This is a genomic window from Paenibacillus lautus NBRC 15380 (assembly GCF_004000945.1).
In the GTDB taxonomy this organism is placed as follows: Bacteria; Bacillota; Bacilli; order Paenibacillales; family Paenibacillaceae; genus Paenibacillus_AQ; species Paenibacillus_AQ lautus.
In genome coordinates, this window is record NZ_BIMF01000006.1 from 1 (window position 1) to 115,343 (window position 115,343).

Sequence of the window (115,343 nt, forward strand, 5' to 3'; positions counted from 1 at the left end):
AAAGGACCTCCGGTTAACCGGAGGTCCTTCTCTCTTAGAAAATATCCATGCTCAAATACCGCTCTCCTGTATCCGGGGCAATGCAGACAACCCGTTTCCCTTCCCCCAGCTGCTTCGCTACGCGAAGAGCAGCGAATACCGACGCGCCGGAGGACGGTCCTACCAGGATTCCTTCCCTGCGAGCCAAATCCCGCATCGTTTGCAACGCATCCTCGTCGGCGATCTGGATGATCTCATCATATACGCTCGTATTCAGAATCTTCGGTACAAAGCCCGGGCTCGTGCCCACCAGCTTGTGCGGTCCAGGCTGTCCGCCGGAGAGCACGGGCGAGCCCTTCGGCTCGACTACCGCGATGTGCAGGTTCGGCAAGGACTTCCTCAGCTCTTCTCCGGTTCCGGTTACGGTGCCGCCCGTTCCTGCCGTCGCCACAAAGGCGTCCAGCCGTCCTTCCATCTGCTCCAATATTTCCGGCGCTGTCGTCACCCTGTGAATGTCCGGGTTGGCCGCATTCTCGAACTGCTGCGGAATGAAGCTTCCGGGAATCTGCTCCCTGAGCTCAAGCGCTTTGGCAATGGAGCCCGGCATGCGTTCGCTGCTCGGTGTCAGCACGACCTCCGCGCCATACGCCTTCAATATATTTATCCGTTCCTTGGACATGTTGTCCGGCATAATCAGGATAGCCCGATAGCCCTTGGCGGCCGCAATCATCGCCAGGCCAATGCCGGTATTCCCGCTCGTTGGTTCAATAATGGTGCCACCCGGTTGGAGCAGGCCCTGTTCCTCTGCGGTATGAATCAGATTATACGCCGCGCGGTCCTTTACGCTGCCGGAAGGATTGAATCTCTCGAGCTTTACATAGATATCGGCTACGCCTGCAAGCACTAATCGCCGAAGCTTCACCATTGGCGTCTGACCAATCATATCCACCACACTATTATAAATCTCCATGATATTCTCCTTTATATATGAAGTGAAATCATTCTCCACGAAACGAAAATCACTAACAAAGACAATAAACTTACTCGGATTATAACAAAAACGTGGATCGGCGTACACTCCCAGAAGACAGACCGCATTTAGAAGAAGTTTTTCTTGCGATATCAGGAAGTCACAAGCTTCGAAGTTTATACTTTCTGATATCTTAACAAAAACGTCGATCGACGTACATTCCCAAAAGACAGACCGCAGTTAGAAGAAGTTTTTCTTGCGATATCAGGAGAACATGTTTCGAAGTTTATACTTCTGATATCTATTGGGGGCTCCTCCCTTATTATCAATTGCCCCTCGCAAGAGGTGTAAGCTTTCAGGCCGACGTTGACCGATTGCCGTGAGCTTGCTCAGGCAGCGAAAGTCCCCAACTCAGAAAGGCGAGGCTCGCCGCTTCTGTCTGAATTTATGGTATGCTGTTCAGAGAAAATAACGATCGAGCTCCCCCTCGGAAGACAAAATTCTTCCATGGTCTTTTGCACGATCCATATGTTAGAGGAGGCGCAAGAAAGCGTGAATATTCCGCTGTCACTACCTGAAGATCAACCCGTCCTGCTGCTCGACCGGACCCACGATTTATCGCACCAGGACGTGCTGTACCATTTTGCGCTGGATGAGCTCCTATGCAGGCTGACCGGAGAAGGCGGGCCTGCCGTCTGCCATCTGTGGCGGCATCCGCGTTCTTTTGTGATGGGCGTCCGCGACAGCCGTCTCCCCCATGCGCCGCAAGGGGAAGTCATGCTTCGCTCCCTCGGCTATGACACTGCCGTCCGCCATTCGGGCGGTGCCGCAGTACCCTTGGATGCCGGCGTGGTGAACCTGTCCCTCATCCTACCCTTTTCCTCTGCGGGACCGGCGCCTGACTTTCATCAAGACTTTGAAATCATGGTGGCGCTGATCCGGGAAGCCCTCCGCGGCACCGGACAAAACGTAGATACCGGCGAAATTGCCGGTGCCTTCTGTCCCGGAACGTTCGATTTAAGCATATGCGGCTTTAAATTCTGCGGCATTGCCCAGCGGCGGCAACGTAAAGCCTTCATTATCCAGGCTTTTATCATCGCCGAGGGTTCGGGCAGCGAGCGCGCCCGGCTGGTTCGTTCCTTCTATGATATTGCCGCTGCGGGAGCAGACCCCAAGCATTATCCTCTAGTAGAGGCCAACAGCACCGCCAGCCTTGAGGAGCTTACGAACATCGGGACCAGCCAGAACGCCGTACGCCAGTTTACGGCAGCCGTCAAAAAAGTCATGCGAGGATGGCAAGCAGGCACGGATTTGGCTGAAGCAGCTTCCAGGTTTACGATGCCAGGCTCTGAGGAGATTCGTGTCATGGCTGAGCAGATGCGGCAGCGGTATAACCTTAATTAAACATAATAAAGAACCATATAGGCTGATTAATCAGTCTATATGGTTCTTTATACTGAAAGGGGAATCCCCTTCTTATTATATCTTGATCCGCACTTAGTGTGGATCCTCCGTCCTCAAAACGTTGCACCAGTCCAATATGATCCCATACCTATAAACTCCGCTTGTATTGCAGTACTGACGGGAGCATGCAACAGTTCTTGCAGATATCCAAGAGACGAATAAACAAACTAATGGACACTAGATCCGTTATTTCGAAAAAAACAGCAATTTTCCCCGTACTTCCGGACTCAGAATCCGCTATCTACTATAAATACCACGATTAACAGCCATATTCTATGTAATAACGGATCTGGTGTCCTCATTAAACCCCAAACCCACCAATCGAGACGTAATAGCGGAACCTCTGTCCTCAAATCATTACAACAGTCAATACGCTCAAGCAGCGCCTGGTATTCCGCGGACAAACAAGCCTCCCCCTATCGATACAATACGTCCATCAATCCATTCGCGTCCTTCGATTCATTCTATCCGTTCGACACGTGAGGTTAATCGTTACAAATCGGACGGTCGGTTGGACGGTCGGTCGATCCACACAATCCATCCATCAATGCAATCCAATCAATTCACCCTAAAGCCCAAATAACTGAATCTGTTCATTCTGGCACCATCACCTGGCAGTTAGGCCAAGTTATTAAAACTAGAATCGTGTACCATACCAAGATGACTTTATTTTTACAATTCCACCATTCACCGATGATATTCCCTTAACACTTCCCCTATAAACTTGTCCTGATGGCAATTTATACATTAGGGGTGGATAAGCTTGAATAAAACGATGGACCGCAAAACGTTTCTGTCTTATCTGGGTACGGGCGCAACCGCATTGGCAGCCGCTTCCGCAGGCTTAGGTGTATTGGAAGGGAAAGCTTCGGCCATGTCCGGAACCGCAAATCATCTGTTCGGATTCAAAACGAATCGGGTCAGCGGCTACTTCGAACCAATCGAACCAACCAAAGCAGACCAGCTCGTCCTGCCTAAAAACTTTAAATATGATGTCATTGCCGCTTTCGATGACGTGATCAACCCGGCTGGCGAAAAGTTCGGCTCCGGCTGTGATTACAACGCATTTTTCCCGCTTAAGGGCTCCAACGTCCGCGGCCTCCTGGTCAACAATCATGAATACTCCACCATCTTCTCGATCGGACCTGTGAAGGACGGGAAGATGACGGCGGATCAAATTCATAAAAACCTGTATTACCAAGGCATGTCGGTCATCGAAGTATACCGTGACGAGAAGGGCGTTTGGAAAATGGACACCACCTCCACCCATGCCCGCCGCATCAACGGCTTCAGCAAATTCGATATCACCGGCCCAGCCAAAGGCATCCCTGCCTTGAAAGGCGCAACGACGGCTACCGGCACGTTTGCCAACTGCTCCGGCGGCGTGACGCTTTGGAATACGGTCTTGTCTTGTGAAGAGAATTTCGAGGACACCGCAGCGGTCTCTAACTTGCCGGATACGCATTACGGCTGGGTCGTTGAGGTCGATCCGTTTGATAAATCCTTCTTGAAAAAGCACACCGCTCTCGGCAGATTTAATCATGAGAATACCGCAATGGGCCTTGCCGCAGACGGCCGGATCGTTGTCTATATGGGCGACGATAAGAAGGATGCCTGCGTCTATAAATTCATCAGCAAGAACAAATATGACAAGAGCAAAGGCCGCGCCAACTCCGCGCTTCTGGAAGACGGAACCCTGTATGTCGCCAACCTGAAGTCGGGCAAATGGATGCCGGTCACCTTGGAAGCCGTAGCCAAGGCCGCCGCAGAGGATAAAGAGGCCCAAGCCAAATTCAAGTCCCAAGGCGACGTGGTCACTTTTTGCCAGGAAGCTGCACGTCTTGTCGGCGGAACACCAACGGACCGTCCGGAGGACATCGAAATCTCGCCGTTTGATAACACCGTGTTTGTCTGCCATACGAACAACGACAATCACGGCAACATCCACGGTCATATCACGCGTATCTTTGAAGCGGGCAACGATCTGGCCGCCATGGAGTTCGATTTTGAGATCTTTGCTGCAGGCGGACGCCAATCCGGATTCAGCTCGCCGGACAACCTGGCGTTCGACTCGAACGGTGATCTGTGGGTCGTGACGGACATCTCCAGCAGCAGCCAGAACAAAGGCGTTCACAAATCCTTTATGAATAACGGACTGTTTGTGATTCCAACAAGTGGGCCGGATCAAGGGGTCGCACTGCAATTCGCTTCCGGCCCGGTGGAATCCGAGCTTACAGGTCCTTTCTTCACACCCGACGAGCAGACGCTCTTCCTGTCCGTTCAACACCCGGGCGAGAATACGGAGGACCTCAGCAAACCAACCAGCACATGGCCTCACCGCTCCGGCGAAAACATGGCGCGCTGCGCCGTCGTGGCGATTAGCGGCTTCAAACTGGAATAATACCAATCGAAAGGAGCGAGGATCATGCCGTTTGGCAATATCGGAATCGGTGGTTTAATTCTTATTTTGATTATCGCACTTATCATATTCGGTCCCTCCAAGCTTCCCGAGCTCGGTCGCGCTTTCGGGCGGACCTTAAGCGAATTTAAGGGCGCAACCCGCGGCTTGATGAACGGAGACGACGAGAATGGAAAAAAAGACGATGCTCCGCAAACTGCTGCAGCGGTCAATAAGCAGCACAGCTAATCCGAACGACCAGAGCGCGATCGAGCATCTGGAAGAAATGCGGAAGCGCCTGATCCGCACCCTGCTTGCGTTTCTCGTCGCGATGGTGGCCGCCTTCATCTACGTCGAGAAGATCTACCACTGGCTGGTACGAGGCATGGACAAGCAGCTCGTTCTGCTCGGTCCCTCCGAAGTAATGTGGGTGTATATGATCATTGCGGGCGTTGTGGCCGTCACCGTTACACTTCCCATTGCCGCTTATCAGATATGGCGGTTCGTGCAGCCGGCGCTGCCTGATGGGACTCACCGTTCGGCCGTGCTGCTCATTCCCGTAATCAGCGTGTTATTCGTTGCCGGTATCTGCTTTGGATACTTCGTGTTGTTCCCGATGGTGCTGCAGTTCATGCAGCGTATGGCCGAAGGTACATTCCAAACGATGTATACCGCGCAAAAATACTTCACGTTCATGATTCATATGACCGTTCCATTCGGATTCCTGTTCGAAATGCCCGCCATCGTCGTTTTTTTGACGAAGCTCGGCATCGTGAATCCGCATCGGCTGGCCAAGATGCGCAAATCAGCCTACTTCCTGCTCTGCATCGTGGCCGTCACCATTACGCCGCCGGATATCATGTCCGATTTGATCGTGATCGTCCCGCTGTTCCTGCTGTACGAAATCAGCGTTTCGATCTCCAGATTCATCTATCGCAAGCAGCTGCAGCTCTCTCAAGCAGAGGGCAGCGCAACCTAATACACGTCCGTTTCCCCCGAAATTGGACGGAACCTTCAAGAACCCGTGACTAGACAGCCTAAGCAAGCAGGTTGTTCTGGCAACGGGTTCTCTTTTATATTCATTATGTTAGATAATATGACACTTATAATGATGTATCTAGTAAAAATTAATTGACAGCTTGGATATATTGTTTTAGTTTTACTTTATAATAAAGAAATTGTCTTAATATATCACGATGATTATGTAATGTATCCGAGGACATCTTCCATAATGAGTATAATCTATCATATATATGTTATAAATGATTACATTTTCAAATCATCTACCGAAATCCCCAGCCTCATCCTTTGCCTCTCTCTCTACTCATGTGCGTCGGGAGCCCGTTACATAAATCCCTCATCTGAGACTTTTGGCATGATTCCAATGATTTTTAGAAATGATCCATTGATTTATTAGTCGAGTTCTCCTAGTATTTTTAGTAGGATCATCTAACGGTTTGGCATTTGGGCTATGACTTTGCCGTCATTTATGATAGCGCTACCAGTTTCTACAAGAAAAAACGACTATCGACTTTCATTCTAGAGAAGACAGACTGCGTTTAGATGTTGTTTTTGTTGCGATATCAGGTAGGCCATGTCTCGGAGTTTATACTTCTGATATCTTAAAGAAACACGTCTATTAACGAACTTTACAAAATACAGACTGCGATTAGAGGAAGTTTTTCTTGCGATTATAGAATTTGCTCAGCTTCAAACCTTATCATTCTATAATCTAAATACCGGGAGGTTGCAGATATGAAATGGAATCACTTCAAGTCCAAGCTTCTGCTTAAATACACACTGTCCTACATATCCATTTTCCTGATACCTCTTGTTATATTAACCATCATCATTTACCACAATGCCGTGGATACGCTCCGTTCCGAGATCGAGCAGACCAACGTCAATCAACTGACCCAGGCTAAAACCGTCATCGACGAGCGCATGAAGGAGCTTCAGGATATCGCCTTTCGGATAGCCTACGACGAGCAGCTGACCCGCTATTGGACCCACCATCCCTACTACAGCCGGGAATCCATCGGGGCCTTGGTCAAATACAAAGCCACCAGTTCCATCATCGATGAGCTGTTCCTCTTCTTCCGCGGAGATAACAGCATTTACTCGTCCCAGGGCTTTGAGAACCTGAACGTCTTTACCGACCGCTACAAATTCAAGAGCTGGAACGAAACGGAGATGGTCCGGGATTTAAACTCCGTCCAGATCCCGACCATGCGTCCGGCGGAACAAGTCGTGCAAGGGACCAAAACCCAGAATTCCATGCTGGCATACCTTGTGCCGATCGCACCCAACAATACGCCGGCTCACGGCACCGTCATGTACTTCATCCACGAATCCAATCTGACGGGATTGATCGACTCCATCCTCAGCGATTATCATGGGATGACTTATATTTTCGATAATTACGGACAAGTCCTGGCTGCCAATTACAAAGGCGAGACCATTACCGAGCAGGAGGTCAACGCGCTGTTCTCGCTTGAGCCGGGAACGCACAGCCTTTCGTTGAACCAAGAGCCCCATTCGGTTGTGTCCGTCAAATCCGACACGGGCTGGACTTATGTCACCGCGATGCCAAGCAACCAATTTTTCGGCCGCATCGTTCATATTCGCACTTTTATCGTTCTGGTATTCTCCTTCGTGGTGATGATGGGCACCATTCTGGCCATCATGCTGGCCCGCAGGCAATACCATCCGATTTCGGATTTGATGGAGTTCATCCGCTTGAAGAATGATCCCGAACCGTCCACACCCAGCAACGAGCTGGAATGGATCAAGAAGACGCTGCATGATTACAGCCAGCGCGTCGATCTCCAAGAGCCCTATGCCCGAAATCATATTCTGCTCATGCTGCTGAAGCACGGCCATACCGGGGAATTCCCGGCCGAGTATACGGAGAAGCTGGGCATTCGCTTCAGCCGCTCCCATTATTTTGTTGTGACCATGGGCTGGGAGTCGCACGCCCTTCCCATTGGTGACAATCCGGAACGGCGGCCTGTCATGCAGCTGATGAACGATGTGGAGCTGACGGCATTTTCCGCATACGCCTATGGAGTGGAGCTGCCGCAGCCTGATCAGCTGGCCCTCATCGTCGGATTTGATGCGGAAACCGGGCATGAAGCGAGCCTTAACGCCCGGATGGAGCCGATCGCCCTGGCCCTGCAATCGATCGCTGCCGAGCACACAGGCGTCTCTCCAGCGATCGGGGTAGGCAACCGCTACAGCTACCCGGAGCAGTTAAATCAATCCTTCATTGAGGCAACGACCGCGCTGGAAGCATCCATGCTGCATGGACAGGGCAGCAGCACCTTCTTCAACGCTCTTTCGGGTTCCGGTGCGCAGGATTCGTCCTTCTGGGTCCCTAAGGATGTGCTCCTGAAGCTGGTTCAGAGCTTGAAGCAGGGCAGTTACGATGTGGCGGTTCAGATGGTATCCACCGCATTGAATACCCTGAAGACGGAAATGCCGTCCGTACCGCTGCTGCGCTGCATTTGCTTCGATATTCTGAATACGATGCTGAAGACCGCATCCGAGCTTGGCATCCATCATGTAGTCAATCAGCTGCCACGGGTCACTTCCTATGACTCGCTGGAGGATTTGGAGAAGAAGCTGGCAGGCCTTGCCGCGGAAATCTGCGCCCATGTCGAGGCGAAGAGCGAGACGGAAGAGAGCTCCCTGATGGATGAAATCGTCGCTTATATCGACGCTAATTTCACCGATTACGACCTCAGCCTGGGCACGATCTCGTCCAAATTCTCTATCTCTTCATCGTATTTCAGCCGCTCCTTCAAGGAGAAGATCGGCATGAATTTCACCCAATATATCTGGCAGAAACGAATCGATGAGGTCATCCGGCTGCTGCTGCACACAACCGATCCATTGAAGGATATCATCACCCGGGTCGGTTACCTGGATACGCCGAACTTCATTCGTAAATTCAAGAAAGAAACAGGTTACACGCCTGGCCAATATCGCAAAATGCACAGCCCCAACGCTGCCGACTCCGCGGATGATGACGACGAGGAGTACATCGGATAACGGTTTCCGACGTTGGCGTCGAGGAATGCGTCGGATAACGACTTCGGACGTCGGCGTCGTGGAGTGCGTTGGATTACGATTCGGACGTTGGCGAATAAGAGTGCCGGTTTTGCCGGATAAAACAGAAACCTCCCCTGAGCAATACCGTTCAAGGGAGGTTTTCGTATGTTTTAAACTCATATCGAGCGATCCGATCATCACGCACCGCCAGCTTTTCCTATTTCCCAACAGGGTTGCTCTGAAATCCTTGATGCATAGCGCCCAACAGGCGATGGGTCGGGTCGCATCCGTATTCCCAGAACATAATCCCGGCCAAGCCTTGTTCCTTCACATAATCGCATTTGCACTGAATCGATTCCTCATCGTCATAAGAAATCAGGCTGGAGCCATTAAAGAGGTAAGGTGCACAGGCTTCCTCATCCCAATAACGAACGTAGCCGTTCTTGTTGATGTAATCCGCAGCCAGCTCGGCAAAGGCCGGACCATAGCCGCCAGTGGTGCCGGCCATTTGGTGAAGGCCGTGGTTTCGGTCCGGCACCTCGTTCCATACACGGGAGTAGAAAGCGGCACCGATGACAATCTTCTCCTTAGGGACACCGGCACGGACGAACAGGTTCACGGAAGCATCCGTACTGATTCGGAACAGATCGCCGGTTGGCGTGTACAGATTCGTATGATGTCCGGTCAGGACCTGAAATCCGCCTCGCATATCATAGGTCATCAGCTGTACAAAATCCAGGTACCGCTGCACCTCGGCCATCTCTGTGCCATCTACATAGTACTGGTCAGCCCCCGCCGCAATCGTAAGCAGATAATGCCGGCCATCCTGGGAGCCCTTGGCATCCAGCGCCTCCCGGATCGTCTGGAGCAGAAGGGTGAAATTCCGTTTATCGTCCGGGCTGGACGCTATGCCGGCCTCCCCATAGCAAGGATACTCCCAGTCCAGGTCGATCCCGTCAAAAGGGTATTCCTCCAGCACCCGTATGGCGGAAGCGGCCATGCTGCCCCTTCCCTTTTCGGTTGAGGCAGCTTCCGAGAAACCGCCCGCACTCCAGCCGCCAACGGACAGCAGCACCGTAAGATCCGGGTGGTCCCGTTTGATGTTCCGGACCACCTCGCCATTCTTCAGATGCTCGGTCGTGATTTCATCGTTCTTGACATGGCCGAAAGCCACGTTCAAATGCGTCAACTTCGATAGATCCTCATGCGTCATGTCGGGAAGAACCGAATCGACGGCGTATCCCGCCGTAATATACTTCGTCATTACTCTTCACTCCGATCCCTTCTAGGGTTGTAATATCGCGGATGCAATCTGCAGGGCTTCCTTCCCGGTGCCGATCTTGTATCCGGAAGCCGTATAACGGATTTGATCCTGACGGTCCAGGACGAACAGATGAGGATAACCGGCTTCATGGGCTGCCGGATTCGGGATGAAACCCGACAAGGAAGCATAACTGGAATCACGTACAAACATGGTGCGTGCCGGCAGCTTCGGATAGCTTGCGGGATCAAAGGAAGCCGTCCATTCCGCATCCCCGATTACCAGCACAATCGGCAATCCCAGCTTATCCAGCGGCTCGGCCAGCTCGCTGAGCTCGCGGAACAGATGCTTGGTCGGCTCCCGCTCCGGTTCGATCCAGGCAGCGATAGCGCCCTCGGACCCCAGAAGATCCTTAAGATCCGCTCCCGTTCCGTCTAATCGGGTAAGCGTACTGCCCGGCGCCAGTTTGCCCAGCACCGGAATGTCGACCGCCGTCTCACGATAGGTCAGCGCCACGCGCGTGGTGTCTCCGGCACGAACGGTAAAGTACGTGAAGCGCACGCTTACCGTTCCGTCCTTCAGCCGGATGCCCGACGTTAGACGGTACGAACCCGGCTCAACCTCATACGGTTCGTCGTAAACATCGGTGCTGCCATAAGGATACACCAGCGTTTTGTACACGCCGTCTTCCAGGCGGGCGAAGGTAAAGTTCTCGGCATAGGATGCGGCCGGCGTATCCTGCGAAACCTCCGAATCCCTGAGGAGCTGCAGCATCCCCCAGCTTGAGCTCTCCTGATTCCGGGGGGAGCCCAGACGGAAGGCTGCATCTTCCCAGCTTCCATCAAGTAAGTACTGCGGCTTCTGCTCGCTCGGATGCAGTCGGGCGGGAATCCCCAGACTACGGCATACAGCCACAAACAGAATGTCCAGCGACTGCTCGTCTCCCTTCATGAGACTGTACGTGCCTGCCGGATTTCCCTTACCCTTCAGGTTGGGAAGGTCCTCAGCATAGGCATAGCCCTGCTCCAAATGCCCGGCAAGCGTTGAAGGATCCTTCCTGAATGCCGCAGTCTCCGCCTCCGTAAAGGCATCAACGAATACACGGCGATACGGAACCAGCATTTCATAAGAAACCCGCGGACACAGGATGTACTTCACGAAGGTATCCTCATCCCACTGTCCACGCTGTGAGAGGGCACCCATCAGATGATCATCCAGCGTAGGCCGGAAGGTATCAATCAAATCTTTTTCGTTCAGCGACTCCAGCAGCCGCAGCGGCCACTCGCCATATTCGCCGGAACGCTCCTCCAGGAACGCGGCGATTTCCTTGCTGTTGCCTCTGGCTTTTCGAAGGACGTCCCACACCCGCTCGGGAGGCAGTCCTGATGACTGGGCCAGTGTGAACGCCTCTTCTTCGCTCAGGAATGTACCTTCATATTCAGTCCGGACCTTCGTCCCTTCCTCCAGACGGTGGTTATGAGCCTGGGTCTTCTCCTCGGATAACGCCGTCGCGGCGTCCCCTTCTCCTTCCGGTGGAGGAACCATATCGAAATCCACGATCCCTGACGGTTGTTCGGATGAATCAAGCACAAGTTCGATATGTCCGCCGTCCTGGGCCTTGAACAGGACTTCACTCCACTTGCCGCCGCTGACCGCACGAACCAAGAGGTCGCCATAACCGGTCTTAAAGGAAGCCTTCCCTTGCTCATCGGTCTTGATTTCGGCAATCGGAAAAAATTCAGCCATATTATACAGCTCAAATCGAATGCTTGCGCCGGATACAGGCTCTCCCTGCTTATCCTTCACGCTCACGTAAAGGGTGCGAGCCGGTGCATAGTTCTCCAGCAAATTAATCTCCGTAAACCCCTTTTCGCATAGGGTAATATCCTCCGGTCCGGGGTAATCGGCAAAAATTCGCGTATTGATCAGCATCGCCCTGCGTGCCGGCGGACTGAACCAGCCTTGATTCAAGCGGGCTTCCGGTTCGCATGCCCCGATGTAATACCACTGGCCGTCCGCCCATGCTTCCACCCAGGCATGGTTGCTGTCGCAATGAGCCCAGCGCGGCGTATAGACCTGACGCGCGGGGATGCCGATGCTACGAAGCGCGGCCACCGCCAGCGTGGACTCCTCGCCACAGCGTCCGCGTGCGTTCCGGATCATCGTCAGCGGCGATATGGTTCGCAGATCGCTGCCGATGTAGGTCGCCTTCTCATGGCACCAATAATTGGTTTCCAGAATGGCATCCGCCATCGATAACTTCGCCGTCCGTTCGGCCAATTCGTTGTAGAGAATACCGCGGTAATCCTCAATATTCTCCGTATTAACCCGGTAAGGAAGCACAAAATGCAGGAACAGATGATCCGGCACGCGCTCGCTCCAAGGCACGCGCTTACGGATGTCCAGGGCTTGGCGCACATGATTCAAGAACAATTCTCCATCATAGTCGGCCATGTCGTTCACCGGCATGTAAGCAAACAAATATTTCAGGGCCCAAATCTCTTCATCGGTCAGTTCCTGCTCAAAAACATGAAACAGCTTATCCTTGCGGGCTTCCGCAAAAATGATCTTCTCCTGAAACTTTTGCTCGATCCGCTCCAGCGTCTGCGAATCCAACGAGAACACCATGGTTTGGCTGGTCATCCTCCGTTCACTCCCTCCATAACTTTCCGTCTTCCCGAATGCAGATTATAGCCGTTCCGTCCGATGAAGGCGCGCTAATCTGGAACAGGCTCCGGGTCGTTTCAATCACGGGCTGGATGCTCCATGAATCCTCACCCATGAGCCGCTTCGTTTCCTGCGTAAATTCACCATGGGCTTCATAGTAATTACGCTGCCGGTAATAGAGCCTGCGCAGCTCCCATTTGATCCGTTCGTCCTCCGGAAGCTTAAACGGCTGGTGCCCCTCATCATCGGCGAATACGACGTAACCCCACAGCTCCGGGTAATGCATATTGATGATGCCCATCGGCGACCATACCCAATTGTCCTCCGGATAAGGCTTGCCTGTCTCCGGATTCAGCACCTTGCGGTACTCGCCGTCTTGTACCTCGGTCTGCCATTCCACGCGCGAGAAATTGACCCGCCAGAACTCACCCGGTGCAGGACGGCGGCCACCTTCGGCACATTCCTTAAGACTGGTCCAAGGGATCGCTACTTCCACGCTCCATTTCCGGTTGTCGGCACCCGGACGGTTCAGCTCCCCGTCGATAAACACCGCCGTCTTGAGACCGCTGATATCCCAGCCGTTGACCGGAGGTCCGCCATCCCGGTACGGTTTCACGAGCAGCAAGTCCCAAACGGTGTTCAAGGCATTGATCTCGAATTCATAATATTGATGGCTGTCTCCGTCCGGATCAATGAATATTTCAAAGTCATTATCATAGAAAATAACCGAATCGCGTTCCGTCAACGTCGCCCATATCTGATCCTCGATCAGCTCGGCGGCAAAATAAAAATAGTCGTCGTCCCACAGCATTTTGACCCGGGTCCGTTTTCCCGGCTTCGGACGAAGATCCCCTTCGATATCAACGAAATCGTCGGTCCACTCCGCCGCATCCCAGAACGCCTTATCCACGCGGCCGTCCAGCACGAGCGGCTGCCCCGCACGCTTGCATATATAATGCTTGGGAGCATACTCAATCCTCGGCTCCGGCACTCCACTTCTGTTCATGTCATTCTCTCCGCTTCATGAGGGAGGAATGAGCACTTATCAAGCGCTCCCTCCCCGTGATGGTTAGTTATGCGTGACTACGGCTCCCGAGCCGCCGTACATCTCCAGCTCTTCGTCAAACTCCAGCTTAAGAACAGTCACCTGCTCATGCGCGTCTTCAGGAGTCATCTTGATCCACGTCGTCCCCGGGATATTGAACCAAGGCACGCCTCCATGGATCTCGTGGGTAAGCTCTTTGCCCGAATGCAGCACGGTAATTTTCTTGATCGGGTTGCACAGGCCCTTGATGCACACATTCTCTTTCGGATCGTCATAAACAAACAGGTACAATGTCTTTCTGTCCTCGGAAATCGTGCTTCCCCCCAGATAATAGCGGGTCATAATGCCCTCGCCCGTTCCGAATACGGCCTCCTCATGGGTCCGGATCCATGCTCCCAGCCCAAGCAGAATGTCCTCCTGCCTTTGATCGATAGTGCCGTCCTCGCGCGGACCGATATCCAGTAGCATATTGCCGCCCATCGAGATGCAGTCGCAGAACATCCGAATGATCTGGTTCAATGATTTGTATTTATGATCGGTCGGCACATAACCCCACGAACTGTTGATTGTCGTGCAGAATTCCCAAGGTCCCTCCGGTCTCGTGATCGGAATGCCCTGCTCCGGCGTTTTATAATCACCGTGGCCCTGCAGGCGCGAGTTAATGATGATGTCCGGATTGAAGGATTGCAGGTAATGCTTGAACTCCGGCAGATTCCACTGCTCGGCACTCCGTTCCCAATCGCCGTCGAACCACAGCAGATCCACCTTCCCGTAATTCGTAAGGATCTCCCGCAGCTGGTTGTTATTAAACTCCAGGAATTTCTGCCACTTCTCCTGATCCTGAACACCGTCCACGGGACTGGTGTGCGGGTTGACCCCGCTGAGATCCTCCGGTACCCTGCCTCCTTCGAACACGCTCGGATAATCCGGATGCGACCAGTCAATCAGAGAAAAGTACATGCCCAGGTGAATCCCCTTCTCCCTGATCGCTTCGGCATACTCCCGCACGATGTCCCGATTTGCCGGCGTCCGCTTGACCACGTTGAGATCGCTGTACTGCGTATCCCACAGCGCAACGCCATCATGGTGCTTCGTTGTCAGCACGGCATACCGGGCACCGGATTTCTCGATCAAATCCGCCCATTTCTCCGCATTGAATTTCGATGCCGTAAAACCGTCCAGCTGCTTCATGTACTCGTCGTACGTGATCCTCCCATTATAGAAGGACCAAGATTCCGAGACTCCGTCCACGGCATAGATGCCATAGTGAATGAAGATGCCCAGTTTGGCTTCTTTGAACCATTTCTGCATATTTGTCCACACCTCTTCTTGAAGTCCTTGTAAGTGAAAAATACGTTTATGAGGTTGTTCAAAAAGTCCGCTTTTGATCACGAAGCGAATCAGGAAGCAATTCGGCATCGAATCTTGAATTCAGCCGGGCCTTCCGGTGCTCACGTACCCAAAACGTACGCTCCACTCCTCAGTCCCTAGCTTCATCCAACCTTCTCGGTGCTGAAAATCGACCTTTTTGAACACGCACTTTATATAACCCGTCTCTTAACGAAACCGCAGTACATGCGCAATCGGCGCCAGCCCCTGACGCTCCTGATCCGGAAGTCGGACCGCGACGCCATCGTCCGTGCGGCGATAATCCAAGGCCTCCTGACCCCCGACCAGATCAATGCGGCTGAACGCCGTTTGAATTGGAATGTGCAGCTCCTCAGGGACGGCTTCTTGCTCATTTCGATACAGATGGATGGCATAGGTCGTATCGTCTTTTTGGGTAAACTGGACCGCTCCGGAGGAATACGGCTCGCAGATACGCGTGCCATAAATGGCCTCCCCATAAACTTTCAGCCATGCTCCCATGCCCTTCATTCGTGAAATAGCCGTCTCGGGCAGCCTTCCGTCCGGCTGCGGACCCACATTGAGCGCGAGATTTCCACCTTTGGCCACGATCTCGACCAACAGATGAATGAGCTGACGCACCGTTTTATAACGATCTTCGTAGCGGAAAGAGAAGGAAGTTCCCATCGTGATACAGCTCTCCCAAGGCACATGAAGGGCTCGCTCAGGGAGGGTCTGCTCCGGCGTAATCAGATTCTCGTAAGGCCCGCCGACCGTACGGTCCGCCGAGAGGAGCCAAGGCTGAATCTCACGCGCCTTCTCTACCACTTCACCCAGCCGGATATTCTGGTCCCGGTAATCGTTCACCCAGCCTGCATCCAGCCACAGCACATCGATGCGGCCGTAACGGGTCATCAGCTCCATGATCTGCTCATGGGTAAACTGGACAAACTGTTCCCACAGCCACGGGTATTTCTTCGGGTCGTAGCTTGGACCGCGTGACGTAAAGCTTCCTGCCTCCATTCCCGGGGCCCAGTAGTATGGCGTATGCCAGTCGGCCTTCGAGAAATAAGCGGAGATGCCGAGTCCCTTGGCACGAAATGCCTCGAACAGCTCCTTCGTGATATCGGCGTATTTATGCCTATGGAACGGACATTCCGTTCCGGTGACACGGTAATCGGTTGTATGCGTATCCCACATGCAGAATCCGTCATGATGCTTGGTGGTAAAGTTCAAATATTTGAAGCCGTTATCGGCTGCCAGGTCAGCCCACAGATCAGGCTGAAAGCGGAGCGGATTGAACGTCTTGTTCAGGTCGAAATACTGCCGCTTAAGCTCCTCCGCTTCGATATCCCAGTCAATGCCGTCACGCGACCAATCCGCGTCTTTATCGCTCAGTGCCCATGATTCAACAAGGCCCAGCTGGGAATACGGTCCCCAATGCATCATCAGGCCCAGCTTCTGGTCCTTGAACCATTCCAGGCGTTCCAATAGCAGCGGATCCTCCGGCTTGACCCATTTGTCCTCACTGCTGAAATTGTGCACGCCCTGCTCCACTACCGCTTGTTCTTCCTCTACCAGCTTGTTCTCCGACATGGTGTACCTCCAATAGTCATTTGTTGATAACGATATCTTTGAAGACCGTTGGAACGGGCCTTCGCCTGCCCCCTAAAAACAATAGCCAACCCCCGGTCATGAATCGACCGGGATACGTTGGCTCTTTGTTTTTCATCTATGCATCTGATTATTGCTCGGCATTCCAGCGATCATATGCGCCTTGATAAAGCTCGACGAGACGGTCGCTGCCCATTTTCTTGACTTGTGCTACGTATTTATCCCAATTTTCAAGCGGCTCTTGGCCTGTCACGAATTTGGCTTCCATCTGTTTCACGTACGTTTCCAAATCGGACAACAGCGCGGTTGCCTCGCTCTGCTCTTCATTCGTCAAATACACGTTAGGGAACGGCGATTTTCCGATCGGCACCAGCTTCTCTTGATTCTGCTGATCGATCCACTCATCGAATTCGGTGCGAAGACCTTTCGCAACATCCGGATCATTGACGCCAGGCGTCAAAATACCGTAGTTCGGCGTGATTTTGCCGCGATACTCCTCACGATCACCGCCGCCTGGCACCGGAAGCCATTCTTTCACGCGGTTTGCCTCATCCTTGAACTTCCACAACGTGCCTTCAGGCCCTTGGTTAAACAGCGTGGCACCTTCATAGCTGTACAGGTAATCGATCCAGCGCATGGTAGCTTCCGGAGCCGGGTTGCTGCTTGAAATGGCGAATGTGCCTCTTGCCGACATGCCAGGATGCATGCCGTATACAGGAGAGTCGGCGATTTCACTCTTCACCGGCGTCATGAGCGGATGCTCGTCGCTAGGCTCGCCACCGAGCGTGAAGTACGCATGGTAGTCGTTAAACAGAGCTAGCTGATTGTTTTCTCCCTTGGCTTTTTTCTGATCGCCTGTTTGCGAGAAGGTTTCATGATCCAGCAGTTCTTCCTTCCACAGACGGTTCATGAACGTCAGATAGCCTTTGTAACCTTCTTCCTGGTAAGGATAGTGTACTTTTCCATCCTTGTCGGAATAGATTCCTTCGTTGTACATTCCCCAGAAGCCGAAGAAGTACATGCGCAGGTCATCCAGCTTGACGGAAGTCAGCGGAATCTCGTCTTTCTTTCCATTTCCGTTAGGATCTTCTTCCTTGACGCGTTTCAAGAATGTATATAATTCCTCAGTAGTCTTAGGTTCGGACACGTTTAGCGCTTTTAGGAACTTGCCGTTGTACCACATCGGGCCTCTGTACCATACGGCGGCCTTGTCGACGAATGGCAGGGCGTACATATGTCCGTCCGGGGTCGTGAAGGATTTGCGGACATCCGGGTTCTCGTCCAAAATCTTTTTGATGTTCGGAGCATAACCTTCGTCAATGTACTTCTCCAGCGGAATGAGGATGCCTTGGCTGCCGTAAGTTACCTGCTCGGCAGGCTTCAGATCCGCCGCATAGAACATATCGGGCAAATCGCCGCTCGCAAACACCAGATTTTTCTTCGTTTCAAAGCTGTCAATCGGAGAAAGCTGATATTCCAGCTTGATGCCTGACAATTTCTCCATCTCTTGTAGTACGGGCATCGTATTCCAATCGGCTACACCGGCATCCTGTGACATGACCGTCAGCGTGATCGGCTCATCCACAATCGGGAAACCTTCCTTCTTTACCCCTTCCGTGCTGGCCGTCCCGGACGGTGCTGTAGCAGCGCCATCTCCTTTAGGTGAACCACAGGCTGCAAGCATTGTTGCTGAGAGGGTGAGGCAGAGTAAAATAGATGATGCCTTGCGAAGCTTTTTCATGACAACAACTCCCCTTTTTTGGTGTGGATTGTATGGTTTAAGATCAGCCCTTAACGGAACCAATCATAACACCCTGCACAAAGTAACGTTGAAGGAACGGGTAAACCGCAATAACCGGAAGTGTCGCAACGATAATGACCGCATATTTGACCAGTGCGGCAATTTCCGCTTTGGAATTCATCGCTGCTGCGGATGAGGCGTCAATCGCCCCGCCGCCCTGTGCCGCCATCTCCTGAAGAACCAGGATTTGACGCAGGAAGAGCTGAAGCGGGTACTTCGCGGCATCATTCAGATAAATCATGGCACTGAAATAACTGTTCCAATGTCCGACGCCGTAGAAAAGTGCCATAACGGCAATAATCGGCATCGAGAGCGGTAATACGATTTTGATGAATAACCGGAAGTTCGTACAGCCGTCGATATGGGCCGCTTCCTGAAGCTCCTTCGGAATGGTCGATTGGAAGAACGTCCGGGACACAATAATATTCCAGATGGACGCAGCTCCCGGCAGAATAAGTGCCCACATGCTGTTGACCATGCCAAGATCTTTAACGAGCAGGTAACTTGGAATCAGTCCCCCGCCGAAAAACATCGTAACCAGGAACACCGCCATAAAAAATCCTCTGCCCACAAAATCGGAGCGGCTTAGCGCATAGGCTGCAGGCAGCGTGACAATCAGATTCACGATCGTACCTATCACTGTATAAATAATCGTGTTCTTGTAGCCAATCCAAATGTTGGCATTCTCAAACACCCGGGCGTATCCATCAAAAGTGATCCCTTTCGGAATCAGCCACATTTCACCTGAGCTTACGTACTTCGGATCACTGATGGAGGCGCTGACAATGTACAGCAGCGGGTACAGTACGATGATCAGTGCAATCGTCAGATAGATGTAGTTGCATAGCAGGAATAATTTATCCCCTTTGCTTTCCCTTACCGTGGATGACATATGTTATTCCCCCTTCTACCACAGGCTGTTTTCGCTGGTGCGACGAGCGATTTGGTTCACCGCAATCAGCAGAATCGCATTAATGACCGAATTGAACAATCCGACGGCGGTAGAGAAGCTGTACTGTGCGTCAACCAGACCGGAACGATAAACAAAAGTCGAGATGACATCGGAAGAGCTCATATTCAGCGGGTTCTGCAGCAGCAGGATTTTCTCGAATCCAACACCCAAAATGCTGCCCATATTCAGGATCAACAGGATGGTGATCGTAGGTACAATCGCCGGAATGTTAATATGCAGAATGCGTTTGAATCGGCTCGCACCGTCCACGACGGCAGCTTCATGCAGCTGTGGATCGACACCCGACAAAGCGGCCAGATAGATAATGGTACCCCAGCCTGCGCTCTGCCAGACGCCCGACAGCACGTACACAGTCTTAAACCAAGCGGGATCTGTCAGGAATTGCGGCGGCTGAAAGCCCAGCATTTCCACAAAATTTACGATCATGCCGGACGAAGGCGACAAGAAGGTAATGATCATACCGGACATAACGACGACGGAAATAAAATGCGGCGCATACGTGACGGTCTGTACCGTACGCTTGAAGAATGAATCCTTCACTTCGTTGAAGGCCAATGCCAGAATGATGGGCAGCGGAAACCCGATGGCCAGCTCATACAAGCTGATGCTGAGCGTATTCCAGAGCAAGTCCCAGAAGTAATAAGAGTTAAAGAAGCGTTCGAAGTGGTCGAATCCGACCCACGGACTTCCCGTTATTCCCAACGTCGGGATGAAGTTTTTGAAGGCGATTTGGATCCCGTACATCGGACCATAATGGAAAATGACAAAATACAGAAATGCCGGAGCAATAAACAAATACAGCTCCCAGTTTCGAATCATCCTCCTCCATAATGTATTTTTCTTACGATTCGGCATCGTGTTAACCGATAAGCTTTGCGACAGGGCGGATTGACCATCTTGCTGCATAGGTTGCCCCCTCCTTTTCTAATGAAAATCCGGCCATTTTTTTTCGGAAAAGCACCCCTGTTTAATGTATAAGAAAGAGCCTTCCTGACCACTCCTCAGCGTGCGGCTTTCGCCCGCTTCAGAAATGTTAACGCTTACATCCCAAGTGTATGGACCGCGGCTCCATCCGTAAATATGTCATTTTCAATGGTCTACTCGAAATGGCTCCATGCATTGATATGACGGGCTTTTCACGTCCTTCCCACTCTTGTCATTGTCGTTTTCGGGTAAGAAAACATGTGGTTTTTGACCCCGTCTCCTCCGGTAAATTGTCATCTAGGCTATTGGGATGATCCTTGACAGATGTCATATCTGACCGTAAGTTGGAAAAATAAACTGTAAAAGCAAAACTGACATATTCTAAAAGAAATGAGGTATTACGCATGCAGCCATCATCCTGGATTTTAGCCGGCTACGCTGGACGCAAGATCTTATCCGAGATCACGGCCGAAGATGCCAAGCGGCTCACTCACATGAACATCGCTTTCGCCCATATCCAAGAAGACAAGATTACGTATACCGACACGAACACCATTCACGAGATCCAACGCCTGAAATCCATCAATCCCGAATTAACCATACTATTGTCCGTTGGCGGCTGGGGCTCCGACGGGTTCTCGAAAGCTGCAGCTACACCGGGAGGAAGACAAAGCGTATGTGAATCGGCGATCAAGCTGCTGCAAGAGTTTCCATTCGACGGCATTGACCTGGACTGGGAGTATCCATGCTACTCGATCGCCGGAACGGCGGCATCGCCAAGCGACAAGGAGAACTTCACGCTGCTGCTGAAGGAGCTCCGGGAAACGCTGGATCAGTACGGAAGGGGCAAGAAGCACTATCTGTTGACCATCGCGGCCGGAGCCGATCAATATTATATCGATGGCACCGAAATAGGCGACATCCACCCCTATCTCGACTTCATTCAGCTGATGACGTACGACATGCGCGGCAATTTCCAGACGCTGACGGGCCACCACACCAACCTGTACACCTCCACCGGCGATCTGTTCCGAATCAGCGTTGATGCTTCCGTCCGTTTGTTTACCCTAGCCGGTGTGCCGCGCGAAAAAATCGTGATCGGCGCCGCATTCTACTCCAGGAAGTGGAAGGATGTGCCGGATGTGAACAACGGCTACCTCCAGACTGCTCCATCCTCCGGTGGTTATGGCCCTACCTATACTCAGCTCGCTGCCGAATATCTCAATAACCCTTCATATAAGCGGTATTGGGACGACGAAGCTAAAGCGCCTTATTTATTCGATGGCAGCAGCTTCATCACTTACGATGATGCCGAGTCCCTGACTCATAAATGCAAATACATACAGGAGCAGGGACTGGCCGGCATCATGTTCTGGGAATACAGCTGTGATGCGACGCACAGCCTGGTGGATGCCATGTACAAAGCATTCCGCGCTCCTAAACAGAGCGGGAACCTGCCTGAGTCGTAACAGCCTCACTCCCCTTCAGCAAGTCTTTATCTAGCTAATCGTTCCGGACTCTTTCCTAATGGTGAAGGAGTCCTTTTTCACTGCTCACGCAAAAAAGAGGCTGACGACAGATGAAGTGTTATGTTATCTGTCATATTATTAACTTCTGATGCTTGCGCTGCAATGGCTTGGCTTTATTCTATGAGTTTCTGCCGAACTCCGTAAATATGTCGTTTTTATCTTTAACTATAGAGCATGCAAAGCCTCATAAACACTGGAAATTTCATACTGTATATGTTGATCTTGCACCTTACATGAGGATTCCAACTCACTGACAATCTTGGGATTTGGACAGAAAAAAAGCCGTTCCTGAACACGGAACGGCTTTTTTCATCTATGAGAGTATGGATATTTCTCTTTATTTATGTCATTTATATGTTATTAAATGTAACTTATCTAGCTGTGTTTCGATCGTCATTCGTAACATCACCAAAGAAGCGGATCGAGTACAATGCACACAGACCGACAATCGTATAGATAACGCGGGACCCTACGGAGCTCTGTCCTCCAAATAATGCAGCTACCAGGTCGTATTGAAACAGGCCGACCAAAAGCCAGTTAATGCCCCCGATAATCAATAACAGTAAAGCAATTGTATTAAATGTTCTCATCGTTTAACCCCCCTTACGTCCGATTTTCACATCATTCGTTACATGGTTTGTTTTTCTAGGATTTTAGTATCTATTTTTAACCAATTATTGCGTTTGTAATCATGTCCGAACAAAAAAACATCCCCTTAATGGGGATGCTCTTGCACCGAGATCATTCTCTCTCTCTTTAGACTTCTTTGGGGAAACCGCGTTTATGGTGCAAAAGCTCGAGAAATACCTCAACAGCCTTGGTATGATAAGGTGTCTTCTGTGTAATCCAGGAGAACTGCCGGGCCACCGGCTTGCCGTTCGGTACCAGCATATGCAGCGTCCCGAGCTGAACCTCCTTGCGCACCGCCCATCGAGACAGCAGCGTCACGCCAAGGCCTGCCTCCACGGATTCCTTGATCAGCTGGGTGCTTCCGAACTCCACGATATGCTGAGGGTGAATATGATACCGTGAGAACATCCGCTCCGTTGCCTCGCGGGTGCCTGATCCGGCTTCCCTGACAATCCAGGTCTCATTCGCAAGCTCGGACAGCGGCAGCTCCTGGAGATGGTCATACCGCCCGTCCCGGGGAACCATCACCACCATTTCATCCTCTGCAAAAGCCTCGATATGCAGCTTCTCATCCTGATAATCCCCCTCCACGATCCCGATATCCGCCTCATGGCGCAATATCATCTCCGCCACCTCCGTGGTGTTCCCGATCGTGATCGATGGGCGGATCAAGGGATAATGCTCCCTCATATAAGCGATCAAATGCGGCAGCATATATTCCCCGAAGGTGTAGCTGGAGCCAATAGACAGATTGCCGCTTGCCCGATGCATCAAATCGTCCACAAGCGTGTTCATGCGGGTGTACAGACCCAGAATGTCCTTCGCATGATGATACACAATCTCACCGGCTTTCGTCAGCCGGACATATTTATTGGTTCTCTCCAGCAGCTTGGTCCCGACAGACCGCTCGAGCGCTTGGATATATTGACTTACCGCGGGCTGTGTCATCAGCAGCTCCTCGGCCGCACGGGTAAAATTCCCCTTCTCTACCACCGTAACGAATACCTCCAATGGTTGATCCACGCTTTTGGCCTCCTTCGTTCGCAATATTCACGAATGGTTAAGAGTTATATTATCATAACTTTTTGCTTATGATGATCATCATAATGATTTATTTTTCTTATCCAGCGGAATGAGCTACGATGGAATCAGACCAACCGAACGAATCGGAGGTTACATCTTATGACAGAGCCAGCCTATTCCAAATCACAAGAACACGTCCATCGCCTGATCCGATGGACACAGCATACGCTGCCCGCCGCCGCAGGCGGCATTGCCTTTACCTTTGTCATCGCCCTTATCGGTTACGTATTAGCAAGCGTGCCGGGCCTTGGCTACCTTGGCCAGCTCGCCTGGGCGATTCTCATTGCCGCGTTATACCGGCAGCTGCGCGGTTACCCGGAGAGACTGCGCATTGGAATCCAATTCACGGCCAAACGGCTGCTGCGCCTAGCGATCATTCTATATGGCTTAAAGCTGAATATCGGCATCGTGTTCCAGCAAGGCCTCGGTTTAATGATGAGGGATGTTATCAGCGTCGTATTTGCCATCGCTCTTACCCTGCTGATTGCCAAATGGCTGAAGGCCGATATGTCCCTATCCCTCCTGCTCGGCATTGGAACCGGTGTATGCGGTGCGGCGGCCATTGCTGCCGTGTCCCCGATCCTCAAAGCAAAGGAGAAGGACACTGCGCTTGGGGCAGGGCTGATTGCCTTTCTTGGAACCATCGTAGCTATCGGATATACCCTCGTCCAGCCGCTGCTTCCTTTAACAGACACTCAGTACGGCGTGTGGTCTGGCGTAAGTCTTCATGAAATCGCCCATGTGGCACTGGCAGCCGCTCCGGCAGGGGAGGACGCCCTTGCGATTAGCCTGCTTGCCAAGCTGGGACGCGTATTTCTGCTCGTACCGCTCAGTATTGCGCTCATGGTCTGGATGAAGCGCACCGGGCGCTTACAGAGTCAAACACGGATGGAGTTTCCCTGGTTTCTGCTGGGCTTCATGGCAGCGAGTGTACTGGGAAGCTGGGAATTTACCGGACAACCGATCATTCCCCTGCCGATCAAGGATTGGATTTCTCAGGCGGCCTCCTTCATTCTTGCCATGGCCATGGTCGGACTTGGCCTGAATGTCCACTTGAAGGATGTACGCGGTGCCTGGCGTCCGCTGCTGGCCATGTCCATCACCACCGTGCTGCTGATCCTGCTTACTTATGCCATGGCATAAACAAGCGGGATGCGCGGTCTGTACTGTACCAACAAAAAACCATCCCCTGCGTCGGATACCCCGGCTGGGGATGGTTTTTTGTTGTGATGAAAACCGATGCCCCATTCCTATCCTCTAACGCTGGATCCAGGCTATTTTAGGATGGCTGCCAATACGACAATCCCTGTCTTTTTCTTTCCATTTTAGGGTAAAACTAAATGTATGCGGTCCGCCCATTCCGGGTGGAAGGTTTAGCTCCCCTGCTTTCTTGGGTATTTGAGCTTAGTATGCAGTAAATATGCAGAGCTATCATGATAGAGGAGATGGAAGTATGCAACGAAATCATACGATTATGCAATTCTTCGAATGGCATGTTGCAGCCGATGGCTCGCACTGGAACCGACTCAAGAACGCAGCCCCGGAGCTGAGCAAGGCTGGGATCGATGCGGTATGGATTCCTCCGGTGACAAAAGCATCGTCCGCCGAGGATAATGGTTATAGCGTATACGACCTGTATGATCTGGGAGAGTTCGATCAGAAGGGAACGGTTCGCACGAAGTATGGAACCAAGCAGGAATTGATCGATGCCATCGCGGCCTGCCACAAGAACGGAATTGCCGTCTATGTCGATCTGGTCATGAACCATAAGGCGGGTGCTGATGAAACCGAGCGGTTTCGGGTTGTGCAGGTCGACGAGATGGATCGGACCAAGGATATATCCAAGCCATTCGAGATTGAAGGCTGGACCAAGTTCACCTTCCCTGGCCGAGGGGATCAATACTCCTCGTTCCAATGGAATTTCACTCATTTTAACGGTACCGATTACGACGATTTCAGCAAACGTTCCGGCATTTACCGGATCGTCGGCGAGAATAAATCATGGAGTGATAACGTTGACAATGAATTCGGCAATTACGACTACCTGATGTTTGCCAACATTGATTACAGTCATCCGGATGTACGCAAGGAAATGGTCGCATGGGGCAAGTGGCTGGTGGATACGCTGCAATGCAGCGGATTCCGGCTGGATGCGATCAAACATATTAACCATGACTTCATTAAAGAATTTGCCACCGCCATGAAGAAAAAGCGCGGAGATGATTTTTACATCGTGGGCGAGTTTTGGAATCCCGAGCTTCAAGACTGTCGAAACTTTCTGGATACGGTAGATTACAAGATAGATCTGTTTGACGTGTCTCTTCACTATAAACTGCAAGCGGCTTCCAAAGCCGGCCGTTCCTTTGATCTGCGGACGATCTTCGACGATACCCTCGTGCAATCACACCCGATGAATGCCGTCACGTTTGTGGACAATCACGACTCGCAGCCGCAGGAATCGCTGGAATCCTGGGTGGAGGATTGGTTCAAGCAGAGCGCTTATGCGTTGATCCTGCTGCGAAAGGACGGTTATCCTTCCGTCTTCTATGGCGATTATTACGGAATCGGCGGCGAGAAACCCATTCCCGGCAAAAGGGAAGCGATCGACCCGCTGCTGTATGCCAGAGCGAATCGGGCGTATGGCGAACAGGATGATTATTTTGACCATCCGAATACGATAGGCTGGGTTCGCCGCGGCATCCCGGAAATCGAATGTTCCGGCTGCGCGGTGGTCATTGCTAATGGCGAAGCCGGCGATAAGCGGATGTTTGTCGGCGAGCATCGAGCCGGAGAGGTATGGGTGGATCTGACCCGTACCCGGAAGGATCGCATTACGATCGGCAAGGATGGTTTCGCTCTTTTTCCGGTGAACGGCGGCAGCGTGTCCGTCTGGGCACACCCGGATATTCCCGTAAAAGCGTAAACAGCAGCATTTTACATGAACAAAAAAAGGCCGGAAGGATCGATTTCGCCAGGTGCTCCTAATGTGTAGGAAAACACCTGCGAAAGCCCTCATCCTTCCGGTTTTTCGCGTTAGCGGACACGCACCGATCAGCCTTTAACCTGGAAACGACGGCGCAGGCCCTCGCCTAACAGGTTGAACGTAATGATTAGCAGCATCATGGCAAATGCGGGATAGACTACGAATTGGAACTTCCCTAACCAGATGTCCGCTCGATGCTTGGACAGAATCGTCGCCCAGTTGTACCCGGTCTCCACGAATTCCATAACATAATAATTAACTTCCTTCCACTCATGACCAAGAAAGATATTCACGATCGCGAGTTGACCAAGCAGCAGCATGACCTTTCCCATGTCCAAACAGAAGTTGACGATGACTTCAGGGAACATGACCGGAATATAGTAATTCTTTGTCAATGTCCTCGTGCGAAGTCCTAACGCGGTTCCGGCCTCCATGTAAGGCTCGCTGGCCATCTTGTGGGCCTGCTGTTGAATCGTGATGGCCACCCGCCCGGCTTCGACGCTAGCCAGAATCAGAATGGCCCAGCCCATCCGCTGCTGGGAGAAGAGAAAGAACGGAAGCGCAAGCAGCAGCGCCGATGCGAAGACTGGCGGCAAATAGGAGCACAGCTGGTTCCAGAAGGTAATGAGCCGGTGGGTGAACCCCTTTTTCTTGCGGGCAATCAATCCCAGGGGCACGCCTATCGTATATCGGACAGCCGTAATCGCAAGCACAAGCAGAATCGTATCCTTGGCGGTCACAACCAACTTGCTCAGGTTATCGACCCCCCTCTTATCCGATCCAAGCCAGTTCTTCGAGGAAGGTTTATAGGGCGGAAGGGTCAGCTTCTGCTTTCCGTCCTTCATGACCCATCTGGAGGGTTCCTTCTTCAAATCCTTATCAATGAAGGGCATGTAAGGCCCCGCCAGCATAACGAAAACAAAGAAAGCAAGCAAAATGCTGCCTATCCATAAAGGGAAGTTCTTCAAGACGACTCACCTCATTTCTTATCGTGGATCAAAGTACTTGCGTGCCGAATGACTGATCCATTGGACGATCATGAACAGCACCATGAAAGAAAACGCGATATAAATAATGACCCCCGGCTCATAATTGCCGCCGGTGCCGCTGAACGTGTTGAAGTCCAGCGCCTGAAACAGTCTCCATGCCGCTCCCGGATAGTTTCGGTAATATTCCACGACGAGCAGGTTGGACAATATGAAGACGAGCAGGCCTGGAAGATGGGTCAGGATGGTCGCGATGCCGTTGCGCAGCATATGTTTATATACGATCTTTCGGTCACTCAACCCCTTGGCTTTAGCCAGCAGTATATACATCTTGCCTTCCTGTGCGAGCAAAGAAGCCGACGTGATTCGGGCAATGAAGAAAATCGGGTAAATCGACACGAGCAGCGAAGGCAGCACGAAGGCCTCCCAGCCGTCAACCGCAAAATAACGGATAGCCGGTACATGCTTAACGAGCACCCACTGGGCGATCAGCATCAGGAAAAAATCCGGAACGGATTGGAACAGCCATGTCGTCCAGTGTCCCAGCACGCTAAATTTGGTCTTGGACAATTTGTAGTCCAGGACTCCCTTCAGAATACCTAACACGAATCCTATCAGTAAAGCGGATACAATAACGAGCAGGCTTTTGCCGACGGCTCCGAAAGCAGCCGCTTCCGAAGACTGGTCGATATACCGCGTTTCTCCCAGCGTCCCGTTCTGAATGGCGGCTGCAAAATAATCCCGTATATACGTAACATACTCACCCAGATCAAAGGAATAATTCGTCACCCACAAATTGCCGTCCAGCGACAGATTCAAATCCCTTGGAACCAGGACAATGAGGACGATAAATATAAATGCGAACAGGCCGGTTACCGTCGTTTTGAACATTTGTGTTCTTAATCTCATAAAATCCTCCCACACAAGGTTTCAGCCGTACCCTCTTGTTTCATCTGCTTCAATACTTATTCTACTACTACCATATATCTCCTAAATCCGTCCAGATGAAAATACAAAATTTTACTTCTTATATTTCCGCATCATGTATTGCATTCCAACTTTTGTCATGCATATAGCACTTAACTGCCGCTTGCCGTTCCTATCAAATTGCAATCCATGACAAAAGAATATACTCTGATTGTATATACATCTCATTGGAGGAGGTTCTACGGCGATGTCCATCTATGAATATGAAGTAAAAACGATACGCGGCGAGTCCCAAACGCTCAAATCTTATGAAGGCGACGTTATGCTCATTGTCAATACAGCGACCAAATGCGGCTTTGCCCCTCAATTCGACGGTCTGGAGAAGCTGCACCAAACTTACCGCGACCAAGGATTGGCCGTTCTCGGTTTCCCCAGCAGTCAGTTCATGAATCAAGAGCTGGAGGAGGACTCCGCGATCGAGGAGGCCTGCAAGCTCAATCATGGCGTCACCTTCCCGTTGTTCTCCAAAATTGATGTGAATGGCACGAGCGCTCATCCGCTCTACAGGCATTTGACAAGAGAAGCTCCCGGCGCATTGGGCATTAAAGCTATTAAATGGAATTTCACCAAGTTTCTTGTGGATCGCAGCGGCAAGGTGGTCAAGCGCTTTGCCCCAACGGATACTCCGGAGAAAATAGAAGAGGATATCAAGAAGCTGTTATAAATGCAGGGAAACACCTATCCCCATATCCTTTGGAGCAGTCAGTTCGAATCAAACCGGAGACCGCGGCAAATACAGGCAGCCGATTCGGCTAAAAAAGGGCTTGCCCGAGGTCCATCGACCTTGGGCAAGCCCTTCATGTTATGCGGTTCGGCATCGTCAAGCTTTGCCATTGCATCCTTTGTATGCTGGCTGCTCTGTCAACTCCCTACTCGGGGAGCTGACTGTACGATCTTCATACCGTGTGCGGCAGCTCGCGCACCCAGACGGCCATTTCATTCTCGCCGCGGTTGCCCCATAAATAGTACGGAATGGCCTTTAATGCCGCGGGAAGCATCTTTTTCGGAGAGGAACGATACAGCTCATCGCCCCAATCATCAGACTCTTCAAGCCATCCATCCCCTTCAATGACAACGGCCCCGCCGAGAAGATCCGGATCGAATCGCGAATGAAGCTTTGGATCGCCTGCGAGCGACAGCGAGGATACCGGCGCTCCATGATCGACGCTCTCCAGGCAGTATACGAGCGGCCCGCGCTGAATCGCGGCCTTGCCGGCATTCCCCCGAATGTGGGGATTGGCTCTTACTTGATGGATCTCCATGGAGAAAACCAGTTCCACGGTGTCTCCCGGTGCCCACACTCTCTTCACGTAAGCATAACCGTCTTGGGTAATATCCTCCACGATCACCTCTTGCCCGTTCACCCGCATAACGGCTTTGCCGCGCGACCAGTCCGGAATACGGAGAGCGACGGTCCACTCGGCGGCCTGCTCAGGCTCCATCGTAAGCGTAACATTCCCGTCCCATGGCAGCGCGCTGGTCTGGGTTACCTTCACCGGCACGTCCCCGAACCGGATCTCCGATTCACCGCCGATATACAAATGGGTATACAGCGTATCGTCATTCATCGTATACACGTATTCACCCATCGACGACAGCAGTCTCGCCACGTTCGGCGGGCAGCAAGCGCAGGCGAACCATCCCGGCCGAACCGGCTTCACATGGAACTTGCCCGGATTATGACGGCAGGCTGTAGGCCATACCTCAAGCGGATTCACATAGAAGAAATGCCGTCCGTCCTGAGCCATGCTGCCAATGACCGTGTTGAACAGCGCACGCTCCATCACGTCCGCATACTCCGATTTGGGTGACAACTGCAGCATACGCTGGGCAAAAAAGATCAACCCGATGGATGCGCAGGTCTCGGAATATACGGTATCGTTCGGCAGATCGTAATCCGTCGTAAACGCCTCGCCATGATGAGTGGAGCCGATCCCCCCGGTAATATACATCTGTTTATGGACCATGTTGCGCCACAAGTTATTGCAAGCCTCAAGCAGAGCCGGGTCCTTCGTTCTGGCGGCCAGATCCGCCATCGCCGTGTACATATATACGGCCCGGACCGAATGCCCGACCGCCTCCTTCTGTTCCCTGACCGGCAGGTGGCTCTGATGATAAGCCAAATGCGGTGCGTGCAGTACCGAGCGATAGAAGGATTTCTTCCCGCGCTGTTCCCACTCCTGAAGGAAGAAGTGGGGTTCTGTCCCACGCTCATCTATGAAATACTGACTCAGACTCAAATATCTCGGCTCTTGGGTTACCTCATACAATTTGACAAGTGCCAGCTCAATCTCCTGATGGCCGTCAAACCCATGGATTTTCCCATCCTCGGGTCCAAAGACGGTATCGATGTAATCCGCCAAGCGGCACACCACATCCAGCAGCTTCCGCTTCCCCGTCGCCCGGTAATGCGCAACTCCGGCTTCTATCATGTGGCCGGCGCAGTACAGCTCATGGCAATCCGTCAGATTGGTCCAGCGCTTCTCCGGCTCCTTCACCGTAAAATACGTATTCAGATAGCCATCCGGCTGCTGGGCAGCGGCCACAAGATCGATCAGCTCATCCACCTGCTCCTCCAGCTTCGGATCCGGATGAATGGCAAGCGAATACGCCGCAGCCTCAAGCCATTTGGCGACATCGCTGTCCTGAAACACCATACCGCCAAACTCCCCCTCGCCCCTGCCGGCAGCAATTCGAAAATTGGACACGCCATAACTCGGCTCCACGCCCGGAATTCGATCATGGAGGGCTTCATATTGGTATGGGATCACCACTTCCCTTACCAGCTCTATGTAACGGGACCAGAAAGGGTCCGTCAGTTTCACTTGCTTAAGGGGGACGGCAGCTGAACGCGAAGTAAGAGTTATCATCTTGGATACACACTCCTTTTGGAATTCGATAGGATAAAGCCTCGACACTTCCCATTCTACGTTCTATGATAGGATGAAAACGATAACAGAATTGACCTAATTTCTTATACGATTTCACACTTCCCTGGAGGTGTTACCATGACGGAACGGGGTGTTCTTACCTTTCCTTCGCCGCCGCTCCCCTACTTCCTTGAATGCGGAAAAACGCATTATATGCCGGGCGAGTCGCATCCCAACCGGAGAAACCTTGGCGTCTTCGACCTCATCCTCGTTCAACGCGGCTGCTTGTTTCTGGGTGAGGAGGACATGCAGTGGGCACTGCGTGCCGGGGATATGGCCGTATTGATGCCGGACGCGCACCATTACGCTGTACAAGGGTGCCAGGTGGAAACCTCCTTTTATTGGCTGCATTTTCAGTCCGCGGCATCGAGCACTGCCGATCATGAGTCGATCTCACACAATATCAAGCTGCCAAGACAAGGCCCTGTCCCTTATCCGGAGCAAGCCTATCATCTGTTCGATTCCCTGCACCTGCTGGCAACGGAACCGAGATCCACGGCATTTTGGCGGGAACAAACGCTGTTTATCGAGCTGCTGGAGCTGCTGGACCCGTCGAGATCGGATCAGGAACAATCGCGGGTACGTAAAATCGCGGAGCAGGTGGAGTCCTATATCAAAATGCATTACCGTGAGCCCATCAGCAACGCACGTTTATCGTCCGACCTGCATTTCCACTACAATTACCTGACGCGCTGCATGAAAGATTCGCACGGCTTGACGCCAACGGAATACCTGCTGCAATACCGCTTGGACCAGGCGAAGCGGCTGCTGCTGACCACCCAGTGGTCCATGGCGCGTATTGCGGAGCATGTGGGATTTCAATATCCGCCCTATTTCTCGCGCCGCTTCTCCGCGCGTTTCGGCCTGTCGCCGCTGCAATTCCGAAAGCAGTACACGGAGTAAAAAGCCGTATGGGACCTCGGTCTGCGCCATTTGCAATATTCTGCCGTTCGGTTGGCGTTTAGGATCCGCGGTGCCTTGCGGAGCAGCGGGCTAGCGATGCGTTATCAGCGCAAAAAGAGACGGATCCCTCGCGGGCCCGTCTCTCATGGATCGATTGCGTAACGTTATTACGCTTCATTCGGCAGATTAAGCTGCCAGGATACGCCGAACTTGTCCGCGATCCAGCCGAATTTTTGGCTAAAGCCATAGTTGTCCAGCGGCATCATCGCACCTCCGCCATCAATTAATGCCCCATACACCTTCTCGATCTCCGCTTCCGATTCGCAAGTCAGATAGATGGAGAAGGAAGGCGTGAACGTGAAATCATGCTTCACATTGCTGTCGATGCACATAAACGTTTGCCCCTTCAACGAAAAGGCGGCATGCATAACGCTTCCCTCGGCTCCCGGCTGATTGGGGCCATAACGGACAATGCTTGTAATTTCGGAATCCTCGATAATGGAAATGTAATGGTTCATGGCTTCTTCGGCATTACCTTGAAACATTAAAAACGGGGTAACACTCTTCATGGCAAAACACTCTCCCTTGTTCATCAGATTAGGATGGGTAGTTTATCTTTCCTGTCTCAAGCAGCTGCTTCAATCCCTCAAACATATAACCCCATCCATGTTCGGTCTGGGTATGATACTCCGTCAGCGCCTTCTCGATATCCTCTGCGGTCCAATCTTCCTCGTGAGGGACAACGATCTCTTGCGTGAATGTCATTTCGCATCCCGCATCCACGGCTTTGAACTCAACCGTTATTTGGTCCACGGTTTCGCTGAACTGGGGCATCCTGAAGGTAAGCACCAGCTTGTGGGGCCGATCGATTACAAGATACTCCCCAATGGCCCGGTACTCCTTGCCTTCCCGAACGTCAACAATCTCCCAGGTTCCGCCTACCCGAGGATCATTACGGGCGATCTTGTTCGTCGTTTCCAGCGTAAACAACCATTTGCACATCATGTCGGGGTTTAACCAGGCATCAAATACTCGTTCCGGCGCTACCTCAAACAAGCGTTTCATGACCAGCGTGGTTGTAGAGGCATTCTCCAATGTTAATCATCCTTCTCATATTCAAAGTGGTATTCCGTCTGTTTCCCTACGTTCTCATCGTTGTCCAGTATGTCCAGCCGTATTCCTAATGCTCCTCCTTCTTCGCTTTGTTCAGCTCGTGTTCCAATGCATCAAATTGCCGGGTCCAGAATCGTTCGTAGAATTGCAGCCATTCCAGCGCCCTGGACATGACGCCCGGATTGAGGCGACAGGTATGTGTCCGACCCTGAATGGATCGATCCAGCAGGCCGGAGCGCTCCAGCACCTTGATATGCTTGGAGGCTGCCGCAAGCGACATGTCAAACGGCTCGGCCAGCTCGGATACGGTCATCTCCCCCGCAGCGATCATGCGCACCATCTCTCTTCGGGTCGGATCAGCCAGCGCGTGGAAGATGTGATCCAGTTGTTCTTCGTTATTTTGTTCAACCATATGGTTAACTATAATGAACGGAACTCATAAAGTCAACCAATCGGTTGAATATTAAGCAACAAAAAAGCCAAACCCTCCATTTAAAGGGCCTGGCCACGATAATTCTTTAACTTAGTCCTGCTCCGGTAACACTTTACGCTCGCCGCAGCATTTTTTATTCGATAACCTCATCAAGCAGCCGCTCCAGCTCGTCATAACTCGTCACGGTATGCTGTGGTTGATGCTCCGATTCCGGCCCTACGCTCCGGTGATTGAACCAAATCACATGCCAGCCCGCAGCTAGGGCGCCAACCACATCATTGCGCCATGAATCCCCGATGTAATAAGAGCCCTCCGGCACCGTTCCGGTCAACCGATTCACATGGTGGAAGATTCGCGGATCGGGCTTGTCCCAGCCCACCGCTCCGGATACGAATAGACGCTCCTCCGGTATGAGATCACCCAGCTGCATCGCTGCTATTTTGTTCATCTGGTGTTCTGCCGGACCATTGGTAATCAAGCCAACGACATGCCCGGCATCCGCCAATTTCTTAAGAAGCTCCCGGGCGCCTTCAAACATCGTGATGTTATACTGCCGGTCCAGATAGGTCTGCTGTACCGCCTCAGCCTCCTCGAGGGTCAGCTGTATGCCGAATTCGGCCAACGCGAATTGGAAACGACGCCTGCGCATATCTTCAACCGCTTCCCCGTAAGCAGCCGTGCCAGCCCCTCCGAGCTCTACGGACAGCTTGTCGCTGTAATAGCGCATCCGGTGATAGGCGGCTTCATAAGGAAAAGCGACATCGGGCCTGGCAACCTCCTGAACGGCATCGCGAAAAGGCGCCAGATGGTCATACAATGTATCATCCACATCGAAGAAGATTCCCTTCGGTGATATTGGTGTCTTCATACGCATCCCTCTTCCTCATTCGATCTCTCTATTGTACCCGCATCGGCACTACCCGGGTCAAGCCTATCTGTTAATAAGTTCCTTTCCTATGATATGATGGCATTAAAGAGGCAGGATACATCAACTGGAGCATGCTACTTACCTACGGCAGCCAAGACCTCCAATTGTAATGCCCGATTATGTACCCGGATAAGGAGATGAATAATGATGACCAAGGATATGACCGAAGTGTGGAGTAAGGATTTCGTTCCCGAGGGCAACCGTGCCAGCAACGTGGATCGTTTCACCGGCTTTGAGGATACCTATGATCAGCATCGCCCCGAAGCTCCCCAGGAGGTTGTCGCCCTGCTTACAGGCTATTTAGAGCGCAAGCCCTCTCTCGTTGTCGACTTGGGATGCGGCACGGGACTGTCCTCGTTTGCATGGAAAGACGCAGCGGACCAAGTCATCGGCGTCGAGCCGAATGACGATATGCGGGGCAAGGCTATGGCCAAACTGCAATCGCTGCAGCAAGAGGGCGACGCCACTCACGGTGTGCAGCTTGCCGACATCAAGTTCGTCTCCGGCTACTCGAACCAGTTGGCGCTCCCGGATCAGTCCGCGGACATCATCACCTGTTCCCAGTCCTTTCACTGGATGGACCCGGCCAGCACGTTGAAGGAGGTTTCCCGCGTTCTGCGTGAGGAAGGGATATTCGCGGTATATGATTGCGATTGGCCGCCGAGCCTGACCTGGAAGGTCGAGCAAGCATACCAAGAGCTGATTGAACGGGCAGAGGCTATCATCGACCGCCATGTGGAGACACAGGAGAAGGCTTATAAAGGGAATAAGAACGAGCATTTGAAGCATATCCGGGAGAGCGGGGTATTCCGGTTCTCCAAAGAGATCGTATTCCATCATAGGGAGCCGTTCACCGCCGAACGTTATACCGGCCTTGCCGTCAGTCAAGGCGGTATCCAGACCGTGTTCAAGCTGAAACAAACCGAATTGAACGATAAAATCGCACAGTTCCATGCGCTGGTCGAGGAGCACTTCCAAGGGCGGACTCTTCCCGTGATGCTCAGCTACCGCATGCGGCTTGGCATTAAATAAAGCAAGAAGCATCGAAAGGGATAATCCCGAACTCCTCGCGCATCCTGCGGGGGAAGGGATATGAAGTATAACCGGCGTGTCTGAGAGGTTTGTGGTTCACCGAACCAACTCAGCGCGCCTTTTTCGTTAGCGAATAGGTCAGCCCCTCCCGCATCTACTCCCTATTAAGAATGATTACTTGTACAAGGAAATCATGAGACGGACGATATTCTCCGACGTTCTCTCCACGTTTAGCTGTCCGTTGTCCAGCGCCTCCGCTAGCGTAACAGCGCCTGGAACGATGCCAAAAATAGCGTCTATCCCTTGATCATGCAACACCTCGATCCCGTCACCGATCCGTCCGGCAAGCGCGATAACGGGCTTGCCGTGCTTTTTCCCCACCATCGCAACACCCAGCGGAGTCTTGCCGTACTGCGTCTGGTAGTCCATCCCGCCTTCGCCGGTCCACACCATATCCGCCATGCGCACTTTCTCCTCAAGTCCCGTATAGTCGATGACCAGTTCGATTCCCTTCTTCAGCGTCCCGTTCAGGAATACCATGAGGCCCCCGCCAAGACCGCCTGCCGCGCCGGCGCCGGGATAATCGGTGATATCTTTGCCCAACTGCTGCTTGATCACCCCGGCGTAGTTCCGAAGATTGCGATCCAGCTGCTCGACCATCTCCGGCGTGGCACCTTTCTGCGGTCCGAATACATGGGAGGCCCCCGTCTTCCCGCAGAGGGGATTGGTCACATCGCATGCGACCTCGACCTCGACGTGCTGCAGTCGAAAATCCAAGCCGCTTAAGTCAAAACTTGCAAGGCGACCCAAATCTCCGCCGCCAACGGCAAGCTCTTTCCCTTCCGCATCCAGCAGCCTGCCGCCCAGGGCCTGAACAACCCCGGCTCCGCCATCATTGGTCGCGCTGCCGCCAATGCCGATCAACAACCGGCTCACCCCATGATCCAGGCAAGCCCGGATCAGTTCACCTGTCCCATAGGTTGTTGTCACCAGCGGATTCCGCTGAACTGGCGGTACCAAGTGAATCCCGCTTGCGCTGGCCATTTCCAGCACCCCGGTGCCGCCATCCCCTGAAATACCATAGGCCGCCTCCACCTGATCCCCCAGCGGACCCGTTACCATGACGGTATGCACCGTACCTCCCGTAGCGTCAACCAGGGACTGCATCGTACCCTCACCGCCGTCCGCCATGGGCACATGGATACAGGTCGCCTTCGGATTTCCCTTCTTGATGCCGCGTTCCATCGCCTCACAGACTTCTTTGGCGGTCATGCTCTCCTTAAATGAATCGGGTGCGAGTACAATTACACAATCCTGCTTCACCGTTATCCCCTGCCTCTCCTTCATCATTCTTATGTAGGAAACGTTATCCCGGCTCGCGGGTATGAATCTCATCCGGGGCCACATGGGCAATGGCCTGCATCGTCTCGAATTGGCCGCTGGAGCCGACTTTGCCGGATAGCAGGGTACCGAGGATGCCGCCCGCGAAACCAATCGGAATGGACACGATGCCCGGATGCTTGAGCGGGAAGATCGCTTCCGCCCGGATCCAGCCGGCCCCGGGATCCATCACGTTAGGCCCCACGGCCATGAGCAATAAGGAAGATATCAATCCGGCCGCAATGCTCGACATGGCCCCATACGTATTAAATCTCCGCCAAAATAGCGTGAACAGCAGCACCGGCAGGTTAGCCGAGGCAGCAACCGCGAACGCAAACGAAACGAGGAACGCCACGTTCAGCTTCTGCGCGCCGAGTGCGAGCACAATCGAAGCGGTGCCAACCACGATGGCCGAAAGTTTGGCCACTCTCATCTGCTGTGCCTCGGTCGCCCGTCCCCTGCGGAAAATGCTGCTATAGACGTCATGAGCAAATGCGGAGGATGCCGTCAGCACAAGCCCGGAGATCACGGCCAATATGGTTGCGAAGGCAACAGCCGATACAAAGGCCATTAAGAATTCGCCACCCAAAGCGCTTGCGAGCAGCGGCGCTGCCAGCTCAACCCGATCCGACAAAACGGACCAATCGACGAAGGCTGCTGCCCCAAATCCAAGAAAAATAGTCATGGCATAAAAGATGCCGATCGTAAACGTTGCCGTTTTTACCGACGAACGGACCGTACGCGGGTCTCTTACCGTGTAGAAGCGCGCAATAATATGCGGAAGGCCCGCTGTCCCCAACACCAGCGCCATATTAAACGACAGCATGTCCAGCGGGTGGTCGAACATATTACCCGCCATCAGAAACCGCTCCTGCAATGGGGTCGCCCGCTTCATGGATTCGAATAAGCCAAGCAGATTCCAATCGAACCTTGCCAGCACGATGAGACTCACGATAAAAGTGCTGCTGACCAGCAATATGGACTTGACGATCTGCACCCAGGAAGTCGCGAGCATGCCGCCGAACGTGACGTAGACGGTCATTAAACCTCCGACCAGCACGATGGCGAGCGACGTTTCCAGCCCGAACAGCAAATGGACGAGCCACCCCGCACCGACGAGCTGGGCAATCATGTAGAAGACAGTGATCATCATGTTGTTGACGGCGATGCATCCACGCAGCCGTTTCTCGCTGAACCGGACCGCCACCGCATCCGCCATCGTATACCTGCCCAGGTTATGAAGCGGCTCGGCGATGATGTACTGCACGATCACATAGGAGGCAAGGAAGCCGATCGAATAGAAAAAGCCGTCGAAGCCGTACACCGCAATGGATCCCGCGATGCCAAGGAAGGACGCCGCGCTCATATAGTCACCGGAAATGGCCAAGCCGTTTTGCAGCCCGCTCAGGCGATTGCCCGCTGCATAGAAATCATTCGTGCTTGTTGTTCGCTTGGCGGCATAATACGTAATCATTAACGTGCCGACCACAATCGCCAGAAAAAAAACGATGCCGGATATGTTCATGTGGCGTGCATGCCTCCTTCCGCTTCAGCCTGAAAGCCTGTTATTCCTTTATTTTACGATAAAATGACAAAAAAAGGGCGGTTCCCTGCGCCGCTAAGCAGCTGGATACACCCTTTTTGGTCAAAGAATTAGATCCCGATTACGCGCCCGTATTGGCCTTGACCAGCACTTCGGCATACTTCGCTTCATCCTTGGAAGAGGATAACAGCGTGCCGACATAAGCTGCCAGGAAGCCAAGCGGAATGGAGATGATGCCCGGGTTGCTCATCGGGAAGATCGGATCGCCAATCAAAATCGCTTTGCCGGCCGGATCCCATATATTCGGACTAAGCGCCACAAGAATCACCGTGCTGATTAACCCTGTCAGCATCCCGGTAACCGCGCCTGTCGTATTAAACCTCTTCCAGAATACCGTGAACAGGATAACTGGTAAATTCGCGCTGGCCGCAACGGCGAAGGCGAGCGAGACAAGGAATGCCACGTTCATCTTCTGGGCAAACAACGCGAGCAGAATGGAGACAATGGATACGCCAATCGATGCGTACCGTGCCATCTTCAGCTGCTCCTTCTCCGACGATTCGCCGCGGCGCACGATCTGACCGTAGAAATCATGGGCGAAGGCCGATGCGGCGGACAGCACAAGGCCCGTCACCACCGCAAGGATCGTCGCGAACGCAACCGCCGAGATGAGCGCGAACAGGAAGTCCCCGCCAATCGCTTTGGCCAGGAGCGGCGCAGCCATGTTGCCCGCTTTATCGACCTCGGTAATATCCGCCGCGCCGACGAAGGCGGCAGCCCCGAAACCGAGAAAGATCGTCATGACATAGAAGATGCCGATAATCCAGGTAGCGTAGACCACGGAGCTGCGTGCCGTCTTGGCATCCTTAACGGTAAAGAAACGGGTCAAAATATGCGGCAGACCTGCCGTGCCGAGTACGAGGGCAAGGTTGAGCGACAGCGTCTCCAGCGGGATTTTGTATTTATTCCCGGGGTTGAGGAATGCCTCCTGCAGCGGCGTGGCCGTCTTCATATGATGGAACATCTGGGTCAGGCTGAAATCGAATTTGGCGAAGACGATCAGCGAAATGATGAACGTGCCGGCCATGAGCAGCACGGCCTTCGAGATTTGAACCCAGCTCGTGGCATGCATGCCGCCAAAGACAACATAGATGGTCATGAGCACGCCGACAATCAGAACGGACGTGACATAATCCAGTCCCAGCAAAAGCTTAATCAGCGCACCTGCTCCAACCAGCTGTGCGATCATGTAGAAGATGGAGATGGAAATCGTGTTCAGCGCTGCAACGCCGCGCACTTTCTTGTCGGAGAAACGAGCGGCAATCATGTCCGCCACCGTATACTTCCCGAGATTCCGCAGCGGCTCGGCGACAAGGTACAGCACCACCAGGTAAGCTACGAGGAAACCGATGCTATAGAAGAAGCCGTCAAAGCCGACTAACGCGATCGAGCCTGCGATACCAAGAAAAGAGGCAGCAGACATATAGTCGCCGGCAATGGCTGTCCCATTCTGCCAGCCTTTGAGCCCTCCACCTGCCGTATAGAAATCGCTGGTGTTGGTTGTTTTCTTGGCAGCGTAATACGTTATAATCAGCGTGAGCATTACAATTCCGCAAAACAACGCGATAGCCATAGTCGATTACGCCCCCATATCCTTTTTAATATCGTCTACCATACGGTCAAACTGAGCCGCCTTGCGGGAGTACAGGATGCACAAGACCCAAGTCATGACAAACTGCGCGAATGCAAATACCCATGCCCACGTGATTGGGCCGATCGCAGGGTGGTTCAACACGTCGGTGTACGAAGTGAGAATCGGCAGCGCAAAGTAAAACAGAAGAAAAAAGACGGTCATCGGAATAATGAACCGTTTCTTGCGGGAGAGCAGCGTTTTGAATTTTTCGGAATGCCATACTTCGGTATAGCTTTTTTCTTCCATTGCCTTTCCCTCCATTAACGATCAGGATCTATTGCGTCTCCCATGAATGAAAGCGCTTTAGAATGATTATATACAGGAGGACTGCCTGCGACCACAGCTCCTGCGTGAAACGTCCGATAGGGTGCGTGAAAGGGCGGATATGCCGCCTGAACGGGGAGACATCCACCGTTCCCCACGCGTGCTTCTCCCTAGGCCTCTCGAAGCAACCGGAACAAATCCCGGGCGGCCTCGCGAGACAAGGGAATCATCGTCCGCTGCTCATCCTTTAACACGATATTGTAAGCGCCGTTCTGCCAAGGGGACAGCTCCGCAATCCGGTTCACGTTAACCAGGTAGCTGCGATGAGGCCGAAAGAACGAGTAACTCGCAAGCTTCTCCTCCAGCTCCTGCAGCGTGCTCTTGCTCGTAATCCGCTGGCCTTCCGCCGTCCATATGCGAATAACCCGTTCCTCGCGCACCGCGTACAGGATCGCCTCAGGATCGACGAGCACATGTTTGTCCCCATCATCGAATAGCAGTTTGCCGCGCATGCTGCGAGGAGCAGCCTCAGTGGAAGGATACGAAGCTGCCTGGAGGGCGACATCATAAGCTTCCTCCTTTGGGGTGGCTTGCCCTTCTTGAACCCTGCTGCGAATTCGCTGCAGCGTTTCCTTTAATCGCATATGGCTGTAAGGCTTTAGCAGATAATCAATCGCATTCAGACCAAACGCCTCGACAGCATACTCGTCATAGGCTGTCGTAAAGACAATTAAGGGCGAGATCGGGGAGGCTTTCAGCATTCGCGCAGCCTGCAATCCTTCCAGCTCCGGCATATGAACGTCGAGAAAGACGACATCCGGCTGCCGTAAGGGAACAAGCTCGAGCAGTTCCCTGCCGTTCGCGGCATGAGGAAGCAGCTCGATATCGGGCTCCTGTTCCAGAAGATAAGCCAGCTCCTCCCTTGCCAATCGTTCGTCTTCCGCTATCATCGTTTTAATTCGCTTCACGGTACCGGCTCCCTTCCGATAGACTGCAGGGGATGCTGAAGGATATGCTGCATCCGCCCTCTGCAAGATTCTCTACGATGAGTCTGGCTTCCTTGCCAAACATGCTGATTAAACGCTGATTGATATTGTAAATGCCGTTTCCCGTACCCTCGCTGCCGATGATCGGCTGTTCGCCGAGGCTGTCCAGCACCTCAGGCGAGATGCCAGCCCCGTTGTCCCGCAATTGTACAACCGCCATATCGCCCGCCCGCTTTAGGGTCAACTGGATGAGGCCCCCGCTCGCCTTATCCCGCAAGCCGTGCTTGATGCTGTTCTCCACCAGCATTTGCAGCGTCGCGGGCGGAATCATAAGCTCGCCAAGCACCGGATCCAGCTGGCACTCAAACGTGAACTGATCCTCGAACCGGATTTGAATAATGTCCAAATAGGCATTCAATAGCTCCATTTCCTCACGAATGGTTGTTCTGCGGGAGGCCATGACCTTGACGTTCAAGCGCATGAACGCCCCCAGCTGCATCGTGGCATGTCTTGCCCGCAGCGGATCGCTCCGGATCAACGAATGGATCGCATTGAGCGTATTGAACAGAAAATGCGGGTTGATCTGCGCCTGCAGAAGCTTAAGCTCCGCCTCTTTCATTAAATGGCTCATCTTCTCGTGGGCCGTGGCCCCGAGCTGATAGGAAATCAGCTGTCCAAGCCCCTGGGCCATGACCAGCTCCACGCGCCGAATATCCTGCGGCCGCTTGAAGTAGAACTGAATGACGCCTACGATCTGGCTACCTTCGATCATCGGGACCAGAATGGCCGCACCGAGTGCCGGATGCCGGGGTTGAATATCTTCCGCATTCTCTATGATCCGAAGCTCGCCGGTCGCGATGACATTCTTGGTCAAGTCGGATCTGATCTCTTCTCCGGGATCAATGGTACGGCTCGCGGCGCCGGCATGGGCCAGAAATCGCTCCGTGTCCGTAATGGCGACTGCCGTTGTTTTCAGCTCGCGCAGCAGCAAGGTCGCCACGGCCTGAGCCGTTCGGTACGTCAAGCCCTGCTTCAGATGCGGCAGCGCCGCTTCCGCGATATGGAATGCCTTCTCCGTCTCGTAAGCCGCTGCCCGCTCTTCCTCGGTGAGCGCAACCCGCAGCATCGTCGTGAAGATCGCAATGGATATGCTGTTGGTCAGCACCATCGGCAGACCGATCAGGTTGACCAGCTCCACCGCGCGGTCCGGCTCATCTGAACAGATCAAAATAACGCCCATGTGCAGGATCGGAGCGAACATGCCGACGAATAACGCTTTTGCCGGCGAGATCACCCGCTCCTGCGAGAAGAATCGGGCTACGCCCCCGGCCAGGGCACCCGTAAGCGGTACGGCGATAGCTCCTGCCAGCCCCGTGTAGCCGCCGATATACAGGAGATGAGCTCCCGCCAGAAGCCCGCCCCCGATGCCGACGCGGGGCCCGCCGATTAGCCCGCCGATCACAACGCCGACCAGGGCGGAGTGGGCCAGCGCCTGTTCCCCGGTCAGCCGCACCAACCAGAAGGAGGAGCTCGACTCGCCATTCTCCACGACAACGCCTGCATACGCCCCGAGGATGCCGAAGAGTCCAAACAGGCAGGAATAGATGAACATTCGCGTGCCGGACATCTCTTTGCGGTCCAGCAATTGGCGGAACAACGGAATTCTCGTCAGTATAAAAGTCAGGATGAGCAGCATGCCCATCCGTTCGAACAGATGCAGCGTCAACTCCTGCATGGACATCCCTCTTCTTTGATGGAGTAGGAATCTTCATCTGACGGTCAGTGGACGGTATCGATAAATATGATAAGTGTGAATGCGGTTTCATTTCATGCAGTAAAGATTATATAGTACAGCGATGATTTGGACAATAAAAAGGAATAACATGAAACTTATGTAAAAACATTCGAGCGGAGATCATATCCTAACGGGCACTCCAAAAAACCGTATCCCCGCGGTTAAGCGAACGATACGGCCAGTAAACAGCTGCAAGCCAAAACAGCCAAACATATCCCCTCATTCTGATGTGTAAGGTCACTTTGGAATCACAAGGCCTTACGAGCCGGTCGAATTGGGTTTTCCAGCTCTTCTCCGGGATATCGACCACTTCCGAATGATCTGATTCGTCACCTCCGATAGCAGCAAACCCAGCGCGATGGCACCTGAAATCATGAAGGCTTGCGCCCCTAGCTGAACAGCCTGATCAAATTGATTCTGGGCGACATGCCGAAGGGCATTATAGGCGACTCCGCCCGGCACCAGCGGAATAATCCCCGACACGCTGAACACGATAATAGGCGTCTTGTATTTTTTGGCGAAAAAATGGCTGATGATCGTTACGCAAAAAGCCGCAAACACGGTGGCCGTCACCGGCTCAACCATCATGTTCTGCAGCATGATGTAGAGCAGCCAGCCCACCATGCCGGCAAACCCGCACTGCAGCAGTGCTTTTTTGGGTACGTTAAATATGATCCCGAAGGCCGCCGAAGCAACAAAACTCGTGATGAGCTGCTGTATATAAAAGGTTGCCACCATCTTCACCTCCACTCACACATCTCTTAGAATGACAACGTAAACGCAATGCCCGCGCCGATGGCAAAGGACGTAATAAAAGCCTCCGCGCCTTTGGACAAGCCGGATATCAGATGCCCCGCCATTAAATCGCGGATGGCATTGGTGATCAGCAAGCCCGGTACGAGCGGCATCACGGAGCTGATAATGATCGTATCCAGCTGATGGCCGAATCCGTATCTGACCATCCATACGGAGGTGATGCCGATGACCAGCGCTCCCGAGAATTCGGCGAAGAATCGCACCGGTATGACCCGATGCATGAATACAAAGCAGGAGAAGCCAAGACCGCCCGCAATGGCCGCCGGTACGAAATCCGGCCAGATGCCGCGAAACATAATGAGGAAGCAGCCGCTTGCGATCGCTGACAGGAGAATCAGCAGCCATGTCGGATAGATCGCCTGCTCATGCTCGATTTTCTCAAGCGCACGATGAGCCTCTTCAATCGTCAGCTCACCGAGGCTTATGCTCCGAGATACGCTGTTGACTTGATCGATCTTATCGAGATTGGTTGTCCGATCTGAAATACGAATGAGCCGCGTAATATGCTGAGGCTCCTCGACCGAGAAGATAATCCCGGTCGGAGTCATATAGCTGTGGCTGTTCTCCACGCCGAAAGCCGCGGCGATCCGCATCATCGTATCCTCGACCCGATAGGTCTCCGCACCGCTTTGCAGCATGATTTTGCCTGCTAACAAGCAGACCTTGATGATGTCATGCTCCCGCTTCAACAAGTCATTCAAAACGACAATCCTCCTGCTGAACACATTTCGATTCAGAATCTTTGCCTATATTATAGTATCATTGCCATGATAAAGCATAGGATATGCTTTAAAGCAGCACTGCAGCAGCTGCAATCGTTCTGTCCAATGCCCATCATCGACCACAAAAAGCCCCCCGAACGATCGGGAGGCTTCTTTACGATTTATCCTTCGAATCGGCTTAATAGGCACCGCGAATGTGCATGGCTACCTGCTCCTGATAGAAAAGCGCAAGGCGTTCTTTCTCCTCCATGCTGAACGAAGGCACGTCCAGCGTGCCCAGGTTGTCTTCGATCTGGCGGACGCTGCGGAAGCCGGGAATCACGGCAGTGACCTCCGGGCAATCCAGAATCCAGCGCATGGATGCACGGGCCATGTCGCCTCGGCCCTCGGCAATCCAAGCGAGCTCTCTGGCGAGCTCGACACCCTTTTCGAACGGGAGTCCGGCAAAAGTCTCGCCCACGTTAAACTGCTCGCCGTTGGCATTGAAATTCCGATGATCCCCTTCGCTGAAGGTAGTGCTCTCCGTAAATTTCCCGGTCAAGAGACCGCTGGCAAGCGGCAAGCGCACCAAAATGCCGACACCCGACGCTTTGGCCTTCGGGAGCAGCTGGACCAGCGGTTTTTGGCGGAACAGATTAAAGATAACCTGCAGGGACCTCACCCCCGGTACCCCCAGGCAAAACAGTCCTTCCTCCACCGTTTCCACACTGACGCCATAATGCCTGATTTTCCCCTCGGCCTGCAGCTTGTCCAGCGCTTCAAACACCCTTCCGTCCTTCAATACCTCGAAGGGAGGGCAGTGAACCTGATAGAGATCAATCCGCTCCCGCTGCAGCCGCTTCAGGCTGTTCTCGCAATAACGGCGAATCGACGCCTCCGAATAGGTCTGAAGATCATGAATATCTCCGGCACGGCAAAATTTGGTGGCGATATGCACCGAAGCCTCCCTGCCTTTGGTTGCGCGTGCGAGCAAATCCTCCGCATGCCCATCTCCATATACGTCGGCCGTATCGAAGAAGTTCACGCCTTCGCCAATGGCGCGATCCAAGCCCTTCAAGGCTTCCTCATCGTTGGTCTGCCCCCATGAACCTCCGATCGCCCAAGTGCCGAAGCTGACCTCGCTAATGTGAAGCTCCGTATTTCCCAATTGTCTGTAGTTCATCGACGATATAGCCTCCTCATCCAACTGCCATACTAGTTCACACTACTAGACTAAACGTTAAATCGCTTTCATTCAATCCATATATGACATTTACCTATTTTGCCACGGGTTGTTGACAATTCATTCCATCGCTCCTATAATTACTATCATTAGATATCCAACGTTGGATATCCAGTTGTGAAATTTCCCTTCACATACACATCCTAAGGAAGTGACCCAACATGACCAACCTCATCCTGCTCTCATTCCTGCGCCAGCGTCCGATGCACGGCTATGAAATTCAGCAGCTTATTCAGGCCAGCCGCATGGACCTATGGACGAATATTCTGTCCGGCTCCATCTATTATGCACTTAACAAGATGGAAAGCGACGGTTGGATTGCAGCCACCGCTGAAGAGCGGACCGGTGCAAGACTTCGCAAAATTTACAGTATTACGGATGAAGGCGAGAAGTTATTCCAGAAGATGATCCGCGAAACCTTGACGCTTCCTCCCCACACCGTCAAATCCGACTTCTCTCTTGGTTTGGTCTGGATCGAGAACATTCCGAAGCAGGAAGCGGTGGAATTGCTGCAGCAAAACCTCAAGCAGGTGGAAGAATCGCTGGCACAATGGCATTCAGGTAAAGAAATCAAGGGACAGTACGGCTTATCCAAGATCGCTCTAGCTACCTTCGATAATGCAATCTCGATCCTGGAACAGGACATCGCCTTTCTCAACAAAATCATAACACTCGTTCAAGAATAAGCCTCAGCATCAGCTGCGGCTTTCATTTACGGTATATACCCAACATTGGATATATAATATGGTTAGATCGGCGCAGCCGCATGGACCTTCCGCCCGGATGCGGAGCAGCCTGCCGTATGGAAGCAAGGAGCCGCGAAGAAAGCTGCATCGATATAACGGCGTATAAAATCCGATAAGCCCCTTGTATAAAAGACATCTCATGCGGTATACTGAACAACAATATCAACATCAGGCCGATGAAGAGCTTCCAACTCCGAGGCGTTCTCGTCAAGGGGATCCGATCCTACAACCGATCAACGATCCCCCTAAGTTAACCGGACCCGCCCGTTACCGCGGAATCAAAGTGGATTGAACACGGACCGCCTGTTTCGTGATTAGGTTACGGTTCAATCAATTTGGGTGGCACCGCGAGCGCATAAGCGTCCCTCGTCCCATATGGACTAGGACGCTTTTTTATTTTTTTCAGAAGAAGGAGCGCGGTGATTATGCTAGATATGAAATGGATCCGAGAGAGCACTGAGAATCAGGAAGAACTGCAGCGAGTGGCTGACCAGAAAGGCATCGCCCTGTCGGTTGCCGAACTTGTCCGGCTGGATGACCAGCGTCGGACGCTGCTGCTCGCCGTGGAGGGATTGCGGCAGCAGCGCAATGCCATCTCGCAGGAGATCAGCACGCTCGTGCGGCAAGGAAAACAGGAAGAAGCCGAACGGACGAAACAGCAGGTCAAGGACATCAACGATCAGTTGGCCAAGCAGGAAGAGTTATACCGGGAGGTTGAGGACGCCTACAACAAGCTGCTCATCCTTGTACCGAATATCGTTTCGCCGGATACGCCGATCGGAGCTTCGGATGAGGACAATGTAGAGATCAGACGGGTTGGCGAGCCCCCCGTGTTTGATTATGAATACAGGGATCATGTCACGCTCGGCGAGCTGCACCGGATGATCGACATTCCCCGCGGCGTCAAAACCGCCGGCACGCGCAGCTACTACCTGACCGGCGTCGGCGCAATGCTGCATCGAGCCGTTCAGCAGCTGGCGGTGGATATGCTGGTCGCCAAGGGTTTCACCCTTATAGACGTGCCGTTAACCGTAAGGACGGAGGCCATGCAGAATACAGCCTTCTTCCCGCTTGGTCAAGATCAGGCTTTTCAAATAACGGAGCAAGATAAGTGGCTCGTCGGTACGTCGGAAGTGCCGTTGGTATCGTTCTATAGCGGCGAAGTCGTCGATGTGGCGCAGCCGATTCGCCTGGCTGCAGCATCGCTGTGCTTCAGGAGCGAGGTCGGCTCGGGCGGCCGGGACGTCCATGGCTTGTACCGGGTGCATCAGTTCGCGAAGGTGGAACAGGTCGTTCTCTGCGAAGCCAGCGCGGAAGCCTCGGAGCAGCTTCTGCAAGAGATCACGGCCAATGCCGAGGAGCTGCTGCAGAAGCTCGAATTGGCTTACCGGGTCGTTGCCGTCTGTACCGGAGATATGTCGCAGAAAACGTACAAGCAATACGACATCGAGACATGGATGCCAAGCCGGAAGGCTTATGGGGAGACCCACTCGTCGTCGAATCTGCTCGACTTTCAGGCGCGTCGCTCGAACATCCGCTACCGGGACGCAGAAGGCAAGCTGCGCTACTGCCACACCCTGAACAATACGGCCGTGGCTTCGCCGCGAATTCTTATCCCGCTGCTGGAGAACCACCAGCAGCCCGACGGCTCGATCCTCATTCCGAGGGCGCTCAGACCTTACATGAACGGGATGGAGCGGATTGAGCCTCCAGCCGATTTAGTCATAGGGTAAGAAGCTGCAGTACGAATAGGGTGCGAATCCGGCCCTGTCATCTGAGACAATCCATCCGCAACGACGCATAAAGGCAGCCGGTGATCCGGCTGCCTTTACTCTTGTTTGTGTTCTATGGTCCGCTATGCTGTTCTCGCCAAACCTTGCCGCTGGACTGGAGGATCCCGTTCTATTCGAACGGCTCGTCAATTCGACTAACCCGGTTTTTTACTCTTCCCCGTATTCAGCCGTCAGCTGATCGTAATACAGCACCCCGGCCTGCTTGTTGTTCACATTCTTCTCTTCCATCGCAATGTTGCGTACCGTAATCGGGAATAAGGTATCCTGCGGCACATCCAAGCTCACATAACGCCATTCCCCCGTCCAGTTCGTACCGCCAATGGAGGTGAAGTTCCACAATTTATTCGCCCCGCTTCCATCCGTAACGCCAAGCCGCAGCTGATGCATGTTCCCGTCGCCATAGACCCAGAGCCCGATACGCTTCGGCCTGCCTTCAATAATACGGCCAGGCTGGCCTGCCGCATTCAGCAGATTCACATAGGCTGCTGACGTTCCGGATGTTCCGGTCAAATCATATATCAGCTTCCCGGACGACTGTCCGAACTTGACCATGTTCGGTTCCGTCACAAGCGAAAGCGCAACAGAGCCTGGAACCGTCCGCACTTCGGAAGCTGTGATGCCATCCAGGTCCTCGAACGGTTCAATAACCGGGGATGGGCCTACGTGCACCTCAGCCGTTGCGGAATGGTCACCATACACGGTGGTGATCGTACCTTGTGCATCTCCGCTTCCCGCCGTGAATACGCCATCTGGACTAATGGAGCCGATCGCGCCATCCAAAGTCCACGAAGCCTGATTCGCTGAAAGCTGAATTTCTCTGCCTTCGGCGTCATACGCCTTCAATGACAAGGCCTGAACCGAACCAGGCTCCGCAACAAACGCGTCGTGAGAGAGCGCGATTCGCGCAATCCCGTTCGTCACGGTGACATCGACTGTCTGCTGTATGCCGCCTTTCGTGTGCACCTTGATTTGACCTGAGCGCTCCTTGGTCCCCGCCGTAAATACGCCGTTATCGTCCACCTTGCCAATGCCGCCGTTGACCACCCACTTCAGATCCTTCGCGGAGACGGCTACCGGATTATAGTTCCGGTCGATTCCCTTCGCTTCAAAAGAGACCTGGCTGCCCGGCGCCACCTGAACTTGGCGGTTCGGTGACAGCACCAGCCCATCCAGCTGCTCGGTTTCAGCGGTTGATACAACGATCAATGCATTGCCGACCGGCCGTTCCGATCCATCCGACGGTACATTGAGCAGGGATGCAGCAGCATCTCCAGGCTGGCGCACATAATAGGTTGATGAACCGCCCCCGTCAATGTTGATCGCATTCACCGCACCCAGCGATTGGAGATACCCCGCTTCCTCTTCAAAGGTCATGCCGTCGGCATACCCCGGCATCCGGCCGTCGGCCACAACGATGATCAGCTTGCCTTCCGCCGTCACGCCCAGCATCGTGCGCGGATGGCGGTCAAGGTTAACGGCTTCCCCCGGATCGGTAATCTGGGCGGGAATTTCCCCGTTCTTCAGGAGAATCCGCCCCAGCGTAGAGTTCCCGGAAATGACCTCCTGCGCCTCATTGATTCCTTTGTCGAAACTGACGGATATTTCAATATTATCCCCGGCAGCAAGGGTATTCCGTACCCAATCCGCCTTCGTGCCCGTTGCCGAGAGAACATACTGTCCTTCCCCGATCAACGTATCGGCGCGGTCGCCGATCGACTGGACCACAGCTTTAACCGGCTGACCCGCAACCAATTGCTCCTCCTCTACACCAAGAACCACCTCTACGCCTCCAGCCGGCGTACGCGTAGAATCACCGAATCGGCTCGTGAACAGAAAGGCCCGGTCATTGTGGGAAGGCACCCGGCTCCGGTTGACCATATCGATGTCGAGTGCCATTCCGCTCCCGGTCCGAACAACAGCGGTCATCGTCACATTTTCTTCGATATGTACGCTTCCGTCCGCCAGAATATACATGAGCGCTTTGATGGAACCCGGGGAGGAAATTAACTCGCCATTCGATATCTGAAGCCCTGACGGCACGCCGACGGAGCTGAAGAAATCGCCATTGACCCCGCCCACCACGCGATGCCCCATCGCCTCCTGTTCGCGGATCATATAACCGACGGTTTCACCTCTGGAAACCTCCATCCGGGAGGATACGGCTTGAACCTGAATATGCGGAGACTTCGGATCGACCTCCATCACCTGAATCGCCTGCCGGGAGTCCGGCTCATCCAGCGTGATGCTGGTATGCTTCACGCCAGGCGCCGCCATGTAAGAAAATTCATCTGCGCCAGTAGCCTGCAATCCCTCAGCATGTACCTTTACGGGCTGAAACGGTACCGATACGCTTCCTGCAACCAACACAGCGGACAGCAGCAGTAGGCTTAACCAATTCTTCACTCGTGATTGGATCATCTTCGTAAATCCTCTCCTTCGCAGTCAAGATTATATAGTCTTTACTGTGCTTCTATAAAGATAGAAACTCCCACCCCACTTTCCTAAACGATCCCGAAAATATGACGCTGAATCGCCTTGGCACGCCATCCTCCGCATTCGTGTCCGTCTGCCTATCGGCAACCGCCTTAGGGATAAATCATTCTCCCTTGATTGAGCTCATTCTTTATTTCGCCTCCTTTTTTACATTTGTCGATTAGCATACATGCAGAACTGGAGTGCAATAATCAATTTAATTGATTAATTGTATTATAAGAATATCCGAACGATGATGGCAATCTTTTTTTACTTGGATCGGCATAGGAAGCATATATTAGATGGAGCGGCTTTTGCGAAGGTGCATCGATGTACACTTTTCTTTAGATTATCGAAGCTATCCGTTTTCAGCGAAGCTGAACCGTTCGATAATCGCAAGAAAAATTTCCTCTAATTGCAGTCCGGCTTCAGTGAAGTTCTTCGATGTACATTTTTCTTATGGATTAAGTAGGTATATAATGTTCGTTATATAGGGATACCAACTATCGATAAATAGATTTCATTTTTTTCGGCATCCACTCAAACGGATGTCTTCTCCCTATATAAAAAACTTACCGTGCCGCGCACGAATAAGGAGGTCATACCCTATGACAGAACCTAATCTTGATCATACAGCGCCCAAAACGCTTCGCGATATCCCTATTTCCATCCTGGATCTCGCCCCGATTACAGCGGGCAGCACCGCTGCACAGTCGCTGCGGAATACACTTGATCTGGCCCAGCATGCCGAGAAGTGGGGGTATAACCGCTACTGGCTTGCCGAACACCACAATATGCCGGGGATCGCCAGTTCGGCCACCTCGGTCGTCATTGGCCATGTCGCCGGGGGCACGAGTAAAATCCGCGTCGGTTCCGGCGGCATCATGCTGCCGAACCACGCTCCGCTGGTCATCGCCGAGCAGTTCGGGACCCTTGAATCGCTCTATCCCGGCCGGATTGATCTCGGTCTTGGCCGTGCGCCGGGATCGGATCAGCTCACATCCCGGGCGCTCCGCCGCGGTCCCGGCAGCGACGGCCAGGATTTCCCGGATCGTCTCGGCGAGCTGCGGAATTACTTCCAGCCTACCTCCGGCTCGTCCATGCGCATCCGGGCGATTCCCGGTGAAGGCCTGCATGTACCGATCTGGCTGCTCGGCTCCAGCGGTTTCAGTGCGCAGCTGGCAGGACAGCTGGGGCTTCCGTTCTCTTTTGCGAGCCACTTTGCTCCGGATTATCTGATGGCCGCGCTTGACCTGTATCGCACCAGCTTCCGTCCTTCATCGGAGCTGAGTAAGCCTTATGTCATGATCGGCGTGAACGTGATCTGTGCCGACACGGATGAGGAAGCGCAGCGCCTGGCTACCTCGCCGTACCAGCAGTTCCTGAATATCATCCGGGGCCGAACCGGCCAGCTGAGTCCACCGGTGGACAGCATGGATGATCTGTGGAACCTGCAGGAGCAGGCCATCGTGAAGCGCCAGCTCAGCTTCTCCGCCATCGGCAGCCCTGCAACCGTCCGCGCGCAGCTGGAGCAGTTCCAGCAGTCGACGAACGCGGACGAAATCATTGTCGCGGCCGCCATCTACGATCATGAGGCGCGCTTGCGTTCTTATGAGCTGCTGGCGGATGTTGTCGGCATCAAATAAATGTTATACCAAAAAGACCAGTCAAACCCGGAACTCCGGTGCTTGACTGGTCTTTTTTCAAATATATATTACAGCGTCAATCCGCCATCAATTGTAACCAGCGAGCCTGTCATGTAGCTGGAGCCCGGAGAAGCCAGGAAGGCAACCACGTTCGCGATTTCATCCGCCTCAGCCGGACGGCCCATCCGCATGTTGCCCACTTCCTCAGGCACGTAGCCGCCTTCCATGAAGGACTTGGCCACCGCTGCCGTAAGCGGCGTCTGAACGCCGCCCGGGCAGATTGCGTTCACGCGAATGCCCTGCTTCACGTATTCCAGCGCTGCTCCCTTCGTCAAGCCCACCACCGCATGCTTGCTTGCCGAATAAGCGGCCGCACTGTGCTCGCTGCGGATACCTGCCGTGGAAGCGGTATTGACGATATGTCCGCTGCCCTGCTCCTTCATGACTTTCAATACATACTTCATCCCGAGAAAAGCGCCCTTGACGTTCACGTTCATTTGACGGTCAAATTCGTTCTCGTCGATGTCGTCCAGCATCGAGAACTTCTGCACGATACCCGCATTGTTGAAGAAAAAATCGATTCTGCCATAGGCCTTAACCGCCTGATTCACGTAGTTCTGGACATCTTCGGTTTTGGTCACATCCGCTTGCACGAAGATGCCCTCTCCGCCCTGCTCCTTGATTAAACGCAGCGTTTCCTCGCCGGCTTCCTTGTTGAAATCAACGAGCACTACCGCTGCACCGTTCTCAGCCAATTTCAAGCTGCTGGCTCTGCCGATCCCGCTGGCTGCCCCGGTAATGACAGCGATCTGTTTGTTATCGGACATGAAACAACACTCCCCTTGATGGAAAAATAAAATTAGGCCTGACCGAGTTGTATCACGATCATTTCTGCCGTCTATCGCTTATAGACAAGCCATTGGAAGGATGAATTACTTCGCGAAATATCCGCCATCGATCGGCAGCTCAACGCCTGTAATGTAAGAAGACTCATCCGAAGCCAGGAACAATACGCCGCGTGCGATATCTTCCGCTTTGCCCAGGCGTGGAAGCGGAGTCTGGGATTGGAACCACTGCATCATTTGCTCATCCTTGAAGAGATCCACGGTCATTGGCGTTTCGATGTAGCCAGGGTGAACCGAATTGCAGCGGATGTTATGCTTCGCGAAGTCAACGGCCGTGGCTTTGGTCAGCATGCGTACCGCGCCTTTGCTTGCCGTGTAAGGACCGGCGCCGCTGCCGCCGGTCAGGCCGGCAATGGAGGAAATGTTGACGATGGAACCGCCGCCGGCTTCGATCATGTGCGGAATAACATATTTTTGGCCGAGGAATATGCTCGTAACGTTAATCGACATGGTCTTCTCCCAGCCTTCGACCGTCAAATCCATGAACGGCGTTGCATTGGAGACACCGGCATTGTTGACCAGGATGTCGATTTTGCCGAATTTTTGAACCGTCTCGTCTACGACACGAACCCAATCTTCCTCGGAAGCTACGTTGTGCTTGAATCCGATCGCTTCGCCGCCAAGCGCTTCAATCTCGGCTACGACGTCTTTGATCTTGTCTTCCTGAAGGTCCGTAATCGCAACCTTGGCTCCCTCCTGCGCAAACAAAAGAGCGTCGGCTTCACCCATACCACCTGCTGCACCTGTAATGATTGCTACTTTATTGTCTAATCTCCCCATGAGAATACCTCCTGAAATACTAGTCGTTGGTTTGGCTATCTTCATTGGACCGCCCGATCTTAAGCTGCAGATGTTCAATCATCTTCTCGTATGAAGCGATCAACACATCCATCTCCTGATCCGAGAAATCCGACCATAAGCCTTCATTCAATTCACGGTACTTCGCAATCATCCGGGCTTCAACTTCACGGCCCTGCTCCGTAATCTTAAGATAGACCTGACGCCTGTCCTCGCTGGACGCCACCCGTTCAATATAACCCTTACTGACCAGCTTGTTGCTCAAGTTGGTCACGGCCGACAGCGTAACATTTAAGGCATTGGCAAAATACGAGCTGGTCTGCTGCCCCTCATACGCCAAGGTCTGCAGCACGTAGTACTGGGGGCCGGTCAAATCATTGTCCAGAATCTTGGCATAGTTCGCCACAAGCGTCATCATCTGACGGGCTACCATGTTAGATAATTGTTCCCTCTTATCCAGTTTCATCACCTCGATGCACAACGAAGTCTTACACATATATTACAAATTTAAATAGTTAAAAGCTTTTAACAATATAAATTGTATACCCTTGCACATCGCTCGTCAACCACGATAAAATGCCCGATCTGGTTGTTATTCCCACCGTCGCAAGCAGAGAAGACGAAATGCGCTCAGAGTGGATCTCGCTTGATCGAACCAAGCAAAGATTCCAATGGATAGCACGTTTTATCTATAGAAAAAAGAGCACCCTCAGGTGCTCTTGAAAGTATATCCATCCTCGTTTCAGTGTATCCCGATAGAGGAATAGCCGGTATATTCAAAAGTATCGTAGTCGGCGTGAGCCGAGCTTTCTCTGCTATTCCCGGTAGTGTAGCGAGCGATCAGCGCTAGGATAAATCCGCCATTCCGATCGGACGAGACAATGGCGGCTGGGGCAGATGCGATTCGAATCCATCGGCTGCCGTCTACGTCACCTGACAGGGAATCCACACAAAATGGGAGATCCCTAATACGCACGTTGGTGATGGAAAAAGGCACCACCCCAGGTGATGCCTTCTTAGCCTTTCGTTCATCCTGCCGTATCCATCCGCGCATCCAGCGTGAGTTGACGCAGTTGGTCGAGCGTCATGCGGTCTACGAAGCGCGAGAACTTCTCTTTTTTCTTGCCATGCTCCTGATAGATAGTGATCAGCTTCAGGATGATTGGAGCCAGCTGCTGCGGTGTCAAATCCGTATGCAGTTGCTTGGCTAGAGCAGCCTTCAACCCTCTCGGCTCTCCACCTACATAGATATCATAGGTATTCCGCATCTTAATAACGGCAATATCTTTAAGCAGCGGTTCACTGGTGCCGAGCGCACAGCCCGCGTAACCGATCTTTAGCGGATTTGGTACAGGATGATCGGCGATTACTCCATCCAGCATCTTTGCAACGTCCAGTCCCGAATCCTCCGCCCCCCGGCAGAAGTTGCAGGTGATCAGGCTCTTGGAGACAAAGCCCGCGGGATGAACCTGAAGTCCGGCGGCTTCCAGCTTTGCCTTGGCTTCCACCACCCGATCTGCATCCATCTCCACGTACAATTGCTTAAAGGTTGTCATCTCAATACGGGCATCCTCGCCTACGATAGACCCCAAGACCGCCAGCTGATCCGGGCGGAACAGCGTTCCGCCCACCTCAAAGCCGGGTGTCACTGCAAATTTTTGCGATGCCAATGTCTACACTCCCATCAAGTCGCCCTTATTATCGTTTCCTTGCTAGGTTTGATCCACGCTATATATGAACGGTCTCTTTGCTTCCGTTATACCTTCATCCGCTGCAGGCGAAGGGCATTCAGCACAACCGATACGGAGCTCAGTGCCATGGCGGCCCCGGCCACCCAAGGTGCCAGAAGACCGATGGCGGCAATCGGAATGCCAAGCGAGTTATAACCCAACGCCCAGAAGAGGTTCTGACGGATGTTGCTCATCGTCTTGCGGCTCATGTAGATGGCATCCGGAATGCTGTTCAGATCCCCCTTCATCAGCGTCACGTCAGCGGCTTCCATTGCCACGTCCGTACCTGTACCGATAGCCATGCCGATGTCGGCAACCGCAAGTGCCGGCGCATCGTTAATGCCGTCGCCAACCATGGCGACCTTCTTGCCCTGCTGCTGAAGCTTCTTCACTTCATCCGCTTTGCCTTCCGGCAGTACCTCGGCCCGCACATGGTCGATTCCAACCTGCTTCGCGATGGCCTGTGCCGTGCGTTCATTGTCACCGGTAATCATAATGACTTCGATGCCCATTTCTTTCAATCTCGCTACGGCAGCACGGGACGTCTCCTTGATTGTATCTGCCACAGCCACAAGACCTGCATATTGGCCGTCTACAGCCGTTAACATGGCAGTCTTGCCCTCGGTTTCAAGCTCTGACATTCTGCCGAGGATCGCATCAATCGGCACGTTATGCTGTGCCATCAGCTTACGTGTACCGACCAGCACCTCGTGTCCTTCCACGCTGGCACGGATGCCATAGCCTGGAATGGCTTCAAAATGCTCAGCTGCCGGAAGCTGCTTTCCTTTTGCCTCAATTCCGGCCACAATCGCTTCAGCAAGCGGATGCTCGGAGCTCTTCTCAGCAGATCCGACCAGACGAAGGAACAGCTCTTGATCAAAGTTATGAACTTCCACATCGGTCAACTCGGGTTTGCCTTTGGTGACCGTCCCTGTTTTATCCAGAATAATCGTATTGATTTTATGGGTGGACTCCAGATGCTCTCCGCCCTTGAACAGAACACCCAGTTCTGCAGCGCGGCCCGAACCCGCCATGATCGAGGTCGGTGTAGCCAGACCCAACGCACACGGACAAGCAATAACCAGAATCGCAATAGCGATTTCTAAAGATTGAGCGAAATTACCAGGCGTTACCCAGAAGTACCACACGAGGAAGGCAACAATCGCAATCCCGACCACGATCGGAACGAAAATGCCGGAGATGACATCAGCTACCCGCTGAATCGGAGCTTTGGAGCCTTGCGCTTCCTCAACCACCTTGATAATTTGGGCTAGAGCGGTCTCCTTACCCACTTTCGTCGCTTCAAGCGTCAAGCGTCCGTTCTTGTTTATGGTGGCGCCGATAACAGCATCGCCCGCTTTTTTCTCAACCGGAATGCTTTCACCTGTCAGCATTGACTCATCTACCGCCGACGTGCCCTCCACGACTTTACCGTCTACCGGGATTTTCTCACCCGGCTTTACCAATACGAGATCACCCACCAGGACCTGTTCCACCGGAATGGTCATCTCCTGACCGTCACGAACGACCAGCGCCGTTTTGGCTTGAAGACCCATCAGGGTTTTGATAGCCTCCGAGGTACGGCCTTTAGCCAGGGATTCGAACAGTTTCCCCATAATGACCAGCGTGATCAGCACCGCACTGGTTTCATAGTACATTTCGGGCCCATGGTGTACATTGGCTCCGGCAGCGGCCCAATCAATCGTTAAATACAGACTGTAGAAATAGGCTGCCGACGTACCGAGTGCGACCAGAACGTCCATATTGGCGCTTTTGTTGCGAAGAGCCTTATAGGCTCCCACATAGAACTGTTTCCCGATAAAAAACTGCACCGGCGTTGCCAAGATCAACTGGAACCAAGGGTTCATAAACAGATCCGGCATCCAGATCCAAGAGGTGAAGGAGAAATGGCTCACCATGGCCCAGAGCAGCGGCAGAGACAGAATCGCCGACAGGAGCAGCTTCCGCTTTTGCTTGGTGATGGCCTCCTTGCGGTGACTTTCCTGATCAAGCGTCTCCTGTTTGGAAACCGCCTGATACCCGAGCTTCTCCACACGCTGTTGAATATCGCTAAGGCTTACCTCTGCGGGATTGAATTCCACCCGGGCCGTCTCCAGTGCAAAATTGACGTTGGCCTGATTAACACCTGGCATCCGGCTTACCACTTTCTCGATTTTCGAAGCACAGGCAGCACAGTACATGCCAATCAGCTGCAGGTCCACGGTTTCCTTTGCTGTTCCGTAACCCAGCTTTTCAATTTTCTCTTCCATTTGCTGGACGGTAACCACATTCGGATCAAATGTAACCGACGCTTTTTCCAGCGCAAAATTCACATTCGCTTCCTGGACGCCCTCCATTTTGCTTAGACCCTTCTCAATCCGATTCGCACAGGCGGCACATGTCATACCCGTTAACTGCAGCGACGTTTTCTTCTGTTCCATTGTTGCTTCTGCTCCCATCTTCTCCTCACCCCTCTGCATCCTCGTGCCGTATAGTTAAACTACGTTGTATCCTTGTTCCTCGATAATTTCTTTGATTTTATCCAAATTGACTTTGCCTGCGTCGTATTTGACGGAGACAGTGCCTGCCTTCAAATCCACATGACCCTCGATGTTCTCATTCTTTAAAGCTCCTTCAATGGAATTCACGCAATGCATGCATGACATACCTTCTACTTTTATGATTACCTGTTCCATGTTCAATCTCTCCTTTGGATTATGTTTTATTGTGAGCAGCCCTTCTAGAAGCATGCCCGGAATAAGTTTTGAACTGGTTGTGCTCGTTTCTTGATGTTAGTATACCCCCCTACCCTATATTTAGTCAATGGATTTTCTCACTTTTTCTGAAAAAATGTTCCCCGCTATGCTTTAACCGCTTAACCGTGCGGTATTCTTCACCTTGAATAAACACCAACTGCCACCTTTAGAAGGTGGCAGCTCCATGGACACTCATCATAACCAGACCGTCTCCAGCCAGGAATTCCATTATTTCATTAACTTGTTCATGGTTGTTAACAGCTCGGTAATAACATCGTCGTCACCTTCCTGCAGGCGTTCCACCACACAGCTCTTCATATGATGCTCAAGCAGCAATTTGCTGACGCCGTTCAAGGCCGACTGGATCGAGGAGATCTGGTTTAATACATCATCACAGTACGTATCCTTCTCAATTAAGCCCTTTACACCGCGAATCTGTCCTTCAATCCGGTTCAACCGGCTGACGAGATTGCTTTTCGTTTTGTCGGAATGATGGCTCTTCCGTTCACTGGTTACCGCGCATGCGTCATGTACATGGTTCTCGATTGTCATACCCATTCCCCCCTTGATCACGTTACTTCATCTTATTCTAACCCTATTTCCATTATATCATATAGCCCCCCACCCTATAAAGCCCAGCTTATGGAATGAAGATTGGATTCCGAATGATCATTACTTTGTGATGGATGATAACTGGTGGCGAGGTGTTGACAGTCGGCACTTCGGCCCGCTTGCTGCTGATCGGATTGAAGGCAAGGTTGTCGGTGTGACGGAAGATTATCGCCAAGTCCTGAATCATTTGCCGGAGGACGCGTAATAACTATCAAGAAACAGAAAGGTGTCCGCTTGCCCTTTATGGAACATGGATGAAAAAATAAAAATATTCCGCGCCTCTTCTTCTGTTTCGGGCGAATTTTTCTCCAGGAACTTTCCTTTTTTATAGTCATAGAAGTAATCCAGGATGTCATCGGACTGTGATGGCTCATATTGCTCCCCATATCGTTTCTTGATCTCGCCAATTTGCATTCCTATTTCAGCACCGCGCGTTGTTTGATAATGACCTTTCGATTCTTCCTCCATCCTGATCGCAACAATGGCATCATCTCTGTAGAACACCGCGATCCCGAAATCGTAGTCAAATACACCCCTGGCATGCTCTTGTCCCGTGCCAAGCACTTTTTCAGCATCCGCACGATTCATGCCGTAGTGTACCTTTTGGCCATTATCTATGCGCACGATCCCCATGTCTTCTTTGGAAAACTTCTCCGTTGGCTCACCGCCGCCGCTACAGCCTCCTAAGACCAGGATCAATACTATCAACAAGCAGAAGTATCTAACCATGTAATCCTCCTCTAGAGTTTTTTTCAAGATTTTACCATATAATGCTTTACAAAGGGCACTATTTCTACCTGGGCGTGCATCAAAAGTACATGCTCACAAAAAGATTCGGCTTTCGAAAAGTATCCAGCCATGAAAAAAGGATGCCCATCAGATCCAACATCTGATGGGGCATCCCCTAATTTCCACGTCCAGTTATAAAATGAACTTAGTACATCGTCCGCCCCTGCTCATCCGGCACGCCCGATTTACGGAAGAAATACGTGTTGATCACGTCCCGCCAGTGCTTCGCATGCTCCGCCTGATCGGCCAGCCGCTCGGTTACTTGAATGAAACGCACCGGATCGACTTTATCCTCTAGCGAGGTCCATGCGTCGAGCAGTCCAGCCGCTGCTTGCGCCCCGGCAAAATGTGAGTCATAAATATGCTGAATCACCGTTTTACCGGATTTCAACACATGGGAATACGGCACATGATGGAAGAACAGCAGCAGCTCGTCAGGACAATCCGCCAGCGAATCATATCGGGCCCTATTCGGCTCGAAATACTGTGCGGTATAACCCGTGCCTGTCGCCACCGTGCGATCGACGCCCATCCCGTCCCGATCGGCAAAATGGTACGTACCCCACCTTGAATATTCATAGCCGTCCACATCCGGGCCATAATGCGTATGCGGCGTAATCATCCAGCCCACCCCGAGCGGGGAAGTGTAGCTTTCATAGATCGGCCACGATTGCATCAGCATATCGCATACCGTGTCGACCACCGGTTCGTCATTGCCGAAGGTTAGCCTCGTCCATTCTTCCGCGATCCCCTCGGAGGACAATTCCGGATCCCAGATCAGGCGTCCGAAGCCATACAGATTCGCCTGCGCCAAGGTGTGACCCGTCCAGTTCTCATCATTTCCGATGTTGGAAACGGCGGCGATACCGCTGAATGTCATGCCGTGCAGCGAGCCGTCCACGATCTTCTTAATCTCGGAGCCCGGTCCGTTCGCATAGGTATCGAAATCCAGCACCTCTTTCCACTGCGGTACCAAATAGCATACGTGACGCTGCTGCCCCGTATATTCCTGCGCGATCTGGAACTCCAGCACCTGATTGGTCTCTTTCATGCTGCCGAACAGCGGTGATACCGGCTCCCGTACCTGAAAGTCCATCGGTCCGTTCTTGATCTGCAGCAGTACATTGTCCTTAAACCGTCCATCCAGCGGGGTAAAATGATCATAGGCCGCACGCGCTCGGTCCGTGCTGCGGTCGCGCCAATCCTGCATGCAGTTGTAGACGAAGCAGCGCCAGATGACAAGCCCGCCATGAGGCTCCAGCGCCTCGGCCAGCATATTGGCACCATCGGCATGGTCCCTGCCATAGGCAAACGGGCCCGGTCGATGCTCCGAATCCGCCTTCACCAGGAAGCCGCCGAAGTCCGGGATATGATCGTAAATCTCATTCGCCGTGTCCTTCCACCACTGCCGAACCTCTTCGTTCAGCGGGTCGGAGGTGGACACGCCGCCGATATGCAGCGGAGCCGCAAAGTTAATGCTCAAGTACAATGTCATGCCATATTCCCGGAAGATATCCGCGATCTTCGCAATCGTCGGCAAATATTCCGCAGTAATGAATTTCGTCTCGATCTCGTGCACATTGACGTTATTAATGGAGATGGCATTCATGCCCACGGAAGCCAACAGGCGGGCGTAGTCTCTTACCCGATCCAGATTTTCGGTAAACCGTCCGTTTTCGTAAAAAATCGAGCTGCCCGAGTACCCGCGTTCCACCGAGCCGTCGGCATTGTCCCATTGATTGATCATCCGCAGTCCGTTCACTGGCTGCTCGGTCACGTTCAGTCCGGTTAACGGTTGGTGGGAGGCCAGCAATCTCAATAAATGAAACACCCCATATAATATGCCTTTACCGGATCCACCGGTCAGTACCAGCTTCTCCTGCTGCCCTTGGCCTAAAGCTAAATGCTCCAGCTGAAAGCCTTCTGCGCCTAGCCGGGCTTCCTCCATCCGGCCCTTATCCCCGCCTGAGCCGACCCCATCCATTTCTCCCATGTCTGCTTCAGCTGCCGCAAGAATGCGTACCTCGAGATAAGATGAAGCCGGGGCCTCGGCCGTGATGACCGGTACGATACCGAGCATGGATTGGCACGCCCTCTTCAGCTCCTCCATGGCGGCGTTAGCAACCCGCGACTGCTGCAGGTCCGACACAATCGTGCCGAGCAGCCTGCCGTATCCGGCGGCAAGCTTGCGATCCTTCACGGGCGCATACTGCAGCCACGCTTTATATAAAGTGCTGTTCAATGTCAGTTCCTCCTTCTTTGGCAAAAAGCCAGTGCCATCTCTTCGGATTGCCGTTGTCTTAAACTCCTGCTTCCCATCAGAGCCAAAATACAGATGCCGGCCACAAGGACCGGCAACATGACAAGCTGATGGCAGCCTTAACCGCTTATATTGCTTCGTATTTGATTAGGATGAATGCTGATCCGCGCCATAACGGATTACACCTTGGCTGTAATCTCCACCAACCGGTGAAACGCCGGTTTCGGCTGATGCCGCTCATCGAACAGGAAGGGCCAATTCTTCCGCCCCCGTACCGGGAAATCGTCCAGCCAAGTGTAATCGTCGGCTGCGCCCCAGAAGGTAACGGACGTAATATGATCCCGGTACTCCTTCAGAATGCCGAACATCGCCTCATACCGCTTAGCTTGAGCCTCCAGAAGTTCTTCCGGCGCTTCGGTCAGATCCTTCCGCTTGTCGTCAAACCGGAACATCGACACATCGAGCTCCGTAAGCTGGAGCTGTAGGCCGAGCGACGCGTACTTCTCGATCGCCGCCCGGATATCGTCAAGACCCGGGTCGTACAGATTCCAGTGCGCCTGCAAGCCTACGCCATGGATCGGCGTTCCTTGATCCAGCAGCGACTTGACCAGCGTATGGATTTTGTCCCGCTTGTTCGGATGGGACTCATTGTAATCGTTATAGAACAAGAGGGCCGACGGATCGGCTTCATGAGCATACTCGAATGCCTTGGAGATAAAATCGGGACCCGCAATGTCCAGCCATTTGGACGGACGAAGAAGTTCGGCACCTTCATCGGAGATTACCTCGTTCACGACGTCCCAGGCGTAAATACCGTCCTTGTATCGCTTCACGACCGTGTCGGTATGCGACTTCAGCCGTGCGTACAGCGTGGCTTTATCTACCAGGCTCCCGTTCTTGTCCTCAAACAGCCAGTCGGTCGTTTGGTTATGCCATACCAGCGTATGGCCGCGCATCTTCATGCCATGCTTGCGGGCGAAGGCGGCAAGTCGGTCCGCGTCCTCGAACGTATACGTATCCTCCGCCGGATGCACGCTGACAAACTTCATTTCATTTTCCGCTGTAATGCTGTTGAAATGGTACGATAGCAGTTCCTCCTGCGTTTCGATTGTCCGCGGGTTCACGGCCGCTCCGATGAGAAAGTCATCCGCGAACATTTCCTTAAGCCTCGGTTCATTTCGATGCGTGTTGGACATACGCAATCCCTCCTTGAAATAGAGATCATAGCAAGATTGATGGTTTATGATCATGATGCCAACGGCATCGTTGGTCGGCAGCCATCCAAGCATGCCCCTGACCACGTACCGTGTGCTCGGGGAGCAGTTGTACATATTTAGCGGTCTTCCGCAGCTTAACCTTTCACCCCGCCAAGGGTCATTCCTTGCACAAAGTATTTTTGCAGGAACGGATACACCAGAATGATCGGCACGCTGGCCACGATGGTCATCGTTGCCCGAATGGAAGTCGGCGTCACCTGATTCGCGCCGCTTTCCGAGCTTGCAAACTGGCTTGCATAGTCGTTGCCCGAATTCAGCGAGGAATTCGAATTCTGGAGTATTTTCATCAACTCATACTGCAAGGTGCTAAGCTCGCTGTATGAAGAGTTGTACAAGAATACGTCAAACCAGGAGTTCCACTGGGATACTGCCGTGAACAGCGATACCGTAGCAAGTACGGGCACGCATAGCGGAAGCACGATTTTCATGAAAGTCGTGAATTCACCGGCGCCGTCGATCCGGGCCGATTCCAGAATTCCCTCCGGCAGTCCTTCAATGAAGGAACGGATAACGATCACGTTAAACACGCCGATCAGGCCCGGAATGATGTACACCGAGAAGGTACCCAGCATGCCCAATTCGCGAATCAACAGAAAGTTCGGAATCAAACCGCCGCTGAAATACATGGTCAAGATGAAGGCAATCGATACGAATTTGCGCAGCACATATTCCGGACGGCTAATCGTATAGGCCACCATGGCACAGCAGAATACGGAAGTGATCGTTCCGATCAACGTACGCAGAACCGAGATGAAGGTAGCGTGGAATATCGTGGCTTCGTTAAATACATATTTGTAATTCTCCCATGTGAAATCCCGCGGCCATAAATAAATGCCGCCTTTCACCGAATCCGTCGCATGGTTGAAGGAAACCGCGAGCGTATTGATGAACGGGTACAGCGTGACGATCATGAGACAGATCATGAACACAATATTAAAGGTATCGAATAACCGGTCCGCGGGAGACTTGAACCGGGCGTGGGCCCGCGGTGAATCTGAAATCTTCGCCATATGAATCCTCCTGTACGTTTTCTGATAGAGAACGGTCCTCGCAAGCTTCGCTTAGAACAAGCGATCTTCGCCCAGTCTCTTCGCGATATGGTTAGCCGTGAACAAGAGTATGAAGCTGACGACCGTCTTGAACATGCCGGCTGCAATCGAGAGCGAGAAGTTGCCCATCTGAATACCGTATTTCAGCACGAAAATATCCAGGTTCTCGGAATAATCCACGTTCATGCCGTTGCCAAGCAAATATTGCGGTTCAAACCCGGATTCGAGCAGGTTGCCGATATTCATGATCAGCAGGATGATGAATACCGGTTTCAGACCCGGCAAGGTGATGTTCCAGATCCTTTGAAAGCGTCCGGCGCCATCGATTTCCGCCGCCTCGTACTGCGAGGGATCAATCATCGTCATGGCAGCCAAATATATGATGGTGTTCCAGCCGACATTCTTCCATACCTCCGAAACACCGAGTATTCCCCAGAAATATTCCCCTTCCCCAAGCCATAGGATCGGTTCCTTAATGATCCCGAACCACATGAGGAGTTCATTGATAATCCCGCCGTCTGCGGACAGGGCCGTCGAAATAATGCTCGCAGCCACAACCCAAGAGATGAAATGGGGCAAATAACTGATCGTCTGCACGACCCGTTTAAACATCAAATTACGGAGCTCATTGAGCAGGATCGCTAACACAATCGCCGTAACAAACCCCAAGACGAGATTAATGAAACTCATGGCGAGCGTGTTGCGCATCACCCGAAGGAAGTGTTCGTCCTGAAACAGAAAGGTAAAATGCTGCAAGCCCACCCATTCCTGATCGAATATCTTTTTGGCCGGTTTAAAGTCCTGAAACGCGATGGTCCAGCCCCATAGCGGCAGGTACTTAAAGACAAACAACCATATCAAAAAAGGAATCGACATGAAGACCAGTGCCTTCTGCTGCAGCAGCTTCTGGAAGAAGCTTTTTTCGCCTGTTGGCGGTCTATTGTTTAATCCAGTATCGTTTTTCCGTTGTTTATTGAAGAAACCTTTCGATACCGCCGGCGTTTCGCGTAACGCCGTAGTCTCTGCAGGTCCAATCGGGTTCGCTTTATCCACGGTTTCTTCTCCTTCCTATCCAGCCCTTACAATTATGCTAGTTATAGAAGAGGAGGGACGGATACAAGCATTTCGTGTGGTCCGTCCCTTGCGCCTCTCCTTCATTTATTATTTTCCTTGGGCATTTGCGATTTTCTTGGCTACTTCCTCGGTGATCAGATCCTCGTACCCCTTCACATCCAGCTTGCTGAACTCGCCAACATATTCGTTCCAGATACCGTCAAACTCCGCAGGGTTTGCAAGAACCAGTTTCGGGAAGTATTTACGCTGCAAATCGCTCTTCTTCTGAGTGAAGATTTGGGCTGGTGAGCCTTGATCAATCGGAATGCTCCAAGCCGGGTACCATGGACGGTCGTCCGGTGCCGCAAACAATTGCGAGAAGGAATCGATATCGTATGCTTCCAGCAGTTTCTTGTCCGGTTCGGAGTAAGACATCTTGGCAACCTCAGGCTGGCGTCCTGCACCGACAGAGTTACCGTCAGGCAGCGTGGAGCCGTTGCCGTAGCGAGGCCAGTTGTACTCGAAGTATTTGAATCCGAACGTCTCCCGGAAGGACTCCGTATTGGTCTGTGCAATCTGCTCTTCCGTACGATAGAAACGACCATTCTCATCTACGGAGTATGTCTCGTCCTTGATGCCCCAGTTGGACAGAATCTGGTTCTCGTCCGTCAGCAGGTTGTTGAAGTATTTCACAATGCGCTCCGGATCCTTCGCGCTGACGGAAATCCCTACGCCGCGGTTGTTAACAAAGGATGGCGGATCCAGATATTGATCCTTGATGTTCTCATCGTACACGATCGGCAGCGCCATATATTCGAGGTCGTCACTACCCGACTTGTTGGCTGCTTCACGCAGGTTGTTGATCGCTTGGCCTGCCTGCCATCTGTAATCGAAGAAGCCAAGCACCTTACCGGAAGCCAATTTGGCAAGGTATTGATCATAGTTGTCCACAAAAGAGGATTTATCGAACAGGCCTTCCGCATTCAGCTTGTTCAGCTCCTGCAGGTAACGCTTCGTTATGTCATCGTCCGCGTAGTCGTTCGCCACGTGGGTTTCCATGTCAATGATAATGCCGCCATCGTTCGGATAGCCGGCCAAGTGCATCGGAGCATTCGTGAAGGCAAAGAATTTATCCTGCGTCGTCAGTGCCAAGTACCCGGTCAGGCCTTCCTCCGGATGTTTCTTCACGTAGTCGCGAATCAGGCCCAGGTAGTCGTCGAACGTCTTAATCTTCGGATAACCCGCTTCCTTCAGAACGCGGCGCTGAATCCAGAATGCGCCCTGTTCAATGTTGGGAGCCGACGTGTACTCTCCTACAACCGCGCTCAGCGGGAGGAAGTAAATGTTGCCGTCCTCGGCTTTCATCAGATTGTAATACGGCTCGTACACACGCTTGATGTTAGGGCCGTACTTATCGATCAGGTCATTGAGCGGAATGAAGGCGCCCGCCCCAACCAGCTTATCGATCGAGCTCCCCGGCACAATCACATCGGGATAATCGTTACTGGCAATGAAGGTTCCCACCTTGGTGTTCTCGTCTCCTACCAAATGCTCCATTTTAAAATTCACGCCGGTTTGATCTTCGAAAATTTTACCGATGGTCGTTTCGTTCGTATTTTTGTCTTTACCTGCTGCGGAGTTGAAATAGGTGAAGGTGACCTTCTCTTCTTTCTTCTCGCCTTCCCCGCCGGCAGCCGGTGCGTTATCCGCTGCCTCTTTACCGCCGCCGCAAGCCGCCAGAAGCGATACCATCATAACCACGGTCAGACAGCTTATCCAAAATTTCTTGTTCATGCTCTGGACCTACCCCTTTCGGTCTCGTTAATTTGTAAGCACTTTCATTATAAGAGAGCTCATGAGCGATTTTCACCCGTCAATCTTTAGGTGATACTTAGAAAACTATAGAACCGTATCTTTTGTTGTGAAAAATGGCAGCTCCCAGCTCCGCAGCCTTCCTGCTGCACTCCTGCCGTCTAACGAACAAATCCTGCTGTAGTCACTCCGAATCGGAATGCCAAGCAGGATTTGCCGTCGTTATGTTTCGATGGGGATGGACAGCCTGACCCGGGTGCCTTGTCCGGGCGAGCTGTCGATGTCAAACCGGAACCGGCTGCCGTAGTACAGCTTCAACCGGTAAATGACATTCTGAATGCCGATCCGCTCGCCCATCTCGTCCTCGGTATCCAGATAACGGCAGATGCGTTCTACCTTCTCCGCGGACATGCCTGCCCCGTTATCTTGGATGGTACAGATTAGGGATTGGCCCTCGCGCACAATCTGAACTTCAATGCGCCCCCCGTGTTTGAGCGGCTCGATGCCGTGAATGCAAGCATTCTCCACAAACGTGACGATGGCCATCTTCGGTATTTGCAGGTGTCCCTCTTCGGCTGGCGCATGGACCGAATAATCAATTTTGTCGCCAAACCGGTATTTCTGGATCTCAAGGAAACAATGGATAAACTCCACTTCTTCCTTGAGTGTCACCATGTCTTTTTTCCAAACGAGCGAATTGCGGAAGATCTTCGCCATATTATGAATGATTTTTGCCGTCTCATCCTCATCCTTCATCAGGCTGCGCATGCGGATCGTCTCCAAGGCGTTAAAGAGGAAGTGCGGATTAATCTGGCTCTGCAGGGCGTTCAATTGCGCATGCCTCCGCTGCAGCTCCAAGTTCTTCTTCTGGATATCCGCTACGTACACGTCATTGATCAGGCTCTCGAGCTGCAAGGTCATCCGGTTGAATTCACCCGTCAGTTGACCGATCTCGTCACGTGCTTCAGCCTCTTGGATCGTGTCGTAATTTTGGTTCTTGACCTTTTTCATATGTTTGAGTATCCGTACCAGACGCACGTTCAGGGACCGGCTGATCCAGACAATCACCAGGCTCGGAAGCAGGAAATTGAGGCAGGTCAGCACAATGACGAACCGCAAGGACTGATGCACGTCACGCAGCACTACATCCTCCGGCGTCACGGCCATAATCGTCCAGGTGTTCAGATTGTTGGTCGTGAACGTATCGGTATGAAACTCCAGAAACTTGTCGCCATGTGCGATGCTGCTGTACGGTACGGAGCCCTGCATGACATCGACCTTCGGATCCGTGGTATATTCAATATTTCCGGCTCCGCTCAGCAGGTATACTTTGCCCTGCACATTCAGATTGCTCATGATCTGACGGATTGAGGGCATCCGCATATCAATCTTGAGATACTTGGTATGGTCATCCTGGGAGCTGAAATAATTCATGCTCCGGATGATGCTGAAGCTGTCCAATTGGCCGTTGTTGCCCGTACGCATCACGATCGGCTGGGTTACGTTCTTGCCCGCGATTGCCTTGTACCAAGCCTCTTCCTTCACCTGGTCGCTGATATAATTAATGCCGCCGGAATACAGCAGGGTCGGATTGCCCACATACACCGTGATCTCGCTGACCGAATTGTATACGGCACTGCCCGAATTCAGTATGCGGCGGAGATAGGTATCGTAAGCCTCGATATAATCGGCCGGATGATCGTACACCGTTTCCATGATCTCGTTCAATTGAACGTCCGTGTAGAAGACCGAGGAGATCTCCAGGGCGTCCTCGACTTCTCGGCGGAACTCGTTTTTCATCTGCTCCAGCGCTACGGTTATATCCTGGATCCGCTGCTCCCTCACGCTGCCGGATGTCACGTTGTAGAAGATGAGGTTGGTAATCAGGATCGGTAAAAATACAGCCAGGAAATACAATAGCAGCATCTTGTCCCGCAGACGGACATTATTTAGGCTCGGCTTCATGCATTCGTCCCTTCGGACGCGGCCTCCCTCATCAAGCGGCTCCGGTACTCGCTTGGCGTCATCCGTTCCATCTTCTCGAATTGCGTAACGAAATAGTCCGGATTGCCGAAGCCGACCCGCTCCGCCACCTCATAGATGCGCAGATCCGTCTGGCGCAGCAATCTCTTCGCTTCGTTCACGCGCAGCTGCAGCAGGAAATCATTAAAGTACATACCGTACGCTTTTTTGAACAGCTGTCCCAGATAAACCGGGTTCATATAGAATTTCCCTGCAATGCCCTTCAGACTGATGTTCTCATGATAATGGGCCTCAATGTAAGCCCGGATCTTCTGGATTCCGCCCTTGTGCTGCTCCTTGCGAAGCTGCGCAATATAGTTCGCGCTTTCAATCGCAAAATCCGTAAACAACCGCTTCAGCCCATGAAGCGACAAGTTCCGGTCATGCCACTCGGTCATCTGCTCCAGACTGGACAGCCGGCTTTGATCCCCATCCATGCTGCTGAGCACCCGCACCACGCCCAACACGCATTGGTTGATCGCCGTCTTCACCGCTTCGGGAGCATACAGCTGCTCCTGAAAGGATTCAAACAGCGAGCGAATCGTCCCCTCCAGCTTCTCGAAATGCAGCTCCTCGATCTGCTCCAGCAGCTGTTGATAAAGATGCTCTTCCAGCCCGATATATTGCAGATCATGCACCGAGGCTTCCTCATGGATCACCATGCCGCTCTCATCATAGATGTACTTGTATAGGAGCGCTTCCTTGGCCGTTTCGTAGGCGTCCTGAATGAGGGACAGTCTCGAAACCGGCCGGCCGAAATAGACGAAGATTCGTTCATGCTCCGAATCGGCGAGTGATTGCTGAATGCGCCTAGCAAATCCCCGCTGACACCCCTGGAACGATTGCAGGATGCTCCCCGGAACGATGATGCCGATTCGATTACGGTGCTCATGCAGATAGAAGGGCTGTTCCCCATTCGAGATCGCAAGAAGGGCCGCTTCCACCCTGTCCTTGAATTCGCCTCTGCCCCCGTCATTGTCGTTAGCCGAAGCCAGCGGATGGTCATTCCGTTCGACAAAGACATAGAACAGACGGTCTCCCGGCAAGAGTTCAAGGCGTTGCTCCCATTCGTATAGCAGCGTCTCATCGGCTTCCCCTATAATGAGCGATTCCATCAAGGCTCCGGACAACAGCCTCTCTTCTCGCACGCGAGCCTCGCGGTCTGACTCCAGCCGTTCGCTGAGCCGAACCAGCGCATGGCTGAATTCCGTCTCGTCAATCGGTTTCAGAATGAAATCATGCACGCCGTAACGAACAGCCTGCTGGGCATAGTTAAAATCATCGTATCCGCTTACAATAATGAAATACGGCTTCACAATATCGTCCGTAACGACACGCCTGATCAGCTCGAGTCCATCCAGCACCGGCATACGGATATCGGTAATGACCACATCCGGCTGAAGCCGTTCAATCAGTTCCAGCGCATCTTCTCCGTTATCCGCTTCATCCACAATTTGAAAGCCGCAGGCTTCCCAATCAATCAGCTTCAGGAGCCCTTTGCGCGTAAACACCTCGTCATCCACCAATATCGCCCGGTTCCATTGCACGGTATGTCCCCCTCGCCTATTCGTGCACATCTGCCTGTCACAGATCTTCTATCCATCCACCAGCAAACGCTTTCATATAGTAAGTCTATTGTTCATGCTCCGCACAGAATTGTCAATGGATTTGAAAATAGCGCTCGGCATTGTGGTAGCAAATATCCTGGATAATGGCACCGATATATTCATAATCCGCGGGCAGTTCCCCTTCCTTGATCCAGTCCCCGAACAGGCGGCACAGCACTCTGCGGAAATACTCATGCCTCGGGAACGACATAAAGCTCCTGGAATCGGTCAGCATGCCCACAAAGGTGCTGATCAGCCCCATGGAAGACAACGCGGTGAGCTGCTTCAGCATCCCTTCCTTCTGATCGTGGAACCACCAAGCGGAACCGAGCTGAAGCTTGCCCTCGACACCAGCGGACTGGAAATTCCCGATCGTGGTAGCGATCATTTCGTAATGAGAAGAATACAGGCTGTACACAATGGTCTTCGGCAGCTGATCGTTTCTGTCGAGCCTGCTCAGAAATCCGTTCAAGCTTTCCGCCAGATGAAAATCGAGAATCGAGTCATACCCGCTGTCCTTGCCGATCTTCGCGAACATGCGCGCATTATTGTTCCGAATCGCCCCAATGTGCAACTGCATGGTCCAGCCCTTGGCGTGGTACATTTCTCCGAGCTTAAGCAGGGTGTAAGTGCGATATTTCCGTTCCTCAAGGGGTGTTAAGCTGCCCCCGCTGATCGCTTTGCCGTAAATGTCCGCAACCTCTTTTTCATCGGCTTGTTCGCAAGGAAACGCGCCAAAGCCGTGATCCGACAGGCGGCAGCCATGATCGTGGAAATACTGAATTCGTTCTTGCAGTGCATCCAGCAGCCCTTGATAGGTATCCACGGCTAAACTGGCCGTCGTTCCTAAAGTCTCCACATAGGATGTGAAGTCCGGGTTCGTGATATCCAGCACCCGATCCGGACGGAATGCAGGGGCAACGACGGTGGACAGCTCCCCATGATCGCGAATGGCACGATGAAACTCCAGCGAATCAACGGGATCATCTGTCGTGCAGGCCACTTTGACTTTGAATTTTTCCAGAATTCCGCCTGCCCGCAAGGCAGGAGCCTTCAGCTTCTCATTGCAAGCGTCCCAGATCTCCTTGGCATTCTCCGCGGTCAACCGCTCCTGAATCCCGAAGTAGCGGGTCAGCTCCAGATGGGTCCAGTGATAGAGCGGATTGCCAACCAATCGCGGAACGCATTCCGCCCAAGCCATAAACTTCGCTTCGGCGCTTGCGCTGCCGGTAATCATCTCTTCGTCGACGCCAAGCCAGCGCATCGCCCTCCACTTGTAGTGATCCCCCTCCAGCCATAACTCCGTCAGGTTATCGAACTGTCGGTTGATGGCAATATCCTTCGGGTTTAGATGGTTGTGATAATCGAATATCGGCATCCCTTCCGCATAATCATAAAAGAGTTTCTTCGCGCTGTTGCTGTTCAGCAGCAGATTTTCCGTGTCCAAACGGCTCATGTGATTGCCCTCCGATTCTTATTTCAATTTTCAGTTCCATACTACCATACAAGTATGGTAGTATGGAATACATTAGGAGGTGATGCAGTGGTAGAATCTTTGCGATTACAGCCAGGATCGGCCGGAAATATCGTGTACTCCCGGCTTAAGCAGCAGATTGTCAGTCTGGAGCTGCCCCCGGGAACGGCTCTGTCCGAGAAGGAGGTTTCCCTATCCTTCGAGGTCAGCCGGACGCCGGTGCGGGAAAGCTTCGTCCGCCTGGCCCAGGAGGACCTTGTGGTTGTGCTTCCCCAGCGCGGCACGCGCGTCTCGCTCATTGATTCGGAGCTGGTCGAGGAAGCGCGCTTCATGCGTGAACAGCTGGAAAAAGCAGTCGTCCGGCTTGCCTGCGAAAGCTTTCCCGAGGACAAACTCGCCGAGCTGGAGCGAAATCTGTCCGAGCAGCGCGAGAGCATCGAGAAGCATGACGGCAAGCATATGTTTGAGCTGGATGAGATCTTCCACCGTATTTTGTTCGAAGGCTGCCGCAAGGTCGGCACTTGGAACGTGCTGCAGCAGATGAACGCTCATCTGAACCGGAGCCGGATGTTATGGCTGTCCGCCGATCCGAATTGGACCAACCTGTACGAGCAGCATCGGGAGATCGCGGACGCGATTTCACGTCATGAAGCCGATCATGCCGAACGGGAAATGCAGGCACATCTCAGCCTGATCATCTCCAATCTGGCCGTGCTGAAAGAGAAGCATCCCGATTATTTTAAATAAGCCTATGCCGGCGGATAGACTTTATCCGTTCGCAGGCTTCCATCTTGTTGGTTCACTCGTAACCGCAAAATTCCCATCAGCTTTGCGTTAACTCCTTAAACTTGTAAAGGCGGTGAAGAAATGCGCATGGTATTCAGATGGTTTGGCGAGGGCAACGATACGGTCTCGCTGGATCAGATTAGACAAATCCCCGGCGTGGAGGGCATCGTATGGGCACTTCACGATATTCCTGTCGGCGAGGAATGGCCGATGGATCGAATTGAGGAAATTGTGGACCAAGCCAAAGCATACGGGCTTCATATTGACGTCGTGGAAAGCGTGAATGTGCATGAGGATATCAAGCTTGGACTTCCCTCACGGGATCAGTACATAGCCAACTACATCCGGACGATTGAGAAATTGGGCCAGGTCGGCGTCAAAGTCATCTGCTACAATTTCATGCCGGTGTTTGACTGGGCTAGAACCGATCTTCATAAACAGACACCTGATGGTTCGACGGCTCTCTTCTTCGAGAAGGCCAAAATCCACGGCATTGATCCGATGGAGCTGGTTGAGACGATCAACCGGAACAGCACGCTTACCATGCCGGGATGGGAGCCGGAGCGTTTGGCGCATTTGACCTCCCTGTTCGAAGCATACCGCGGCGTTACCGAGGACGATCTGTGGCGCAATCTCGAATATTTCTTAAGCGCCGTCATCCCGGCTGCCGAGAAGAACGGCATTCGAATGGCCATTCACCCGGATGATCCGCCTTGGCCGATCTTCGGCCTGCCGCGGGTCATTACCAGCCAGGAGAATCTTCGGAGATTCCTGCAGTTGTACGATAGCCCGGCGAACAGCCTGACCCTGTGCAGCGGCTCGCTTGGCGCCAATCCGGACAATGACATCGTCTCCATGATCCATGAGTTCCACGACCGGATTCCGTTCGCGCACATCCGGAACGTACGCGTCTACGAGAACGGCGATTTTATCGAAACGTCCCACCGAACCGAAGACGGTACCGTCGATATTTCCGGCATCGTGCAGGCTTATCATGACAACGGTTTCACCGGATATGTAAGACCCGACCACGGGCGGCATATTTGGGGTGAGCAGTGCCGTCCGGGTTACGGTCTGTATGACCGTGCCTTAGGCATCATGTATCTCTGGGGGCTGTGGGACGCTTACAGCCGGGAGCGTGCAGGAAGCGCAGCTCAGCTGAAGGAGGCTGTTCAATGAGTGAGGTAAATCAACATGCAGCGGGTACATCTGAACCCGGATCAAGTGGAGCTTCTAATGAATCCACGCCGCAAGGGACCCTATCCCTTCCCATTCATCCGTCATTAAACGGGAAGACGGTTGTCATAACAGGCGGCTCCGGGGTGCTGTGCCGGGCAATGGCTCTGGAGCTGGGTCGGCAAGGTGCCCGGGTCGCCGTCTTGAATCGTACGGCCGAGAAAGGGCAGCAGGTCGCGGATGAAATTACGGCTGCCGGTGGAACAGCGATTGCCGTTCCTTGCGATGTAACGGATACGGAAAGCGTCCGACAAGCCGAGAAAGCGGTGCGCGAGTCTTTCGGACCCTGCGATATCCTGATTAACGGAGCCGGCGGCAACCGGAAAGACGCGAATACAACCAACGAAATTTTCCGTCCGGAGGATGTGGGGCAGCCGGATCTGACAACCTTCTTCGGGTTAAGCGTGCCGGGCTTCCGCAGCGTATTCGATTTGAACTTCATCGGCACGCTCATACCGACGCAAATCTTTGCGGAAGGAATGCTGGGGCGTCCCGGGGCCGTCGTGCTGAATATCTCGTCCATGAGCGCACCCAGCCCGATGACCAAGGTTCCGGCTTACAGTGCAGCCAAAGCAGCCATCAACAACTTTACGCAGTGGCTGTCCGTTCATCTCGCGGAATCAGGCATTCGCGTGAACGCGATTGCGCCAGGCTTCTTCCTGACCGAGCAGAACCGCAATCTGCTGACCCACAGCGACGGTTCATTAACCGAGCGCTCTCATAAAATCATCTCCCATACCCCCATGAGACGGTTCGGCGTGCCGGAGGATCTGCTTGGCACCCTGCTCTGGCTCGTGGATGATCAGACCTCCGGATTCGTCACCGGAACGGTGATCCCCGTGGACGGCGGCTTCATGGCTTATTCCGGCGTATGACGGACTACATGCAACAGCCAGTTGGCGTCAAAAGCTTGACTGGCAGGACCATGATGAGTAAAGCAGATGAAATGCTGGAGTGACCTCCGCGAGGAGTATCTCCTGTGAATTTCCCAGCTTGATACAGCAGAAGGGCCGACTTAAGATCCTATGATCTTAAACCGGCCCTGTTTTTTGCATCACGGCAACTGTATATGCCTGAGTTTATCCGGATTTGCCACGGTATAAATCGTCTCGATCCGATTGTTTTTAAAGGCAAAAGAATAAATGAATTGGACACCGTGATCCAACCAGATCCGCATTCCCGGCAGACCATTGACGGTAAGATAAGAGTACACATATTGCCCTTCATACATTTTAAGCAGGTTCAGATGCAATTGGATCACTTTATGAACTCCAACCACAGGAATTTGCGCCGCTCTGACTTTACCGCCACCGTCCGAGTAGAGAACGACATTTTCGCTTAACAGCTCCAGCAGCTTATTCGTGTTCCCCTGTAAGAGGGAGTCCACAAATTCCTTGATTTGCGCCTCCGCCACCGAGATTGATGGTCTCTGATCAGGATCAAAATGAATGCTGCTCTTAGCACGGCGAAAGATTTGACGGCAATTGGTACTGCTTTTTCCCAGGATCTCAGCAATTTCATCATAGGAATAATGGAAAATCTCACGGAGAAGAAAAACGGCTCTCTCCACCGCGTTAAGCTGCTGAAGGAGCAGCAGGTATGCTGTAGAGATGGACTCTTGCTGCTCTACGATAAGAGAAGGGTCCGTCTCTGACGCCATATTCTCGATTAGGGGTTCCGGCAGCCAGGGGCCGACGTACAGCTCGCGCTTTTTGGCAGAAGAGCGCAGCAGATCCAAGCAACGATTCGTTACGATTTTGTACAGAAACGCTCTCTCATTGCGAATGTCCTCCGGATAGGGCAATTGGTTATAGCTGATGAAGGCCTCCTGTACGATATCTTCCGCATCCATCACACTTCCCAGCATCCGGTAAGCTAACGAGAAAAGAGCGGATCGATAGCTTTTATACAATAACTCTGTGCTCATTCGGGGTCCTTTCCTCACTTTCAAGCGAGAGTATATGCTGTACAGCTCGCTTGGCGCTTGCCGTTGCAGCATCAACTAAGAGTTCGCCATGCGCTGCCCATTCTCCCGCTACATACAACCCGATGATTTCCGGGACGGCTGGACCCGGGTTCTCTTGGCGGTTCACATGCATAAAATCGTGGCAGACCGTGATGTTAGGAAGGTATTGTTCCTCAATGAGCTCGCTGCGCCAACCCGGCTGCACCAAGTCTAAGGTTTCTTCTAATTCCTGCAAATCCCTTCTTGCATCCTTCTCCTTGCCCTGATACTTAAGCAAGGTTATGACTTGTGCGCCATCTTCACTCAGGTAAGCCGCTCGGGATTGATTCGAGAGAAAGACGGTTTGATCAATGCCGTACACAAACTGCTGCTTCGGTTCCGTAAGACGGCGCAGGGCTACATCCAAGCAAGCCGCTGTCACTTCGACCGCCTGCTCTTTCCAAGTATGAAGGGCGGTTGCTTCTGCATGGGGCACCAGTTCGTGAGCGACAGCTGGCGGTGTGGTAAGAATAATATGATTGGCTTCTATTTTCATGCCGTCCCTGCAAAGGACGTGCCGTACCCTTCCCTCGTGGTGATCAACCGAAATCACTTTATGCTTCGTTACGATTTGAACCCCCTGCTCCAGAGCCTTTTGTTTTAATTCATCAACCATGGTCCCCCAGCCCCGATCCAGATACAACACCCCCTTCAGCGCATGCTTAAGCTGCTGCAGTACGGGACCGGCAGCCTGCAGGTCAGGGGCTACCACATAACTCGCTGTACGCAATAGCGAATAGAATAAATTTCGCACCATGGGATCCTGCACGTTACCTTCAATCCATTCGCGCACACTTATGTTATCGTACAGCTGTGTATCCAGTTTACCTAGTTTCACAAGCCAGGCACCGAGCTCCATCTTGCCCTTCCAGGTTAATAGAGGGGTGGTGAATAGGGATTTCACGCCCATGGGTAACGGACTTAGTTTCCCTTTCCATATCCCGTACCCGTCAATCGAAGGTTGACCTCCCGGCAATTGGAGCCCTAATTCGCGAAAGGTTGAAAGGGCATCTCCATGATATAAGGCGTGCCCGCCCAGATTGAAATAAGCTCCCTTCTTCTTATGGGTCATGGCCCGGCCACCTAAACGTTCCTGCTTTTCAACGAGTATCGTTTGCTTCCCGGCTCTTGCCGCATAGATTGCAGCTGTTAAGCCGGCTACACCTCCACCTACAACGGCTACGTCATATTTTAGCATCCGTCATCATCCCTTTTTCGTTTTATACGGGTATGACGGGGGAGGGCATCGGGATGTGACAGGAATGAAGAGCAAATCCGAAAATTCATATCCGCAGTTAGAAGAAGTTTTTCTTGCGATATCAGGAAGTCTCATTCGAAGTTATACTTTCTGATATCTTCAATAATGCCCCTCTTCAACACGAAGAGGGGCTTGCATGGCTCTAAATTATAACTACTGCACGTTTGAACTTCATTCCGGTTTACTGCACGGTCTCCGGCTTAAAAAAAGCAGGCAAGTACTTTTTGTTCGCCTCCAGCATTTCACCCAGCAGCTGCTTCGCTACACTAACGGAAGGCACCAGCGGATGGTGAACCAGCGCTTGCAGCGCAATTCCGCGATCGCCGGTAATGGCCGCTTCAATCGTCAATTGTTCATATACTTTCACCGCATGCATCAGTCCTTTCACATGGGAAGGAACGTTCTGCGGTGTAAGCGGAATCGGCCCTTGGCCTGTTACCACGCAGTTGATCTCGATGCTGGCATCCGCAGGCAGGAAGTCATAGATATTGCCGTTTGCGACATTCAATGTCTGGATGTCATGGCGGTCATTGTAGATGGATGTCATCAGGTTGACTGCCGCTTCGGAGTAATAAGCACCGCCCCGCTGCTCCAGCTGCTTCGGTTTCACGGCCAAATTCTCATCCTTGTAGAGCTCAAACAGCTCCTGCTCTACCCGGCTGACAACATCCGCTCGGGTTCCGTCCTTCTCCAGCGATGCCTTCATATCGGCAAACATCGTATCGGTCATGTAGAAATATTTAAGATAATACGTCGGGATTGCCCCCAGCGAGCGGATAAAGTCCGCATCCCATCCGAAGGTCGGCACGTTCTTCGCCGTATACGATTTCCCGCCGTCCAGCAGCTCCGGCATCTTCTCTTCCCCGTTGACGATCGCCGACGTCACCCAGTGAAGATGGTTAATCCCGACAAACTCGGCCAGAACGTCCTTCTCCGACACGCCATACTCGGCCGCCAGGAACTTCTGAAAGTTAATCGGCGAGTTGCACAAACCAACGGATTTCACCTTACTGTGCTTCGCAACCGCCTCCGTGACGATACCCGCCGGATTCGTGAAGTTCAGCATCCATGCATTCGGTGCCAGCTCCTCGATATCACGGCAAATGTCCAGAATCACCGGAACCGTGCGCAGCGCCTTCAGCATGCCGCCCGGTCCCGTCGTCTCCTGCCCGATGACGCCGTGTTTAATCGGAATATGCTCATCCTGTTTACGTGCCGCGAGCAAGCCGACACGCATCTGGGTCGTCACAAAATCGGCACCCGCAATCGCTTGTCTGCGATCCAGCGTTAGGTGAACCTCGATCGGCAGGCCCGACTCTTTCACCATGCGTTTGGCCAGATTACCTACAATCTCCAGCTTATGCTTGCCTTCTTCAATATCGACGAACCATAGTTCGCGAATCGGCATTTGCTCATAATTGCGAATGAAACCTTCAACAATTTCCGGGGTATAGGAGGAACCTCCCCCGATGACCGCTATCTTCAATCCTGCTGCCACGTTAATCGCCTCCAAGGTATGATATCAATCCGTATTTATCAGGTTCTATTCCAACGATAAACGGATCAGGCTGTAGTTACCTGTTCAAACGTAAATGCCTTCAGTTTGGCCTCCGTCGCTGCATCAATGGCATGACCGTCGGCATCCATCGCGCAGAGAAGCGCGCCGGAAACCGGATCGGATGTCAGTCTTACACAGGCTGCATGTGGTGCCCGGACCGCAACAATCCGTTCGATCGCATCCGTCAGGATCGAGCTGTTCGGCCTGTTCAGCACACTGCCGATATAGACAATGTCAAACGCTTCATCCGTCATGTCCAGCCGCCGAATCAGCGTACATACTGCATTAGCCAGCTCTTCGCCTTCATACTCAAGAATTCCGGTTGCCACCTCGTCACCTGCTTCAGCTGCCTGGAACAGCGTCTTAACCAGGCTTGGCGGAACCTTCGTCTTACCGTAGAGGACATCCTCATACATCAGTTCTACAGACGTGTATCCCATTTGCTCCAGTACGAGCGATGTCAATAAGGTTGCCGGTCCCCGCTCATCCCAGGCCCGAATGACTGCCCGAAAAGCCAGCGTGGCAAATCCGGAACCGCCCGCGTAGCCGTCTCCATACAAGAAGCCAAAGCCCCCATACTGCAGCTCTTCTCCCGCACGGTTGCGGGCCGCGCTGTTGAAGCCCGTACCGCAGATCAAGGCGGCGCCATACGGTCGGCTCGTTCCAGCCCGCATCCCGATAATGGTATCGCATGCGATATCATGCTTAGGATAACCGAGGGCCCCGATCATCGGACGCAGGATCTCATAATCGGCTTCCCGATCTGCCCCGGCCAAGCCAAAATAAGCATAACTGATATTTTCTTTGGCAACTCCAGCCTCTTGAAGAGCCGCATTACAGGCTTCCTCAATGTTACGGGCCGCATGTTCACGGTGAATCTGGTGATTGCCGTTCCCAGACGCTCCCTTGCCAAGAATGTTCCCATGCTCATCGCAGATCACGGCGTGTGTCTTACTACCGCCGGCATCTACACCCAGATACAAACTCATGCACTTCACTCCTACCCGCCTTACAGCGGCGTCATGTGGTGGTATATATTTAAGATACCGCTTCCACTGACATCCATCTACTGTAATACGATCAAAGAGTGATACTATCTTACTGTTTCTTGGTTTTTGTAGTGGAGGGGATTACGGGAGTGCCTGCATAAGCACGCTCCCGAATTTCGCTTGGCGATGCGCCGACATGCTGCTTGAACAGACGATTGAAATTGGAAAGATTCCGAAACCCGCAGGAGTCCGCAATCTCGATAATCTTCTGGTCCGTCGTCTCTAGCAAGTGCACGGCATGCGTCAAGCGCAGCTGAATAAGATAATGGTGCGGTGAAGTGCCGACCGCCTGCTGGAACAGAGCGCTGAACCGGGAAGGGCTCAGATGCGTTAAATCGGACAGCTCCTGCAGCGTCCAGCTATAGTCCAGCTGAAGCTCCATCGTGCGCAGAACTTCTTTTAACGCATGCATCCCCCTGCCCTTGATCGGCCTGTTCGCTTGAGTCGGAGTCGACAGATGACGGTTCGCCAAACTCAGGAAACGAATGAGATCCGAACGGATCAGGCTCATATAAGCGGTACCTCGGGCTTCGTACTCTTCCATCATGCGCCCCAGCAGGTGAGCCAATTCATCGTGTACGGGGGACTGCCTGTCCATGTTTCCGAGCGAACGGAAGGGAGCCATCAGATCCGGATCGAACTTGAGGTCGATGGATAACAGCGAAGGCTCGAACATAATGACATCCATCACCAGGTTCTCGGTCTCATACGCCCGGTGAAGATCATTGCTGTTGATGAAAATAATATCCCCCTGCTGAAACTGGAGCTTCATCCCGTTGATCAGAATAAATCCGGTCCCGCTCTGAATATAATTGAGCTCCAAAGCATGATGCCAATGCAGGCGCTGGGCTCCGGCAAATATGCCGTGCGTGGTCGACGCGGTAAAAGGAAAGGCAGCGTTCGTAAAATCTATAGCATCAGGAACGACACTCTGCGGACGATTCACTAAAAAAGCACCTCCATGCCTTCGTACATCAACGTGTCAAGAATTTACCCTCATCGTAACATGAGCGCTTATCAGAAGAAAAACGTCTATCGATGTTTTTATCAGAAGACAGACTGCATTTAGGGAAAGTTTTTCTTGCGGGATAAAGAGGGTAGCGTACACCTGAAGTCTGTACTTTCTATCTCTTTTAAAAAAAGGACCCTGCCTCAGTATGCCTGAGACAGGGTCCTTAAAGGTTCATTTAAGATAATGCAAGCTCCACCGTCCAGCCGAACGGATCCTCAACCGTTCCGAGCTGAATGCCCGTGATGGCGTCATATACGCGCTTGGAGAGTTCGCCCGTTGCTCCCTCACCAATCTTCAATTGCTCATCCTGCCATTCCAGGGAGCCAATCGGTGAAATGACCGCTGCCGTGCCGGTGCCAAAAGCTTCGGTCAACAATCCGCTGCGGTGAGCCTCCACGATTTCATCAATGGAGATGGCCCGTTCTTCTACCGGGATGTTCCAATGCTGAAGCAATTGGATAACGGAGTTCCGGGTAACTCCATCCAGGATGCTGCCATTCAGTGCCGGGGTTACGACCGTATCGCCCAGCTTGAAGAACACGTTCATGCTGCCGACTTCCTCGATATATTTGCGATGTACGCCATCGAGCCACAGCACCTGCGAGTATCCCTTCAGCGTTGCTTCATCCTGTGCCTTCAAACCCGCCGCATAGTTGCCAGCCGTCTTGGCATTGCCCACGCCTCCGGCTACGGCACGCACGTATTTCGGCTCCACGTAAATGCTGACCGGATTGATGCCTTCCGCATAATACGAACCGACCACCGACAGGATAATCATGAACTTGTATTGCAGCGATGGCGCTACGCCAAGCACGGGCTCGGTTGCGATTACAAACGGACGGATGTAGAGCGATGTGCCCGGCTCGGAAGGAATCCAGTCGCGATCCACGAGCACCAGCTGCTTGAGCGCTTCCATAACGAGCTCCTCGTCCAATGCCGGAATGCTCAGGCGCTGGTTGGAAAGGTTCAGCCGCTGAATATTTTTGTTCGGGCGGAACATGAGAATCCGCTCATCTTCCGTCAAGTAAGCTTTCAAGCCTTCAAACACGGTCTGCCCATAGTGAAATACCTTGGCGGCAGGGTCCAGTTCGATCGGCTGATACGGAACGACGCGCGGATCGTGCCAGCCTTTACTGGCCTCATAATCGAGAATAAACATGTGGTCCGTAAATACCGTGCCGAAAGCCTGTTTATGATGGCTCGGCTTTGTCTTCGGGGTGGTCGTTAATTCCACGGGTATCGCGTAAGTCATGTGCACACATCTCCTTATTTTGTAAACGTTATTAGTTGAATCATATCAATCGATGCCCTATATTAAAAATATCTGATTTATAGGGATACCATACCTTATAGGTATGGAGAGGGGGTATGAACATGGATATTCGGCAGCTAAGATATTTCCTGACGATTGCACAGGAAGGACAGATCACGCGTGCAGCGAAACAGCTCAATATGGAGCAGCCTCCATTAAGCCGTCAGCTGAAACTGATGGAGGAAGAGCTCGGGGTTCTGCTGTTTGAACGCAGTGGCAAACAGCTTCAGCTCACCCACGCAGGCGAGCTGCTGCAGAACAGAGCCGCGTCCCTGCTGAACCAGTTCAATGAAACGCTAACCGAGGTAAAGGAGATCCACGCGGGAATCCGCGGCATGCTCTCCATCGGCGCCGTCGTCTCCTGTATTTCGCTCCTGCCGCAGCGCATCCATATTTTCCGGCAGCAATATCCCGAGGTCACCTTCAAGATTCGGGAAGGCGATCACTCCCTGCTGGCGGATCAGCTCGACAAGCGGAATATCGAGCTCGCGGTGACCCGACTCCCTTTCGAATCCAGCTTCGGACCTGAGCGTTATGCCGTTCAGCCTCTGCCCTCCGACCCGTTCGTCGCGGTCCTTCCAGGCAGCTGGGAAAGCGTATCCTCCCAATCGGAAATCTCGATGCGCGAGCTGGCGGAATATCCGTTCTTGTCCTTAAAAACCGATCAGACGATCGGGATGCATGAGCGGGTCATCCAAGAATTTAAGCGCGGCGAACTTGAACCGCGTGTCATATGCGAATGCTCCAGCGTTGCCATTATCGTTGCTTTGGTAGCTGAAGGCATCGGTGCCACCATTTTACCCGAGTCGGTCATGTCCTCATTCGCGATCCCCAACATCCGGACACTGTCCATTACGAGCGCTGATTTCCAGTCGGACGTGGGCATTGTCTGGCTCAGGGATCATGTCCTATCCAACCGGGCCCGGCATTTTTTAGCTACCTTTATAGAATAACATTTGTTGATGCCCCTCGTCTTCCCCGGCTTTGTCCAAGCCGTGCCACTTTATGCATTCGTTATTCATTGTTAACAAACTTGAAGTCACGAATCGTCCCGCACCGGCTAAACCCGATATGTTGATACAATCGATTGGAGTCCGGGTTGGCCTGATCGGCATACAGCATGGGTACTAAACCGTCCTGCAGCAAACGAAGTCCAAGGTCTGCAACCAAGGCGCTGGCATAGCCTTTTTTTCGCTCGGCCCTCGGCGTGTATACAGCGTTTATACGACCGTGCCTTGGCGACCGGTGTGCAACATTGGCCATCGATACCGCTTTGCTGCCGGCTATCCATAAATATAACCCGCCCTGTTGGATGAGTCGCTGCGCTGTCTCGACCTGGCTTGCCGCATTCGCGCGGACCCCATAAGCATCCTCCGAGAATCCGACCAGAAACCGGGCCACCAGCTGCGTATCTTCAGCAGCGGCCTGCCTGATTGTGCCCTCGACGAATTGAGGGGGCTTCACGGCGGGGGCATGATAAGACTCCATCGTCATATGAAGACGGTAGGTCCCATGACGTTCCTCTGCATAACAGCGTGCAAACTGCTCGGCCACATCCGGCTCCCCGGTCACCCCAGAGAGGGTCACCCCCTTAAGCTCGCTTACCAGCTCTTGGAGCAGGTGCTGCCGCTTATCCCCGGAAACCTGCCGGGAAATCCATAACCATGCGTTTCTACGGGGAGACTGCGCAAAGATCATGCGTCCATCCGGCGATTTCAGCCCGATGTTCTGCGGCGACCCGGCAAGAAGATGAATCAGATTGTATGACACCTCATCCTGAATAAAATCTTCCTGGTACAGCACCTCGTCCTGAGGCTTCAATTTCGCAAGCATTCGTACACTCCTCTCTTTTCCATGATCAATCTCTGTCCGTCCAAGCTCTAAACCAATCGAACGGGCACGCCAGCAAAATGTCGCCTAGGGACCCAGGAACGCAAAAAAGCCCCGTCCCTTGTAGGGACGGAGCCTTGTCTCCGCGTTACCACCCTGATTCGCACCGGAAAGCCGATACGCACTCTCGTCATCATCCATCAATGATGCCCCATGATAACGGCAGGGAATACCCGGATACGCCTCAAGTTATAAACGTTCGGCGGATCTGCTCCGAGGTGATGGCCATGCATCGCCGCTGACTGCTTCGCACCACCCAGCAGTTCTCTGATTCAGCTTCCTTTGCGACCCTGGCGTCCTCATCCTAGCATTTTCGAAAAATTTAACTCAGTTTACTCCCGGCGGCATCCAGCTGTCAAGCCCGATTCCCCATATGAAGAAATGCTTGCGACTCCATCTTATTTGTTATTAAAACGGAAGACCAGCATATCCCCTTTCTCCGGATGGACGCCATCATGCTCTGTATATCTTCCGCCCGTGTACGTGTTCAACGTTTTGCGCCAAAAAATCTGAGTACTCATATTGCGCTCGGTCGGATTCGTTTGCAGCTCCCATGCACCTTGGAACTGATCGAACACAAGCTCAGCCGCTCGTTGGGCTACACCTTGTCTTCGAAAAGTCCGAAGCACAAAAAAATCATTCAAGTAATACTGGATATTCGGCGATGGAATGTACGGGGTGGTGGCCACCAGGGCCAACCCTGCCGCAATGCCATCTACGGAGATTAGATAAGGAAAAAGCACCGATGGCTGCTCCCACCACACATCGAGCTGCTTGCTCTGTTCGCTTAGGGTCGGCACATCCTCTTTTTCAAATACACCGAACCGGTTAGGACGGACCCCCCATATCTCAGCAATGTCATGCAAGTACAGCGGATATATGTTATGCAGAATAAATGACTGTTCCTTCGGGCATAAACGTACCTCAATATTCACGGTCAATCCCCTCCCTAATGAATGATGTATGTAAGTTTAGTATGTCTAGGATAACATATTTACTCTTCCAAGAGGTTTACAGGTATGTAAATTGCGTTACGAATGTTGTAAAAATCCGTTAACCCTACTCCTTATTTCACCATGATTCAGTATATGTCCTACAGCTCATCCAAAATAATGTTGAATTCTGTTAATTTATATCATGCAAAGAGCCAACCGAATGTATGCATCGGTTGGCTTTAGTTTTCTTAGAGCTGTAAATCCACCTAGTTCTTAAGAAGCTTACTCCGTCAAACCCAGGGTATTCCGCGCCATCGTCATATACTCTTCTTGTCCTGTCAGAAGAGCGAACTGGGCGATCAGCACGGGATACGCGGCATGCTGCTCGACAATATGATCGAACATACGCGGCCACACCCTCCCTCCGGCTTGTGCATACCGGTCCAACAGGACACGGAGATTATGCTCGCCATAAATGGCGTAGTATAATACGAAGTCTTTGGCGGGACTTGCTACCTCGGACTCCGTCCAATCCAAGAGCCCGGTAACCTGCACGCGCTCATCAATCAGGATATGCGGGGGATGAAGATCCCCATGGATGAGGGCAGAATGCGTCGGCCAGTAGGAATCCTCCTCCAGCCATTTCTGCCATCTCTCCCACAGCGCATCGGAGACGCCCAGACGGTTTTTGATGTCTTCCATATTTTGCGCTGTCTCCACTCGAACCTCTTGGGGACTCTTCACCCGCAGGCCTGCCGCCCGCGCCGCATCATGATCGACGCCATGCAAGGCAACCAGCGTCTCAGCCAAGGAGCGGACAAATCCGTCACCCGGATTCTCATGATCCATATTCCATGCATACCCTTCCATGCTGACGGAAGCGGCAGGCTGCCCGCCAAGCAGCGGATAGGCGATGAGCTCCGGCGTGTAAATGCGCCAATCCGGCACATCAACCGGAAGATGGGACTGGATCAGCTTCAGGACCCGAGCTTCGTTGTCTGCCCTTTCCAGGACATCCGATCGTCTCGGTTTACGCAGAATCCACCGTGCTCCAGTCCCGGCTTCCTCTGCGAATCCAACAAGGAAATCCATGCCGGATTCATTCATTTCAATTCCCTCCGGATTCAATTTCACCCCGTGTTTTCCAGCAATCTCCAGCATCTCTTGTATCACTTGTGTATAATCATCATTTGGTTTTGCTATTGGCATAAGGAATCAATCCCCTTCCATATTTCATTGCATCATGGCAGTCATAACAACAAAAAAAGCACAGGCATCGAGCTGCCTGTGCTGGGTAACCGGAACGGGTCTTAGCTGTCCACCGTTCCTGGGAAATGCCTACTCGAATACACGTTCAAATAAGGGAAAAGTGAAGACACCTGTTATCCCGCACATGAAAAACATGCATTTCTATAGACATATCATAAAAATGGGTTACGTAAAAAAGACGGACCCATCCCGATTACCCTGCATCTGTGCAGGTCTCTTTAGCGCTATTTCATTAGCCGCGAAAAGATCTCAATCGGGAATAATCCAACATACGTAATCCTCCGTTCGTCGTAAGTTGTGTTTAATTTTACCAAAACCATCAACAGTCTGCAAGACCAACTACGGCAATGTTTCCACTTTCCATGGAAGAAGCTGTGATCCGTAATGATTCGGCACAAAATGACCAAGTCACCCCGCAAGTGCCTGCTTCTCATCTTCCGGCGGCTCTATTTACGCTTCCTGCAAATGCTCCCTGCAAAAAGTCATGAGTTCTTCCTCTTCCTCCGGCTCCATGTCGAAGTCCAGGTACTGATCGGTTGTCCGCTCATAGAAGTCGTACTTTACAATGCGCGAACGCTCTTCATCATCCAGGTAAATCACTCTCAAATAGACGCCATGCTCCGAATAAAGCTCATCATCTTCCGGCACATTCAGATCACATACAAACTCAAAGCGTTTACCTGTCAGGATTCCAAACGGATCCTTCACCAATTCAACGCTGTATTCTTTGATTGTCAGCATATTCCCATCCTTTCTATCACTCTACTCATTATACACAACAGTGCATTCATTCTTACACTCTTCTATTTATGAAAAGAAGCCGTAGAGAAAGGGCGGGGCCCTTCCCCATTTTCTACTCTATCAGCATATACCTCTTACGAGTGCTGCGTCATTCGCTTACGATATAGTTATGATTCCCATGTAAAAAGGAGATGAAGCGCGTGTCCCAAAAGGAACATCTGACCATCACGGTAGAGAAGGGCCAGCAACGCTTCTCCGTGACATCGCCTCTTGGAGGGGTAGGGCGATTCGTCTTTGTGGTGAACGATCAGTTCACCAATGCCCCCAACACCACACAAATCGCCAGTGGTTCCGGAAAAAGCAGCGCAGCGGGCAACAACGCAGCCATCAAATCACCGCACACGTATCAGCAACAAAGCGTTGGAGCCGGCGGAATCGCCAAAAATTTAGGATTGAAAGATCCCAAGGACCAGGACCATTTCTCCAAACATCATCCGAAACATCATTCGAAACATGGCAAGCATAGAAAACACCAAAAAGAAGTGGTATTCGTCATTAACAAGCAAGTCGTGAAGCTTCCGAAGGGAAGCAAAAATGCGTCGGCAACGCAAATTGCCAGCGGTGCCGGCAAATACAGCACAGGCGGCACCAACTCCGCCATTGAGAGCCGCGGCACCAGACAACAGCACGCCGTCGGCGGTGGCAGCGGCAGCAAAGCGATTAACAAAGACATTAAGCATAAGGATCGGAAGTCCAAGCACCGCGACTGGAAGTCCAAGCATGACCACCGAAAAAAGAAAAAAACGTATTAAGAAGACAAAATGACCCTCGAGGGGTCATTTTGCTTTGATACGGGCTGTAATTTAACTAAAATCGATCTGCCTATCGATGTTTGTCGTCATTTATCGTCCTCTTGACCCGTCCGTTCTTTCCCCTTCGCGGTTGCTGCGAACGATCTGGTCATGGACTTAATCAACTCCACTTTACGGTAGCGCATGGCCGACCAATCCTCATCGACAGCGATTTGCCGAACGGGCTCATAGCCTTCGTCAGCAAGAATTCCCGTAATGCTCTCCCGGCTGCAATCGGAGTTCTTGTAGGTCTTGGATGATTTCTTGGGATAACACAGCCACAGCAGGCCGTTGTCAGTCACGGAGCTGGCTGCGACCTTGGCTAACCGCTGCAATTCCTCATTGCTTGTCCCGAAGGCTTGCACGAAATCGTAAGGTACTTGCTGAGGCTCCGTATGGACTTCCCCTTGCAGGGAGTTGATGACCTCATGATAAGCCTGTGGTGCGTTTAGCATCAGAACCGGCTGGCCGAGGTCTTTGAATTGCAGCTTTTTGACGGTTGGATGTGTCTCCAGCATGTTTACGTTTCATCCCTCTCGATTCGATTTTTATATAGTACATTTTAGACTTCTTATGAAGAAGAGCATACCCATATGAATGGGTACGCCCTTGCAACCGGCCAATCCATACAGTGGATAAATCCCCCTGGGATTGCGCATTATTCTTGTTACTGCGCCTTCTTGATCTGCTTGCTGCGCAGCTGCCCGCAGGCGGCATCGATATCGGTTCCATGCTCCAGACGAACGCTGCAGCTGATGCCCTGCTTTTTCAAGGTATCGTAAAAAGAGGTAATCGATTCTTTTGTGCTGCGCTGATACTGGCTGTGCTCATCCACCGGGTTGTACGGAATGAGGTTCACATTCGCCAGATTGCGTCGCTCGCCAACAAGCTCTGCCAACTCGAGCGCATGCTCCCGCTGATCGTTCACATCCTTCAGCAGAATATACTCCAGGGTGATGCGGCGATTCGTTTTTTTCAGATAATAATCAATCGCTGCCATCAGCTTCTCGATCGGAATCGCTTTGTTAATCTTCATAATGCGGGTCCGAATCTCGTCATTCGGCGCATGCAGAGAGATGGCGAGATTTACTCCCAGATCGCTGTCCGCGAACTCGACGATTTTGTTAGCCAGCCCGCTGGTCGATACCGTAATATGACGGGGACCGATGGCAAGCCCCTTATGATCCTTGATCACACGAATGAAATCCGACATGTTCTCATAGTTATCAAACGGCTCCCCGATCCCCATCACCACGAGATGGCTGACCCGCTCGCTTTCGCCTTTTTGATCCAAGTGAAGCTGAACCTGCATGACCTGCTCTACAATTTCCGCTGCGGACAAATCCCGGCTTTTCTTCAGCAAACCGCTGGCGCAGAAGCTGCAGCCGATGTTGCAGCCGACCTGGGTGGTCACGCAGACCGACAAACCGAATTTATGCCGCATCAATACGGTCTCAATCAGGTTGCCGTCCACCAGCTTGAACAGGAACTTAACGGTTCCGTCCAGAGACTCCTGCTTGGTGTGCTCCTCCAGGGTCAGAATCGTAAAATGCTCCGCGAGCAGCTGCAAGCATTCCGGATGCACATCCGTCATATCGGAAAAAGCGGTGACCCGCTTCCGATACAGCCATTCCCATACCTGTGTTGCCCGAAACTTTTTATGTCCACGCTCGCCAAGCCAAGCCGTCAACTGATCTAATGTTAATCCATAAATGGATGGTTTATTCATTCATTGTTCCTCTTTCTATTCATAGTCCACTCCTTATTGTCCCAAAATTCCGAAGCGAACACAAGGGGAGTTATAGGCAATTCACGCTTCTAGTACGTAAAACAGGATTGACATATCCAATAAATACCTTTATCTTATCATTGACTGACTTAATCAATCATAAATATAAATAACAGAAGGGAGACATCGGCTCGATCTTCAACGAAGTTCACCGCTATTAGTCCTGCCCCTGTATTCCAAGTTTGAATTTCAGAAGGAGTTTTTGTGTTTGTTATTGACTGACTAAATCAATCTATATTGGAGGTCTTCGAATGAAAACAAAAGGCAAAGCGCTCATTCTAGGTGGAGGCATAGCCGGACTATTCGCTGCAACCGTGTTATCCAAGCATTATGAAGAGGTGATCATTACGGATCGTGATGAGTTTCCGGCAGGACCGGAAACTCGGGCAGGTACGCCGCAGGCCTATCATCCGCACCGTTTCCTTGAGCGCGGCAAGATGATCGTTGAACGTTGGTTCCCTGGCATAACCGAGGAATTGCTTCAGCAAGGGGCTCATTCCCGAGGGCTGAAATCCGTTAAAATGACCAACCGCTTCGGCACGCTGGAACTGCCCGATGAGCCCAATGCGGGATGCAGCCGATCCCTGCTGGAGTGGACACTGCGCAGCAGAGTGGCCAAACTGCCCAACATTACTCTCTTACCGAAACGGACGGCGCAACAATTGCTGTTTGACCCCGACAAGAATGCCGTTACCGGCGTTGTGTTCCGGGACAGAAGCGTCAAGGAGCCGGCGCTCCTTCATATGAATGCGGATATCGTCGTGGATGCAAGCGGGCGTGGGTCCAAGCTCGCTGATTGGCTGCAGAACCTCGGTTATGCGATACCGAAGGCAGAAAGGCTGCACATATCTCTCGGTTACAGCACGCGCCACTATAGAGTTCCGGAGGAAATTCAGGCTGTGTGGAGTACCATCCTGAATGAAGGAGATCCCTCCCTTGGTATCGGTACGGCCGTATTCAATCCGATCGAGAACCAGATCGCGGAGGTGGTTCTGTACCGCGCGGGAGGAGCTTCCTATCCGACAACCGACCATCAGCTGTACGACCAGGAAGCACAAAATCTATTCGGTACCGCCATGGGAGATTTGCTTCAGCAGCTCGAACCGGTCTCAAGCCCGCGGGGCTACCGGATCGAGGAATGTGTGAGACAGCATTTTGAGCAGATGGAGGATTGGCCTTCCGGTCTGCTGGTGCTTGGCGATGCCTTCTGCAGCTTCGATCCGATATTCGGCCAGGGCATGACGGTGGCGGCCATCCAAGCAGATACGCTGGATCAATGCTTGCAATCGATGCAGAATGGAGTCCTGCTTGAGGAGGGATTCGAACGCTTCGCCCTTCTAAAGATTCAATCCGCCATGGAGCCTGCATGGTGGCTTAGCGCAGCTGCGGATCTCAGATGGCCGGGCGTGACATACGAAGGCCACCTGTCCGCCCAAGGGTTCTCTTTTGCCCAGAGCCTATTCGACATATGCCAGGAACTGGCTTACAGCCATCACGATATGGCCGTATTCGAACAGTACATGATGGTAACGGGTCTTTTTGCCTCGCCGCAGGCTTTGTTTAATGCAGAGTATATCACCTCGCTTGTGAATGCGGACCCATCGGGAAAAGGTAAAGCTTGGCTCCATCAAGTATTACAGGAGGCAAATTTGCCGCTGGAGGAATTACTCGCGCGGATCATCCCGGTCTTTAATAACGAATTCCTGCCCTTATCCATGGGATTGCCCGAATAAATCAAATGCGTTATTGTTGATATCAGCAAGAGAATACCATGATGAGGGATGGACGCAATGGCCCCGCTAAACGAAGAACAATTGCATCAAATACGCGACGAACGAAAAGAACAAATCATGCAAGCTGCCATCAAAGTATTTTCTAGAAGAGGTATTTTCGGAACCAAAATGAGCATGATCGCCAGCGAAGCCGGAGTCAGCCATGGACTTCTCTATCATTACTTTAAATCCAAGGACGAGTTGTTCATCACGCTCGTTCAATGGTCGATGGAGGAGGCACGGCTGGCGCTCTCCGACATCTATAACGTGCCCGGTACCCCTCTTGAGAAAATTACATTGCTAACCTCCTTGATTCTCCAAGAGGACGATAATTCGCACTTTATGCTGATTCAGCAAGCACGTACCTCAGATGGCGTGCCCGAAGAGGCCAAGCGGATTATCGAGAACTATTCCATCCATGCCTTCGTTGACCAGCTGATGCCGCTGTTCGAAGCAGGGCAGGACGCCGGAGAGATCGCGGCTGGCGATCTGAGAGAGCTGGTGGCCTGTTATTTATCCGTGTTATCGGGATTAATGACACTGAAATCCCAAGGGGATCCGAGCTATACGCCCCCTAAGGCGGAGCTGCTGCTGCGACTGCTTACGAACGGATAAGGATCATAACGCAAACCAAACACACCTCCCATGAAACCACCCGGATTATTTCCGTACATTTCATAAGAGGTGTGTTTTTACTATTGTCGTATATCAGAGGGATGCACCGGGTTCATGCTTCTCCTGCTCCCGTATCTGCGAACCGTCGCTCAGCGTAATCCAAGTGTCGAACTGCCGCTGTCCTTCATGCAGGCGAATCACCCTCGCACCACGGAGCATGCCTTCCCGGCCATATGTGCCATAACCGGTAGCTCTGCCGTAACAGAGACGAATGCCGTGCAATTCACCCCAGTAATCATTGATATGATCATGTCCAGCGAACGTGCCCATCACATCGCCCCGCTCCAGCATGGCCGCGAACAGTCCGGTATTCACTTCGGGACAGCACACCCTCTCGAACTTGCTCCCGTAGCACGTTCTCCGTTCCCAGACTTCATGATACTCCGGCAGAGGGATATGGAAAAAAGCCAATGCGGGCAGCGGATTCCCTTCAAACTTGGCGCTGTAAGCCAAGGACGCCATTTCATACCAGCGGATCTGATCGCGCCGAATCCAATCGTACCCCTGAACAGCAGGATGTTCGGACTCTCTCCCTGAATCGAAGAAATACAGAACGGCCGCCGTGTCTTTCCCATGACTGTCGTATAAAGGAATCGTATAATTACCAACGCCGTGAAGTTCCGGCGAGCCGTGCTCTGCACAGTTGTAGGTGTGCTGCAGGGCTGCATTCATAAGTTCTTCACGCGTGACGTCCCCTTCCGTATCATGATTCCCGAATACGAAGGCCCAGCGTATTCCGCGTGACTCCACCGTCTTGACAACATCCTTGAAAGCCTGCACCGGATCCTGGCACCTTTTCCAGCCGGGATCAGCTTCCCCGGAATAAATAAGATCGCCCGTAAATACCACCAGATCAGGCTGCTCCAGGTCCAGCACCGTTTCCATACAGCGCCGGCTCATCTGGTCCTCCGGTTCCCCATTCTTCCAATGAATATCTGTGAACTGCACAATATTGAAGGTATGATCGTCTCCGAATCGAAGAGTTGGCTTCAACATAACCGTCTCCTTTACATGGACATGTGGTTTTTTAATGGATTGTTGTGATTTTATGTGTATATTAGAGGAGGAAACGCCGAAAAGTCAATGATTTTTCGTTGACAATATCGTTTTGTCAGCCTAATATAAGATCAAATCCACATCTTCGGTCAACATCAGTCATATACAATATTGAGGTGAATGAATTTATGTCTGTAACCTATGAGGAACGCAGGGGGAAGATCTTAAATCAATTGGAGCTTGAAGGCAAGGTGAAGGTCCACACCCTTGCGGAGCAGCTGGAGGTATCCGCGGAAACAATCCGGAGGGATTTGGACCGGTTAGAGAAAGAAGGCAGGCTGCGCAAAGTTTACGGCGGCGCCGTCAAATCGCGTTCCGGGCATATCGAGCCGTCCTTCACCAGCCGTTCCCAGACCTGCACAGAGGAAAAGGCCGCGATCGGTAAACTCGCCGCTTCTCTAGTCAAGGAAGGGGAGACCATTCTGCTGGATAACGGAACCACCACGATTGAAGTTATGCGTTATCTGAAGGACCGGTCTGATGTCACGGTCATCACCCATTCGCTGCCTATCCTGAATCTGGCAATGGAGATTTTTCAGGGAAAGATTATTTATATCGGCGGGGATATGGACCGGACCAAACAAGCCGCTACAGGTCCTCTGACCGAATTGCTGCTGGAACAGTTCAAGGTTAATAAAGCGTTTATCTCGGTCGGCGGTATTTCATTAACCGATGGCATTACCGATTATGATCTGGATGAGGCCTACATATCGCGAAAAATGCTGGAGCGTTCGGAGGAAGGCATCGTTCTTGCCGATCATACGAAGCTCGGGGTAACTACGTTCTCGAAGCTCGCCAAACTGGAGGACATCTCCATGGTTATCACAGATCCGGGCTGTTCACAGGAATGGGTGGATAATCTGTCCGCCCGCAGCATTGAAGTCCTTATCGGACATTTCTGATGGAGCTGCTATCACTGCTGCTGGTGCTGTCTTCCGGTCTGACCCATGCCCTGTGGAATCTGTTCACGAAGCGAAGCATTCATAAATCGGTGTTTCTGTGGTGCATCCATTCTGTCACCTTAATCCTCCTGATGCCTAATTTTCTCATGGAGATGTCAGGGCTGAAGCTGGAACCGCATATTTACGGACTTATGCTTCTGTCCATGACCATCCAGGGCTTCTATATCACGCTGCTCTCCAAAGCCTATACTCATGGCGATATGTCCCAGGTATACCCGTTTATGCGAGGGCTCGGCGCCATGCTGACTTCGCTGTGCAGTCTCGTGTTGTTCCATGAGCATCTAAGTGCAGCAGGCTATATGGGCCTGAGCATCATTATCTTTTCGTTGTTTGCTTTATCGGGTTTGAGATTCAGAGGCCCTTCCAGCCTGAACCCCAAAGCCTTGATCTATGCTTGCCTGGTCGGACTTTGCATTTCCGGATATACGCTGACCGACAAAGCCGTTCTGGATGCGGGGGTCTCCCCTATCGCGCTAATCCAATTATCCAATATCAGTTATTTCATCGCTCTGATCGTTCCCGTGATTCTGTCCAGACAGCTGAAACAGGAATGGTCGGTGAACTGGCGCACGATTCTGCTGGGCTCCATCCTGGCACCGGGTTCTTACTTGCTATTCCTGTTCGCCATGCGGCTCACTCCGCTTGCCCACATCGCGCCGGTCCGTGAAATTAGCACGGTATTCGGCACCATACTCGGCATCATCGTTCTGCGTGAGCAGCAAGGCTGGCGGCGAATCATTATGTCCGTGCTCATCACGCTAGGTATCATGACCATAGCCTTATGGGGATAGAAATCGCCATCCCATGTAAGCAATCCTGTACACATTTTGCATAATCGTCTTATTCAGCTTCAATGCATAGAGATCAAATGGTTCTTACCGAGGAGGATGTATCGATGGCTAAACGTGTCGTTATTCTTGGAATTGATGGAGCAGGCAGGTTCGTTCAAGAAGCGGACGCACCGCATCTTCACGCCCTGCTGCAAGCAGGAGCATACTCGTACGATGCTCAGACGGTGTTTCCCAGCATCAGCGCTGAATGTTGGGGCTCGTTGTTATATGGCGTAAACCCGGACCAACACGGTCTTGATAATGACCGGGCGATTCACCAGCATATTCCGGAGAGCTTCCCCTATGCGTCACTATTCAAGCTGGCCCGCCAGCAATGGCCGGACGCTCCCCTGTCTGCATTCAGCTGCTGGGAACCGATCAACACAGGAATCATTGAGAATACGATCAACGTTCATATGGAATCCAAACCGGACCCCGAGCTGACGGAAGCCATTGTCGATTATATTCATCAGCAGCCCGATTTCAAACTGATGTTCATTCAGTTGGATCACCCCGACGGTGCGGGCCACAAGTACGGATTCGGTACCGATAAACAGCTGGAGCAGATTGCCGTTACGGATAAGTACGTAGGTATGATTGTCAAGGCATTGGATGATCAGCAGCTGCTGGAAGACACCTGGATCATCACGGTCACGGACCATGGCGGCGGAGGCGCTCATCCTAATGACCACGGCAGCGACCACCCGATGGACATGACCATCACCTGGGGGATTACGGGGCCGGGCGTAAAACCCGGCCTTCTCGATGCACCGATCAGCATCATGGACACGGCGGCCGTCATCGGTCATGTGCTGGGGCTGCGCGCACCGGATTGCTGGGAAGGAAAGATACCTGACGGAATATTCTAATCCGGAAATCCGAGTTATGGCAAAAGCCCGTTCCAATTGTTGAATCACTTTCACTTACCTATCCAATATACTTTCTGAGAGCATAAAAAAAGCCGGCGATTACACGCCGGCTTTTGTCGTTAAGACGATCTCTTCCGTTGTTTTTAGGTCAGCAAACCATCTCAGGGTAGCATTCACATGATCTATGATCTGCTGCGCGGTTAACACTGAATTGTTCCAGGTGCTGTGGGCATCCGTCACCAGCGTGACATCATAGCCCAAACTGGACGCTCTCCTGCACGTGGTATCTACACATAACTCACTCTGCATACCCGCCAGAATGACATGTTCGATGCCCTTTCGTTTCAGTTCTTCCTCAAGCGTTGTATTAAAGAATGAATCCGGTCTAGTCTTCTGAATGATGGTATCCGACATCGCAGGCGCAATCTCGCGGTTAATCTTCCACGCCTCCGACCCTGCCTTCAAACCTTCGTCATTATGTTGTATGTAAAAGACAGGAATGCCGCCGCTTCTGGCTTTTGCGATCAGCTGCTTGAGATTGTGGAGCAATCGATCCCCTTCAAACACCGGATCATTCTCTTGAAACATCTCATTCTGCACATCAATGACCAATAGCGCACTCTTCTTCAACTACAACACCCTCCTGTACGATCAATTTACTCATCGACTTTATTATAGAACGAACGTTCCTGTTATGTATATGGAAATTTAAATCTCTCACCAAAAAATAGACCCACTCCACGCAAAAAAGGAATCCCTCTCTTAGGACTCCTCTTCGTCTCCTTCAGCTCCCCATCGTAAAGCCCATAAAAAGCAGCCAAGGCAACCTTCAGCTACTCTTCCTCGACGATAACCCCCGGGGTTGCCGACTTTTTCTTTACATTATACTGATGAAGCTTCCTCATCGTCTTGTAAAGTTGCTGCAACTCCTGTTCATCCAGAACGTCGAACATAGAGGTTTGGAAATCCGACAGCAGCGGGATAATCTCTTCCAGCAAGGCCTGTCCCTTATCGGTTAGCGAGATATACTTTACCTTCCAATCCTGCTTGCGGACAATCAGTCCCAGCTTCTCCAGTCGTTTCACCATATGGGAAACACCGCCGCCGCTAATGGAAAGATATTCGGCCAGCTCCTGCTGTGACAAAGGTTGGTGCGCGAAGACCTGGATCAAAACGTCGAATTGGGCAACCGTGATGCAAAATGGCTGTAAGAACTCATTCGAGAGGTGACTGCCGATCTGTTGAAAACGGGTAATCCGAATCCAGGACAGCATGGCTAATCGGTTCTCCTGATGAAATCCCAATTGTTTCATTGACTCCCTTCACCTCCCCTACCTTAATCACAGTCAATTTATCACTCAAGTGATGAACTGTCAAATCAACGTCCTCTGGAATATTTGATATACTAACCTAAAGCTATATCCTTTTATTATATATACCATTTTTAATCACTTCAATGTATTGGTGCCGGGAGTGTCTAATCTTGAAATATAACTGTGGAAACGATACTATGAACATAGAATCTTTGAACTAACTGCACCACGAGCAGTGTATTCCTCTTGTATATTCAAACATAACAACTGTAACTTTTTATTAAAAGTATCATTAGACTTTGACATAAACGCCACAAAATGATATATCAAATTTAGGGAGAAGATCCACTATGGAACAAATTCCACTATATCAACATATCGTAAATGCTCTAACGGCCAAGATTGAATCCGGGGAACTCCAAGCCGGAGATCAGCTTCCGACCGAAGCTGAGATTTCGAAAGAATACAACGTCAGCCGGATTACCTCGAAGAGGGCGCTGACCGAGCTGGAGAATGCCAAGCTGATCTACCGGATCCAAGGCAAGGGAAGCTTCGTGAGCACAGACAAGGCACCTCACAGGCCCCGGGGCAAGACCAGTAAGGAGATCCTGCTGATTCTGCCGTTCGCCCATAACCCGGGACTTGGAGATTATGAAAAAGGCATCAACGAATTTCTCGCAACGACCGACTATACCTTGAACATTCAGTCCAATACGATTGTCGGACAGCGGAAGCTGCTGGAGTCCGCGCTTCACAGCGCCAATTCGGGGCTGATTCTCTACCCGATCAGCAGCATCTCGGATCTTGGCATTCTGTATCAGTATCACCTGGCAAAGTACCCGCTGGTGACGATGGATAAATGCATTGAAGGCATTCCATTCCGGTCGGTTGTCTCCGACAACTTCGGCGGCGGATACCAGGCCTCCAAACATCTGATCGAGAATAATCATAAGAAAATCGCCTTTATCTCCTCCTTAAAGGTAGAGAACTCTTCCTCGATCCGAGAGCGGTATTTCGGTTATGTGAAGGCTCTTTATGATTACAGCCTGATCGATTACAGCGTCAATGACTTGACCGACCGGTACTTAACCCATGACAACGACAACGGCAGAGAATACTATATTCAGTTTATTCAATCCGTTGTGAAACAGGGAATAACGGGTATTGTTGCCGAGAATGACCTGATTGCGATCGAGATCATTCAGATTGCCAAAGAGCTGGGCCTGTCGGTACCGGATGATTTCTCTATAGTAGGCTTTGACAACATTCATCTCGCGGGCTTCGTTGAACCCAAGCTGACCACCATATCCCAGGACTTCGAACAGATGGGATATCAGGCTGCGCGAAGCCTCATCACCCTGATCGAGAATCCCCTGGATCACCCTCATGAGAATACCGTGGTTCCCGTTCGTCTCATTGAACGTCAGACCGTGAAGAAGCTGTAACACCTATTTTTATAAACCAAAGGAGACTCTAACATGCTGAATTATATCGATACAAGGCAAGGTACCAACAACCAATACACCTATTCCAACGGGAATGCGCTCCCTTATACGGGTGTACCTTTCGGTATGAACCACTTTGTTGTCCAGACCAAAAACGAGGGAAGCTGGTTCTTCAACCCCAATGACCGCGTCTTCCAAGGCATTCGCCTGACGCACCAGCCAAGTCCATGGATGGGCGACTTCGCCCACTTCCTGATGACTCCGATTGCGGACGACAAAATCAGAGGGTCTGTCTTCACCTGTCAAAGCTCCTACCGGCCCGAGGAAGCGATATTCAAGCCCCACTATCTCAAAGTGAAGCAGCAGCGTTATAACATCACCACAGAGCTGGTTCCCAGCACCTATGGTGCGGCAATGCGCATCAAATACAATTCCGGGCAGCAGGCAGGCTTCGTGCTGAACATTCATAACAAAAGCGAGTTCCGCTTGGATGCAGCCAAGCGCAGACTAACCGGCTATGTCAGCAACTTCGCAGATTGTCACGATAAAGGATTCCGTATGTACGTGGCCATGAGCTTCAGCAAGGACATGGATCTCTCCACGACAGGTTATTATGACGCCGAAGGCCAGTTCTTCCCTGAGGTTGCTTTTGGCAATGTGGACCAGCATGTCGTCATTCGCTTCAATGACTGCGAAAGGGGCACGCTGGATGTTAAGCTGGCGACCTCCTTCATCAGCCTGGAGCAAGCGGAGCTTAACCTTGCACGCGAACTGAACACATCCCTGGATGAGCAGAAGGAATTGGCGGCACAAGCCTGGAATCATTACCTGAACAAAATCCGGGTCACTCACTCGAATGAAGAATATATGCGCACCTTCTATACTTGCCTTTACCGCATGTTCCTGTTCCCGCAGAAGTTCTATGAGCTTGATGCCAACATGGAGCCGGTTCATTACGATACAACCGCCCGATCCGTCAAAAAAGGCGTTCTCTATACCAATAACGGCTTCTGGGATACTTACAAAACCGTATATCCGCTCTATTCCATCATCGCGCCGAAGGAATATGAGGAAATGCTGGAAGGTTTCCTGAATTCCTACCGCGAGACCGGCTTCCTGCCGAAATGGCTGTCCCCGGATGAGCGCGGACTGATGCCGGGCACGCTTATTGACGCCGTCATTGCGGATGCAGCGGCTAAGGGATTGGCCCAGCATCTGCTGCCGGAACTACTGGAGGCCATGCTGACCGCAGCCACTACGCAGAGCGGGCAGAATTGTTATGGACGTCAAGGAACGCTGGACTACATCAAGTACGGTTACGTTCCGAGCAGCTATCACGAGAGCGTGAACCACACGCTGGATTACGCATACAGCGACTACTGCATCAGCCGCGTGGCCGACGTATTGGGCCGGTCGGATGTAGCCGAACAGTACAGACAAAGCGCGCTCAACTACAAGAATATCTTCGATGCGGAAACCGGGTTCATGCGAGCAAAAGATCAGAACGGCCAGTTCCGTCCGGATTTCAACGATACAAGCTGGGGTCTCGATTATGCCGAAGGAAGCGCCTGGCAGACCAGCTTTGCGGTATTCCAGGATTTCCAGGGCTTGATCGAAGCGTACGGTTCGAAGGAACGCTTTTTCGACAAAATCACCGAATTGTGCAATAAAGCACCTGACTTCGACGTGCGGGGCTATGGCTTTGAAATTCATGAGATGAGTGAGATGGCTGCCATTGATTATGGCCAGCTGGCGATTTCCAACCAGCCGAGCTTCCATATTCCTTATCTGTTCAACTATGTAGGGCAGCCCGCATCGTCCCAGGTTGTCCTCAAACAGCTGATGTCGAACCTGTTCAACAGCGGCTTTGACGGCTTCCCGGGCGACGAGGATAACGGCAGCATGTCCGGATGGTATGTGTTCAGTTCCATGGGCTTCTATCCGGTATGTCCGGGCAGCAATGAATATGTTCTCGGCATCCCGCTATTCGACAGCGTGAGCATTGAGCTGCCAAGCGGCAAACAGATGTTGATTCATACCGACAACAACAATCCACAGTCCAATTTCGTGGCGAACGTTCAATTGGAAGGACAGGATTACACCAAACTGTACATTACGCATGAGGATATTCTGGCAGGCAAGTCCCTTGAATTCCGTCTTGGACTGGCTCCAAGCTACCGTCATTACAGTGCGGAGGAACTGCCGTTCTCGATATCGAAAAAGTAAGAACTACAGCTTAACTTGCATAATAAGAATAAGGGGCATCCCATCAGGTCAGCGGCCTGGGGATGCTCTTTTTTGTGCATCCAGCTGTTTAGTCATTCTTTCATAATTGGGGGAGTCGGTCCCGTGGGTCCCCTTCTCTAATATTGAAAAAACAGGAATTTTCAAGATCACCTCGGGTAACAATACACATGATTCACATTATGATCCTATTGCTAAGAAATTGCGGGGTGATTTTCCGTTGTGGTCCGTCATTGTATCTCATATTCCGAAGTGGACGCTATGGGTTCAAGCCTTTCTACTCGTGCTGGTACCCATCCTCTTTCTGGTGTTAACCACTTGGCTTCGGAAATCTATTAATTCGAGTTACTCCCTCAAGCCGAGCGAGCCTTCTCCCCCCAAGAGGGAGGATAGTGTCTCGCCGCAAGTTCTTATTACAGGGCTTTACGAGACGGATTTAACGTCCGTCCGTAAAGCCATCGGTAACAATGCAGACGTGGAAATCAGGGAATTTACGATCCGGGGCACGGGAACGCGTGCAGCCATCGTTTTTGTTGACGGATTGATGGACAACGATCTTATGGACACCCATCTCATAAGACCCCTCATGTTGGGGGGAATTCCGGAAGCGGAGCAGGATAACTTCAATTCAAGTGACTCCATTAAAGCCTATATCAGCAGCCAGATGCTTCCTGTAAGTGAGATAAAGCATATCAGTGGACTATTGGAACTTGTACAAGCTGTTCTTGCGGGCACAACCGGTTTGTTGGTAGATGGAATGCAAGGAGCCTTTCTGGTTGGTTCAGCCAAGGGGAAGAGTCGAAGCCTGGAGGAGCCTCTATCCGAAGCCCTTCTTCGAGGTCCCCGTATCGGGTTTACCGAAAGACTGTCAGACAATACAGGCATGCTTAGGCTTCACGGAAAGAACGAAAGTCTTCAGCTCACCCGTTTCGAGGTAGGAAACCGGGTAAAAAAGGATCTGGTCATCGCCTATATGAAAGATATCGCCGACCCGAAGCTGATCGATGAGGTCGTTACGCGAATTCAGAAGATCGAAATTGATGATCCTCTGGAATCGGGTTATATCGAACAATTGGTTGAAGAAAATACAATGAGTCCCTTTCAGCAAGTGCAGAACACGGAAAGACCTGACAGGGTAATCGGGGCTTTACTGGAAGGGCGGGTAGCTATCCTCCTCGACGGAACGCCGTTTGCCTTAATTGTGCCGGTCACGTTCAGTATGCTGCTGCAATCACCGGAGGACTATTACGAGAGATGGATCTCAGGGTCCTTTGTCCGCTTGCTGCGCTTTATATCGGCCCTGTTGGCGCTTCTTGCTCCGGCACTGTACATTTCGTTTATTTCGTTTCATCCCGGTCTAATTCCGACCAAGCTAGCGTTAACAATTATTGAAACTAGGCAAGGTGTGCCTTTTCCTTCACTTATTGAAGCGCTCATCATGGAGATTGCCATTGAAATATTACGGGAGGCCGGTATCAGATTGCCCAAACCAATCGGACCTGCCATGGGTATCGTAGGTGGTCTGATTATTGGCGATGCTGCTGTAAATGCCGGAATTGTCAGTCCGTTTCTCGTGATTGTCGTGGCCGTAACCGCGATCTCCTCCTTCACCATCCCGGTCTACAGTGCCGGCATTACACTGCGCGTTCTTCGATTTACCGCGATGTTCTTTGCGGCAGTGCTTGGACTGTTTGGAGTCGTTATGTTCTTCCTTCTTCTCTGCAGTCACTTGGTCAGATTGAAGAGCTTTGGCGTGCCTTACGCAAGCCCCATGGTGCCTTACGGCATCAGTGACTTGAAGGACTTCTTCATTAGGTTCCCGCTGAAAGTGATGAAGAAACGACCTCAAATGTTAAAACCGAACGACCCTGACCGTAGAAATTAATCATCCTAAGCACGAAATGAGGCTAAGACCATGAGCAGCACAACTAACAGCACCCACGATCAGATCACCACATCTCAAGCTGCCGTCATGATCATTAACTACATGCTGGGTGCCGGTATTCTGACGCTACCAAGAACGACGGTCGAGGCTGCCAAAACGCCGGATGTGTGGATCTCGATCCTCATCTCCGGTTTGATCGTCCTATTGGCAGGATTGATCGTTGTGGCGTTATGCAAAAGATTTCAAGGAAAAACGTGGTTTCAGTTTGTGCCTGAGATCACCGGGAAATGGCTGGCTTTTGTTTTAGGTCTGCTGTTTATTGGATATTTCATTACCATTGCCGCTTTTGAGATCCGGGTTATGGCAGAGGTAACGGGATTATATCTGCTGGAAGGCACGCCCGTTTGGGTTATCGTGATGACCTTTATGTGGATCGGTCTGTATTTGACCACCGGGGGGATCAACAGCATCGCCAGAATCTGCGAGATCATTCTGCCGATTACGCTGGTCTTTTTCCTCATAGCGATCCTATTGAGCAGCAATATTTTTGATATCAAAAATTTAAGGCCGGTACTCGGCTCAGGGTTTATGCCCGTGATTCGGGGATTAAAGCCATCTTTGCTATCTTTTACGGGTTACGAGATCATGTTCGTTGCCATGGCGTTTATGAAGTCTCCCAAAAAAGGAACCAAAGCCATGGTCGTTGGCATTACGGTTCCCCTGGTCATCTATTTAATCACCGTCATTATGGTTATTGGCGGGCTGTCCATAAACGGAGTTGAGACAAGAACATGGCCGACACTGGACTTAATGCGGAGTTTTGAAATACAGGGACTAATATTCGAACGTTTTGAGTCCCTACTGCTTGTCATCTGGATCATGCAAATATTCTCGACCTTTGCGGTAACGCATTACGCAGCCTCACTAGGATGGTCCCAGCTGCTGAAGACGAAAATACGGCCCTTTCTCTTTATTCTGCTTCCTGTCATCTTCCTCATCGCGATGATTCCGAAGGATGTTTCGGAAACATTCAAGCTGGGAGATACCGTAGGCAACATGTCGATCTATTTATTCGGCGGACTGCCGCTCATTCTATTACTGATCAGCATCGCCCGCAAGAAAGGTGTGAAGCCGAAATGAACAGATATGCACGATATATGACGGTAGTAACAGCCAGCGTCCTGCTGCTGCTGACAACTGGCTGCTGGAGCAGCAACGAAATCGAGGATGTCAGCGTCTATGTAGGCTTGGGACTCGATGCAGCGAATGAATCCAAATTCGAACGGGATATCAACAAACAAGGAGCATCCTACCCCAAAAGGAAAGTGCTGACGGCAACGGTTCAGATTGTACCCCCGATTACGGGTAAGAACGAGAAGCAAGGCGGCTCCGGCTCGTCCTCGCCAAGCAAGGCCTATCTGAATGAACAATTAACGGGAGATTCCCTCATTCAGATCTTCCGCCAATTTTCACTGCGAAGAGACCGTCCGCTTATCGGCCATCATCTCAAGGTCATCGTGGTTTCGAGCGAATTAGCCAGAAAGTACAGCCTGGAACAAGTATTTGACTTTATTCTCCGCGATAATGATATCCGCCCTAGCTGCCTAGTAGTGGTAAGCCACCGAAGCGCGTTTGAAGCTTTAAGCTCCACTGAACCCGGGGAAATCCCTGCCTTCTATTTAACGGGACTCGTGGATAACCGGTATCGCTCCAACAAAATCCTCCCCCCCGTGTCACTGATCAAACTCGACAGCAACATGCAGTCAGGGGCGAGCTTTCTATTACAGAATGTCGTGACGGCCCAAAACGAGCATAAATTTTCGGGAGCGGCCATTTTTAAAGGGAAGACCAAAAAATGGATCGGGGAACTAAGCCAATATGATCTTGAAGGCTTATCCTGGATAAAGGAGGACGTGATGGGTGGGGCGCTGAAGACGTACGCGCATAAGACCGGGCATACCGTAACCTATGAGCCCAAGAATTCCCATAGCACCATCATTCCTAAGGTTCAGGGAGATGAAATTTCATTTCATATCAAGATCCATTCAGAAGGCAGATTAATCGAGGATTGGAGCTTTCCGGAAATCCCCTCATCCGGGCAATACATCAAAGAGATGGAGCAGCAGTTTGAAGATGAGGCCCGTAAACAGATCGAACAGGTCCTGAACAAAATGCAGCATGTCTATCATGTCGACGTTGGGGGCTTTGGCGACCAACTCCGCATCAAACATCCAAAATTGTGGAAGAAGGTAAAGGAGAATTGGGATGAAACCTTTAGTCATGTCCCCATTACGTATGAAGTCAACATGAACATCACCGACTTCGGTTCCTCAACAGATTAAACGAGCGCTGACGACATGGTCAGCGCTCTTAAATTTGCTTAGTTTACACCAGAAACATCGCCATCACGGTAGTAACGGCAAGGCCCAACAGCACCGGCTTCAGATTCCGCCTTGCCAGCTCGAACGGGCTGACTCCGCAGATGGCTGCAGCCGGGATCAATGCCCATGGGATGAGCGTGCCGCCGCCTACCCAGATGGCGGCAACCTGGCCAAGCGCCGTCAGGGTAGCCGCCCCTGAGCCGATGGCCGTTGCAAACAACTGCGCGATCGAGCCGGCAAGCGATATACCCGAGAAGCCCGAACCGTCAAGACCCGTTATAGCGCCGGTGATCGTCAATGTCACCGCACCCACCGCGCCGTTAAGCGGCACCGCATTCGCAAGGGCAACCCCCAGGTCGTTCACGATCCCATGGGATGCTCCCGGAAGCACGTTGCCGAACAAATCGGTGAACGCTGCATCCCCCAGATAGAAGAAAGCCGCAATGGGAATGACGGGACCGAATACCTTAAAACCAAACATAAGGCCCTCGATCAAGTACGAGGTGACCTTCTCCAATCCGCGGTTTCGATGAGCGACCAGTGTAATGACGCTGAGGATCAGGACGGCTGTTCCGCCTACCAGGGCCGTGGCGTCTCCGCCTTGCAGCTTTAGGATGAACATAGCCGCCACGTCTGCCGCGAACAGAAGCAGGATCGCGACGGCCAGCCATTTTTTCATGCCGGGAGAAATGGCAGCCGCGGTATCATCTTCATCGGTTCGCGTGGTCAGCGCATCTCCCGTGCTTTTGATAGTAACCAATCCATCCCTCCAGCTGCCGTTTTGCTGATCTCTTTTCATCATCCAAAATGCCGCCACGGTTGTCACCAGTCCCATCACGATCACGAGCGGCACACTCGCGGCCATGACGCTGGATACAGGCAATCCGGCTGCATCGGCAGTCAATTTAGGCGCACCCTGGATAATATAATCGCCCGATAACGCGATTCCGTGCCCGAACAGATTCATCGCCACCGCCGCTCCCAGGGCAGGCAACCCTACCCGGATGGCAACAGGGAGCAGGACCGCCCCGATCAACGCCACCGCCGGTGACGGCCAGAAGAAAAAGGATGTGACCATCATGATGATGCCGATGCCCCAGTATGCCATGGCGGGAGTACGGAGAAAACGAGTTAACGGGGCTACCATCGTCTCGTTGATCCCCGTCTTGATCAAGACCCGGCTCATCGCCACGATAATGGAAATGATCATGATCGTGCCCATCAGCTCTTTGGTCGCGTAGATGAATGAATGAAAGACACCGGAGACCGAGCCGCTCAGCGTTTCCGTTGCCAGAAGGCCAAGCGCGAATATTCCGGTAATGCAAACCAGCGTCGTATCGCGCCGCCGGATCAACAGCGTCATGATCAAGACGATAAACGCAAGGTACACCCAGTGAATCGCGGTTAAATGAATACCCATATGAAGCCACGCCCTTTCCCAGGCAGCAGGTTTGATGTGACTACATCTTATGCATGGGCCTGGGCAAAGGTTAATTCAGATCGAACAAGTGGTTGCCTCCCGTTCGTAATCTGGGACCATTGGATTTCCAACGCCATCTCTGATTCGGTATAGTAAGTACATGATGTAGTTTAGGAGTTAAAAGGAGCTGGAACCGTGTACACCATCCTGATTGTGGAAGACGATGAACGAATCGCGGATAAATTAAGATCTGCTATTTCCAAATATGATTTCAACGTACGGATCACCGAAGACTTCAGCCGTGTAATGGACATTTTTACGGATACAAAGCCGGACCTGGTTCTGCTGGACGTCAATCTGCCGAAATTCGACGGGTTCTATTGGTGTAGGCAAATCCGTACCCAATCGCACTGCCCGATCATCTTTATCTCGGCGCGCGACAGCGGCATGGATCAGATCATGGCGCTGGAAAACGGGGCGGATGATTATATAACGAAGCCGTTTGACATGGAGCTTGTTCTGGCCAAAATTCGCAGCCACCTGCGCCGTGCGGTCGGTGCCTATGCCTCCGGTCAGGAGGATGAGCAAACCGTCGAAAGCGCCGGTCTCATCATCTATCCGGAGCGATTCGTCGTGACCTATGGAGACGAGTCAGCCGAGCTTACCCAGAAGGAAACAGCCCTGCTGACGATGCTGATGGAAAAAGACGGCCGTGTGGTCAGCCGCGAGCGGCTGCTGGACCTGATGTGGGAAGATCAGCACTTCATTGATGACAATACGTTAAATGTTTATATTACAAGGGTTCGCCGCAAGCTTCGTGAGCTGGGCGCCGGAGATCTTATCGAAACCGTCCGGGGAGCAGGCTACCGGTTCATGACAGGCAGGGAGCCCCTATGAAACTTTTCTTGCGGGAGCATCTCCCGCTCATGCTGTTTTTTACCGTTCAAATGCTGCTTGTCCCCCTGCTGTACTGGCTTACCGGTGAAGGCAGACCCTTTACTGTCGTGCTATACGGGGTGCTGTTGAGCAGTGTCGTGCTGCTTCTCTATCTTGCATACCGGTATCTTTCCCATCGCACGATGTATCAAGAGCTTTCTTCCGAGGAGCTTTCGGAGAAGGAATTCTTAAGCCCTCCCCTGGGCGAAGCGCCGCTGCCGGAAGCGATCCACGAGCGGATCAGCCATTATGAACGCTTATACCGCGAGCAGCTGCATCGGCATCAAAGCGGAACCGACCAGCATTTGGCTTTCGTCAACCGCTGGGTACATCAGATGAAGACCCCGCTGTCGGTGATTCAGCTAACACTTGACGAAATCGAAGAGGCACCCGCCGAACATATACGGGAAGAGCTTGAGCGCATTCGCAAAGGCCTCGAAATGGTGCTGTATACCGCGCGCCTGGACCGGTTCGAGCAGGATTTCGCGGTAGAAGCCGTCGGACTCCGTGCTGCGGTAAGTCAATCCGTGGTCGAGAACCGCAAGCTGTTCATTCGTAAAGGCATTACGCCGGTGTTCCAAATCGATGATCAGATCTCCGTCTATACGGATGCCAAATGGTTTCGATTTATGCTGGGCCAGATTCTGACGAACGCCGTGAACTACTCGGGCAGCCCCGGCAAGAAGATTCAATTAACCGCAGAAGAAGCGGGGAAACACATCAAACTTCATATACGTGATGAGGGTATCGGCATTGCGCCAGAGGACATCAACCGGGTGTTCCACCCCTACTTCACCGGAGAGCGTGGTCGGCAATATCATGAATCCACCGGCATGGGCCTGTATCTTGTTCGTGAAATTGCCCAAAAGCTTGATCACTCCGCCCAACTAGAATCCACGCTTGGTGAGGGAACCACCGTCACCTTGACGCTGCGGAAAGCAGTAAATCAAGACGCATCTCCAACTTAGATGTGTCTTATTTGCATGGACAGGTTAATTTCATTTCGCGATATCCCCAGCATACGAACAGAATATACGAACATAACCTTATGGCAGATGTAAGCTCCGTTTCACCTAAATCCATAGCAGGGTCAGGTCCGTATACGATAGAGTTAGGTTACACTAAGATGTTGTTCAAAAAGTCGTCTTTTGATCACGAAGGGAGTCAAGAAGTAACTCGGCATCGAATCTTGAATTCAGCCGGGCCTAAGCAGATGCTTCCGAAGCATGTTTCCTGCGGAAACATTTCAGGTGCTCACGTACCCAAAACAAGCAGATGCTTCCGATGTCGTTTTCTACGAAAACGTTTAGCTCCGCTCCTCACTTCCTAGCTTCATCCAACCTGAAGCGTTTTGAAAAAAACACACATCGGAAGCATACGCTTCGGTGCTGAAAATCCGACTTTTTTTGAACTCGCACACTAATAAGGTATACAGAAAGGGGCTTCGGGGTTTATGGATATTCTTGAAGTAAAAGCATTAAACAAAGTATATGCGGGCAAAGTGGCGACACAAGCTCTTACCGATATTCATCTCACCATCAAAGAAGGAGAATTCGTCGGCATCATGGGCCCTTCCGGCAGCGGCAAAACCACCCTGCTGAACATGGTATCCACCATCGATCGTCCTAGCTCCGGCGAGGTTAAGATCGGGGGCAAAAATCCTTACACCATGAAAAAAAGCGAGCTTGCCCACTTCCGCCGCAGACAGCTCGGCTTTGTGTTTCAAGACTTCAATCTGCTCGATACGTTAACGGTTGCCGAGAATATCGTGCTTCCGCTTACGCTGGACCGCCGTCCGCTCAAGGACATGGATTTGCTGCTGCAGCAAACCGCTTCGCGGCTTGGCATCCGCGAAATTTTGAATAAACGCGTGTACGAGATTTCGGGAGGTCAACGACAGCGCACCGCGATTGCCAGGGCTATCATCGGCGCGCCTCTGTTACTGCTTGCGGATGAGCCTACGGGAGCTCTCGATTCCAACTCCTCACGGATCGTGATGGAGTCGTTAGCCGAGATCAATGAGCGGGATCGCACCACATTGATGCTGGTTACGCATGATCCTCTGGCCGCAAGCTATTGCAACCGCATCGTCTTTATTAAAGACGGCAAGCTTGCCGCCGAAATTCACCGCGGAGAGAACCGGCAGGCCTTTTTCCAAAAAATCATCGATACGCTATCGTTCTGGGGAGGGAATACAAGTGAGCTTTCCTCAATTCGCGTTTAACAACGTCCGGCGTAACGCGCGTCAATATTTCGCTTACCTGCTTAGCAGCTCATTCATGGTCATGATCTTCTTTACGTATGCGGTATTCATCTATCATCCAGCCATCGAGAATTCGCCCATGGGTACCATGACGCGTACGGGAATGACCATTGCCACCGTGATCGTCTATGTGTTTGCGTTCTTATTCGTGCTGTATTCGATCAGCGTCTTCCTGAAGTCGCGGAACCGCGAATTCGGCATTCTTACGATCCTCGGAGCGGAAGCCAAACAGATCAATTGGCTGATCTTCCTGGAGAACGTTCTGATTGGCGCCATTGCCATCGTAACGGGCATCGCCAGCGGAATGCTTCTATCCAAGGTATTCCTGCTCATCAGCACCAAGGTGATCGATATGGACGAGCTGCCGTTCTATTGGCCGGTCAAAGCCATGCTGCTGACAGCCGGTGCTTTCACTGCGCTGTTTCTCGTTATTTCGCTCTTCACCTTGTTGTTTATCCGGAAGAATCAAGTCCTGGAGCTTCTCAAAGGCACCAGCAAACCGAAAACCGAACCAAAAGCCAATCTATTCCTGGCCATCTTGGGCGTGGTGCTGCTTACCGTCGGCTTTACCGTCCTTCGCGTCAAAGAGTTAGATCCTGTGGGACTGATGATCGCTGCGGTAACCGGAATTATGGGCACGTATTTCTTCTACTCCCAGCTATCCGTGTGGATTGTTCGCATGCTGCAGCGAAATCGTGCGACCACCTGGAAAGGAACGAACCTGCTATGGATTTCCGAAATGAGTTACAAGATCAAGGATAATGCCCGCATGCTGTTTCTGGTTACGGTTGTGGTAGCGCTGGCTTCCATGAGCACCGGTTTTGTACTGGCTATGCAGCAATCGATCAAATCGGTGTATTTGGATAACCCGTACGCGCTTAGTTACAGCTACTATAGCAATGCCGACGAGACGAAGGTGCAGGAAGAATTGGCCCTGATTGAAAATCGTCTGCAGACAGAAGGGCTGGAGTATAAACGGGCGGATGTCGATACCATCTACTATCGCTTGTCAGCGAATGGGGAGGACTCCTTACACATCATGCCGCAATCCCAATACGACCATTTGGCGGCCATGATGAATACCAAGCCGGCTGGGACACTCGGCGAGAATGAAGCCTTATTGGCGGAAACCCCGAATGCAGCGAAAAAGAGTAAGGGGAAGCTAACGAGCACGGATATCGAATTATCCGGTCAGCCCTACTCTTTCAGCTTGGAGAACCGCACAGACCGGATTGCGGCTGTGGTATACAGCGGCAGGCTGCTGGTCGTGACGGACACCATGTTTGAAGAGCTACGGGGCGGGAAACAAACAGATGAACTCAGTGTGACTCATACGTATCCGTTTATTCTTCCCGATTCCCAAGGACTCCCCCAGAAGGATGATCCTGAAACCAAGCTCGGCCTTGAGCTGTCGGAATGGAACAGAAGTGCAATCAGTGAAGGTTATATAGAATCCAGGGCGGAGAACTATTACACCAATAAACAAGGATTTTCGTTATTCAGCTTTATCGGGGTGTTTGTCGCCTTGATCTTCTCGATCTCAACCGCAAGCTTCCTGTATTTCAAGCTGCATACGGAGCTTTCGGCCGACCAGGCGATGTACCATTCCCTGTCCAAGATCGGACTGAGCGCACGGGAGATGAACATCTCCGCAACCATTCAGATTGCCGTACTGTTCTTTATTCCCATCCTGGTTGCAGCCTTGCAGTCCTTGGTCGTGCTCGACCCGATTCTCGGATACCTGGATGTTCCGAATGTAAACGGACCTGTATTGGCAGCCTCATCGGCATTCTTGGCCGCCCAAATGGTTTATTTCCTGATCGCCAGAGCCCGATATATTAAATCCCTGAACAGGATGATGGTGTGATCATGCATGAAGAAGGACAACACGACACCGCGACTCAGCATCGGCCCGCCCTTGGAAAGGGACGATTACATTTTTTAGACCAGTTCAGGGGGTTTGCCCTGCTTGGTCTGCCGTTTGTTAACGTATTGGCGCTCTGGCTCATCGCCACGCCGGAAACCGCGGCTGATTTTTGGCTGCAGCGAGGGCTTAACTTTTTCGTGGAAGCCCGATTCTACACCATCTTCACGTTCCTGTTCGGACTCGGGTTCTATATGTTCCTATCCCGAAGCGCTGCAACGGATGGAAAGCCAAGGCTTCGGCTGTATATCCGCCGGTTAGTCATTCTGGTTCTGATCGGCGTCATACATCAGTTATATCAATCGGGCGAGGCATTATTCTATTATGCAGTTGTTGGTCTGCTTGCACTCCCTCTCTATTGGGCACCGCGGAGGGTTAATCTTAGTATTGGATTGGCGGGGTTTGTGATAGCGGCCGTTATGGGTGTCAAACTCCTGACCATCCCTTTTCTGATCCTGTTAGGGCTGGCCGCAGGCCAATATCGATTACTCGATGCGATCAACAATGGATTAAGATTACGCTCGTTGCGCATGATTTGGGTACTGTCTTTGCTAGGAACAATCGTCGTCATCGTCACAATGTGGCGGGTGGCACCTTCCGAGCCCATGCCTTCCTTTTTATTCGAGGTAGAAGGCGTGCAGCCGTCACCAACCATGGAAGCGGCCTTCACTCTGGCACATATCGGGGTGGCGACAGGCCCTCTCGTATCTGTATTTTATCTAAGCTCTCTCTTAATGCTTGAGCGTACCCGCCTAGGTGCGAAGATGCTGTATCCGTTGCAGGCATATGGGCGGATGGCGCTCACCAACTACATTGGGCAGACCGTCTTTCTGGTAGGTATTCAGCGCTTGATCCTAAACGCCTCGCCCACCACGTATGTCGTATCTACGCTCGTTTCCTTAGGGATTGTGGTCTTCCAGATCATAGCCAGCAATCTGTGGATTCGTTGGTACCAATACGGACCTCTCGAATGGTTGTGGCGTTACGGTACCTATTGGACCATCGTGCCGATTCGCAAAAAAACAGGAGTCCTATAGGGCCCCTGTTTTTTGGGTTTCTTTTTGCCGAGTGGCCATATAAACTCCCAATATCAGCGTCCATATAAAAACAGGACCTGAGGTGACCGGGTAGATGATAACACTGAGTTTCGGAAGCAGCAGTGCTACAGGTATTCCAAGCGCTCCCCACACCCCTGCTCCTATGCCTACCCATGCCATGACCGGTTTCATACTACCTTCAGAGAGCAGCGACATGCCAAGCAGGCTTATTCCGATCCAGGCCAGCATCATGGCAAAATCTCCGGCCATAATACCGAACGCAAATAACCCGACACCCAAGGCGGACGTTCCTGGATCTTGAACCGAGTCCCACTCCTCGGCCAGCACCGGGAGAACGGTTAATTCCATCGCGAGTACGAGCACCCATATCGTCATCGCCGCAATGAACAAGCGGGCAGCCATCATCGCAGCCGGACGTCTACCGGCCACAGTCTCCCCTAGAGACAGTCCTCCAAGCCATAATAATATAGCTGTCAGCATCAGGCTGTGATCCCATTGCCAATAGGTCAGCATGTCCGGAATCATAGAAATGACATGATGACCCGTCCACGGATCGGTAGCTGGAGGGTGCATAAGCGTAGCTATAACAAACAGCGCGCCGCCCAATAAAATGCTGATGCCTGCATAACGGCTAACTTGCGTATTTTCCTTCCATTTGCTCATGAGCGTTTCCCACCTTCTGCTTCGTCGTCTATCTATCCTTATACTTCCCGTTCGGTATTGAAACTAGAAGCTTGAGATATTCCGGCAACTTTGGTGAAAGGTGACCCTGCATAGCGCTCTTCTTATCCCTCCTGTTCCCTCCCGCTATTTCATCCTCCGCTCCAGGCGCCTGATCTCCTGTTCGATTACAGTCAATCCCGCCTCAATCCGGGGTTTCTCCACCCCGATTATACATAACCGGATCCGGTCATTTTGCTGATTCTCCGGCAGCAGATGCAAATCCACATTCGTAACCGAAACCCCTCTGTGCTTCAGGCGATCCTGCAGCACAGATGCCTTTACGTACTTCGGCAGGCGGAGGGTGATGAACACGCCGGAGGAAGGGCAAGTATAGGGAATGCCGCTGCCGAAAACATGGGCACATACCTCGGTGGCATATCGCATCTTTTCCTGATAATGGGCACGGATTCTGGCTGCATGGCGGCTGTACATTCCACTCTTTATGTAAATTTCAAGCGCACCTTGGGAGAGGATCGGAGATGAAATATCCGCAGCGTTCTTATGCGTTATGAACAAATCCAGCAAGAGCTCGGGAAGAATAACGGCACCCATTCGAATGCCCGGTAGAATCGTCTTCGAGAAGCTTTTGACATAGATGACATGGCTTGACTGATCCAGTGCGTACAAGGGATCCGCCTTCG

The 115,343-nt window shown here is 52.1% G+C and carries 99 protein-coding genes (1 of these 99 running past the window's edge); 35 read left to right on the plus strand and 64 right to left on the minus strand.

What is annotated here, in order from left to right; translation table 11 throughout:
• Positions 1-34 precede the first annotated feature (34 nt).
• Positions 35-949: a cysteine synthase A gene (gene cysK, locus PLA01S_RS12810; RefSeq protein ID WP_127592548.1), complete on the minus strand. Its 915-nt coding sequence runs from the start codon at positions 947-949 to the stop codon at positions 35-37.
• Between the two features lie 552 nt (positions 950-1,501).
• Between cysK and PLA01S_RS12815 the strand changes: the two genes are divergently transcribed.
• The 5 genes from PLA01S_RS12815 to PLA01S_RS12835 all read left to right on the plus strand — a co-directional run bounded on the left by PLA01S_RS12815 (position 1,502) and on the right by PLA01S_RS12835 (position 8,864).
• Positions 1,502-2,353, plus strand: coding sequence for a lipoate--protein ligase family protein (locus PLA01S_RS12815; RefSeq protein ID WP_127592549.1), 852 nt, complete (start codon positions 1,502-1,504; stop codon positions 2,351-2,353).
• 835 nt (positions 2,354-3,188) lie between these two features.
• Positions 3,189-4,814, plus strand: coding sequence for a PhoX family protein (locus tag PLA01S_RS12820; RefSeq protein ID WP_127592791.1), 1,626 nt, complete (start codon positions 3,189-3,191; stop codon positions 4,812-4,814).
• Positions 4,815-4,838: 24 nt separating this feature from the next.
• Positions 4,839-5,060: a twin-arginine translocase TatA/TatE family subunit gene (gene tatA / locus PLA01S_RS12825; RefSeq protein WP_096775768.1), complete on the plus strand. Its 222-nt coding sequence runs from the start codon at positions 4,839-4,841 to the stop codon at positions 5,058-5,060.
• Positions 5,017-5,790, plus strand: coding sequence for a twin-arginine translocase subunit TatC (tatC, locus tag PLA01S_RS12830; protein ID WP_127592792.1), 774 nt, complete (start codon positions 5,017-5,019; stop codon positions 5,788-5,790). Before tatA ends, tatC begins: the two co-directional genes overlap by 44 nt.
• 776 nt (positions 5,791-6,566) lie before the next feature.
• Complete coding sequence (locus PLA01S_RS12835; protein ID WP_127592550.1) at positions 6,567-8,864, plus strand: helix-turn-helix domain-containing protein; 2,298 nt, start codon at positions 6,567-6,569, stop codon at positions 8,862-8,864.
• A gap of 217 nt (positions 8,865-9,081) precedes the next feature.
• Here the strand turns inward: PLA01S_RS12835 and PLA01S_RS12840 are convergent, their stop codons facing one another.
• The 8 genes from PLA01S_RS12840 to PLA01S_RS12875 all read right to left on the minus strand — a co-directional run bounded on the left by PLA01S_RS12840 (position 9,082) and on the right by PLA01S_RS12875 (position 20,478).
• Positions 9,082-10,128: a glycoside hydrolase family 18 protein gene (locus PLA01S_RS12840; RefSeq protein WP_127592551.1), complete on the minus strand. Its 1,047-nt coding sequence runs from the start codon at positions 10,126-10,128 to the stop codon at positions 9,082-9,084.
• Positions 10,129-10,149: 21 nt separating this feature from the next.
• Complete coding sequence (locus PLA01S_RS12845; protein ID WP_127592552.1) at positions 10,150-12,768, minus strand: transglutaminase domain-containing protein; 2,619 nt, start codon at positions 12,766-12,768, stop codon at positions 10,150-10,152.
• A 7-nt stretch (positions 12,769-12,775) separates the two neighbouring features.
• Positions 12,776-13,798, minus strand: coding sequence for a carbohydrate-binding family 9-like protein (locus PLA01S_RS12850; RefSeq protein WP_127592553.1), 1,023 nt, complete (start codon positions 13,796-13,798; stop codon positions 12,776-12,778).
• 63 nt (positions 13,799-13,861) lie between these two features.
• Positions 13,862-15,148, minus strand: a complete 1,287-nt coding sequence (locus tag PLA01S_RS12855; RefSeq protein WP_127592554.1) for an alpha-L-fucosidase — start codon at positions 15,146-15,148, stop codon at positions 13,862-13,864.
• 246 nt (positions 15,149-15,394) lie between these two features.
• Complete coding sequence (locus tag PLA01S_RS12860) at positions 15,395-16,780, minus strand: alpha-L-fucosidase (protein WP_127592555.1); 1,386 nt, start codon at positions 16,778-16,780, stop codon at positions 15,395-15,397.
• A 148-nt stretch (positions 16,781-16,928) separates the two neighbouring features.
• Positions 16,929-18,539 (minus strand): extracellular solute-binding protein, encoded by a 1,611-nt coding sequence (locus PLA01S_RS12865; RefSeq protein WP_127592556.1) that lies wholly within the window; start codon positions 18,537-18,539, stop codon positions 16,929-16,931.
• Between the two features lie 43 nt (positions 18,540-18,582).
• Complete coding sequence (locus tag PLA01S_RS12870) at positions 18,583-19,491, minus strand: carbohydrate ABC transporter permease (RefSeq protein ID WP_071218756.1); 909 nt, start codon at positions 19,489-19,491, stop codon at positions 18,583-18,585.
• Positions 19,492-19,506: 15 nt separating this feature from the next.
• Positions 19,507-20,478, minus strand: coding sequence for an ABC transporter permease (locus PLA01S_RS12875; RefSeq protein ID WP_100541074.1), 972 nt, complete (start codon positions 20,476-20,478; stop codon positions 19,507-19,509).
• Positions 20,479-20,900: 422 nt separating this feature from the next.
• Between PLA01S_RS12875 and PLA01S_RS12880 the strand changes: the two genes are divergently transcribed.
• Positions 20,901-21,965 (plus strand): glycoside hydrolase family 18 protein, encoded by a 1,065-nt coding sequence (locus PLA01S_RS12880; protein ID WP_127592557.1) that lies wholly within the window; start codon positions 20,901-20,903, stop codon positions 21,963-21,965.
• A gap of 431 nt (positions 21,966-22,396) precedes the next feature.
• On the opposite strand, the gene PLA01S_RS12885 is transcribed toward PLA01S_RS12880, so the two are convergent.
• Positions 22,397-22,615, minus strand: coding sequence for a DUF378 domain-containing protein (locus tag PLA01S_RS12885; protein WP_127592558.1), 219 nt, complete (start codon positions 22,613-22,615; stop codon positions 22,397-22,399).
• Positions 22,616-22,781: 166 nt separating this feature from the next.
• A complete protein-coding gene (locus PLA01S_RS12890; protein WP_127592559.1) occupies positions 22,782-23,678 on the minus strand; it encodes a LysR family transcriptional regulator in 897 nt (298 codons plus the stop codon).
• A 159-nt stretch (positions 23,679-23,837) separates the two neighbouring features.
• Between PLA01S_RS12890 and PLA01S_RS12895 the strand changes: the two genes are divergently transcribed.
• Together PLA01S_RS12895 and PLA01S_RS12900 are read left to right on the plus strand one after the other, a co-directional pair.
• Positions 23,838-24,881 carry a YeiH family protein gene (locus PLA01S_RS12895; protein ID WP_127592560.1) on the plus strand — a complete coding sequence of 348 codons (1,044 nt, stop codon included), beginning with the start codon at positions 23,838-23,840 and terminating at the stop codon, positions 24,879-24,881.
• 310 nt (positions 24,882-25,191) lie between these two features.
• Positions 25,192-26,661, plus strand: a complete 1,470-nt coding sequence (locus PLA01S_RS12900; RefSeq protein ID WP_127592561.1) for an alpha-amylase — start codon at positions 25,192-25,194, stop codon at positions 26,659-26,661.
• Between the two features lie 128 nt (positions 26,662-26,789).
• Here the strand turns inward: PLA01S_RS12900 and PLA01S_RS12905 are convergent, their stop codons facing one another.
• Together PLA01S_RS12905 and PLA01S_RS12910 are read right to left on the minus strand one after the other, a co-directional pair.
• Positions 26,790-27,689 (minus strand): ABC transporter permease subunit, encoded by a 900-nt coding sequence (locus tag PLA01S_RS12905; protein ID WP_127592562.1) that lies wholly within the window; start codon positions 27,687-27,689, stop codon positions 26,790-26,792.
• Between the two features lie 18 nt (positions 27,690-27,707).
• A complete protein-coding gene (locus PLA01S_RS12910) occupies positions 27,708-28,616 on the minus strand; it encodes an ABC transporter permease subunit (RefSeq protein WP_127592563.1) in 909 nt (302 codons plus the stop codon).
• Positions 28,617-28,881: 265 nt separating this feature from the next.
• Between PLA01S_RS12910 and PLA01S_RS12915 the strand changes: the two genes are divergently transcribed.
• Positions 28,882-29,358 (plus strand): glutathione peroxidase, encoded by a 477-nt coding sequence (locus tag PLA01S_RS12915; RefSeq protein WP_127592564.1) that lies wholly within the window; start codon positions 28,882-28,884, stop codon positions 29,356-29,358.
• A gap of 38 nt (positions 29,359-29,396) precedes the next feature.
• Here the strand turns inward: PLA01S_RS12915 and PLA01S_RS32815 are convergent, their stop codons facing one another.
• Both PLA01S_RS32815 and PLA01S_RS12920 read right to left on the minus strand, forming a co-directional pair.
• Positions 29,397-29,528 carry a hypothetical protein gene (locus tag PLA01S_RS32815; protein ID WP_272868144.1) on the minus strand — a complete coding sequence of 44 codons (132 nt, stop codon included), beginning with the start codon at positions 29,526-29,528 and terminating at the stop codon, positions 29,397-29,399.
• A 62-nt stretch (positions 29,529-29,590) separates the two neighbouring features.
• A complete protein-coding gene (locus PLA01S_RS12920) occupies positions 29,591-31,564 on the minus strand; it encodes a glycoside hydrolase family 127 protein (protein WP_127592565.1) in 1,974 nt (657 codons plus the stop codon).
• A gap of 138 nt (positions 31,565-31,702) precedes the next feature.
• Here PLA01S_RS12920 and PLA01S_RS12925 point away from each other — a divergent pair, with 138 nt between their 5' ends.
• Positions 31,703-32,527, plus strand: coding sequence for a helix-turn-helix transcriptional regulator (locus tag PLA01S_RS12925; protein WP_127592566.1), 825 nt, complete (start codon positions 31,703-31,705; stop codon positions 32,525-32,527).
• Positions 32,528-32,694: 167 nt separating this feature from the next.
• Here the strand turns inward: PLA01S_RS12925 and PLA01S_RS12930 are convergent, their stop codons facing one another.
• The 4 genes from PLA01S_RS12930 to PLA01S_RS12945 all read right to left on the minus strand — a co-directional run bounded on the left by PLA01S_RS12930 (position 32,695) and on the right by PLA01S_RS12945 (position 34,947).
• Positions 32,695-33,096, minus strand: coding sequence for a VOC family protein (locus tag PLA01S_RS12930; RefSeq protein ID WP_127592567.1), 402 nt, complete (start codon positions 33,094-33,096; stop codon positions 32,695-32,697).
• 28 nt (positions 33,097-33,124) lie between these two features.
• A complete protein-coding gene (locus tag PLA01S_RS12935) occupies positions 33,125-33,622 on the minus strand; it encodes an SRPBCC family protein (RefSeq protein WP_127592568.1) in 498 nt (165 codons plus the stop codon).
• Between the two features lie 85 nt (positions 33,623-33,707).
• Positions 33,708-34,052 carry an ArsR/SmtB family transcription factor gene (locus PLA01S_RS12940; RefSeq protein WP_127592569.1) on the minus strand — a complete coding sequence of 115 codons (345 nt, stop codon included), beginning with the start codon at positions 34,050-34,052 and terminating at the stop codon, positions 33,708-33,710.
• Positions 34,053-34,206: 154 nt separating this feature from the next.
• On the minus strand, positions 34,207-34,947 hold the full coding sequence (locus PLA01S_RS12945; RefSeq protein WP_127592570.1) for an HAD family hydrolase: 741 nt from the start codon (positions 34,945-34,947) through the stop codon (positions 34,207-34,209).
• Between the two features lie 201 nt (positions 34,948-35,148).
• Here PLA01S_RS12945 and PLA01S_RS12950 point away from each other — a divergent pair, with 201 nt between their 5' ends.
• Positions 35,149-36,033, plus strand: a complete 885-nt coding sequence (locus PLA01S_RS12950) for a class I SAM-dependent methyltransferase (protein WP_127592793.1) — start codon at positions 35,149-35,151, stop codon at positions 36,031-36,033.
• Between the two features lie 174 nt (positions 36,034-36,207).
• Here the strand turns inward: PLA01S_RS12950 and PLA01S_RS12955 are convergent, their stop codons facing one another.
• The 9 genes from PLA01S_RS12955 to PLA01S_RS12995 form a co-directional block, all read right to left on the minus strand.
• Positions 36,208-37,356: a glycerate kinase gene (locus PLA01S_RS12955; protein WP_127592794.1), complete on the minus strand. Its 1,149-nt coding sequence runs from the start codon at positions 37,354-37,356 to the stop codon at positions 36,208-36,210.
• Positions 37,357-37,399: 43 nt separating this feature from the next.
• Entirely contained in the window at positions 37,400-38,938 is a 1,539-nt protein-coding gene (locus tag PLA01S_RS12960) for a solute symporter family protein (protein WP_127592571.1), read from the minus strand.
• A 139-nt stretch (positions 38,939-39,077) separates the two neighbouring features.
• Positions 39,078-40,589, minus strand: a complete 1,512-nt coding sequence (locus PLA01S_RS12965) for a solute symporter family protein (RefSeq protein ID WP_127592572.1) — start codon at positions 40,587-40,589, stop codon at positions 39,078-39,080.
• Between the two features lie 6 nt (positions 40,590-40,595).
• On the minus strand, positions 40,596-40,895 hold the full coding sequence (locus PLA01S_RS12970) for a DUF485 domain-containing protein (protein WP_009593006.1): 300 nt from the start codon (positions 40,893-40,895) through the stop codon (positions 40,596-40,598).
• Positions 40,896-41,083: 188 nt separating this feature from the next.
• Positions 41,084-41,881: a LytR/AlgR family response regulator transcription factor gene (locus PLA01S_RS12975; RefSeq protein ID WP_127592573.1), complete on the minus strand. Its 798-nt coding sequence runs from the start codon at positions 41,879-41,881 to the stop codon at positions 41,084-41,086.
• Positions 41,868-43,634 carry a LytS/YhcK type 5TM receptor domain-containing protein gene (locus PLA01S_RS12980; RefSeq protein ID WP_127592574.1) on the minus strand — a complete coding sequence of 589 codons (1,767 nt, stop codon included), beginning with the start codon at positions 43,632-43,634 and terminating at the stop codon, positions 41,868-41,870. The genes PLA01S_RS12975 and PLA01S_RS12980 overlap by 14 nt, the downstream gene beginning before the upstream one ends.
• A gap of 318 nt (positions 43,635-43,952) precedes the next feature.
• Positions 43,953-44,432, minus strand: a complete 480-nt coding sequence (locus PLA01S_RS12985) for a threonine/serine exporter family protein (RefSeq protein ID WP_076323830.1) — start codon at positions 44,430-44,432, stop codon at positions 43,953-43,955.
• 23 nt (positions 44,433-44,455) lie between these two features.
• Positions 44,456-45,211 (minus strand): threonine/serine exporter family protein, encoded by a 756-nt coding sequence (locus PLA01S_RS12990; protein ID WP_127592575.1) that lies wholly within the window; start codon positions 45,209-45,211, stop codon positions 44,456-44,458.
• A 199-nt stretch (positions 45,212-45,410) separates the two neighbouring features.
• Positions 45,411-46,394, minus strand: coding sequence for an aldo/keto reductase (locus PLA01S_RS12995; RefSeq protein WP_127592576.1), 984 nt, complete (start codon positions 46,392-46,394; stop codon positions 45,411-45,413).
• Positions 46,395-46,615: 221 nt separating this feature from the next.
• On the opposite strand from PLA01S_RS12995, the gene PLA01S_RS13000 reads away from it, so the two are divergent.
• Together PLA01S_RS13000 and serS are read left to right on the plus strand one after the other, a co-directional pair.
• Positions 46,616-47,140: a PadR family transcriptional regulator gene (locus PLA01S_RS13000; RefSeq protein ID WP_127592577.1), complete on the plus strand. Its 525-nt coding sequence runs from the start codon at positions 46,616-46,618 to the stop codon at positions 47,138-47,140.
• A 485-nt stretch (positions 47,141-47,625) separates the two neighbouring features.
• Positions 47,626-48,933: a serine--tRNA ligase gene (gene serS / locus PLA01S_RS13010; RefSeq protein WP_127592578.1), complete on the plus strand. Its 1,308-nt coding sequence runs from the start codon at positions 47,626-47,628 to the stop codon at positions 48,931-48,933.
• Between the two features lie 207 nt (positions 48,934-49,140).
• Here the strand turns inward: serS and PLA01S_RS13015 are convergent, their stop codons facing one another.
• Positions 49,141-51,411 carry a phosphodiester glycosidase family protein gene (locus PLA01S_RS13015; RefSeq protein ID WP_127592579.1) on the minus strand — a complete coding sequence of 757 codons (2,271 nt, stop codon included), beginning with the start codon at positions 51,409-51,411 and terminating at the stop codon, positions 49,141-49,143.
• 662 nt (positions 51,412-52,073) lie between these two features.
• On the opposite strand from PLA01S_RS13015, the gene PLA01S_RS13020 reads away from it, so the two are divergent.
• Positions 52,074-53,111 (plus strand): LLM class flavin-dependent oxidoreductase, encoded by a 1,038-nt coding sequence (locus PLA01S_RS13020; protein ID WP_127592580.1) that lies wholly within the window; start codon positions 52,074-52,076, stop codon positions 53,109-53,111.
• 68 nt (positions 53,112-53,179) lie between these two features.
• Here the strand turns inward: PLA01S_RS13020 and PLA01S_RS13025 are convergent, their stop codons facing one another.
• The 8 genes from PLA01S_RS13025 to PLA01S_RS13060 form a co-directional block, all read right to left on the minus strand.
• Positions 53,180-53,938: an SDR family NAD(P)-dependent oxidoreductase gene (locus PLA01S_RS13025; RefSeq protein WP_127592581.1), complete on the minus strand. Its 759-nt coding sequence runs from the start codon at positions 53,936-53,938 to the stop codon at positions 53,180-53,182.
• A gap of 105 nt (positions 53,939-54,043) precedes the next feature.
• Complete coding sequence (locus PLA01S_RS13030) at positions 54,044-54,796, minus strand: SDR family NAD(P)-dependent oxidoreductase (RefSeq protein ID WP_127592582.1); 753 nt, start codon at positions 54,794-54,796, stop codon at positions 54,044-54,046.
• Between the two features lie 19 nt (positions 54,797-54,815).
• Positions 54,816-55,247 (minus strand): MarR family winged helix-turn-helix transcriptional regulator, encoded by a 432-nt coding sequence (locus tag PLA01S_RS13035; RefSeq protein ID WP_100541100.1) that lies wholly within the window; start codon positions 55,245-55,247, stop codon positions 54,816-54,818.
• A 309-nt stretch (positions 55,248-55,556) separates the two neighbouring features.
• Positions 55,557-55,763: a beta-xylosidase family glycoside hydrolase gene (locus tag PLA01S_RS13040; protein WP_127592583.1), complete on the minus strand. Its 207-nt coding sequence runs from the start codon at positions 55,761-55,763 to the stop codon at positions 55,557-55,559.
• A 79-nt stretch (positions 55,764-55,842) separates the two neighbouring features.
• A complete protein-coding gene (locus PLA01S_RS13045; RefSeq protein WP_127592584.1) occupies positions 55,843-56,484 on the minus strand; it encodes a nitrite reductase in 642 nt (213 codons plus the stop codon).
• Between the two features lie 86 nt (positions 56,485-56,570).
• The gene (locus tag PLA01S_RS13050) at positions 56,571-59,003 is read right to left on the minus strand and encodes a heavy metal translocating P-type ATPase (RefSeq protein ID WP_127592585.1); all 2,433 of its coding nucleotides are present in this window, start codon (positions 59,001-59,003) and stop codon (positions 56,571-56,573) included.
• A gap of 36 nt (positions 59,004-59,039) precedes the next feature.
• Positions 59,040-59,240, minus strand: a complete 201-nt coding sequence (locus PLA01S_RS13055; RefSeq protein WP_127592586.1) for a cation transporter — start codon at positions 59,238-59,240, stop codon at positions 59,040-59,042.
• Between the two features lie 288 nt (positions 59,241-59,528).
• Positions 59,529-59,852, minus strand: coding sequence for a metal-sensitive transcriptional regulator (locus tag PLA01S_RS13060; RefSeq protein ID WP_127592587.1), 324 nt, complete (start codon positions 59,850-59,852; stop codon positions 59,529-59,531).
• 13 nt (positions 59,853-59,865) lie between these two features.
• Here PLA01S_RS13060 and PLA01S_RS32820 point away from each other — a divergent pair, with 13 nt between their 5' ends.
• Positions 59,866-60,117: a S26 family signal peptidase gene (locus PLA01S_RS32820; protein WP_272868145.1), complete on the plus strand. Its 252-nt coding sequence runs from the start codon at positions 59,866-59,868 to the stop codon at positions 60,115-60,117.
• Here PLA01S_RS32820 and PLA01S_RS13065 read toward each other — a convergent pair.
• The 9 genes from PLA01S_RS13065 to uxaC all read right to left on the minus strand — a co-directional run bounded on the left by PLA01S_RS13065 (position 60,096) and on the right by uxaC (position 73,237).
• Positions 60,096-60,641, minus strand: a complete 546-nt coding sequence (locus PLA01S_RS13065) for a hypothetical protein (protein WP_127592588.1) — start codon at positions 60,639-60,641, stop codon at positions 60,096-60,098. The two genes, PLA01S_RS32820 and PLA01S_RS13065, sit on opposite strands and share 22 nt — an antisense overlap.
• 205 nt (positions 60,642-60,846) lie before the next feature.
• Entirely contained in the window at positions 60,847-62,943 is a 2,097-nt protein-coding gene (locus PLA01S_RS13070) for an alpha-glucuronidase family glycosyl hydrolase (RefSeq protein ID WP_127592589.1), read from the minus strand.
• A gap of 197 nt (positions 62,944-63,140) precedes the next feature.
• A complete protein-coding gene (locus PLA01S_RS13075; RefSeq protein ID WP_127592590.1) occupies positions 63,141-64,157 on the minus strand; it encodes an endo-1,4-beta-xylanase in 1,017 nt (338 codons plus the stop codon).
• Between the two features lie 155 nt (positions 64,158-64,312).
• Entirely contained in the window at positions 64,313-65,248 is a 936-nt protein-coding gene (locus tag PLA01S_RS13080) for a carbohydrate ABC transporter permease (protein ID WP_113057829.1), read from the minus strand.
• A gap of 51 nt (positions 65,249-65,299) precedes the next feature.
• Positions 65,300-66,340: an ABC transporter permease gene (locus tag PLA01S_RS13085; RefSeq protein ID WP_127592591.1), complete on the minus strand. Its 1,041-nt coding sequence runs from the start codon at positions 66,338-66,340 to the stop codon at positions 65,300-65,302.
• Positions 66,341-66,448: 108 nt separating this feature from the next.
• On the minus strand, positions 66,449-68,134 hold the full coding sequence (locus PLA01S_RS13090) for an ABC transporter substrate-binding protein (protein ID WP_127592592.1): 1,686 nt from the start codon (positions 68,132-68,134) through the stop codon (positions 66,449-66,451).
• A 240-nt stretch (positions 68,135-68,374) separates the two neighbouring features.
• Positions 68,375-70,117 carry a sensor histidine kinase gene (locus PLA01S_RS13095; RefSeq protein WP_127592593.1) on the minus strand — a complete coding sequence of 581 codons (1,743 nt, stop codon included), beginning with the start codon at positions 70,115-70,117 and terminating at the stop codon, positions 68,375-68,377.
• Complete coding sequence (locus PLA01S_RS13100) at positions 70,114-71,721, minus strand: response regulator transcription factor (protein WP_127592594.1); 1,608 nt, start codon at positions 71,719-71,721, stop codon at positions 70,114-70,116. Before PLA01S_RS13100 ends, PLA01S_RS13095 begins: the two co-directional genes overlap by 4 nt.
• Positions 71,722-71,833: 112 nt before the next feature.
• On the minus strand, positions 71,834-73,237 hold the full coding sequence (uxaC, locus tag PLA01S_RS13105; RefSeq protein WP_127592595.1) for a glucuronate isomerase: 1,404 nt from the start codon (positions 73,235-73,237) through the stop codon (positions 71,834-71,836).
• 87 nt (positions 73,238-73,324) lie between these two features.
• On the opposite strand from uxaC, the gene PLA01S_RS13110 reads away from it, so the two are divergent.
• The 3 genes from PLA01S_RS13110 to PLA01S_RS13120 all read left to right on the plus strand — a co-directional run bounded on the left by PLA01S_RS13110 (position 73,325) and on the right by PLA01S_RS13120 (position 76,152).
• Complete coding sequence (locus PLA01S_RS13110) at positions 73,325-74,002, plus strand: GntR family transcriptional regulator (RefSeq protein WP_127592596.1); 678 nt, start codon at positions 73,325-73,327, stop codon at positions 74,000-74,002.
• Between the two features lie 120 nt (positions 74,003-74,122).
• Positions 74,123-75,220 (plus strand): mannonate dehydratase, encoded by a 1,098-nt coding sequence (gene uxuA, locus PLA01S_RS13115; RefSeq protein WP_127592597.1) that lies wholly within the window; start codon positions 74,123-74,125, stop codon positions 75,218-75,220.
• Entirely contained in the window at positions 75,217-76,152 is a 936-nt protein-coding gene (locus PLA01S_RS13120) for an SDR family oxidoreductase (protein ID WP_127592598.1), read from the plus strand. Before uxuA ends, PLA01S_RS13120 begins: the two co-directional genes overlap by 4 nt.
• Before the next feature lie 179 nt (positions 76,153-76,331).
• On the opposite strand, the gene PLA01S_RS13125 is transcribed toward PLA01S_RS13120, so the two are convergent.
• The 6 genes from PLA01S_RS13125 to PLA01S_RS13150 form a co-directional block, all read right to left on the minus strand.
• Positions 76,332-77,204: an RNA polymerase sigma-70 factor gene (locus tag PLA01S_RS13125; RefSeq protein WP_164817417.1), complete on the minus strand. Its 873-nt coding sequence runs from the start codon at positions 77,202-77,204 to the stop codon at positions 76,332-76,334.
• Positions 77,182-78,480: a phytoene desaturase family protein gene (locus PLA01S_RS13130; RefSeq protein ID WP_127592599.1), complete on the minus strand. Its 1,299-nt coding sequence runs from the start codon at positions 78,478-78,480 to the stop codon at positions 77,182-77,184. Before PLA01S_RS13130 ends, PLA01S_RS13125 begins: the two co-directional genes overlap by 23 nt.
• Before the next feature lie 241 nt (positions 78,481-78,721).
• Entirely contained in the window at positions 78,722-80,038 is a 1,317-nt protein-coding gene (locus PLA01S_RS13135; RefSeq protein ID WP_098749391.1) for a 6-phospho-beta-glucosidase, read from the minus strand.
• A 65-nt stretch (positions 80,039-80,103) separates the two neighbouring features.
• Positions 80,104-81,087, minus strand: a complete 984-nt coding sequence (locus tag PLA01S_RS13140) for an N-acetylglucosamine kinase (RefSeq protein ID WP_127592600.1) — start codon at positions 81,085-81,087, stop codon at positions 80,104-80,106.
• Positions 81,088-81,196: 109 nt separating this feature from the next.
• The gene (locus tag PLA01S_RS13145) at positions 81,197-82,093 is read right to left on the minus strand and encodes an AraC family transcriptional regulator (protein ID WP_127592601.1); all 897 of its coding nucleotides are present in this window, start codon (positions 82,091-82,093) and stop codon (positions 81,197-81,199) included.
• Positions 82,094-82,334: 241 nt separating this feature from the next.
• Positions 82,335-83,411 (minus strand): branched-chain amino acid aminotransferase, encoded by a 1,077-nt coding sequence (locus tag PLA01S_RS13150; RefSeq protein ID WP_127592602.1) that lies wholly within the window; start codon positions 83,409-83,411, stop codon positions 82,335-82,337.
• A 122-nt stretch (positions 83,412-83,533) separates the two neighbouring features.
• Here PLA01S_RS13150 and PLA01S_RS13155 point away from each other — a divergent pair, with 122 nt between their 5' ends.
• Entirely contained in the window at positions 83,534-84,424 is an 891-nt protein-coding gene (locus PLA01S_RS13155) for a LysR family transcriptional regulator (RefSeq protein ID WP_127592603.1), read from the plus strand.
• A gap of 61 nt (positions 84,425-84,485) precedes the next feature.
• Here PLA01S_RS13155 and PLA01S_RS13160 read toward each other — a convergent pair whose 3' ends face one another.
• From PLA01S_RS13160 to PLA01S_RS13175, 4 genes are all read right to left on the minus strand, one after another.
• Complete coding sequence (locus PLA01S_RS13160; RefSeq protein ID WP_127592604.1) at positions 84,486-85,304, minus strand: GNAT family N-acetyltransferase; 819 nt, start codon at positions 85,302-85,304, stop codon at positions 84,486-84,488.
• Between the two features lie 455 nt (positions 85,305-85,759).
• Positions 85,760-86,296 (minus strand): GNAT family N-acetyltransferase, encoded by a 537-nt coding sequence (locus PLA01S_RS13165; RefSeq protein WP_015737925.1) that lies wholly within the window; start codon positions 86,294-86,296, stop codon positions 85,760-85,762.
• A 282-nt stretch (positions 86,297-86,578) separates the two neighbouring features.
• Entirely contained in the window at positions 86,579-87,505 is a 927-nt protein-coding gene (gene mphI, locus PLA01S_RS13170; RefSeq protein ID WP_127592605.1) for a macrolide 2'-phosphotransferase MphI, read from the minus strand.
• Between the two features lie 510 nt (positions 87,506-88,015).
• On the minus strand, positions 88,016-88,306 hold the full coding sequence (locus tag PLA01S_RS13175) for a DUF6509 family protein (protein ID WP_127592606.1): 291 nt from the start codon (positions 88,304-88,306) through the stop codon (positions 88,016-88,018).
• Between the two features lie 200 nt (positions 88,307-88,506).
• Here PLA01S_RS13175 and PLA01S_RS13180 point away from each other — a divergent pair, with 200 nt between their 5' ends.
• A complete protein-coding gene (locus tag PLA01S_RS13180; protein ID WP_127592607.1) occupies positions 88,507-89,118 on the plus strand; it encodes a hypothetical protein in 612 nt (203 codons plus the stop codon).
• 86 nt (positions 89,119-89,204) lie between these two features.
• On the opposite strand, the gene PLA01S_RS13185 is transcribed toward PLA01S_RS13180, so the two are convergent.
• Together PLA01S_RS13185 and rlmN are read right to left on the minus strand one after the other, a co-directional pair.
• A complete protein-coding gene (locus PLA01S_RS13185) occupies positions 89,205-89,675 on the minus strand; it encodes a DUF3052 domain-containing protein (RefSeq protein ID WP_127592608.1) in 471 nt (156 codons plus the stop codon).
• A 149-nt stretch (positions 89,676-89,824) separates the two neighbouring features.
• Positions 89,825-90,886 (minus strand): dual-specificity RNA methyltransferase RlmN, encoded by a 1,062-nt coding sequence (gene rlmN / locus PLA01S_RS13190; protein WP_127592609.1) that lies wholly within the window; start codon positions 90,884-90,886, stop codon positions 89,825-89,827.
• A 311-nt stretch (positions 90,887-91,197) separates the two neighbouring features.
• Here rlmN and PLA01S_RS13195 point away from each other — a divergent pair, with 311 nt between their 5' ends.
• Positions 91,198-92,679 carry an FAD-dependent oxidoreductase gene (locus PLA01S_RS13195; RefSeq protein ID WP_127592610.1) on the plus strand — a complete coding sequence of 494 codons (1,482 nt, stop codon included), beginning with the start codon at positions 91,198-91,200 and terminating at the stop codon, positions 92,677-92,679.
• Positions 92,680-92,736: 57 nt separating this feature from the next.
• Positions 92,737-93,333 (plus strand): TetR/AcrR family transcriptional regulator, encoded by a 597-nt coding sequence (locus tag PLA01S_RS13200; RefSeq protein ID WP_127592611.1) that lies wholly within the window; start codon positions 92,737-92,739, stop codon positions 93,331-93,333.
• Positions 93,334-93,426: 93 nt separating this feature from the next.
• Here PLA01S_RS13200 and PLA01S_RS13205 read toward each other — a convergent pair whose 3' ends face one another.
• Positions 93,427-94,386, minus strand: a complete 960-nt coding sequence (locus tag PLA01S_RS13205) for a metallophosphoesterase family protein (protein WP_127592796.1) — start codon at positions 94,384-94,386, stop codon at positions 93,427-93,429.
• A 191-nt stretch (positions 94,387-94,577) separates the two neighbouring features.
• On the opposite strand from PLA01S_RS13205, the gene PLA01S_RS13210 reads away from it, so the two are divergent.
• The 3 genes from PLA01S_RS13210 to PLA01S_RS13220 all read left to right on the plus strand — a co-directional run bounded on the left by PLA01S_RS13210 (position 94,578) and on the right by PLA01S_RS13220 (position 97,110).
• Positions 94,578-95,351 (plus strand): DeoR/GlpR family DNA-binding transcription regulator, encoded by a 774-nt coding sequence (locus PLA01S_RS13210; protein WP_127592612.1) that lies wholly within the window; start codon positions 94,578-94,580, stop codon positions 95,349-95,351.
• Entirely contained in the window at positions 95,351-96,202 is an 852-nt protein-coding gene (locus PLA01S_RS13215; protein WP_127592613.1) for a DMT family transporter, read from the plus strand. The genes PLA01S_RS13210 and PLA01S_RS13215 overlap by 1 nt, the downstream gene beginning before the upstream one ends.
• 104 nt (positions 96,203-96,306) lie before the next feature.
• Positions 96,307-97,110 carry an alkaline phosphatase family protein gene (locus tag PLA01S_RS13220; RefSeq protein ID WP_127592614.1) on the plus strand — a complete coding sequence of 268 codons (804 nt, stop codon included), beginning with the start codon at positions 96,307-96,309 and terminating at the stop codon, positions 97,108-97,110.
• 99 nt (positions 97,111-97,209) lie between these two features.
• Here the strand turns inward: PLA01S_RS13220 and PLA01S_RS13225 are convergent, their stop codons facing one another.
• Both PLA01S_RS13225 and PLA01S_RS13230 read right to left on the minus strand, forming a co-directional pair.
• Positions 97,210-97,740, minus strand: coding sequence for a cysteine hydrolase family protein (locus tag PLA01S_RS13225; RefSeq protein ID WP_127592615.1), 531 nt, complete (start codon positions 97,738-97,740; stop codon positions 97,210-97,212).
• Between the two features lie 203 nt (positions 97,741-97,943).
• Positions 97,944-98,423, minus strand: coding sequence for a MarR family winged helix-turn-helix transcriptional regulator (locus PLA01S_RS13230; RefSeq protein WP_127592616.1), 480 nt, complete (start codon positions 98,421-98,423; stop codon positions 97,944-97,946).
• A 350-nt stretch (positions 98,424-98,773) separates the two neighbouring features.
• Here PLA01S_RS13230 and PLA01S_RS13235 point away from each other — a divergent pair, with 350 nt between their 5' ends.
• From PLA01S_RS13235 to PLA01S_RS13255, 5 genes are all read left to right on the plus strand, one after another.
• Positions 98,774-99,868 (plus strand): GntR family transcriptional regulator, encoded by a 1,095-nt coding sequence (locus tag PLA01S_RS13235; RefSeq protein WP_127592617.1) that lies wholly within the window; start codon positions 98,774-98,776, stop codon positions 99,866-99,868.
• Positions 99,869-99,901: 33 nt separating this feature from the next.
• Positions 99,902-102,094: a GH92 family glycosyl hydrolase gene (locus tag PLA01S_RS13240; RefSeq protein ID WP_127592618.1), complete on the plus strand. Its 2,193-nt coding sequence runs from the start codon at positions 99,902-99,904 to the stop codon at positions 102,092-102,094.
• A gap of 238 nt (positions 102,095-102,332) precedes the next feature.
• Entirely contained in the window at positions 102,333-103,997 is a 1,665-nt protein-coding gene (locus tag PLA01S_RS13245; protein ID WP_127592619.1) for a spore germination protein, read from the plus strand.
• Positions 103,998-104,027: 30 nt separating this feature from the next.
• Complete coding sequence (locus tag PLA01S_RS13250; RefSeq protein WP_127592620.1) at positions 104,028-105,137, plus strand: spore germination protein; 1,110 nt, start codon at positions 104,028-104,030, stop codon at positions 105,135-105,137.
• Between the two features lie 17 nt (positions 105,138-105,154).
• Positions 105,155-106,339 carry a Ger(x)C family spore germination protein gene (locus PLA01S_RS13255; protein ID WP_307719753.1) on the plus strand — a complete coding sequence of 395 codons (1,185 nt, stop codon included), beginning with the start codon at positions 105,155-105,157 and terminating at the stop codon, positions 106,337-106,339.
• 43 nt (positions 106,340-106,382) lie between these two features.
• Here PLA01S_RS13255 and PLA01S_RS13260 read toward each other — a convergent pair whose 3' ends face one another.
• The gene (locus PLA01S_RS13260) at positions 106,383-107,798 is read right to left on the minus strand and encodes a hypothetical protein (protein WP_127592622.1); all 1,416 of its coding nucleotides are present in this window, start codon (positions 107,796-107,798) and stop codon (positions 106,383-106,385) included.
• A gap of 195 nt (positions 107,799-107,993) precedes the next feature.
• Here PLA01S_RS13260 and PLA01S_RS13265 point away from each other — a divergent pair, with 195 nt between their 5' ends.
• From PLA01S_RS13265 to PLA01S_RS13285, 5 genes are all read left to right on the plus strand, one after another.
• The gene (locus PLA01S_RS13265) at positions 107,994-108,695 is read left to right on the plus strand and encodes a response regulator transcription factor (protein WP_127592623.1); all 702 of its coding nucleotides are present in this window, start codon (positions 107,994-107,996) and stop codon (positions 108,693-108,695) included.
• Positions 108,692-109,702 (plus strand): sensor histidine kinase, encoded by a 1,011-nt coding sequence (locus tag PLA01S_RS13270; protein ID WP_127592624.1) that lies wholly within the window; start codon positions 108,692-108,694, stop codon positions 109,700-109,702. The genes PLA01S_RS13265 and PLA01S_RS13270 overlap by 4 nt, the downstream gene beginning before the upstream one ends.
• Before the next feature lie 485 nt (positions 109,703-110,187).
• The gene (locus PLA01S_RS13275; protein ID WP_127592625.1) at positions 110,188-110,958 is read left to right on the plus strand and encodes an ABC transporter ATP-binding protein; all 771 of its coding nucleotides are present in this window, start codon (positions 110,188-110,190) and stop codon (positions 110,956-110,958) included.
• Positions 110,933-112,864 (plus strand): ABC transporter permease, encoded by a 1,932-nt coding sequence (locus PLA01S_RS13280; RefSeq protein WP_127592626.1) that lies wholly within the window; start codon positions 110,933-110,935, stop codon positions 112,862-112,864. Before PLA01S_RS13275 ends, PLA01S_RS13280 begins: the two co-directional genes overlap by 26 nt.
• A 2-nt stretch (positions 112,865-112,866) precedes the next feature.
• Positions 112,867-113,958, plus strand: coding sequence for a DUF418 domain-containing protein (locus tag PLA01S_RS13285; protein ID WP_127592627.1), 1,092 nt, complete (start codon positions 112,867-112,869; stop codon positions 113,956-113,958).
• Here PLA01S_RS13285 and PLA01S_RS13290 read toward each other — a convergent pair.
• Complete coding sequence (locus tag PLA01S_RS13290; protein WP_127592628.1) at positions 113,953-114,642, minus strand: hypothetical protein; 690 nt, start codon at positions 114,640-114,642, stop codon at positions 113,953-113,955. The two genes, PLA01S_RS13285 and PLA01S_RS13290, sit on opposite strands and share 6 nt — an antisense overlap.
• A 144-nt stretch (positions 114,643-114,786) precedes the next feature.
• Positions 114,787-115,343 carry the 3' portion of an aminotransferase-like domain-containing protein gene (locus PLA01S_RS13295; RefSeq protein WP_127592629.1) on the minus strand. It continues 796 nt past the right edge of the window, so the window shows 557 of its 1,353 coding nt (coding positions 797-1,353); its start codon lies beyond the right edge, outside the window; the stop codon is at positions 114,787-114,789.

Bases quoted from the DNA above. Each gene is read 5' to 3' on its own strand.
- cysK (WP_127592548.1), bottom strand. From the start codon at position 949: ATGGAGATTTATAATAGTGTGGTGGATATGATTGGTCAGACGCCAATG.
- PLA01S_RS12820 (WP_127592791.1), top strand. From the start codon at position 3,189: ATGGACCGCAAAACGTTTCTGTCTTATCTGGGTACGGGCGCAACCGCA.
- tatA (WP_096775768.1), top strand. From the start codon at position 4,839: ATGCCGTTTGGCAATATCGGAATCGGTGGTTTAATTCTTATTTTGATT.
- tatC (WP_127592792.1), top strand. From the start codon at position 5,017: ATGCTCCGCAAACTGCTGCAGCGGTCAATAAGCAGCACAGCTAATCCG.
- PLA01S_RS12835 (WP_127592550.1), top strand. From the start codon at position 6,567: ATGAAATGGAATCACTTCAAGTCCAAGCTTCTGCTTAAATACACACTG.
- PLA01S_RS12840 (WP_127592551.1), bottom strand. From the start codon at position 10,128: ATGACGAAGTATATTACGGCGGGATACGCCGTCGATTCGGTTCTTCCC.
- PLA01S_RS12845 (WP_127592552.1), bottom strand. From the start codon at position 12,768: ATGACCAGCCAAACCATGGTGTTCTCGTTGGATTCGCAGACGCTGGAG.
- PLA01S_RS12850 (WP_127592553.1), bottom strand. From the start codon at position 13,798: ATGAACAGAAGTGGAGTGCCGGAGCCGAGGATTGAGTATGCTCCCAAG.
- PLA01S_RS12855 (WP_127592554.1), bottom strand. From the start codon at position 15,148: ATGCAGAAATGGTTCAAAGAAGCCAAACTGGGCATCTTCATTCACTAT.
- PLA01S_RS12860 (WP_127592555.1), bottom strand. From the start codon at position 16,780: ATGTCGGAGAACAAGCTGGTAGAGGAAGAACAAGCGGTAGTGGAGCAG.
- PLA01S_RS12865 (WP_127592556.1), bottom strand. From the start codon at position 18,539: ATGAAAAAGCTTCGCAAGGCATCATCTATTTTACTCTGCCTCACCCTC.
- PLA01S_RS12870 (WP_071218756.1), bottom strand. From the start codon at position 19,491: ATGTCATCCACGGTAAGGGAAAGCAAAGGGGATAAATTATTCCTGCTA.
- PLA01S_RS12875 (WP_100541074.1), bottom strand. From the start codon at position 20,478: ATGCAGCAAGATGGTCAATCCGCCCTGTCGCAAAGCTTATCGGTTAAC.
- PLA01S_RS12880 (WP_127592557.1), top strand. From the start codon at position 20,901: ATGCAGCCATCATCCTGGATTTTAGCCGGCTACGCTGGACGCAAGATC.
- PLA01S_RS12885 (WP_127592558.1), bottom strand. From the start codon at position 22,615: ATGAGAACATTTAATACAATTGCTTTACTGTTATTGATTATCGGGGGC.
- PLA01S_RS12895 (WP_127592560.1), top strand. From the start codon at position 23,838: ATGACAGAGCCAGCCTATTCCAAATCACAAGAACACGTCCATCGCCTG.
- PLA01S_RS12900 (WP_127592561.1), top strand. From the start codon at position 25,192: ATGCAACGAAATCATACGATTATGCAATTCTTCGAATGGCATGTTGCA.
- PLA01S_RS12910 (WP_127592563.1), bottom strand. From the start codon at position 28,616: ATGAGATTAAGAACACAAATGTTCAAAACGACGGTAACCGGCCTGTTC.
- PLA01S_RS12915 (WP_127592564.1), top strand. From the start codon at position 28,882: ATGTCCATCTATGAATATGAAGTAAAAACGATACGCGGCGAGTCCCAA.
- PLA01S_RS32815 (WP_272868144.1), bottom strand. From the start codon at position 29,528: ATGGCAAAGCTTGACGATGCCGAACCGCATAACATGAAGGGCTTGCCC.
- PLA01S_RS12920 (WP_127592565.1), bottom strand. From the start codon at position 31,564: ATGATAACTCTTACTTCGCGTTCAGCTGCCGTCCCCCTTAAGCAAGTG.
- PLA01S_RS12925 (WP_127592566.1), top strand. From the start codon at position 31,703: ATGACGGAACGGGGTGTTCTTACCTTTCCTTCGCCGCCGCTCCCCTAC.
- PLA01S_RS12930 (WP_127592567.1), bottom strand. From the start codon at position 33,096: ATGAAGAGTGTTACCCCGTTTTTAATGTTTCAAGGTAATGCCGAAGAA.
- PLA01S_RS12940 (WP_127592569.1), bottom strand. From the start codon at position 34,052: ATGGTTGAACAAAATAACGAAGAACAACTGGATCACATCTTCCACGCG.
- PLA01S_RS12945 (WP_127592570.1), bottom strand. From the start codon at position 34,947: ATGCGTATGAAGACACCAATATCACCGAAGGGAATCTTCTTCGATGTG.
- PLA01S_RS12950 (WP_127592793.1), top strand. From the start codon at position 35,149: ATGACCAAGGATATGACCGAAGTGTGGAGTAAGGATTTCGTTCCCGAG.
- PLA01S_RS12960 (WP_127592571.1), bottom strand. From the start codon at position 38,938: ATGAACATATCCGGCATCGTTTTTTTTCTGGCGATTGTGGTCGGCACG.
- PLA01S_RS12965 (WP_127592572.1), bottom strand. From the start codon at position 40,589: ATGGCTATCGCGTTGTTTTGCGGAATTGTAATGCTCACGCTGATTATA.
- PLA01S_RS12970 (WP_009593006.1), bottom strand. From the start codon at position 40,895: ATGGAAGAAAAAAGCTATACCGAAGTATGGCATTCCGAAAAATTCAAA.
- PLA01S_RS12980 (WP_127592574.1), bottom strand. From the start codon at position 43,634: ATGCAGGAGTTGACGCTGCATCTGTTCGAACGGATGGGCATGCTGCTC.
- PLA01S_RS12985 (WP_076323830.1), bottom strand. From the start codon at position 44,432: ATGGTGGCAACCTTTTATATACAGCAGCTCATCACGAGTTTTGTTGCT.
- PLA01S_RS12995 (WP_127592576.1), bottom strand. From the start codon at position 46,394: ATGAACTACAGACAATTGGGAAATACGGAGCTTCACATTAGCGAGGTC.
- PLA01S_RS13000 (WP_127592577.1), top strand. From the start codon at position 46,616: ATGACCAACCTCATCCTGCTCTCATTCCTGCGCCAGCGTCCGATGCAC.
- serS (WP_127592578.1), top strand. From the start codon at position 47,626: ATGCTAGATATGAAATGGATCCGAGAGAGCACTGAGAATCAGGAAGAA.
- PLA01S_RS13015 (WP_127592579.1), bottom strand. From the start codon at position 51,411: ATGATCCAATCACGAGTGAAGAATTGGTTAAGCCTACTGCTGCTGTCC.
- PLA01S_RS13020 (WP_127592580.1), top strand. From the start codon at position 52,074: ATGACAGAACCTAATCTTGATCATACAGCGCCCAAAACGCTTCGCGAT.
- PLA01S_RS13025 (WP_127592581.1), bottom strand. From the start codon at position 53,938: ATGTCCGATAACAAACAGATCGCTGTCATTACCGGGGCAGCCAGCGGG.
- PLA01S_RS13030 (WP_127592582.1), bottom strand. From the start codon at position 54,796: ATGGGGAGATTAGACAATAAAGTAGCAATCATTACAGGTGCAGCAGGT.
- PLA01S_RS13035 (WP_100541100.1), bottom strand. From the start codon at position 55,247: ATGGTAGCCCGTCAGATGATGACGCTTGTGGCGAACTATGCCAAGATT.
- PLA01S_RS13050 (WP_127592585.1), bottom strand. From the start codon at position 59,003: ATGGGAGCAGAAGCAACAATGGAACAGAAGAAAACGTCGCTGCAGTTA.
- PLA01S_RS13055 (WP_127592586.1), bottom strand. From the start codon at position 59,240: ATGGAACAGGTAATCATAAAAGTAGAAGGTATGTCATGCATGCATTGC.
- PLA01S_RS13060 (WP_127592587.1), bottom strand. From the start codon at position 59,852: ATGACAATCGAGAACCATGTACATGACGCATGCGCGGTAACCAGTGAA.
- PLA01S_RS13065 (WP_127592588.1), bottom strand. From the start codon at position 60,641: ATGGTTAGATACTTCTGCTTGTTGATAGTATTGATCCTGGTCTTAGGA.
- PLA01S_RS13075 (WP_127592590.1), bottom strand. From the start codon at position 64,157: ATGTCCAACACGCATCGAAATGAACCGAGGCTTAAGGAAATGTTCGCG.
- PLA01S_RS13080 (WP_113057829.1), bottom strand. From the start codon at position 65,248: ATGGCGAAGATTTCAGATTCACCGCGGGCCCACGCCCGGTTCAAGTCT.
- PLA01S_RS13090 (WP_127592592.1), bottom strand. From the start codon at position 68,134: ATGAACAAGAAATTTTGGATAAGCTGTCTGACCGTGGTTATGATGGTA.
- PLA01S_RS13095 (WP_127592593.1), bottom strand. From the start codon at position 70,117: ATGAAGCCGAGCCTAAATAATGTCCGTCTGCGGGACAAGATGCTGCTA.
- uxaC (WP_127592595.1), bottom strand. From the start codon at position 73,237: ATGAGCCGTTTGGACACGGAAAATCTGCTGCTGAACAGCAACAGCGCG.
- uxuA (WP_127592597.1), top strand. From the start codon at position 74,123: ATGCGCATGGTATTCAGATGGTTTGGCGAGGGCAACGATACGGTCTCG.
- PLA01S_RS13120 (WP_127592598.1), top strand. From the start codon at position 75,217: ATGAGTGAGGTAAATCAACATGCAGCGGGTACATCTGAACCCGGATCA.
- PLA01S_RS13125 (WP_164817417.1), bottom strand. From the start codon at position 77,204: ATGAGCACAGAGTTATTGTATAAAAGCTATCGATCCGCTCTTTTCTCG.
- PLA01S_RS13130 (WP_127592599.1), bottom strand. From the start codon at position 78,480: ATGCTAAAATATGACGTAGCCGTTGTAGGTGGAGGTGTAGCCGGCTTA.
- PLA01S_RS13140 (WP_127592600.1), bottom strand. From the start codon at position 81,087: ATGAGTTTGTATCTGGGTGTAGATGCCGGCGGTAGTAAGACACACGCC.
- PLA01S_RS13150 (WP_127592602.1), bottom strand. From the start codon at position 83,411: ATGACTTACGCGATACCCGTGGAATTAACGACCACCCCGAAGACAAAG.
- PLA01S_RS13155 (WP_127592603.1), top strand. From the start codon at position 83,534: ATGGATATTCGGCAGCTAAGATATTTCCTGACGATTGCACAGGAAGGA.
- PLA01S_RS13160 (WP_127592604.1), bottom strand. From the start codon at position 85,304: ATGCTTGCGAAATTGAAGCCTCAGGACGAGGTGCTGTACCAGGAAGAT.
- mphI (WP_127592605.1), bottom strand. From the start codon at position 87,505: ATGCCAATAGCAAAACCAAATGATGATTATACACAAGTGATACAAGAG.
- PLA01S_RS13175 (WP_127592606.1), bottom strand. From the start codon at position 88,306: ATGCTGACAATCAAAGAATACAGCGTTGAATTGGTGAAGGATCCGTTT.
- PLA01S_RS13185 (WP_127592608.1), bottom strand. From the start codon at position 89,675: ATGCTGGAGACACATCCAACCGTCAAAAAGCTGCAATTCAAAGACCTC.
- rlmN (WP_127592609.1), bottom strand. From the start codon at position 90,886: ATGAATAAACCATCCATTTATGGATTAACATTAGATCAGTTGACGGCT.
- PLA01S_RS13195 (WP_127592610.1), top strand. From the start codon at position 91,198: ATGAAAACAAAAGGCAAAGCGCTCATTCTAGGTGGAGGCATAGCCGGA.
- PLA01S_RS13200 (WP_127592611.1), top strand. From the start codon at position 92,737: ATGGCCCCGCTAAACGAAGAACAATTGCATCAAATACGCGACGAACGA.
- PLA01S_RS13210 (WP_127592612.1), top strand. From the start codon at position 94,578: ATGTCTGTAACCTATGAGGAACGCAGGGGGAAGATCTTAAATCAATTG.
- PLA01S_RS13215 (WP_127592613.1), top strand. From the start codon at position 95,351: ATGGAGCTGCTATCACTGCTGCTGGTGCTGTCTTCCGGTCTGACCCAT.
- PLA01S_RS13220 (WP_127592614.1), top strand. From the start codon at position 96,307: ATGGCTAAACGTGTCGTTATTCTTGGAATTGATGGAGCAGGCAGGTTC.
- PLA01S_RS13230 (WP_127592616.1), bottom strand. From the start codon at position 98,423: ATGAAACAATTGGGATTTCATCAGGAGAACCGATTAGCCATGCTGTCC.
- PLA01S_RS13235 (WP_127592617.1), top strand. From the start codon at position 98,774: ATGGAACAAATTCCACTATATCAACATATCGTAAATGCTCTAACGGCC.
- PLA01S_RS13240 (WP_127592618.1), top strand. From the start codon at position 99,902: ATGCTGAATTATATCGATACAAGGCAAGGTACCAACAACCAATACACC.
- PLA01S_RS13250 (WP_127592620.1), top strand. From the start codon at position 104,028: ATGAGCAGCACAACTAACAGCACCCACGATCAGATCACCACATCTCAA.
- PLA01S_RS13255 (WP_307719753.1), top strand. From the start codon at position 105,155: ATGACGGTAGTAACAGCCAGCGTCCTGCTGCTGCTGACAACTGGCTGC.
- PLA01S_RS13260 (WP_127592622.1), bottom strand. From the start codon at position 107,798: ATGGGTATTCATTTAACCGCGATTCACTGGGTGTACCTTGCGTTTATC.
- PLA01S_RS13270 (WP_127592624.1), top strand. From the start codon at position 108,692: ATGAAACTTTTCTTGCGGGAGCATCTCCCGCTCATGCTGTTTTTTACC.
- PLA01S_RS13275 (WP_127592625.1), top strand. From the start codon at position 110,188: ATGGATATTCTTGAAGTAAAAGCATTAAACAAAGTATATGCGGGCAAA.
- PLA01S_RS13285 (WP_127592627.1), top strand. From the start codon at position 112,867: ATGCATGAAGAAGGACAACACGACACCGCGACTCAGCATCGGCCCGCC.
- PLA01S_RS13290 (WP_127592628.1), bottom strand. From the start codon at position 114,642: ATGAGCAAATGGAAGGAAAATACGCAAGTTAGCCGTTATGCAGGCATC.